Genomic DNA, 113,137 nt, shown 5'->3' with positions numbered 1-113,137 from the left:
ACACGGCGCTCATCGCGCGGCAACCGTTGCCGCGGCACCGTCCGGCGAGTAGTCCGTGGCCGGCGGCTCCGCCTGGGGATCGAACCCGAAGGGAATCCGCTGCCGTCCCAGCGCCGTCCGGATCCGGTAGCGCACGAGCGCCGCGATCACCCTCGGGTTCCGCATCATCTCACCCAGCGATTCGTCCATGTTGAACACCTTCGCGAAGTGCTCGTCGACCACCTCGTACTCACGCGCCGCACCGACGATGAGACTGAAAGCCGGGCCGGACATGGCCGCGAGAACGCGACGCCACCACTCCGGCACCTTCTCGGTGCCCACCGCGCACTCGTAGCCCTGGTCCCTCGCCATGGCCAGCGACCAGGGCACGGTGAGCGATTTGCGTTGCGCCACGAGGAACCTGGTGTAGAACTCCGCGTCGAGGCGTTGCGCGCGAGACAGGTGCTCGCGCAGCAACAGCGCAGACATCGCCGCAGAACTGATTCCCTGTGCGTAGAACGGGTTGAAAGCGCAGATCGAGTCGCCGACGAACACCAGACCAGGTGTGCTCAAGCGGTCGTAGCGCCGCCACTTGTTGCCCGTCGACCGGGTCAGGTGCACCTCCGAGGTGGGTGAACACCGGTCCATCGCGGCTGCGAACAACGGCGTCCGCACCCGGCGCGCCGACTCGACGAACGCCTCGGTGGTGCGGGGCATGTCGATGCCCCACGAGCCCATGCAGGCGATGACGCGGTTCCCCTCGATGGGAAAGAAGTTCACCAGGAACTCGTGCTCCGCGGGGTGCTCCCCCTTGTCCGGGGTGGGCATGATCACCAGGTGCTGCCACCACCACGACGCCGGTCGTTCGGCCGGTGAGGGCAGCTCGTACCAGCGCGAGGTGTAGGTGACCTTGGCGTCGAGCGTGCGCACCTCGGGCTCGGGCCATCCGGCGGCCACGAGCCAGCCGCTGACCGAAGACCCGCGCCCCATCGCGTCCACCACCAGGTCGGCTTCGAGGTGCTCCTCGCCGGCGGACGTGGACAGGCCGACCCCGGTGACCGCCCCGTCCCGCGTGGTGAGGCCGTGCACCGAGACACCCTCGCGGATGGTCGTGTTGGGCAGAACTCGAACCGCGTCGCGCAACACGCGTTCGATGAGGATCCGCGACCCGTAGATCATCGTCATCGCCCCGCGCTTGCGCGCCGACCAGCCCTCCCCGTCGAGGTAGGCGGCGTCCAGAGACGGCATCAGGTGCAACCCGCCCGCAGCGATGAGCTCGTCCTCGAATCCGGGGAACAGCGCCCCGATCGCGCGCCGTCCCGAGTTCAGCAGGAAGTGCGGGTGCTTGCTCTGCGGCACGCCACGCCGGTGCTCCGCGGCGGCGGGGAGCTCGTCCCGTTCCAGCACCACCACCTGGTCGAAGTAGGGGGCGAGCGCCCCGGCGGCGCACAGACCAGCGGTGCTGCCACCGAGTACGACGGCGGTTCTGCCCAGCGTCACGCGGACCACCCCTCGTCATTCATACAATCAGGACTCGAATGTATGAATGACGACGGGTGGCGTCAATCCGGCTTACGGGCTACGGCTTGTCCGCGACCTTGACCCTGTCCTCGATGATCTGGGCCTGAGCTGCGAACTTCCCGACGACGCCCCGGACCTCGTCATGGCCGGGGCGTCACGAGCCGAGTCTGGAACGGCGAACGAGCACGGTTCATGGGATGGTGAACTCGCCCTGGTTCAGCGTGCGCGGGTGGAAATAACCGCTTCCTTGATCGCCGAAGGCAGCGTCGTCGTGGCGAACTCCCACATCTTCGGGCCGTTCATGTGGAAGTAGTGGCGGCGCGCGCTGACGGTCGCGTGCGACGCCGGTTCGGCGCTGCCGCCCGCGGGTACGCCGACCACCTCGGCCTGCGTGCCGTCGGCCATCAGGTGCGCGGACAGCACGCCGTAGCCGCGTGACCGATCATCTCGGTACCGGTCAGCAGCGCGTACATGCCGAGGAAACCCTCGGCGACCCAGGTCTTCTTGAGCTGGTACTTGTCGTGCACCGGGTTCTCGGCGCTGAAGCGCGGAAGCTCCGGGTCGATGGGCGCGTTGCCGATGACCACGAACGGTTCCTTGGCGAAGTCGCGCAGCATCGAGGCCTCGCAGAAGTCGGCGAACCTCGTCGGCACCTCGCGGTCGTCACGCAGCTGGGAGAGCTCGTGCATGAACTTGTCGTAGTCGGTGTAGGGGTGCGACTCGACGTCCAGCAGCACCTTGCCCAGTGCCTCGGACTCCTCGCGGGTGAACACGAAGCCGTAGTCGATGAACTTCACCGTTTTCCTCCAGGGTGAGGCGACGGACGGGCGGAAGTGCCCGGCCGTGGTGTGCGAAGCGGGATCAGGCGAGCTCGAACACCGTGGCGGTGTCGAGGAGGTCGAGGTCGCGGCGCAGTGCCGCGAAGTCGTCGTTCCACAGCAGCACCGACGCGGCGAAGTCGCGGATGTCGGTGGCGTCGGTCAGCGCGTCGCCGACCGCGAGGTTCCACGTCCAGCGGTGGTCGGAGGCAATCGCCGGCCTCTTCAGCGCCGTGACGGTGCCAGCCTTCTTGGGGAAGTACACGTAGGCGGCGAACGGGCCGCGGTGGTTCGCGGGCGAGGTGAACGGCTCACCGCGCTGCAGGGTGAAGAGCGCCTGCTCGATGTCGACGCCCCAGCGGATACGCCCGGTCATGGGGATCAGCGCGGCGGGTGCGCGTGCGGCGATCTCCAGGAAGATCGGCTCTCCTGCGGCGTTGACGAAGATCTCGTGGTGGAACACCCCGTCGCGGGGTTTGTGCTCGAGGGTGGCGAGCACCTTGTCGTTGAACGCCTTGAGAACCGGCACGACGGGATCGTCGCCGGGCGACGTGAACGAGCCGTTGACCTTGCCGTCCGCGTACTCGTGACAGGGGTGCAGGTCCTGGTTGACGTGCACGTGCACGACCTCGGCGTCCCGCACGGCGGAATCGACGTGGTAGAGAGTTCCCTCGACGAACTCGTCGATCTCGAACTCCCACGGCCCCGCGCTCGCCGCCCAGTTCCTGAGCTCGTCGGCCGTGTCGATGCGTGCCGCGCCGACGGCACCCGACTCGTTGACCGGCTTCACGAACGCGGGAAGGCCGACGATGCCGAGGACCTGCGCGACGTAGGAGTCCGGGTTCTCGGCGTAGGCATCGGCATCCCACGGCGCGTGCCTCGGCATCCTGATTCCCGGTAGCGCCGCCTTCATCGCGAGCTTGTCGGTGAACGGCCGCACGTTCACCGGCCGGTCACCGGTGATGCCGAGCTTCTCCCGCACGACCGCGACCGCGCCGAGCACGTACTCGTCGTGGCACAGCAGCCGGGTCTCCCCCGCGTGCCGATCGACGATCGCGCCGACCGTGCGAGCGAGCCCGTCGGGCGTGAAGTCGGAGGTCACGACGATCTCGTCGAACACGTCCGCCCGTCCGCGCTGCCGCAACGCCGATTCCTTGACGGGGCTGCAGATCAGGACCAGCGACCGGTCCGGCCGAGCCAACGACGCCGGATCGATGCGAAAGGAGGCGACGTTCTGGACGACGATGTCGAGCTTCCCGATGCGGTCGAATCGTTGCTCGTTCTCAGGCATGCCACGAATCTGGCACGCGTTCCACCGCGCGCACAGCGCCTCGGCGGACATCAAGCTGCAGGCGCGCCTGCAGCTTGATGTCAGAGTCCCCGGTGTTCGCCCCGACCGAGGAGTTCTGTCCACTGTAGACATTTGGACCACTGTTTCCGCTGGTCCCGGTCCGAGCGTCAACGTCAGAGCGCTGCGCGGCGCGCTCACCCGTCGAGGACGGGGTTTCCCGGCGCGGACGTGGTCTCGTCCGCTGTGAGACGCTCGTCGTGGGACACCACCTGGTAGCGGAAGGCGGCGTCGGTGAGTGGTGAGCGACTGGCGGGGATGCGGGCACTGCTCGCCGACGATGCGGCGGCTCGCGGTACCGCGGTGTCCAGCGAGGCGGCGTGCGAGGCGTGTGTTCGCCTGACCGGGGTGAGCGGTGTTCAGCTGACCCTGATGAACGGCACGAGCAGGGGCGGGTCGCGGTACTCCACGAACGAGATCGGCGACCAGCTGGAGGACCTGCGATTCGTCCTCGGTGAAGGCCCCTGCGACGACGCGGTCCGGTTCGGTCTTCCGGTGCTGGTTCCCGATCTGGACTCCGGGGAGAACCACCGGAGGTGGCCGTTGTTCACGCTGGCTGCCGGCGCCACAGGGGCACGCGCGCTGTTCGCCTTCCCCTTGCGCAGCGGTGCTGTGAGGCTGGGCGCACTCGTGCTGCACCGCACGAGCCCGGGGCCGCTGGCCCCGGAGCACGTGTCCGGCATGCAGGTCCTGGCCGACGTCGTCATGTTGCTGCTGTTGGACGAACTCGCCAGTGCCCGTCTCCGCACTGATGTTCCCCCGCCCGGCGCAGTGCTGTTCGGCCATGCCGAAGTGCACCAGGCCATCGGAATGCTGTCCGTCCGGATGGGGGTGCCGATGGACGAAGCCCTGGTGCGGCTGCGCGCGCACGCGCTCGTTCGCGACCAGCCGGTCGTCCAGGTGGCCCGCAGCGTCGTCGCCCGGCGTTTACGACTGAGTGCGAACGGCAGGTCCGAGCGATGACCAGGTGTTCGGGCCGGGTGACGGGTGCGAGCGGGCCGCTCGCACCCGTCGGCGTTGGTCAGCTGTGGTTGAGTCGCACAGCGTGTACGTCGGCTCCGTCGCCGATGGTCGAGGTGAAGAACGCGATGGTGTTGTTGCCCGAGATCGTTTCGAGGCCCATGTAGTCGCCGAGGAACAGGCCTCGCGGGTCTCCGGGTGCGAAGTACGAGATCGGTGCCCGGTAGTGGTCGAACGGTCCGTGCAGGTGCTGTTCGGGCTGCCAGGTCTGGGTGCCGTTGTGCGAGTGGCGGACCCAGATGTCGGTGGTGGCGACGCCGTCACCGGGAACGTTGTTCCGGTCGTCCCAGTAGGTCAGGGTGACCATGCCGGTGTCCGACACGTCGATCGCGTGGTTGTAGGACTGCACTCCAGGGCCACCGGTGGCGACCACGGTGGGACCGCTCCAGTGCCGGCCGCCATCGGTGGACTTGGCCAGCACGACCTTGTTCAGGGTGGTGCCGAGCCCGTCGGACCAGACCACGTAGACCGCGCCGGTGATCATGTCGACCGCGATGTCGGGCAGGTAGTCCTCGGCCCGGATCGGGAAGTCGTCGTCGGGCACGAACAGCTGGGCGAACTGGATCGGCGCGATCTTCGCAGGCGCCGACCAGTGCAGTCCTGCGTCGCGGGAGGTCATGACGCTCATGTAGACGCCCTTGTCGTTGAACCCCGCGCCGGTGAACAGGTTCGCGGCGACGTTGTACAGCGTGCCGTCCGGGCCGACCGCGATCTGGTTGCCCTGGAAGTAGGTGTTCGAGTCGCGCATCGGCACGGGGGTGGACCACGTCAGCCCGCCGTCGGTCGTCCGGGAGAACATCGGCTTGCCGCGATAGGCGAACGAGTGCAGGTCCGCGGCCGGGTGCTGCCTGCCGTCGTTGGGATAGCTCCCGCGGAGCCACGTCGCGTACGCGTGACCGGGACGGGTCGGGTCTCCGGTGATGGAGACCTTGTCGTTGAACACGCCCCGATCGCCGGAGTCCTCCTGGATGATCTGCGGCGGCCGCCAGGTCCCGGTGGTCCGGTCGAGGCTCGTGACCGAGATCGCGGACAGGCCGAGCGCGGCCGAGTCGATCGGCTGACCGATGAAGTAGGCGTTGCCCGCCATGTCGTAGGAGACCCATGGGTCGGTGACGCGGCCGAACCGGGTCGGACCGCCCTGGCAGCCGCTCCACGGCACGTCCGGCAGCTTGCTCCACGAGACGCCGCCGTCGCGGGTGATCCACGAGGTCAGGCCACGTGCGCCGCCGTCCGGCCAGCGGTCCTGCTGGGTCGCTCCGATCATCTCGTCCGGGTTGGCCGGGTTGACCGCGACCTGCGGCTCGACCTCGGTGTTGTCGTAGGCGCTGGAGAAGTCAGCCGACGCACCGTAGGAACAGGCCGTCAGCGTCGAGGCGCCGCTGACCAGGACATCACTGCCGAGTGAGAAGGGCGCCGCCGACGCCCCGGTTGCCGTGCTCAACACGATGAGAGGGACGACAGCCGCAGCCGCGGTGAGCCGTCTGGTCGCATGCATGGTGATACCTCCGCATGTCCGCATACCCCCTCATGGGGGAATCGCCACAGCGGGGCGGATCGTTGCGGCCCTCACTCGCCGGCTGACCCGGGGACCCGTCAGACGGTGATCACGCAGCCGCGGTCGTCTTGTGCCGCCGCGTCCGAGTCGTCGAACCAGTGACCGTTCGAACCGAGATAGCGGAAGCGCAGCGTCGTGCCGCGCGGAACGACGACCGCCGCGGTGCGGTTGCCGTTGGAGCGGGCGCGGAGTTCGGTCGCTCCCGGTGTCCAGCCGTTGAAGTCTCCGACCACGCTCACCGGTCCTGGCGGCTCGTGCCGGGGCAGCGCCCAGGTCACCCGCACGTGCTGGTCCTTGGCGGGCACGATTCGAATCATTCGCTCGTCGTTCCTTCCGCGTGTCTCAGTCGCGACGCTGTGACAGCGTGCCGGTCGTGTCCACATCGGACGAGTCGGCGCGCCCGGGGAGGGCGTGAGGTCGCCGGATCGAGTGATCGACGCGCAGGTCCTGGACTCGCAGTCGGCAGCCTGGTTCAGATGCCGCCGACCGCGACGGCCGATCGGCGGGTCAGGCGGAATTCCCAGGGGTGGTCACCTGTGGAGCTTCTCGCGGCGCTCCTGCTGGCGGTAGCCGTATGCGGCGTTGCGCACCGCCTCGTCGCTCTCCAGCCGCGCACCGGCCACGGTCGCGACCGACGCGGCGAGCCACGCCAGACCCAGGTGGTCGCCGACGGATGGCGGATGACCGATCTGCTGTGCCAGCACGGACGGTTCGAGCACGAGCACGGCCGACGCGAGCACCGCCTGCACCACGTGCCGCACGGAACCGTGCTCGGCGGCGGCGAACTGGCGTGATCCTTCAAGACACACGTCCGCGACCTGGCTTAGCGTTCTTCCGTGGCAAATCGGAGCTGAGGGAGAGCGGTGGACGAATTCGCGAGCGCGGTCCTGGTCGCCGCGGTGCGGCACGCACTCGCCGCGGAAGGAATCGCGGTCCCGGCCCTCGCACCGGTCGGCGCGCTCGTGCCGCTCGCCGCGAAGCGCCGGCTGCTGACGGAGATCACGCGGACGCACGGCCTGCTCCCGCTGCTGCGCGTCGGGCAGTACCTCCCACAGCTACCGCCCGATCCGGCCATCTCAGCCCTCACGGCCGCCCGCACGCCCTCCGACCTGTTCGACCGGTGGAGCCGGCTCGAGCGCTTCGTCCACTCCCGTCATCGCGTGGTCGTCCGCGCGGCGTGTGCTGATCAGCTCGTCGCCGAGCACGTCGGACGATCCGGAGCGCGGCCGGAGCCCGCCGAGGACGTGCTCGTACTCGGGGTGCTGGCGGCGCTGATGACAGCGATCGGCACCCGCAGGGTCGTCGTCACGCTCGAACCGCACCGCCAGGTGGTCTACGCCGACGGCGTTCTCACACCTCCCGAGGCCGGTCGCGGCACCGCGCTCTGGCGTTTCACCTGGTCCGGAAGCTCACCACAGGCGCCTGCGCAGCTCACCGGCACCGGTGTGGCCTCGCGCGCACGCCACCTCCTGGCCGGCGATCTCGCCCGCGGCTGGACGTTGCGCGAACTGGCGGCCCGGTTCGGCATATCGGCACGCACCCTCCAGCGCACCCTGCAGCCCGCCGGTGGGTTCACCGCTCTGCTCGCCACGGCCCGTGCCGACGCCGCCGCAGATCTGCTCATGAACACCAGGCACCCGCTCGGCATCGTCGGCTTCGCCTGCGGCTACACCGACCAGCCCCACCTCACGCGCGAGTTCAAACGCCGCACCGCCATGACACCCGCGGCCTACCGGTCTGCGTTCACCCGGCAGCCGGCGAAGGAGACAAGAGCATGAACCTCACCGGAACCACGACTCTCGTCACGGGCGCGACACGCGGCATCGGCCGCGAGCTCACCCGCCAACTGGTCGCGGGCGGCGGGCGGGTGGTGGCGGTCGGGCGCGACCGCGACCACCTCACGTCACTGGTGGCCGAACACGGCGACCTCGTCCACGCCTGGCCTGTCGACCTCGCCGAACCGGCGGCGGTCGACGCCTTCGTCCGCGACGTCACCGAACGCCGGCCCGACGTCTCCGTGGTGATCAACAACGCCGGCGTGCAGACGCCCACCGACTTCTTCGCCGACGACCCCACGGCGCTGCGACCGGTTCTTCGCCGCGAGATCGCCGTCAATCTCGACGCCGTCGTCGCGCTCGCCACCGGGCTGCTCCCCCACCTGCGCCGACACCCTTCCGCCGCGATCGTCACGATCACGAGCGGCCTCGCGCTGGCACCCAAACGCTCGGCGCCGGTCTACTGCGCCACGAAAGCCGCGGTGCGCACCTTCAGCCGTGCGCTGCGCTACCAGTGCCAGGACTCCGCACCCCACGTCCGGGTGATCGACGCGGTGATGCCGCTGGTCGACACCGACATGACCCTCGGGCGTGGCAGCGGCAAGATCAGTCCCGCTGACGCCGCCGCAGCGGTGATCGCCGGCATCGGCCGCGACTCCGACGAAATCCACATCGGCAAGGTCCGCCTGCTGCGAACGCTCATGCGGCTCTCACCCCGGCTCGGCTACCGCATCCTGCGCAACAGCTGACGACACGGGACGCGGCCGGAACGTGAAAGATCAGCCGGTGTTCGCTGACGCGGCCTCGCCCGTGCTGGCGTCCGCCGTCTGATGTGGGACCTGTCGGCCGGACGGTCAGCGATCCTCGGGATGCTCGTGCGTGACCGAGGTCGCGCACGAGCGCGGATCTGTCGTTTCGCACCTATCCCGAGCGGAGCCCGCTAGGGTGGCCCGCGTGAGCGTCTCCCTCTACTACACGGCTCGCCGCGCGACCCCGCTGACCGACGCCGAGCTCACGGCGGTCGGCCAGGTCGTCGACACCTACAACGCGAACGCGCCGTTCTCCCTGGAAGAGGGGCTGCACCTCTACGACCGGCTGGAGTCCGGAACGGCGCTCGACGGGTCGACCAAGCTGCCCGGCTCGAATGACCGGGCGGTCGCGTCGCTGGTGCACTGGCTGGCCGCGGTCACCGCGCTGCGCGGCGCGGTGCCGGACGCGGACTGGACCTTCAGCCTCGACGACTACGACATCGAGTGGGACGACCGCACCGGCTACCACCTGCCCGGCCTCGCCGACTGATACGCGACGGCCGGCGGGATCTCATCCGTCGTCGAGATCGGCTGTCACAGATCCAGGGCCTGTCCGGTCTTCTTGGACGTGAGTCACTCCCTGGAATCGAGCACCGGCACCAGCGAGCCGGTCGTCGTGATCAAGAACTACACCGTGCCGGCCGACGAGGCCGAGCACTTCGTCGACGTGTACCGGGAGAACGCGCGGATCATGTCCGCCCAACCCGGCTTCGTGCGCTCCCGCCTGCACAGGCCGCTCGCCGGCGGGCCGGACGCGCGGTTCGTGCACGTCGCGGAGTGGAGCTCTGGGACCGATCTGGACAGGGCCGTCGTCAACGCCGAGTGGCGTGCTTCGTTGCAGCGCATGTTCGACGATCCTTCTCTGCACATCACCTCGGAACCCGCCTCCTACCGCGTCGTGGTCGAGCTGCGGCCCTCGGGTGGTGCGATCGAGACCGTCGAGGATCTCCGCCGCCACCTGCAGTGGGCGATCGAGCTGGAGCACGCGACCATCCCTCCGTACCTGTGTGCGCTGTACTCGCTGGACCCTGGCCGCAACGCCGAGGCCGTGCAGGTGGTCGGCAGCGTGCTCGCGGAGGAGATGCTGCACCTGGCGCTCGCGGCGAACCTGCTCAACGCGGTCGGTGGCGAGCCCAGGCTCGACGCCCCTGAGCTGCTGCCGGGGTACCCGCACCCGTTGCCACACGGCGACCGGTCCCTCCAGGTCCAGCTCGTCCCGTTCGGTGCGGAGGCCCTGGAGCTGTTCTTGCGGATCGAGCAGCCCGCTGCGGTGGGTGCACCGCCCGAAGCGGACGAGTACGAGACGATCGGGCAGTTCTACGCCGCCATCGAGGCAGGGATTCGCAGGCTGTGCGACGAGCTGGGCGAGGACGCCGTCTTCACCGGCGACCCGGCCCGGCAGGTCGGCGAGTTCCACCTGCGCGGCGGTGGTGGCGCGGTCGTCCCGGTGCACGACCTGAAGTCCGCGCTGGCGGCCCTGACCGAGATCACCGAGCAGGGCGAGGGAGCCGCGCGCACCGACGTCTGGGACGGCGACCGCGACGTCTTCCACCCCGAACGGGACGAGGTGGCGCACTACTACCGGTTCCAGGAGCTCAAGCACGGCCGTCGCTACCAGACCGGCGACACGCCGCAGTCCGGTCCGACCGGCGAGCCGATCGTGGTCGACTTCGACGCGGTCATGCCCATGCGGCCGAACCCCCGCACGACCGACCACCCGGAGGGCAGCGAGATCCGCGTGGCCCAGGAGCGGTTCAACGTCACCTACTGCCTGTTGTTGCAGCAGCTGGAGGAGGCGTTCAACGGCGAACCCGCACGCCTCGGCGCCACCGTGGGCACGATGTACCAGGTGAAGGCCCAGGCCCAGGCGCTGATGGCGACGCCGCTGGAGGACGGGACGGCGACAGCGGGCCCGACGTTCGAGTACGTGCCGCCCAGCCGGCGGGCCTGACCTGGTCAGGGGTGGATCCGCAGCCCGGCACCCGAATCGAGGCGGAGCGACTCGAGGATGACGAAGGTGGTGCTGACGGTGAAGACGTCGGCCGCGGCGAGGATCCCGCCGCCCTTCGTGCACTCCGGCGCGGCGGCGAGGAAGACGTCGTGATTCGCATCGAAGTCCACCTGCTGACCGCCCTCGCTCGCTGCGAACTCGGTGATCAACGTGGCGCCATCACCGCCGTCGAACAGTCGCTCGACCTCGCCGAGCAGGACCGGATCATCCTCCCGTTCGTCCTCACGGGAGCGTGGAGGCTGTTGGAGTCGCTGCCGGCGTGGGAAACCGCGCACGCTGCGCTTGTGGCTCCCATTCTCGATGTCGTCCACAGTGGAGCACCGTCGACCGGCGTGCTCGCGGAGGAACTGAGCCCCAGCGAGCCAAGCTCGGCGCCACCGATCGCGGCGCGGCCGTGCAACGCGGTCGTGAGCTCCGCCTGCTGTCGGCGTCCTGACGGTCAGCACTCGTCGCGACGTCGACTCGGCGTGGACTGACCGTCCAAGAGCTGCCGGAGGTCGGCCGCGTCCTTGGCCCGGCGCTGGGCCCGGTACAGCTCGATGGCCTGCAGCCAGGCCGTTCGTGCCAGATCGTGGTGCCCGAGGGCGTGGTGGGTGTGGCCGAGGCGCTCCAGGATGTTCGCCTCGATGTAGTCGTGCCCGATCTCCCGGAACAGGGCGAGTGCGCGGCGGTAGTGGTCGAGGGCCTGGGACAGGTCGCCGGTGTGGTGGGCGACGTAGCCGAGGGTGTCGAGGGCGTCCGCTTCCACTTCGCGGTCACGATGGCGCCGAGCCGACGTCAGCGCGGCCTCGCAGTGGGTGCGTGCCTGCTCGTACATCCCGAGCTGGGCGTGGTCCCAGCCCACCTGGGCGTGTGCCCGCGCCTCCTGGACCGGCAGACCGACGTCCTGGAACAGGCGGAGGGCGGGGACGGAGTGCTGCAACGCCCGCCCGTAGTCCCCACGGCCCTGCCACAGACTGGCGAGCATGTGATGGGCGTGAGCCTGGCCGGGGAGGTCGCCCGTCTCCTCGCTGATGGTGAGAGCACCGTGGAGCAGGGGCAGTCCTTCGGAGTGAAGCCCCAGTCCCCCGCACTCGTTGCCGAGATGTCTTCGGGTCATGACCTGAGCGTCTCTGTCGTTCGTGCGGTCCGCGGCGGCCACCGCCGCCCGCCACGTGGTGAGGCCGTCGTGGTAAGTGCCCCGTCTGCGGAAGAACGTGTCCAACGACCAGGCCACGTACCAGACCGGGGCGTACAGGCCCTGTTCCGCGGCCAGTTTCTGCGCCGCGAGGAGGTTCGGGAGCTCGGTGGTCAGCCACTGCGCCGCCGCCGTGTCGTCCTCGAACTCGAGCGGGACCGCGCCCTCGGCGGGCACCCCGATCGCGATCGGGTGACGCAGCGGAGCGAGTGTTCGATCAGCGGCGTACGCGGTGTGCGCGTAGAAGTCGACCACCCGCTCGAACGCGGCGGTGTCGCGATGCGCGCGTTCGGCCGCGTACAGCTTGACGAGGTCGTGCATCCGGTAGCGCCCAGGGGCGTGCTGACCGACGAGGTGCGCCTGTTCCAGTTCACGCAGGCAGGCACGGGCGCGGGCGAGGGGCAGTGCGGTGAGGCTCGCGACGGCGGGCAGGCCGATGTCCGCGCCGGGAGCGATTCCCACGGCACCGAACACGGCAGCCGCCTCAGCGGACAAAGCATGGTAGGACCAGGAGAACACGGCACGGAGGCTCACCAGGTCCTCGCCGGCGTCCAGGGCGTCGAGCAGCTCGCTCTGCTCGCGCAGTTCACCGGCCAGTGCGGACAACGGGAAGTCCGGGTGTGCGGTGGCGCGGGCGGCCACGATGCTGATCGCCAGTGGCAGCCCCGCGCAGCAGGTCAGCAGCTCGGCCGTCACCCCGGGTTCGGCTGCCAGCCGGTCCTCGCCGAGGTGCGTGGCCAGCAGCCGTCGTGCCTCCTCGTCGGTCAACCGGTCCAGGTTCAGCACCCGCGCGCCGTGCGCGGCGACCAGACCGCTGAGGTGGCGGCGGCTGGTGACCAGCACGACGCAGGTCGAGCTCCCCGGCACCAGCGGGGCCACCTGGGCGCTGTCGGCCGCGTTGTCGAGGAAGATCAGCATCTTCCTGCCGGCGACGAGGCTCCGGTACAGCCCGGCCTGCGCGTCCACGCCGGTGGGGACGGCGGAGGGCGCGACGCCGAGCGCGTCGAGGAACCCGCGCACCGCCGTCGCGGCGGGCATCGGCTGGCCGGTGGGGTCGAAGCCGCGCAGGTTGACGTACAGCTGGCCGTCGGGGAACCGGTCGAGGTTCCGGTGCGCCCACTGCGACGCGAGCCAGGTCTTGCCCATCCCGCCGAGCCCGCCGACCGCCGTGATCACCACGGTGTCCTGGCCCAGTGCGGCGTCGAGCTCCGCCAGTTCGCGAGCTCTGCCGGAGAACAGCCTCGGCCGGGCCGGAAGCTGTTGCGGCACCGCGATCCGCGGTCTGCGCGGCACGGTCAGCGCCGGATCGGTCACCAGGATCTGCTCGTGCAGACGTTGCAGCGGCGGGCTGGGATCGGTGCCGAGCTCCTCGGCCAGCCGCTTGCGCATCTGCTGGTAGTGGTCCAGCGCGTCAGCGGGGCGGCCGCTGCGGTACAGGGCGAGCATCAGCTGGCCCGCCAGGCGTTCGTCCAACGGGTTCTGGTCCGCCCACTCCGCCAGGTCGGGCAGCAGCAGTGCGGTGTGCTCGGGTCGTGCCAGGTGGCGGAGCTGGACGTCGACGAGCTCGAGCCGGACCGCGTGGCGGTGCTGGATCAGCGTGGCGCGCAAGGAGTCCAGCCACGCCGTGGTCAGTCCGGCGAACGGTTCCCCTCCCCACAACCTCAGCGCCTCCTCGAGCAGAGTCGCGGCCCGGCTGTCGTCCGCGGCGGCGCGACCGTCGTCGACGAGCCGCCGAAACCGGTGCAGGTCCACGGTTTCCGGCTCGACGGTGAGCTGGTATCCGGTCGACCTGCGCGCGATCGTGACACCCTCCGCGGGCGCCAAAGCGTTGCGCAGCATGGTCATGCTGTGCTGAACGGCGGCACGCGGCTTGCGCGGAAGGCGGCGCTCGCTCCAGATCCGGTCCACCAGCTGGTCGACGGACACCACCTGGTTCGCCTCGACCAGCAGCACCGCCAGCATCGACCGCAGCTGCCCGTAGCCGATCATGATCGGCTCACCGCGGACCTGTGCCCCGACATCCCCGAGCAGCCGGAACCGCACCGTCATCTGGCTTCCTCCCCGCGCCCCGGCAGCATGCTTACCGGGTCTGATCAACACGCTCAAGCTCTGCCGTCACGCTGCGAACGTTCGGGCTAGGCCGTGCGGGCTGACCGCGCGGGGAGGGTTGCACCCATCAGGGCCAGATCTGCCACCACTGGTCGTTGTAGCCGAGGATGCAGTCGTAGTTCACGGCACTCTCACCGTTCCCGCCCTTGTTGGACGGAACCGCGAGACACCGGTTGCTCTTGTAGTTGCGCAACCGGTAGTGGACGTTGTCGGGCATGAGCTCGGGCAGCCACCACTGGTCGTACCAGGCGTCGACGCAGTCGTACTGCACGACCTTCGCGCCGTTGGCCGGGTTCGCGGCGGCGACGCAGCGATCGGTCCGCTGGTTGCGGATCCGGTAGTACCCCGGTGCGTCCGCGACGGGCTCGAACCGCCAGTACTGGTCGGTGTAGGAGGTGTAGCAGTCGTAGTGGATCACCGGCTTGCCGTTGCGGTTGTCCGCCGAGTTCACCGCGAGGCACTTGCGGTGGTAGTTGTTGATCAGGTTCTGGTACGTGCCGGGGTTGATGCCCTGCACCACCGGCGTTTGCTGCTCCGCGGCCACCGCGGCGGCCGGTACCAGGAACAGCGCTGCCGACGCGGTCACCGCGAGCGTCAACGCCTTGCGCAACCAGGTTCTCATCCATCCTCCAGGAAGCGAGGCCGGTCTGACCCGCACAGCCTCGCCACCGCCGCGCTCGCAGTTCGTTGGCTGCGATTGAGTGACCTGCTCACGCCCTGTCGGCTCCGACGATTCTCAAAGAGCTCTGAAATCCGGTCGCTAGCGTGAACCGGAGCGCATTCGCGCCAGTTTTCAGGAGGGGTTCGGTGAAAGTGATGCTCCGGATCGCCAGATCGGTGCTCGTCCTGGCCTCGGTGCTCCTGCTGTCCCTGCTCGGCACAGCCGTCGTCGCGTCGGCGCAGACGTGGCATCTGGAGCAGTTCGACAGGACCAGCCGGATGTGTGTTCAGCAGGGTCTCGATGGGAGAACCCACGCCTCTTACTTCATCTTCGTGGTGAGCGGGAAGTGGACCACCGACCTCGAGTTCGGGATGCGCGACCTGCCTCCCGGCTGGACCGCCACCGAACACCACCTCGCGCCGGGCTCCAACTTCCACGACTCTGACGGCTCGATCAACGTCAACGGGTTCGTCGGCGTGCAAGGATCCGCGTCAGTGCCGATGGCGACCTACCGCGCGCACATCTGGGTGTCGGACGGGACCGTGACCGAAACCCTCCCCACAGACGTCGTCGTCACCACCGAGTCCTGGGTGGACTGCATGAATCGGGGGTGAAGTTCACCGTCCCGGAACCGACACCAGTCCGCGTCCGGTGGTCAGGGGCAGGTCGAGTGCGGTGAGCAGGCCGGGTGGTGCGCCGACGACCGCGGGAACGGCGTTGACCAGACGCATGGCGGTGGACGCCACGCCCGCGGTGTTGTGGTCGCCGTCGCCGCCGGTCAGTCGCAGGTCCAGCACGTAGTTGGGTTCGCCGGTGATCTCCACGCGGTAGCAGCCGGTGCCGACCGGCTGCGGCCAGTCCGGCGCGAGGTCCGGGCGCAGTCTGGTGACGTGTTCGAGCACGAGCACCGGTTGATCCGCGATCATCCCGCTGACGGTGAACCGCAATGCCGCCATGGTGCCTTCGGCGATCGTGCGGCCCGCGGCCGTGAAGGGGGCCGGCGCCGGGCACCGCTCGTGGTGTTCGACGACCGAGTCCAGCGGGACGTCCAGGGCGGCGGCAAGTTGGCGGACCACGCTGCCCCAGGCGAGCGAGAGCACGCCGGGCTGCAGCAGCAGCGGAGTGTGGTCGAGCGGTGCGCCGAAGCCCATGATGTCGAACAGCACCAGCGGGTTGTCGTAGGTGGAGTAGTCCATGATCTCCGAGCAGCGGATGAGGTCGATGCGCTGACACGTGCCGGACAACAGCAGGGGTAACCAGTCGTTGGCCCAGCCGGGGTCGATTCCGTTGACCCACAGCGAACTTCCGCCCTCGACCGCGGCCTGGCGGATGGGCTCGATCAGCTCGGGTGGCACCGTGCCCTCCGGGTAGGACAGGAACACCGGGCCACTGGCCACCACGTTGATGCCCGCCCGCAGCAACAGGCACAGGTCGTCGATCGCCTCGGTCAGCCGGTTGTCGGCCATCGCCGTGTAGACGACGCAGTCCGGCTCAGCCGCGATCAGCCGGGCGGCGTCCGTGGTCGCCCGGATCCCGTGCGGGTCCACCCCGGCCAGCTCCCCGGCGTCGCGGCCGTTCTTGGCGGGGTCGGACACCCACACGCCCACCAGTTCCAGGGCGGGGTGGTCGATGATGCCGCGCAACGCCCACCTGCCGACGTTGCCGGTGCTCCACTGCACCACGCGCATCTGAGCCTCCTCAGAGATCAGGCAGGTTGAAGTCGAGGTTGGGCGCGCCGATCCCGCCGTCGACGCGCAGCACCGATCCCGTGGTGTAGCCGGAGGCACGTGACGCCAGGAACAGCACCGCGGCCGCGACCTCGTCGGGGTGTCCCAGCCGGCGCAGCGGCGTCGCCTGTTCCATCGAGGTCCTGATCTTCTCGTCGCGGGCGACCACGTCCAGCGCCGAGGTGTGGACCGAGCCCACGTCGATCGCGTTCACCCTGATCCGCGGCGCGAGGTCCGTGGCGGCCAGGCGCGTGTAGTGGGTCAGGGCCGCCTTCGCGGTGCCGTAGGCGAGGAACCCCCGACCGGCGAGCCGGCCCATGACGGAGGCGATGTTGACCACCGACCCGCCACCTCCGTCGAGCATGAGCGGGACCGCCGCACTGGTCAGCGCGTGTGCGGTGGTGACGTTGAAGTGGAAGGCGTCTTCCAGGAAGTCCGGCGTCGTCGTCAGGAACGTGTTCGGCATGGTGCCGCCCACGTTGTTCACCACCACGTCCAGCCGTCCGAACCGCTCGGCGGCCGTGTGCGCCAGCGCGGCCACGGCGTCCACATCGGACAGATCCGCCGGCACGACGACGGCACTCCGCCCCAGTGCCTCGATCTTGCCCGCGACCTCTGCCAACTGCTCCGCAGTGCGTGCGCTGATCACCACGTCCGCGCCGGCCTCTGCCAGCGCCATCGCCGATGCCGCGCCGATGCCGCGGCCCGCGCCGGTCACCACAGCGACCGCGCCGGGCAACCTGAACATGTCCGTCACCACCCGGCCACTCTTAAGCCCCAGTGCTTAAAAGTCAAGATGCACGTGTTAACGTGGTGCCGTGGCCAGCGCGGACGCCAGGGAACGGATCATCGTCGCCGCCGAGCGGTTGATCGCCGAGCACGGCCCGGAGGTGCCGTTGCGCGACATCGCGACGGCCGCGGGCCAGCGCAACAACTCGGCCGTCCAGTACCACTTCGGCTCCAGGGACGGGCTGATCGACGCCGTCGCCGAGCACCGCATCGCCGACCTCGAGCAGCATCGCCTCGAACTGCTCGCCGAGAGTGAGGCGACCGGCGAAGCACAGGACGTCCGTGCTCTGGTCTCAGCGCTGGTGATACCGATGCTGACCATCCCCTATGAACACGGCGCCACCCACTACGCGCGGTTTCTCGAACAGGTCCGCACCCACTCCGCGTTGTCCGCGGACACCAACCTCGACCGGGCTAGGCGGGCCGCGGTCCGGCTGATCATCATTCGTCTCGACCGCGCGCTGCGGGACTTTTCGCCCGCGCTCAGACGCCGTCGGCTGCGCGTCCTCCCCACCGTGCTGTTCGCCCTGCTCGCCGACCGTGAGCGGGCCGTGTCCGCGGGCGACCTGCCGCCGGACGACCCGCACTCGGCCGCCGAGCTGGTCGACCTGATCGTCGGCATGCTCACCGCCCCGGTGTCCACCGCCGCGTCGCGGTAGTCCGGGCGACGGTCACGCGGAACCGGCGGGCTCCGGAGGTGCGGGCCGCGAGCGCGCGCAGTTCGCCGCGGCGCACGCCGAGCCCGGTCAGCACGGCCGCCAGGCGTTCGACCCGGTGTGCGAGCCCGGCGCAGGTCAGGGTCCGGCCAGCCGCAGCACGGGTTTGATCGTCACGCCGGCCAGCACGTCGTCGACGGCCTGCTGGATCTCCTCGAACGCGTAGTGGGTGACCAGCCTGTCGATCGGCAACCTGCCTCCGGCGACGAGGTCGACGAGCGCGGGGATCAGCGACTGCGTCTCGGCGTCGCCCATGGTGAGCCCGACGACGCGGCGGCCGGGCAGCATGAAGTTCACGTCGACGGGCACCTCGGTGCCGAACGGCGGCGCGCCGACGATCACCGCGGTGCCACGGCTGGCGAGTGCGGAGATCGCCGTGCCCAGCACACCGGCGTTGCCGGTCGTCTCCACGAGGCCGTCGACACCGCGGCCGGAGGTGAGCTTCGAGATCGCGTCGCCGAGGTCCTGGTGCGTGGTGTCGACGGTGTCGGTGGCGCCGAGTTCGGCGGCCAGCGCCAGCCGGTGCGGCACTCGATCGGCCGCGATGATCCGGGTCGCCGGGGTGAGCCGGGCCGCCATGATCGCGGACAGCCCGACCGCGCCGGCTCCGGTGACGAGCAGGGTGGCGCCGGGGCGGGGCGCCAGCACGTTCCAGACCGCGCCCACGCCGGTCATGATCCCGCAGCCGAGCGGGGCGAGCAGGTCGAGCGGTGCGTCGGCGGGGACCTTGACCAGACTGCGCTCGTCGACGACGGCGTGGTGGGCGAAGCTCGACTGGCCGAAGAAGTGGCCGCCGAGCGGGACGCCGTCGCGGGAGATCGGCGACGTCCCGTCGGCTCGTTCGCCGCCGATCAGGTTCGACGGCAGCCAGGTGTCGCAGTAGGCGGGGTGGCCGTCGCGGCAGTGCGGACAGCGGCCGCACGAGGTGTAGCTCAGCAGCACCTGGTCGCCCGCGGCGACCTTCGTGACCGAGGAGCCGACGTCCTCGACGATCCCGGCGCCCTCGTGGCCGAGCACGCCCGGCAGCGGGAACGGCAGGTGGCCGGCGGCGACGCCGAGGTCGGTGTGGCAGACGCCCGCGGCGACGACGCGGACGCGGACCTCGTCCGGTCGCAGGTCGTCCAGCGTCACCTCGGAGAGCGCGAACCCGGAACCGGCGGACTCGACGACGGCCGCGGTTGTCGTGGTGGGCATTGGGTTTCTCCTGCTGGGATCAGGGCGAGGGGATCGGTGGTGGCCGCGTACCCGTTCTGGGCGCGGGTTGTTCTGCGGGATCGGCCACGTTCCCGGCGTGCGAATCAGGCCAGGGAGATGACGACCGACTTGGTGCGCGTGTAGGAGGCGAGTGCCTCCGGGCCGTACTCGCGGCCGTGTCCGGAGTCCTTGACGCCGCCGAACGGGATCGCCGGGTCGAGCATCGCCCAGTCGTTGACCCAGACGATGCCCGCCTGCAGCCGGGCCGCCACCCGGTGCGCACGGGCGAGGTTCTCGGTCTGCAGCCCGGCGGCGAGGCCGTAGGACGTGCCGTTGGCCATGGCGACCGCCTCGTCCTCGCTGCCGAACCGCTGCACGGTCAGCACCGGCCCGAAGATCTCCTCCTGCACGACGGGAGAGTGGTCGGGCAGGTCCGCGATCACCGTCGGCTCGAAGAAGAAGCCGTCCCGGTCCACGCGCTGCCCGCCGGTGACGATCCGGCCGCCCTCCGCTCTCGCCAGTGCGACATGGCGTTCCACTTTGGACAGATGTCGTTCGCCGGCCATCGGGCCGATCACGGTCGCCGGGTCGAACGGGTCGCCGAGCGGGACGTGCGGCACGGCGTCGGCGAGCGCGTCCACAACGGTGTCGTACAACGACGACGCGACGAGGAGACGGGGTCCGCCCATGCAGAACTGGCCCGTGTTGAAGACGAACCCCTTGATCGCCGCGCCGATCGCCTTCTCGAGGTCGGCGTCCTCGAAGACGATGTGCGCCGCGTTGCCGCCCAGCTCCATCGTCATCGGCTTGAGCTGCGCGCCCGCCACGCTCGCGGCGTGCCTGCCGACCGCGGTGGACCCGGTGAACGCCACCTTGTCCACACCGGGGTGGCTCACCAGGTGGTCGCCGATCTCGGAGCCGAACCCGGTGACCACGTTGACCACCCCCGCGGGCACACCGGCCTCGGTGAGGATGTCGGCCATCAGCAACGCGCTGAGCGGCGTGTCCTCCGCGGGCTTGTGCACCACCGTGTTGCCGGCCGCGAGCGCCGGCGCGATCTTCGAGCTCGACAGGATCAGCGGGAAGTTGAACGGCGTGATCGCCGCGACCACCCCGATCGGTTCGCGGCGGGTGTAGGCGTGCGAGGGGATGGGGATCTGCCGCGTCGCCCCGTCGATGCCCTGTGCCAGCGCCGCGTAGTACTCGTACTGCTCGGCGGTCGTCTCCACGTCGACCGGGCGGCACAACGAGACCGGCTTGCCGACGTCGAGGCTCTCCGTCGCGACGAGCTCGTCCGCCCTGGCCCGCACGACGTCGGCGACGCGGTGCAGGATCCGGGCGCGATGTCTGCCGGGTGTCGCCGCCCAGCCGTCGAACGCCGCGCGCGCCGCGGTGACCGCGTCGTCCACGTCGGACTTCCCCGCTCTGGCAACGGACGTCACGACAGAGCCGGTGGACGGGTCGACCACGTCGAACCGGACGCCGTTCTCGGCCGCGCGCCACTGACCTCCGATGAACAACTTGCCGGGTGCGACGTCGGGGCGGCGCACCGTTGCGGTCGGCCGGTCGTCGACTGCGGTCATGATGGATCTGCCTTCCTGTGCCAGGCTTTGAGTGATCGACGAGAGTGATGGGGAAGGTGAGGCACGTGCGGCCGTCGCTGATGTACGAGGTCAAGCAGGTGGAGCTCGCGGTGCGTGCACTCATGGACGAGGTGCTGCGCCCTGCCGGCGTGACGACCCTGCAGTACACCGCGCTGACGGTGCTGGCCGGCCGCGACGGCCTCACGTCAGCGGAGCTGGCGCGCAACTCGTTCGTGACCGCGCAGACGATGACCGACATGGTCGCCGCACTGGAACGGCGTGAGCTGATCGTCCGGGAGCAGGACCCCGCGCACGGCAGGAGGTTGCTGATCAGCCTCACGGACAAGGGCAGGGCGTTCCTGGACGAGCACGCCGCCGAGGTCGCGGCGATCGAGGAACGGATGGTGAGCAGGCTCAGCGAGAACGAGCGAACCGCGCTGCACGACCTGCTCAACCGGTGCCGTGCCGCTCTCGCCGGTTCCTAGTGACCGCGCATGGTTCAGCTCCTCGTCGAGCGGCGGTATCAGGGTCTCGAATATCAGGAATCCTGATATAACGAGCATGCGCCTGCCTTGTTGAACTGTCAAGAAGTTCTTGGGTCTACCTCAGAGGTCCAGCACCAGGCGGGGTGAAAGGGACCGGGACACGCAGATCATCATCGCGTCGCCCACCGCCCGTTCCTGGTCGGTGAGCACGGAGTCGCGGTGATCGGGTGTCCCGGCGAGCACGGTCGTCTCGCAGGTGCCGCAGGTGCCTTCCTGACAGGACGACAGCACGGACACGCCCGCTCGTTCGACGACCTCCAGGACGGACTGCCCGGCCGGCACCCGCAGCACCGCACCGGTCTGCGACAGCTCGATCTCGAAATCGTGCCGAGGCCCCTGTGCCGCACCGGCTTTCGGTGCGAACCGTTCGACGTGGAGTGCGCCTTCCCGCCAGTTCGCGCAGTGCTGCTCGACGGCGGTCAGCAGGCCTTCCGGACCGCAGCAGTAGACGGCGGTGTCCTCGTCCGGCTCGCCGAGCACCGCCCGCAGGTCCAGCAGGCCGTGCTCGTCCTCGGGACGGATCTCGACCTGGCCGAGGTGCTCGAGCTCGTCGCGGAACGCCATGGAGGACCGCGTTCTGCCGCCGTAGAGCAACCGCCAGTCGTGACCTGTCGTCTCGACCTGGGCGATCATCGGCAGGATCGGGGTGATGCCGATGCCACCGGCGATGAACAGGTAGCGCTTCGCCTCGACGAGCTCGAAGTGGTTGCGCGGCCCTCGCACCTCGATTTGCTGCCCCACGGCGAGAACGTCGTGCACGTGCCGTGAGCCGCCGCGCCCGTCTGGTTCACGAAGGACGGCGACCTGCAGGATCGAGGTGTCGTCCGGGTCGCCGCACAGCGAGTACTGGCGCACCAGGTCGTCGGCGAGTACGAGGTCGACGTGGGCACCCGGTGTCCAGTCCGGCAGCGGGTCGCCGTCCGGGTGCCGCAGCGTCAGGAGCACCACACCGTCGGCGATCGGTTCCTTGTCGTCCAGCAGAAGCTTCATGACGTGTGCCCGTCGGGATGATCGAGCAACCACGCCCACAGCTCGACGGGATCTTCGAACTCGCGCTCGGCGGAGCAATGGCACACCGCGCGGAGCCGGTCCGTCCCCAGCACCCAGTGGATCCGGAACACGCGGTCACCGGTGAGCGCGTTCATGCCTTCTCACACAGGCGCTTGAGCATCCGCCGTGCGGCGAGCCCGCCGGTGTCGATGTTGATCGACAGCTCCTGGTAGCCGTCCGGCTCCTTCGCGATGACCTGCTCCAGCACGTTCAACGCCACGACGTCCTGCATGACGACGGTGCGGTTGTTCTCGGCGAGGAACGCGGAGACCTCCTCGTCCCCGAGTGCGAAATCCCGTGCCACGCACCAGAAGTCGTGCGTCGAGGACTCGGTCTCCGGCGTGATGGCGTACACGACCTCGACGTGGAACGCGTCCGGGTCGGTGCCGTCCGGGTTGGGCACGGAGCCGACCGGCGCGATGCGACTGTGCAGTTTGTACAGGCACGGTGGCGTGTACTCGATGTCCTGCCAGCGCGCGATCCTGCCCTGCAGGCCCGTGGACTTGGCGTAGAACGGCGGGCATTCCGCGTCGTCCATGTGCCGCGACACGTAGACGATGCCGGCGTCCTCGTCGACCTCGGTCGTGATCGGGGTGGAGGCGACCTCCGGTGTGCCGATGTAGCCGCCGTGCAGGTAGGTCTCGTGCGAGAGGTCCAGCAGGTTGTCGACGAGCAGCTCGTACCGGGCGTTCAACGGTTCCATGCCGGCGACTGTCGTGTAGTCCGGCGAGACGAGCCACGGCGCGCGCGGGATCCGCGACGCGTCGGCGTTCGCCGGGTCGCCGATGAAGACCCACACGAACGAGTCCTGCTCGACGACGGGGTAGGGCAGAAGCCGTGCGGTGCGCGGGATGCGCGTCTGGCCGGGCACGGCGACGCACTTGCCGCTCGCGTCGTAGGTGAAGCCGTGGTACCCGCAGACCACCTGGTCGTCGACGAGCCGGGAAGGCTTCTGCGACAACGGGAAACGGCGGTGCACACAGCGGTCCGGCATGGCCGTCACCGCGCCGTCGCGAGTGCGCCAGAACAGGATCGGCTCGCCGCAGATGGTGCGGGTGAACAGGTCGTGCTCGATCTCAGAACCGTAAGCCGCGACGTACCACTGGTCGCGCGGGAAGCCGGACATCGACGCTCCTCATCCGTGGTGGGAAACCACAGAGTGGCGGAGGCCACAGCCCGTGCCGTAGAGCACTTTCCGAAAAATGGAAGTCGATCCTAATTCGACAGTGCGCGGGAGATCGCCTGGGCGCTGGTGCGCACGAGCCGCGCCAGCGCGTGCGCAGTGGTGCTTCCGTGCCGCACGACCAGCGACACCGCCGCGACGACCTCGCCCTGCCGGTCGCGGATCGGTGCGCCGACCGACAGCGCGTCCATCGTGACCTGGCGATCACTGATCGAGAAGCCGTTCGACCGGACGTCGGCGAGCATCCGGCGCAACCGCGCCGGGTCGGTGACGGTCTTGGCGGTGTACCGGGCGATCGGTCCGCCGAGCACTTCCTCCTGCACCTCGGCGGGGGCGTGCGCGAGCAGGACCAGGCCGACACCGGTGGCGGTGAGCGCGAACCGGTCGCCGACGCGGGTGAGCACCGGCACCGCGTCGGAACTCGCGATCCGTTCGACGAAGACGAGCTCCGTGCCCTCCCTGACGGCGAGCTGCACGTTCTCCCTGGTGATCCGGGAGAGGTCGTCGAGGAACGGCAACGCGGCCTCGCGCAGCCCCGGACCACGTGGCGCGAGCGAGCCGAGCTCCCACAGCCGCAGCCCGATCCGGTACAGCCCGTCCGTGCCTCGTTCGACGGCGCCCCACGCGCAGAGCTCCTGCATCAGCCGGTGCGTGGTCGACAACGGCATGCCCGCACGCCGGGCGAGATCGCTCAACGTCAGCTCGCGGCGATCGGCGTCGAACGCGTCGAGGAGCCGCAACGCGCGGCCGATCACCGGCCCGGTGGGGCCCGCGGGCCTGCCTCTTCTCGACACGCTCATCCCGCCATCTTCCCCGGAGCCGCCCAGTGGCCACTACTTCCGTTGCGGATGCACCTCACGACCACCGGCCCGTGCCGTCCGGGCAGGACGCGTTCAGGTCCACTTCGGACCGGCCGCGTCAGGAAGGGCTCAGGATGGCGTGCTCGTAGGCGTAGATCACCATGTGCACGCGAGTGCGCAGGCCGAGTTTGGCGAGCACACGTGCCACGTGGGTCTTGACCGTGCCTTCACTGACAGTCAGGGCACGGGCGATCTCTGCGTTGCTGAGCCCGCGCGCCACGTGCCTCAGCACCTCCAGCTCGCGCGGGGTGAGCAGGTTCAGTCCGGTCGGTGCGGGCCGGGGCACCATCTGGGCGAATCGGCGGATGGCGCGGCGGGTGACCTGCGGGTCGATCAGCCCCTGTCCCCTCGACGCCGCACGAACCGCCTCGACGAGCAGCGCCGGCTCGCTGTCCTTGAGCACGAAACCGGCCGCGCCCGCCTGGAGCGCGCCGAACAGGTACTCGTCGACGTCGAACGTGGTCAGTGCGACCACGGCGGGCGCGGGGTTGACCGATTCGGCGATCCGGCGGATGGCCGCCACCCCGTCCATCCGCGGCATCCGCAGGTCGAGCACCACCACGTCCACGCACAGCAACCGGGCCTTGTCGACGGCTTCGGCGCCGTCCACGGCCTCGTCGACCACCTCGATGTCCGGTTCGGCGTCGAGGACCAGGCGCAGTGCCCACCGCGCGGGCTCCTGGTCGTCGGCGACCAGTGTGCGGATCATCGCTCCTCCCCCAGCGGGAGCCGGGCTTCGACGAGCCAGCCGCTGGGACGGTTCGGCTCGATCCGCAGGGTTCCGCCGAGCAGTCGGGTCCGTTCCCGGATGCCGCGCAGCCCGGTGCCCTCGGCCGTCGGGCCGGGCGTGGTGGAACCGTTGTCCGCCACGGTGATCACGACGGCGTCCGGCGTGTGGTGGAGGTGCAGGTCCACCCTGGTCGCATCGGAGTGGCGCAGCGCGTTGGTGAGCGCCTCCTGGGCCAACCGGTAACCGGCGTGGTCGACCAGTGGCGGCAGGCCCCCCGACACCGGGCCGTCCCTGGTGAGGGTCACGGTGCGGTTCGGGCCGGTCACGTGGTTCACGAGGGCGTCCAGGTCGGTCAGCGTGGTGCCGCGCGTGGGCAGTGCGGCCAGAACGTCGCGAACCTCGGTGAGCGCGGTGGCCGACACCTCGGCGATCGTGACCAGCGCCCGGTCGGCGACCGGCGGCAGGGAGCGGACGACGTGCCGGACGGCGTTGGCCTGCATCCGGATCACGGTGAGGTGGTGGCCCACCGCGTCGTGCACCTCGCGGGCCATGCGGGCGTGCTCCTCGGCGATCACGCCGCGGGTCTCTTCCCGGTAGAGGCGTTCGGCGTCGTCAGCGCGGTCGCGGTGCATGCGCAGGGCGTAGCCGACGGCGACCGGCGCGAGGCCGAGGAGGAGCAGGTCCGTCCAGGTCGCGGCCGTCGGTGAGCGAACTCCGGCCACGGACAGGACGAGCAACCACCCCACGGCCACAACGAACACCGCCGGCCGGGGACGGTAGTACGCGGCGGAACCGAACGCGGCCATGGCGACCAGGCGCCCGGACCGGTCCGGCACGGCGATGACGATCACGATCGCGGCGGAAGCGAACGCCGTGATCAAGGGAAAACGACGTCGCAGCAGCAAGGGGACCGCCACCGCGACCGACGCGGCCACCATGACGACCGGACTCGCGGAGCGGTGTTCGACCAGCCCGAGCACCGACACGACGACCACGGCCGCACCGGCGAGCACCGCGTCGCCTCCGATGGTGCCGCGAAGCCGCTCCGGCAACGCCCGCATGCGCCGCGGGAACGACCACCACGAGCGCGGTCCCGCCGGGTGGCTGGTGGGACCGGACACCCGGCGGTCATCCATTCCCCAGTTGTACACGGCCAGGTCAGACCGGCGTGCCGCACCGCGCGTCCCGCGCGGGCAGCTCCCCGGCCAGGAAGTAGCGGTGCACGTGGTCGCGGACGCAGGCGTTGCCGTTGAGGTAGAGCCCGTGGTTGCCCTCCACGGGCAGGTACGCGCCTCCCAGCGCAGCGGCGACCCGGCGGCCGTGCTCGGCGGGGGTCAACGGATCGTGCTCGCCGTTCGCCACCAGCACGTTCGGCATCGCGGACAACCCGGCCGGCGGGTTGAGCCCTTCCCCGGGCACACCCGAGCAGTGCCCGGAAACCCGCCACGGGGCCGCCGCCCAGCCCAGCCGGGGCGCGACCGCCCGCAACCGGTCCTCCACCCGCTTCACGGTCGGGAAATCGGCCGGGAAGGGGAAGTCCGCGCAGAACGCCGTCCGCGCGAGACTCACATCGGACGAACCTGGCCGCGGTGTGATCGCCGTCGTGTCGCCGGCCTCCAGCTGCGCGAGTCCGATGGTCAACGCGGGCCAGCCCTTGTCGTTGCCGATCCGCGCCGCGGCCCACCTGAGGACCGCGGACACCTCCACGCCGGGCATGGACAGCACGCGGTCCCACACGGCGATAACGTCCTTGCCGTGCAGTGCGCAACCGGCCTCGGCCGCACACCACCGCGCCATCCGGTGGAGGTTGCTCTCCGCCGCGACGGCACCGGCCCGAGCCCACTCGGCCGGGTCGCGCCGGGTGTGGTCCAGCACGCTGTCCAGGTACATCCGCCCGACCCGATGGCCGAACAGCTCGGCGTACGACTGCCCGTACACCGTGCCGTACGAGTTGCCGAAGTAGTTGAGCCGACGCTCCCCCAGCGCACGCCGGACGGCGTCCATGTCGTGCGCGACCTGGCGGGCGTTGAGACGCCCCCGGTAGGCGCCCATCGCCTCCGCGCAGTCCGCCGCGAACCGGCCGTTGGCGGCGGCGTACTCGCGATGGGCGGACTCGGTCACCGGCGAGGACAACGGAACCGGATTGGGAGTCGGACAGGCGACGCCCATGCCGCGCGGGTCGAACACCACGACGTCGAACCGCGCCGCGAGGTCCGCGAACTGGTCGCGGTAGCCCGGAAACGCGAAGTTGGGGATGGCCGACCCCGGGCCACCGGGGTTGAGCAGGAGAACACCGGCCTTCTGCTCCCGAGCCGGGATCTTCAGCAGCGGCACGGCGATCCGGGTGCCGCCGGCCGGACGGGTCCAGTCCGCGGGAACCAGGACTTCGCCGCACCACAGCCCGTCATGGCACTCCCGCCACGTCAGGCCCTCGGCAGCGATGGCGGGCACTGCGCCTCCTGCGACCACACCGACCGCGACCAAGAGCATCATCAGCGCTTTCATGCCCCGATTCGATCAGCCGGATCACCCCGGCACGTCTGCCTTTCGACAGACCTTCCGCTCACCGCGCGGCCGCCTGAGGGTCACACGTCAGCTCGCCACCCCAGGCGCGACGCCCTTCGTTGATGGCGAGGAGCGCGATGACCAGTCCCGCCACCGCGTCCAGCCGAGCACGGCACAAGCCACCAGGCCGACGAGCGTGGTCACGCTCAGCCAGACGCAGAGTCGCGTCTCCGCGGCGTCGGCGACGATGGGCCGCGAGTTCATCGCCAGTCCGTTCCGGCGTTTCGCGCGGCATCGGCCGGACAAACGCAAAGGTCGTGGAACGCCGAGCTCACGTCGTCGGTTGAAGCTGGTAAGGACAACATCACCTCGGCGAGCGATTGAGCGATGATCCGGTTGGGTAGCCGAATCGAGCAAGGCAATCGACCACCAGGAGGCTGACGTGATCGGGTTCATCGTCGCCGGTCTGATCATCGGTGCGCTCGCCCGACTGATCAAGCCCGGCAAGCAGAACCTCGGCATCGTGGCGACGCTGCTGCTGGGGCTGGTCGGCTCCGTCATCGGCGGCACCATCGCCAACCTGCTCGGCACCGGGGACATCTTCGAGCTCAACGTGCTGGGTTTCATCGTCGCCGTGATCGCCTCCGTGCTGCTGATCGGCGTCGCAGAGGCCGTCGTCGGCCGCAACCGCACGAGCGTGCGGTAACGCCGGACTGACCCCAACGGCCCCGGTCACCGCCCGTCGCTCCGGGGCCGTTCCCTGTCCCGCCGTCAGAGCCGCTGCCAGAGGGCAGGGGTGTTCGGCGGCTCCCATCCGGGGACGGACGTGTGCGGCTGGATGATGCGGTAGGACGCGCCGCCGTAGGTGACCTGGGCGCCGTCGCCGTAGTTGGTGTACGGGGCCCACGAGCCGCCACCGCCGGGGGGCGTGGTCGTTGTCGTGGTCGTGCCGGTCGGCTGGGTGGTCGTGGTCGGGCCGACGGTGGTCACCAGGCGCAGGTTGTAGACCTGGAGGATCTCGGTCAGCGGCTGGAAGTAGATGGTGCCGCCGGTCTGGCAGTTGCCGGACCCGCCGGAGGTGACGCCCTGGGCCTGGTCGCCGGTCAGCCACGAGCCGCCGGAGTCACCGGGCTCGGCGCAGGCGTTGGTGCGGGTCAGACCGGTGATGGTGCCCTCCGGGTAGGTGACCGAGGCGTTCTTCTGCTGGATGGTGCCGCAGCGCCAGCCGGTGGTGGAGCCGGAGCGGCAGACCGAAGCGCCGACCGGAGCCTCCTGGGAGCCCGCGACCGGGACGGTGCCCGGGTAGCGGTTGACCAGGGCACGCGGGGTGTTGCCCGCGTCGGTGCGGACCCAGGCGTAGTCGTTGCCGGGGAAGCTGCTGCCCTGGATGGTGCCGCCGGGGTTGGAAGTGCGGCCGCCGGTGGATCCGCAGTGGCCCGCGGTGACGAAGCCGCCCTCGACGGCGAAGCCGATGGAGCAGCGGCCGCCGCCGGGGAGGCCGTAGGCGTTGCCGCCGACGATGTCGATCAGCGGCTTGGGGTTCTCGGTGCTGGCCTCGAAGGCGACGATGTCGCCGCCCAGACCTGCCTCGGCCGTCCACGCCTTGGCCTGCTCCTCACCGCCGGCGCGGGCGAGCACGACGACCTTGTTGGTGCGGACGTCGACGTACCAGCCGGGGACAGCGTCGGGTGCGGTGGTGGCCTTGGCGTCCAGCTTGATCTTCGCGCTGTCCAGAGCGGACGCACTGTGCTTCGCCGTGGTGGCGACGGCGCCGCGCGAACGCACCGCGCTCGCCAGCGCCGGGTCGGTGACCGCGACTGTGAGGGTGTGGCCGGTGCCGTCCAGCCAGGACCCGGCGTACGCCGTGCCGAGGCGCGACTTCAGCGCGGCGTCGGTCTGACCCGCGACCTTCTCGGCGTCGAGGCGCTCACGCGCCTGCTCCGAGGAGATGCCGAGGTCACGGGCCATCGCGGCCAGCACGGCGGGGTCAGCCGTGTTGGCCGCGGTGGCGCTGGTCGTCAGCGCCACCGCGATGGTCAGCCCGGCCGCCGTGACCGCCGCTGTGGCGGCGGCGATGAGCTTGCGGTTCATGTCCGCTCCTTGCATGCAGGGTGATTGCGCGCACACCGTACGACGGGGATCGGATAAGTGGTACATACCAATTGGCCATAAGGTGGAGCGCGCTCACGACCCCTGCGGGGTTCGACTCGCCGATAGCGTGAGGACCGACAACCGGGCTCTGCGACCGGGTGGCTCTGATCCCGACGCGACCGGACATTGGTGCGAGCAGGAAGGGTTTTTCCATGGGGATCTCGCTCAACGCCGCCAACGTTCTTCCGCAGGACGCGGCGGACGCCACTCTTGTCGCGAGGGTCTTCGACCCGTCCGCGGGCGGCCCTTCGGTCGTGACGATCCGCGGCGAAGAGGTCGTCGACCTGTCGCCGCTGGCACCGACCGTGTCGTCACTGCTCGAGCGCCCGGACGCGCTGGACGTCGTCAGGAATCACCCGGGCGGCACGTCGTGGCCGCTCGCGGAGGTTCTGGCCGCTACGACGAACCCGACCGGTGCTGTTCCCCGGTTTCTGGCACCGGTCGACCTGCAGGTGCTCAAGGCCGCCGGCGTGACCTTCGTCCGCAGCATGCTCGAGCGGGTCATCGAAGAGCGCGCCGACGGGGATCCCACGCGGGCCGAGGAGGTTCGCCAGAAGGTGGGCGCGATCGTCCAGGGCCACATCTCCCACCTCAAGCCGGGGTCCGCGGAGGCCGCGGAGGTGAAGAGGGTTCTTCAGGCCGAGGGCCTGTGGTCGCAGTACCTGGAGGTCGGTATCGGCCCGGACCCTGAGATCTTCACCAAGGCCCCGGTGCTCTCGGCGGTGGGACTGGGAGCCGACATCGGCGTTCTCGCCCGCTCAGCCTGGAACAACCCCGAGCCCGAGCTCGTCCTGGTGGTGGACTCGCGCGGAAACCCGGTCGGCGCGACGCTCGGCAACGACGTCAACCTGCGCGACTTCGAGGGCCGCAGTGCTCTCCTGCTCACCGAGGCGAAGGACAACAACGGTTCCTGCGCCATCGGACCGTTTCTCCGGCTGTTCGACGACGGGTTCACCCTGGCGGACGCCAAAGCGACCGAGATCGCCTTGGACATCACCGGCCCCGACGGTTTCGAGCTGCACGGCGTGAATCCGGTCTCCGAGATCAGCCGGGAACTCGAGGACCTCGTGTCCCACGCCTTCGGCGCCCACCACCGCTATCCCGACGGCTTCGTGCTGTTCACCGGCACGATGTTCGCTCCGACCGAGGACCGGGACCAGCCCGGCGAAGGGTTCACCCACAGGGTCGGGGACGTCGTACGCATCTCTTCGCCCCGATTGGGCGCGTTGACGAACGTCGTGAACACGGCCGAGGACGCCGAAGACTGGACGTTCGGCATCACCGCCCTGATGGAGAACCTCGCCGCCCGCGGTCTGCTGAACTCGCGCACCCAGGGGTGATGCCGGCTCGTCGCACCGGTCTGCGTGGCCTTCGCGGCTGCCACCGTCGCGACGCAGGTGCCCGCCTACAGCAGACATCTCTTCACGATGGACCTCGACTCTCAGTCGCTCCCAGTCGGCATGGTCGTCGCGCTCGTCGTCGCCGTCGTCCCGGTCCTGCACCGCGCGGGAAGCCGTGGCCTGCTCACCTGCTGATCGTGAGCGCGACCGTCCTGTTCGGACTTCTCCCGGTCGTCGTGAAGACGGCTGTGGTGTTCACGGCGGTGACCACGGCCCACAGCCACCTTCGCCGCGTTCTCCACCGTCCGCGTACCGCCTAAGGCGGATCAGCCCAGCCCGAGTCCGGGCAACTGCACCGCGGTGGCTTCCGCGCCTGCCGGTTCGCACCACGCGCGGTACCGGAGCTCATCCGGGCTGACGATTCCGTACGCCTCGCGAAGTGCGGCAACGCAGCGCCGCGCCAGCTGCGCGAACTCGTCCGTGGACGCAGGGCGCCGAAGCGACGACGTCCAGTTGGGTTGCGCGACGTCAGGCTCGACCCATTCGAACCTGCGCAGCTGGAACTCGTCAGCGTCCGCCACGACGTCCTTCGCCGGTGCTTCGGCGTCGAGCCGGTCGGGCTCGCCGGCGAACTGCACGTATCGCCTCGGGTCTGCCGCGGCGTGGACGATGAGGAAAACGCGATCGGTCACGTCGCGGAACGTGTCCGCGAGGCGCTCGGTGAACTGGTAGACCCCGAACTGCTGGACGCCCCGCGCGTGCAGGAACTGGTTGAGGTTGGTGCCGGCCCGGTCGGCGGCGCCCTCCAGCTCGTAGTACTCGGTCGAGCTCAGCCTGCGCCCGGTGGCGTCCGCGTAGCCGTGTTCGATCACCCAGTCACCGGAGCTGGACACGGGCCGGTGCCCCGCCTGGTCCTTCGAGCCGCCGACGGGGACCGGCTCCGTGGTGGTGAGCGGCGTGGCGTACGCGGGACGGGCCAGCAGCGCCACCGACATCCGGGCGGCGAGGAACGCCCCGAACGCGACGCCGAACGCGGGCAGACTGCGCCGCAGGACCGCCCCCGCGGCGGTGGCGACACCGAACGCGAACAGCGCGTACGCCACCGGAACAAGTCCCTCCAGGTCGAAGGCGTCGTACTGGAACCGCCCTTCCCACGCGTCGAACGGCTGACGGAACCAGGTGAGCACCGCGGTGAACGTCCCGGTGAGCGCGACTGTGACACCGGCCAATGCCACGAGCTTGGCCGTCAGCCAGCGCATCCGCGGCACGGCCTGCGTCCAGGCGAGCTGCCAGGTGCCGTCCTCCAGTTCGCGCGCGAGCAGCGGCGCGCCGAGGAACGCACCGATGACGACGGGGACCAGGTAGAAGGCCGCCAGGAGGTTCTCGACGAACCCGTACTCCTCGTCGAGCCGGCGGAAGGAGGCCGTGCAGGCCTCGTTGCCACCGGGCTCTCCCGCACACCGGGCGGGACCGCCGGGGAACAGGTCGTGGGCCTGCGTCCCGAGCACGAGCAGGGCGATGCCGAACATGCCGACGAGCAGCCCCAGGACGCAGACCTCGGTCCGGTGCTGGCGCCAGATCAACCACGTCATGCCGGCACCTCCGACGTGACCGCGACGCCCGGCTCGGACGGCCGGCGCAGGTACGCCAGCACCAGGTCCTCCAGCGAGACCGGCTGGGCCTGCCACCCCGGCGCGGCGGGGACCGCGCCGTCGCGTACCAGCAGGGTCGTGTGCCGGTCGCTGTGGACGACCTCCACGACGGCGCCGGCCCGGTCGAGGTCGACGGCCGTGCGCGGGCCGACGAGCAGCCGGTGCTCGGCGAGGAGGGTGTCGATGTCACCGGTGAGCGTGACCCGGCCTTGGTTGAGCACGACCAGGTGGTCGCAGACGCGCTCCAGCTCGTGCACGACGTGGGAGGAGAACAGGACGGTGACCTCTCCTTCGGCCACCGCGCCCATGAGGACCTGCAGGAACTCGTGCCGCGCCAGCGGGTCGAGGCTGGCCACCGGCTCGTCGAGGACGAGCAGGTCCGGCCGCTTCGCCAGGGCCAGAGCCAACGCGACCTGGGCCTGCTGCCCGCCGGAGAGCGTGCCGGCCCTGCGGTCGAGCGGGATGCCCAGCTTCGCCAGCCGGCGCTCGGCCAGCCCCTGGTCGAACCGCAGGTTGCAGGCCCGGCCGAAGCGGAGCATCTCGGCGACGGTGAAGCGCTTGTAGAGCGGGTGGTCCTGGGCCAGGAACCCGATCCGGGACAGAGTGTGCGGGGGTGCTGGCGGTGACGTCGTGGCCGAGGACCTCCACCGTGCCGGTGCTCGGTGCCAGCAACCCGACGACCAGGCGCAGCAGCGTGGTCTTGCCCGCGCCGTTCGGCCCGACCAGGGCGATCACACCGCCCGCCGGCAGGGCCAGGGTGCAGTCGCGCAGCGCCCACCCCTTCCGGTACCGCTTGCCCACGCCGTCGGTGCGCAGCGCGAACTCGGTCGCCGTCACGCCGATCGAGGTCCTGCAGCCGCTCGTCGGGCGTGGCCTGTGCGAGACGCAGGACTTGTTCAACAACAGCGCCGGGGCGGTGGTGGCGGCGGCACTTGCGGCCGGTTACCTGGCGTTGCGCGACCGTGCGGCGGTACACCGGTGAACGGGTCTGGACGAGGTTCCCGGCTGACCACCCTCGTGGGTGTTCCCGGCGAGGGAACACCCACGAGGGGTTCGCGTCAGGACTCGCCGAACACCCTGCCGGAACAGATCGTGGTCTCACCGGACTTCACCAGGCAGACCCGGATGGCCACCGTGGTGTCCTCCCCGATGTTGCCGCTCGCCCAGCCACTGCAGTAGGGCGACGCGTGGCCGCGGGTGTTGACGACGCGGTCGGTGTCCCACGTCGCGCCGGGGTTGATGTCCAGCTGGGTCTCGATGCCCCAGCCGTCCGCCAGCGTGTCGCAGGCCCGGATCGCGTCGCCGGGCACGCCGTCGTCCGGGTCGGCGTTGAAGTCGCCGTAACCCGCCAGGTTCGATCCTGCGTAGATGTTGATCCCGGCGTCCTTCGACTGGATGCCGAGCTCGAATCTCACCTGCGACTCCGGGGCCGCGCTGGCCTGGCCGCCTACCAGTACCAGGCCCATCGTGCTGGCGAGGACCGCGAGTGCCGTGAAGGTGCGCTTCATCCGTTTTCCTTCCGTCGAACGGGTTTGTGCACCGCCATTCGTAGGGGTCCTGGTGTTGTCCAGCAGCAGGTCACCGCCCTGGCCAATCAACAGCGGCCAACGCGGGCGCCGCAGATGCGGGCGATCACGGCGTCCGGGTCGAGGTCCCACCTGATCACGCGGGGGTCGGCACCGGTGGACGCCAGCGTGTCGCCGTTGAACGCGACGGAGTTGACCGGGCCGGTGTGGCCGGTCAGCGTGGCCACCTGCTCGCGGGTTCCGGTGTCCCACAACGTGATCACCGTGTCGCTGCCGGCGACCGCGAGGCGCGTTCCGGTGCCGTTGAGCGCGAGTTCCCGCACCGCACCGCGTTGACCGGGCAGGGTCGCGCTCTGCCGGCGGGCCGCGACGTCCCAGAAGATCACCGCGCCGCCGGCGTCCCCGGTGATCAGCGTCCGGCCGTCGGGCGTGAACGCGATGTCCCGCAACGCGTTCCCGAGCTCACCGAGAACCGCGAGCTCACGGGAGTGCTCGACGTCCCAGAGCACGATCCGGCCGTCGTTGCCCCCGGAGGCCAGCACCGCGCCGTCCGGGCTGAAGGCCAACGCCTCCACCGCGGCCGTGTGCGCGACCGGGAAGTTGCGCGGCGGCGCGTCGGAAGCCGGGTCCACCAGCCTGATCGTGCGATCGGCTCCGCCGGAGGCGACCAGGTTCCCGGCCAGCACCAGGCTGGTCACCGGACCGTCGTGCTCGGCGATGGTGCGCACCGGTTTTCGCGACTCCAGGTCCCACGCGGTGACCGCGCCGTCCTCCCCCGCCGACACCAGGGTTCCGCCGGGGTGGAACGCGACCGACTTCACCGTCGCGGGCGCGTCGAGCTCGGTGATCAGCGTCCCGGACGGGTCCCAGACCTTGATGGACCTGTCCGCGCCACCGGTCGCGATCCGCCCATCGGCCGCCGTGGCCACACCGAACGGCGGAGCCGCGTGTCCGGTGAACGCGGGCAAAGCGACCTGCCACACGCTCACGCTGTCGTCGCCTCCCGCGGCCAGCTTCGTCCCGTCAGGGCTCAGCCCCGCCGCGAAGAACGCCCCGGTGCGCGAGATCAGCCCGGTCAGCCAGCCGCCGTCGGGCACCGACCACCACCGCACGCTGCCGTCGTCGGCCGCGGACATCAGCATCCGGCCGTCCGGCCCGAACCCGACGGACCTGATCCCCGCGGTGTGCCGCCGCAGGAAACTCGGCTCTCCCCCTGCCCGCAACACGACCTGGCTGTCCGCACCACCACTGGCCAGCGCACCGCCATCCCTGTTCAACGCCACCGCGAGCACCGGTCCGCGATGGTCCTGGTGGAGCTGCTGCGCGCCCGTGGCCCGGTTGTGCACGAGCACGCCGTTCTGCCCGGCCAGCGCGACCAGGTCACCGCCCAGCGCCACGTCGTGGACCTCTCCGAGGGAATGCGGGATCCGCATCACCTCCCGGGCGCCTTCCCACAGGATGACCGTGCCGTCCTGCGACGCGGACGCCATCAGCCGGCCGTCATCGCTGTAGGAGATGCTGTTGATCCGGCCGTGCGCCACGGAAAGGACGTGTGCGGCGACGTTCGTGTTCAGGTCCCACAACACGATCTGCTCGTCCTCACCACCAGAGGCGAGCTCCGGAGCGGAAGGGTGGAAGGCCAGCGCGCGCACCGGCTTCGAGTGCTGGGTCAACGCGATCGGCGCAGCGGTCCCGGAAGGCGAGCGGACCAGCACAGATCGATCGTCCCCCGCGGACGCCAGCAGCGTGCCGGCCTGGTTGAACGCCACCGCCCGCACCGCACCGCGGTGGTCCTTCAGCAACACCCGCGGCGGTTTGTAGGCGGCGGTGCTCAGCAACGCACCGCGCGCCTCGATCGTCGGTGACGTGCGGAAAGCCTGCACGGCAAGGGCTTCGGCCGCGTCCGGCCACGACCCGCTGAGGTCCTGGGCCTGCAACGCGAGCTGCCGGGACAACGCGACCTCCTCCCCCGCAACGGCAGCACGGCGCTGGACGACGGCGACACCCGTGATCACCAGGCACGCCACCAGCGAAACGGCCAGGGCTTTGACGAGGGTGCGCAACCGCCGGGACTGCCGCCGGATGTCCGCACGTTCGGCGGTCTCCTGCGCCTCGCTCGCCGCGACGAACTCCCGTTCCAGCTGCGACAACGCGACCGGCGAGTCCGCGGCCAGCGACCGCGCGACCTCCAGCCGCACACCTCGGTACACGGCACCGGAATCGCGGTCGACGGCGTCCCAGGCGTGCGCGGCCGTCGTGAGGTCCTGGTGCTGCTGAAGGCGTTCGCGGTCTTCCTCGAGCCACGTCCGCAGCCGCGGCCAGGCCCTGGTCAACGCCTCGTGCGCCAGCTCCACGCTGCCGTCCGCGACCACCACGAGCCGCGCGGTGACCAGGGCGTTCAACGACGGGCCCATCACCTCGTCCAGCGCCACCCGCCGCCGCAGGTCGTAGGCGCCCTGACCGGGCTGCACCAGGCGGAGCAGCAACGAACGAGCCGCGGCCTGATCAGCGGACCCCAGCTCCGTGAACGCCTGCTCGGCGGTCGCCGCGATCGCACCGGACACCCCGCCGCTCGCCTGGTACCCGGCCAGGGTGAGCCTGTTGTTCTCCCGTCTTCGCCACGTCTCCAGCAAAGCGTGCGACAGCAACGGCAAAGCGCCCGGCTGACCGTGCGCGTCGACCACCGCCGCCGACACCATGTCCGGTTCGACCTTCAGCCCGGCGGAGGTGGCGGGCTCGACGACGACCCGCCGCAACTCCTCCGGCGTCATCGGCCCGACCAGCACCTGCGCGTCCCGCAGCGCCGTGACCAGCGCGGGGATCGCCGCGCACCGGTCCAGGAAGTCGATCCGGCAGCCGATGACCACCTTGGCGTCGCACGACAACAACGCCGCAACGAACGCGTCGCGCTCGTCCGGGTCGGCGCACAGCGTGAACGTCTCCTCGAACTGGTCCACGACGACCAGTCCCGGCCGGTCCGCGGTCCTGGCCGTCAGCTCCCGCACCGGGTGGGCGGTCGGCGTCAGCACGACCGGCGACAACGACAGCGCGGGCACCAGACCGGCCCTCAGCAACGACGACTTCCCCGATCCGGACGCCCCGAAAACCCCCAGGAACGACCGCTTCCCCACCTCCCCCACGAGATGCTCGACGAGCTCCTCACGCCCCCGGAACAGCGACGCGTCCTCGGGCTGGAACGCCGCGAGGCCGAGATAGGGAGCGCTCTCGTCACCCGGCGCGAGGACCTCGGCGACCACCTCCCGCCACTGCCGTTCCCAGTACTCCGCATCCCCCTCGCAGGCTTCGACGTACCCGAGCGTCACGGCCAGCGTCGGCAGCTGCGTGCCACCCGCCGCCTCGGACAACGCCGTGGACGAGAAATGAGCCCTTCTGGACAACTCCCGGTAACTCGGGGATCCGGCCTTCTCGCGCAGCCGGCGCAACTCCCACGCGAAGCGCTGGACCGGGCCTTCGTTCGGGTCGAGCGGACGTTCTGGCCGTCCCACCCGCACCTCCTCTGTTCGACTGCGAATGATTGTCCAGGCCGATCAACCGTTGCTGGACAACTCCCTCCGCACCAACGTGGACGCCGTGAAACGACTCGGGTTCATCGTCGCGATGTTGTTGCTGGCAGCGGGCACTCCGGCCACAGCAGCGCCCAACCAGATCACGGAACGGGACGGTTCCGCGTTCTCGCTGACGCCGGACTGGTCACTGGACACGCAGGCCGCGGGGCTCGCGTCCGCGCTCGGTTCGCGCCTGCCGGTGTCGGACGTGCTGGCGGCGGCCAACCGGTCCACGAACGACTGCTCCACCAGTCGCAAGCAGGCTCAGCCGGAGTACTACGACCGCACGGACATCCCGTTGCAAGCAAACCAGATCCTGCGCAGCAGCGACCGGTTCTGCTGGGACGACAGCGACAGCAAGGTGTCCTACTGGGTGCCTCAGGGCGTGACCGGATCGTCCGATGCGGACGACGACGGCCAGTGGGGACCGAACAAGGTCATGGCCGTGAGTTGGCACTACGACACCGCGAAGGCCGGGACGCCGACGGACCACGGGGCGCGGCTGTCCCTGGTGGACCGGGTGAGCGGCAAGTACCGGCACGTGCTGCTGGTGGAGCCGACCAGCTCGTCGAACTTCCGCGCGGTGCCGATCCACGCGGGCGGCCTGGCCTGGCTGGGGCGCTACCTGTACGTCGCGGACACCTCGCGCGGCCTGCGGGTGTTCGACATGGAACGCGTGCTGGAGGTGGCCACCGACCAGGACGACGTGATCGGCAAGAGCGGCAGCAAGTACTACGCCTACGGCTACCGCTACGTCGTACCGCAGGTGGCGACATACCGGCAGGCGATCACGCCGCCGTCTCCGTGCGTGCCCCAGCCCAACGCGCTGTGCTACTCCTCGCTGGCGCTGGACCGCAGCACGACGCCGGACACGCTGGTCGTCGGTGAGTACCGGGACGGCCGCAGCACCGACCTGTCCATCGACGGCGGCCGCGTCGTGCACTACGACGTCGACGCGTCCACCCGCAAACTCGCGGTGTCCTCGGGCAAGGCCGTGCCGAGCAGGGCGGTGACCACGCCGAAGAGCAACGTCCAGGGCGCGCAGACGTGGCAGGGCGACTACTACCTGGGCCGCAGCTCAGCCGACAAGCACAGCTTCATGTTCGCCGGGTCCGCGGACATGAAGACGTACAGTTGGGCGGTCGGCGGCGAGGACCTCTACCACGAGCACGGCAGCGGTCTGCTGTGGACGGCTACCGAGCACGCCTTCAACGCCGCGGGCACGTTGATCGACAAGCGGATCGTGTTCGCCGTCCCGCTCGCCGGGATCGCCCCGTGACACCCAGGTTCATCCCGTCAGGACGACAGCTGGGTCGGACGTGGCGAAGAGGCTGTCGAACACCCGGACACGGTCGAAGGACAGGGCGTGCTCGCGTGCCCGGTCCGCCATGAGCTGCCGTTCCTCGGCTGACATGTCGAACACCACCCGGTCGATCTCGGCGGCGATGTGGGTGGTGTTCCCGGCCTCGACGAGGACGGCCGTCCCGCCCACCGCTTCGCCGACGCCTCCGGTGGTGGTCGTGATCACCGGCCCGCCGCCCGCGAGCATCTTCTCGGTCAGCGCGATGCCGAAGGTCTCGACGAAGTCCGGTTCGGGCTTGGTCGGCAGCGCGTACACGGCGCAGCCGTTCATCAGCAGCGGCTTTTCGTCGTCCTCCACGTCGGTGAGGAAGAGGATCCGGTCGTCGTGCTGAGTGATCGCCCGGAGGTGCTCCAGTTCGGGACCGTTGCCGGCGATCACGAGCTTCAGCCGTGACCGCGCCTGGCACTGGCCGAATGCGTCCACCAGGTCGTAGACGCCTTTGGCCCGTGTCACCCGGGACAGGAACAACACGTACCCGTCGCGTTCCAGGCCACGGCGTTTCAGGGCGGCGTCCACGAGCGCCGGATCGAGGTCGACGTATGCCGAGGTGTCGATCGGCGGGTAGCTGACCGATATCCGGCGCACGCACTGGCGGGCGAACCTGGTGCCGCAGTGCGTGTCGACGGCCTCCGCGCAGGCGATGATCTCCTGCCTGGTGTACTCCGACACGGCGATCACCTGGTCGTTGGCGAGGAACCGGGTGAACAGGACCACGGCTGCCCCGAATCGCCTCTCGCGCAGGCACGAGCGGATCACGTTGGTGACGTCCGAGCCGACCGCCTTCGCGATGGTGTGGACGTCAGGTGCGTAGCCGGCCGCGCGTGCCGCGTCGACCGCGTCGCGCACCACGGCGTCGTGGGGAGCGAGGTACATCGACACGCAGGTGGTCGGGACCGGCTCGGCGAGCAGTTCGACCAGGCGTCCCGTCAGCCCGGCCAGGTACCGGCCGTCGGGTACCCGGTAGTCGCCGACCGGCTCGGGCCGCTCCACGGTGATGCCCTCGCTGTAGGGCATGATCCGATCCAGCGGCTTGAGCGGCAGGCCTGCCGCCTGCAGCACGGGTATCGGCCAGGTCAGCAGCCGCACGTCGTCGAAGCCGCGGGTGAGCGCGGCCTCGGCCAGGTTGCGGGCTTCTCCGGAGTGACCGCAGATGACTGGGTCGGCCCGGACCACGATCACGAGACGGCGGCTTGGCCTGCTCATGTGCGAGTCCCCTTTCCGAGCGGGTCGGACACCGATGGCGGCAGGATCCTGCGTCCCCACTCCGAGGGGTGCGGGCCGAGTTCGAGCAGCAGCCGGCCGCCGGCGTGGACGTCGGATGCGCGCAGGTGCGCCGCGTCCAGTGGTTTGCCGTCCAGCCGGGCGGACTGCACGTACTGCGGCGGCGGGTCCGCCTCCAACCCGTCGGAACTGATGGACGTCTCGCGGTGTCCACGCGTCTCGATGACGAAGTCGCGATCCCCGAGGTGCAGGGTGGCGTGGCTGAAGGCAGGCGCGTTGACGAGGAACAGGTTCTGCCCGGCGACCGGGAACAGACCGAGCGAGGCCCAGACGTACCAGGAACTCAGCCCGCCCGAGTCGTCGTTGCCCGGCAGGCCGCCGGGACCGGTGCCGAACTGCCAGGTCAGCGCCGCGTGCACGATCTCGGCCGTGCGGTCCGGCCGAGCCGCGTAGTGGTAGGACCACGGCGCTTCCATGTCCGGCTCGTTGTTCAGCCCCTCGAACCGGTTCAGCAGGTAGCCGGCCGCCATCTCCGCCGCGTCGGGCCGCTTGCCGGGCTGCGCCACACGCGGGGCGCCGTAGCCGAAGAACGCGTCGAGTGTGCTGACGAAAGCCTCGTTCCCACCGACCATCGCGATTCGCGCGGCCATGTCGTGCAGCAGCCGGAACGAGTAGTTCCACTTGCCGCCTTCGTAGAACGACGAGTCGAGGAGCAGGCCGGTGTCCGGGTCGAACGCGTTGGACCACAGGCGGCTTCGCGCGTCGAGGTCGTCAGCGAGCTGGACGTCGTTCAGTGCCCTGGCGACGCCGGCGGTGCAGTGGCAGGCGTAGGCGAGGTCGAGCGTGTGCGAGATCGGGTGCACGACGCCGTGCTCGTAGAAGTCCTCGCCGTACATCCGGCGCAGGTCGTCGTACATGTGCACCAGCGCCCAGGTCCAGTCCAGGTCGCCCAGGCCGAGGGCGTGCACATCGGCCAGCGCGGTGTGGACCAGCGCGCTCGCTTGCCGGAAGAACCTGTCCGCGCCGCGGGCCATCCGATATCCGATGGGGAAGTTGCCTTCCTCCTCGCAGACCCGGATCAGCGACTCCAGGAGATCGACCGCCCGGTCGGGGCAGATGGCCATGAGCAACGGCAGCTGGGTCTTGTAGATGTCCCACATCGTGCAGATGTCGAACACGAAGGGCCCGGAGGACGGCCAGAACGGGCTCTCGTCGTCGGCGAAGCACGGCTTGATCAGGGAGTGGTACAGGGCCGTCGCGAACACCTGCCGCCTGGCGGGTGACCCGCCCTCGACCACCACCCGTCCCACGTGGTCGCGCCACCGGGCCTTGGTCTGCGCCCGGACGACGTCGAACGCCGGCCGCCCGTCACCGCATTCGCGGTACAGGTTCTCCCTGGCCTGTTCACACCCGCGCAGGGAGAACCCGATCTGGATCTCGACGCTCTGCCCGGCGGTGGTGGGGCCCATGTAGAGCATCCCGAACGGGCGCAGCGTGGTCTGCCTGATGCGGTCGAAGTCGAGCCGCGTGCCACCCTCGATCAGCCGGCGGTCGTGCCAGAGCATCTGCCGCCAGCCCGGACTGTCGACCCTGATGTACACCGACAGCGGCACGCCTTCGACGACCACCGTTCCCTGGGCGCGGCCGTTGCCGAGGCTTTCCACATGTGCCCGCAGCGGCACTGTGCGGCCGAGGTCGATGGCCAGCCCGCCGCAGGACAGGTCGACGACGATCCGTGCGCTGCGGTGCTCGGGAAAGACGTATCGGTGGACGGCGACCTTGGCGCCGACGGTGACCTCGCATCGAATGCCGGTGTCTAGGGCAGCCGCGTAGTACCCCGCTTCAGCGGTCTCGTCGCGCAGCGGCCAGGCCTCGCCGAGGACGTCCAGCGGCTGCACCATCGGCGTCACCCGCACGTAGTTGTAGTACTTGCGTATCGCGCCGGTGCCGGACTGCTGGAAGTGGGTGAAACCGGACGCCTGCGGCCGGTCGAACAGCTCCTCCGGCTGGCCCTCGGTGTTCTTCGCGTAGAGGCCGTACCCGGTCGGATAGGCACCGGAGTAGGCGCAGGCGGACACCATGCCGAGAGGGGACGTCGCGCCGGGGTGGGTGTTGCCGACCTGCGCTTTCGGCCACCACCAGGTGGCCGCCAGCCCCTGCGCCGCAGGCAGTGAGGTGGCAGCCGTTCCGATGAAAGGATCGATCTCGTCGAGGATGACGAGACACTATGTGAGCGCGGGCACCGCGTTGGTTTCAGCGATATGAACATGTGGCCGGGTCCGCGGAAGTGGACGCGTCAGCGGGCGAGCAGCTTGGCGATCCCGAACTCGAACCGCGCGTCGAACGACTCCTCGGCGAGGAAGGGAAGAACGCGCTCCAGTGACGGCCGTTCCCCGACGGCGAGATCGCCCGAGCCGTGGGGCAGCGCCTGCTCCTCCTGTGCCAGGCCGAGGATGAAGTAGATGACGCTCCAGCACGTCCACGCGGCGTCGCGAGCGGACAGCCCGCCGTCCAGCAGTGCGGCGACGAGCGCTTCCGCCGTGTCCAAAGTGGCCGGTTCCGCCGCGTAGGTGCCCGCCACGACAGCGGCGCCGTCGCGGTGTGCCAGCAGCGCCTGCCGATAACGGCGCGCGATCTCGGCGGCCCGGTCGCGCCAGTCCTCCGGCAGGCCGTCGAGGGAGACGCCGGCGACGATCGCGTCGGCCATCAGCTCTTCCAGCCGCGCCTTGGTCTTGACGTGCCAGAGGACGGTGTTCATCCGCACGTCGAGCTTCTGCGCGATGGCGCGCATCGACACCGCCTCGGCGCCGCGCTCGTCGAGGATCTCCAGCGCGGCCCGCACCACGTCCGTTTGACTCTTGGTCACTGACCTAGTCTACTCGACCACGAAGCATTGGTCAGTGACCAAGGGAGAGAGTCATGCACGACGTCGTCATCGTGGGCGCGGGGCCGACCGGGCTCTGGCTGGCAGGAGAGCTACGGCTCGGAGGGGCCTCGGTCGTGGTGCTGGAAACGCGGCCGCGGCGGGACGAGAACTCCAAGGCGCTCACGATCCACCCCCGCACGATCGAGATCCTCGACTGCCGGGGAGTGGCGGAGCCGTTCCTGGCGGAGGGCGTCCGGATCCCGAACGGGCACTTCGGCGGGCTGTCCGACCGCATGGACTTCTCCGTGCTGGACACGCCGTACCCGTTCACGCTGGCATTGCCCCAGGCTCGCACCGAGGAACTGCTCGAACAGCGCGCCGTCGGCACGGGCGCGGTGGTGAGACGGAGTTGCCGGGTGGTGGGCCTGTCATCTGAAGGGGTTGAACTGGCTGATGGTGAGATCGTCGCCGGACGCTACGTAGTGGGCTGCGACGGCACGCGCAGCACCGTGCGGGAGGCCGCGGGCATCGACTTCCCCGGCACCGACGCCACGACGTGGGGGTGGCTGGGCGACGTCGTCCTCGACGCCCCGCCCGAGCGCGGGTTCGCCAGCGTCACGGGCCCCGGCGGTGGCCTGATGATCGTGCGGCTGCCGGGTGGCGTGCACCGGATCGTCGGCGGCGACCCGGCCACGAACCGTCCCGACTGGCCCGGTGACCTGACGTTGGACGAGCTGCGCGCCACCGTCGAGGCGATCGCGGGTACCGACTTCGGCATGCGCGACCCCAAGTGGTTGTCGCGCTTCGGCAACGCCACCCGGCAGGCCGCCGCCTACCGGTCCGGCCCCGTCCTGCTGGCAGGAGACGCCGCGCACATGCACTTCCCGACCGGCGGGGTCGGCATGAACGTCGGCATCCAGGACGCGCACAACCTCGGCTGGAAACTCGCCGCCGTCGTCACCGGCCGCGCGGACGACGCGTTGCTCGACACCTACCACTCCGAACGACACCCGGTGGGCGCCGACCTGCTCCGGCACACCAGAGCTCAGACCGCTTTGGTGACGGCGTACTCGACCGAGGGGCAGGCGTTGCGAGCGGTCGTGAGCGAGCTGATCGCGTCCGCGCCGGACATGTCCAAGGTGCTCGCCGAGCGGCTGTCCGGCCTCGACGTCGCCTACGCCACCGGCAGGCGTGTGCGTGACCAGCGGCTACCGGACGGCGGCACGCTCTTCGCACGGCTGCGCGCCGGCGGTCACGTGCGCACCGACGCGGGACTCGTGCGGCCCGACGGGCATCTCGCGCAGGGCGTCGTCGTCTGCTGAACCGGCCGCGGCGGTGAGGGCGGTCAGGGCGAGACCGGTGTCGGCGGTCAGGGGCATGGTCTCGAAGTCGAGAGTCAGCTCGCCGACGACGGGGTGGCGGAACTTCTTGGTGCCGGTGCGGTGCAGCCGTACGTCGTGAGCAGCCCAGCGAACGCGGAAGTCCTCGCTGCGCGCTCAGCTCGCCGAACAGGTCGGACAAGGCCTTGTCGGAGGGGTTCCGCCCTGCTTCCGTGCGCATCATCGCCACGGTGTCGGAGGCGATGCGGTCCCACTCGACCCAGAAGTCGCGGGCGCGTGGATCGAGGAACGCGAAGCGGGTGTGGTTCGCCGGACGGGCGGGGTCGTCGACTATGGGCGCGTATAGCGCCTCGGCCAGAGGGTTGACGGCGAGGACGTCTCCGCGGCCGTTGCTCACGAACGCCGGGATGTCGGTCATCAGCTCCAGCAGGCGCGCCACGCTGGCCGGATCTGCGGGGCGGCGGGTTCACGCCGGGCGCGCGTGGCGGAACCGGGCGTCTGCAAGTACTACCAACTCATGATCATCGAGCGCATAACTACCACCAACCGGGCTGTTCGCAGTCTTGAGAGCGCTCCCGCAAGTGATCTTAGGCCGCCGCGTCGACCGCACTGCGGTCAGTCGCCTGCCGCACTCCCAGGAAGAGTCCGCCACGAGCATCTGAACAGCCGTAATACCAAACCGATCGGCATTGCGCCTAGGCCCACGCGAACTCAGGCGGGTGTGCAGGTGATCGACACCATTGGTCACCTCCCGGGCTTCCGGTCGTCCACGGAGACGGAGAAGTTCTCGATGGCGTTGCCCGCACCTCCACGCCACAGGTTGAACCCGGCCTCGACCGCGATCAGGTACCAGTCCGGCGAGACCAGGCCGCGTCCGACGGAGTCCCCGGTGAACGCGCTGATGTCGAGGTCCTTGACGGCGGTGGCCTCACCGACGCGTTCGTAGGTGATGCGCACACGGCCCTGGTCACGTGCCAGCCACACGTTCCACCGGGCATCCGAGATCGGCACCTCGCGGGCCAGCAGAACCCCTCCTGGCCGGACACCGCCGACACCGCGGAGCCAGATCACCACCTCGGCACCGTCCGGCGTGCCGTCGGCGACGGGTCCGCTGTGGAACCACACCACGTAGGCGGCGTTGAAGACCCCGGCGTCGACCTGGCTGCTGACCCAGTCGCTGGTGACGCGAGGCATCGCCGACACCTGCACCGGCAGGCCGCCGACATCGGTGCACTCGTGCCAGTGACAACCCCTGACCAAGGAGGGAGTGGCAGCAGGAGCGCCTTCCGGTGACACGTCGTGCTCGGCGCTCTCGATCCGCAACGACTGGTCCCCCACGGTGATGCACTGGGGCGTTTCGGCGTTCCACACGTTGTTCTGGGCGAGGTAGTCCGTCCCACCGGCCGGAGCGACGCCGTCCCTGGCGCAGAGGGAGAGGGTCGAGCCCGCCGCGGGCCCCACGTTCGACAGGACCAGGCCGACGAGCGCGGCGATCAACGCTCCGCCCAGTCCGAGCGCCACGAACGCGCCGGCGACGCGGAAGGCGATGTGAGCGGCGGGATTCATCCGTGCTCCTCCTTCGATGGCCCGAAGACACCGGCACGTCGGTGCGCGACGCCCTGCAGAGGGATACGCCTTCCCCGGCGATGGAGTTCATCCCGGCTCGCGAGCTGGGGCGCGAGCGACACCGATCATCGGCACGCGGTCCCTGTCACATCGGGACGTTGTGCCCTGGGGCGAGTGCTCCGAGCGACGCAAGATGCGTGGGTTCCCACGGCCCACAGGAGGCTCGCGGTGCACCAGACCCGCGATAGACGCACGCCCGTCTCGCTCGCCCGGTACTTCGACAGCGTCGTGGACGCCCTTGCCCGCGAAGGCATCGACGTCGCCCAGGTGGTGCTGGAACTCACCCCGACACGTCCGATGCGCGGCCAGGTGGTCACCGGGCGCGGTCCGGTGCTGCGCTGGCGCGAGGACCTCGGGTGGAGCAACGGGATCAGGACCACGAGCCCGGCCGCACACCCCGGTGAGGTCGCCGCGCTGCTCGAACAGCCGCCCGGACGAGGATGAGCCGCAGCTCGCCGATCCTGCCTTGTCAGGTGACCGGCTTCTGACTGATCGACGTGCCGGCGTCTCCTCGGACAAGTGCTTCGGCGTCCGTGAGCGCACCGATGGCCGCGACCGATCCCGTGGCCTGCACGAACCGCCGGCACGCCTCGATCTTCGGTCCCATCGAGCCGGCGGGGAAGGTCAGGTGCTCGAGTTCCTCCAGGTCGAGATGACGCAGCGGTTCGGCGTCCGGCATGCCGTAGTCGGTCATCACGGCGGGCACGTCGGTCAACAGGACCAGGCGGTCGGCTTTCAGCGCGATCGCGAGTCCGGCTGAGGTGAGGTCCTTGTCGACGACCGCCTCAACGCCCCGCAACTGTCCGTTGTCGACCACCGGTGCGCCTCCACCGCCTGCGCAGACGACGACCGTTCCCCCGGCCACCAACTGCTCGATGGACTCCTGTTCGACCAGCCTCACCGGCTCGGGGGAAGGCACGACGCGACGCCAGTGCGGGCCGTCGGCGGCCGTGGTCCAGCCGTACTGCTCGGCCAGCCGGTCGGCCTGGGCGCGCTCGTAGACCGGTCCGATGAACTTGGTCGGCGCGTCGAAGGCCGGATCAGCGGCGTCGACGACGGTCTGGGTGATGACGGCGAGGACCGGCTTGCGAACGCCCGCGTTGCGCAGCGACTCGGCCAGCCAGTAGCCGATCATGCCCTGGGTCTCGGCGCCGAGGGTGTCGAGTGGATACGGGCGGGTCAGCGACGGATCGGCCTCGCTTTCGAGTGCGAGCAGGCCGATCTGAGGGCCGTTGCCGTGGCACACCACGAGTTCGTGTTCGGCGGCCAGCGGCGCGAGTGCTCGCGCCGCTGCTTCGACGTGGTGGAGCTGGACGGAGGCGTCGGCGCGTTCGCCGCGCATGAGCAGGGCGTTGCCTCCGAGTGCGACGACGATGCGCATCAGGAGGCCAGTCCGGCGACGATGACCGCCTTGATGGTGTGCAGACGGTTTTCCGCCTGGTCGAAGACGACCGAGGCGGGGGACGAGAAGACCTCGTCGGTGACTTCGGCGCCTTCAAGGCCGTACTGCTCGTAGACGCGGCGGCCGACCTGGGTGGTGCGGTCGTGGATGGACGGCAGGCAGTGCAGGAACTTCGTGGTGGGCTTGCCGGTGGCCTTCATCAGTTCGGCGGTGACGCGGTAGGGCGTCAGCAGGGGCACGCGGTCGTTCCAGGCAACAGGTGAGTCACCCATGCTGACCCACACGTCGGTGTAGATGAAGTCGACGCCGGCCACCGCCTGTTCGGGGTCCTCGGTGACGAGCACGCGGGCGCCGCTCGTCGCAGCCAGCTCCTGGGCCTTGGCGATCACGCCGACCGGTGGCTGCAACGCGGAGGGAGCGGCGATGCGCACGTCCATGCCGAGCAGGGCGCCGGTGACGAGCAGCGAGCGGGCGACGTTGTTGTGGCCATCGCCGACGAAGGCGAACTTGATGTCCTCGACCTGGCCGTCGAAGTGCTCGGTCATGGTGAGGACGTCGGCGAGCATCTGGGTGGGGTGCCAGGAGTCGGTGAGGCCGTTCCACACGGGCACACCGGCGTGCTCGGCCAGCGTCTCCACCGTCTCCTGGGCGAAGCCGCGGAACTCGATGGCGTCGAACATGCGGCCGAGGACCTTGGCGGTGTCCGTGACGGACTCCTCGCGGCCCATGTGGGAGCCGGTCGGGTCGAGGTAGGTGACGTGGGCGCCCTGGTCGTGGGCGGCGACCTCGAAGGCGCAGCGGGTGCGGGTGGAGCTCTTCTCGAAGACCAGGGCGATGTTCTTGCCCGTCAGCAGCGGGTGTTCGGTGTGGGATGCCTTGGCGCGCTTGAGTCCGCGGGCCTGGGAGACGAGGTCGAGGAACTTCTCCTTGGTGAGGTCGAGTTCCTTGAGCAGGGAGCCGGGGTGTCGCATCGAGATGGTCCTTTCAGATGCCGTCGCGCTGGATCGGGCAGGTCATGCAGCGGGCGCCGCCTCGGCCGCGGCCGAGTTCGTTGCCGGGGATGGAGATGACCTCGATACCGTGGTCGGCGAGCATGGTGTTGGTGACGGTGTTGCGTTCGTAGCCGACGACGACGCCGGGTGCGAGTGCGAGGAAGTTGTTGGCGTCGTCCCACTGCTCGCGTTCGGCGGCGCGAGCGTCTTCGTCGGCGCACAGCACGCGCAGCCGGTCTGTGCCGAGCAGGTCGGAGATGGTGGCGAACACCGAGGTCCGCTCTTGTACCCGCAGGCCGGCCGAGCTGCGCTCGACGACCTCTTCCGCGTCAGCGGGTGTGATCACCCATGTCCTGAGCGTCTCGGGGTCGAGGCCGGGGTATCGGATGAACGTGTCCAGATCGAGCATCGTCATGACCGTGTCGAGGTGCATGAGAGCGTGTGAGCGAGGCAGCTGCACGGCGATCACAGAACTCGCCTGGCCGGTGCGGAACAGTTCGCGCGCCAGGATTTCCACGCCCATCGGGGTGGTCCGCTCCCCCATGCCGATCAGCACGGTGCCGCGGCCGAGGACGAGGATGTCGCCGCCTTCGAGCGTTGCGGGCTGGTGGCCGGCGTCGTCGGCGCCGTGGTAGACCGGGAACATCGCGTCGGCGAACAGCGGGTGGAACCGGTAGATCGCCTGGCAGTGCAGGGATTCGCGGCGGCGAGCGGCTTTCGCCATCGGGTTGATGGTGACGCCGCCGTAGATCCACGCCGAGCTGTCGCGCGGGAAGAGCGTGTTCGGCAGCGGCGGCAGCACGAAGTCGTCCAGACCGAGGCTGTTCCAGCGCAGGCTGGGCGCGCCGAGCGGTGACAGGTCGGCTCGGGTCACGCCCCCGACCAGAAGCTCGGCGAGCATCGGGGCGTCGACCTTCTCCGCGAACTCGCGCACGGGGCCGACCAGCGTCGGTCCAAGCACTTCCGGTGTGCACACGCGGTCCAGCACGAACGCCCGCGCCTCCGGCAGTGCCAGCGTCTCGGCGAGCAGGGTGCCGGTGTGGTGCACGGTGATCCCGCGGTCACGCAACACCGAAGCGAAGACGTCGTGTTCCTCCTGGGCCTTCGAAGCCCACAGGACGTCGTCGAACAGCAGCTCGTCGCAGTTGCGCGGGGTGAGCCTGCTCAGTTCGAGCCCTGGACGGTGCACGATGACCTGGCGCAGCGCGCCGACTTCGGAACCAACGCCGAGGTTCACGACTTCACCTCGCCGTACTCACGCTGGCCGACCTTGAGCCAGATGTAGAGCGGCACGCCCAGCAGCAGGCAGATGACGCCGTAGTAGACGGCCTGGTAGCCGCTGCCGGCCAGTGCCCAGAAGGCGAAGGCGAGAGCGAGGATCGAGACGGTGCAGTCGCGCACGAGGTGCGGCCATTCGGCTTTGCGGCCGCGGACCAGCAGCCAGTACAGCTGTGCGGCGGCGCTGAACAGGTACGGCACGACGGCGGTGAACACCGACAGCAGCACGAGCGTCGTGAAGACCTGCTCGAAGTTGGTGTAGCTGACGACCACGAGCAGCGAGGCGAGCACGGTGGAGCTGATGATGCCGAAGCTCGGGATGTCGCGGCGGGTGCGCAGGAACGCCTTCGGGAACAGCTTGTCCTTCGCCGCTGCCATCGGCATCTCGCCGATGATCAGGGTCCAGCCGACGAGGCAGCCGATGCCGGACACCACGGCGGCGATCGCGACGGCCTGACCGGCCCACTGGCCGCCGAAGATGGCGTTGGCGGCGGCGGTGAACGGCGCCGAGGTCTCGCGCAGCGCGTCGTTCGGCACGGTGCCGAAGACGGTGAGCGTGCCGAGGACGTAGATGACCGCACAGCCGATCGTGCCGAACACGGTGGCCCGTCCGACGTTGCGCTCGGGATCGCGGACGCGGCCGGCTGCCACGGAGGCGGTCTCGATGCCGATGTAGCTGAACAGCGCGATCGCGGCCGCGGCGGAGATGGCGCCACCGATCGACGTCCCGCTGGCGTTGAACGGGCCGAAGTTCGCCGACTTCACGAACACCAGGCCGACGGTGGCCATGAACAGCAGCGGCACGATCTTCAGCACCGTGAAGACGATCTGCGTGACGGCCATGTTCCGGAGTCCGGACAGGTTGACCAGAGCCGGAATCCACAGGCCCGCCAACGCGATGACGATGGACCAGCCGACCTGGTGGTCGGTGTTCACGAACACCTCGACGTAGCCGACCAGCGCCACGACGATCGCCGCGTTGCCCGCCCATGCGGTGATCCAGTAGCACCAGGCGTTGAGGAATCCGGCGAACTCGCCGAACGCCTCCCGGGCGTAGACGTACGGGCCGCCGGAACCGCTGATGCGCTTCGCCAGTGCGCCGAACGTGAGCGCGAGCGCCAGCGCGCCGATCGACACGAGAACGAACGCCACGAGACTGACCGGCCCGAACGCCGCGAGTGCGGTCGGCAGGCCGAACACACCGGTGCCGATCACCGATCCGACCACCAGAGCGGTCGCGGTGGGCAGGCCGAATCTGGACGGGCGTGGCCGGTCACTTCCCGAACCTGGCCGTGCCACGGCCTCCGGGCCGGCCACGTCTGCACTCACGGGAACTCCTCACTCCGATGTGGACTGTCTCGCTGTGAGCAGCCTGTGCTCCGGTCACCTGATCCCCCAGCACCTCAGGTCTCGTCGCCCGCGGGACCTAAGTCCTCGCTCGGACGGGATGCCGGCGCAGACGTTCTGGCACAGCAGAAAGGCGCCGGGAGGGAGAGGCCGGCGCCTTTCTGCTGTCCTTCCCCAGTTCCTTGCCGCCGTCAACTCCCCGCGCGCACGGGTTCGGCGGTGAACTCGACGTCTGTCACGCCTGCGACCGCGCGGACCAGCACCTCGACCACGTGCCGTTCGGTGGCGCTGTTCCCCTTGTCCACGATGGACACCTTGCCGCCGGTCACCGCGACCTGCCACCGCTGAGCGCCACCGACCACGCCGAGGCGGTTGTGGATCTCGGCCTCGACGACCCAGTCCGCGCGGGTGATGGACCGCAGCATGTCGCGGCGGGTCACGATGCCCGCGAGGTGACCCTCGTGCACGACGGGCACGCTGCGCACACCGTGATCGAGCATCAGGCCGGCGACCTCGGCCAGGTCGGTGTTCGGGCTCACGGTCACCGGGGACTTCGTCATCACCTGGGCGACCACGTCCGCAGGCGCCTGCCTGGCTTCGACGGGTTCGCCGTGCACGAGCCACCTCGGGTCCTGCGGCAGGCGGTTCCGCAGCAGATCGGCTTCACCGACCATGCCGACCAGCGCGCCCGAGGCGTCGACCACGGGCAGGGCGGTGAAGCCGCGTTCGGCGATCAGCCGGGCTGCGTCACGCGCAGGTGTGTCCTGTTCGACGACCACGACGTCCGTCGTCATCACGTCTCGAGTCCTCATGACGCTCCTCAGCCGAAGATTTCGGTCTGACGGGTGTGCGTGGTGTCGTTCCACCCAGCCCGCAGTTGGTTGTGCACGTCCACCACGCCGGGCAGAGCGCGCACGAGGTGTTCGGCGATCTCGACCTCGCTCTGCCGCTCCAACTTCCCGCGCACCGTCACCACACCGTCGGTCACCGCGACGTAGAGCAGGTCGGGGTCGACCCACAGCATCCGGCCGAAGATCTCGTCGCGAATCGTCGTGCGCAGCTCCTCGTCCCCACGCACGAAGAGCTTCAGCAGGTCGCGGCGGGACAACACGCCGACCAGCGTGCCATCGGAGTCCACGACGAAGAGCCTGCGCACGCCGGCCGCGGCCAGTTCGCGGGCAGCCGCGCTGGCGGCGAGGTCCTGCGAGATGGTCTTCACCGGCGACGTCATCACGTCGCGGGCGGTCACACCACTCGCCTGCTCCCAGCGGTGCTTCGTCGCACGGCCCGCGAACACACCGGGCGCGTCTGCGGTGCCGCCGCGGAACTCCTCCTTGGGCAGCAGGTCGGCTTCGGAGACGACGCCGGCCGGACATCCGCCGTCGAGCACGGGGACCGCGCTGATGTTGTTGTCCTCCAGCAGCTGTACGAGGTCCTTGAACGGGCACTCGACGTCTGCGGTGATCACCTCACGTGTCATCAGCGAGGCGACTGTCGGTTCACGCATGACACCCTCCGGCGATCCTCGGTTCGTATGTGACCAAGCCTTGTCGGCGACGCAGCGGTCAGACACCTGCCAAGGACGCAGGCGGGCCGGGACGTTCCGACCCTGTCGCGAGGACCGAAGGACCCTGCGTCCACGCGGGCGGTGCGTTGATGCCGCGGTGAGTTCCTCCGGTCCCGGCCAGGCCGGGACGTAGGGCCCTCTTCAGCGGCCGACCGTGCTGCGAGCTTCAAAGCAGGATTTCAACGTGGAGGTGAGCGGGATGGACCGCGGTCAGCCCGACGAGACGACGGTACGAACGGCAGTGGCGCTGGCAGGACGTGCGCCGTCCGTGCACAACTCCCAGCCGTGGCGCTGGGAAGCCGGTGCGCGCAGCCTGCACCTGTACGCCGACCGCACGCGCGGCCTGCCCGCGACGGATCCGCTGGGCGCCGACCTGGTCATCAGCTGCGGGGCGGCGTTGCACCACCTGCGCGTCGGGCTCGCGGCGCTCGGCTGGAGTGCGAAGGTCCACCGGCTGCCCAACCCCGCCCGGCCGGACCACCTCGCGGCGATCGAGTTCCAGCCGTTCGACCCGAAGGCGTCCCACGTCGCTCTCGCCGCCGCGATCCCGCGCAGGCGCAGCGATCGCCGCGCCTTCTCCTCCTGGCCCGCACCCGACGAGATCCTCCAGCAACTCGTGATGAACGCCCGCGCCGAAGGAGTGGACGCCCACATCGTCACCGGCAAGGCGCACGACGAACTCCTGATCGCGATCGGCAAGGCCGCCGCCGTCCAGGAAGCCGAACCCGCTTACCAGGCCGAGATCCGGCAGTGGAGCGGCGTCTATCCCGGTGCGTCGGCCGGTGTCCCCGCCGCGAACATCCCCGCGGGGTCCCACCAGTACGGCGCCCTCCGGATGCGCGAGTTCGCCCCGGGATCGTTGCAGCAAGGCGGTCCCAGCCTGCTGAGCGAGGACGCGGGAACGCTGCTCTTGCTGAGCACGTCGTCCGACGACGACCTGTCCCGGCTGCGGGCCGGCGAAGCGACCAGCGCGGTGCTGCTGGAAGCCACCGCCGCGGGTCTGGCGAGCTGCCCGCTCAGCCAGCCGCTGGAGGTCGTGGAGACCAGGGAGCTGGTGCGCGACGAGGTCCTCGGCGGCGCTTCGTGCCCGCAGCTCGTGATCCGCGTCGGCTGGGCCGCGTTCAACTCCGACCCGCTGCCCGCCACGCCCCGCCGTCCCGTCGTCGACCTCCTCCGCGACCAGGAGCGGAAGTGACCACCTGCATCCGCGACTTCACCGCGCTCGGCAAGAACGACACCTCCGTCGCCACTGAGCACAAGGGCTCTGTCCACACCCGACCAGCTCAACGATGGTGTTGGTATGACTGAGATTCTCGTTGCTCACGCGACCAGGATGGGTGCTCCGGGGAGATCGCCGAAGCGATCGCCGCACGCATCGGCGCGGAGGAACCCATCACCTTCGGCGGCAGGCTCACGCCGGAAACCGCCGTCGGCTTCATCGCCAAGAAGATGGCGACCGGCCCGATGGCGGGCGATTTCCGGAACTGGGAGGAGATCGACCGCTGGGCGTACACGATCGCCCAGCGGCTCGTCGTGGCGCGCTGCCCCTCAGTTGTGCATCTTCAGCAGCTGGCGGTGCAGGTGGTCGCGGACGGCGTCGATCGCCTCGGTGACGGTCTTCGCCTCCGCCTGCGCCACCACGCGGGTGCCGTTGACGTCGAGGTTCGCGTGCACCTCGACCGTGCGCGGACCGGGGTTCGCGATGCGGACGTGTGCGTAGTTCGTCGGTTCGGGTGCGAACCTGGCGAGCGGGGCGATCCGGTCGTGCGCGTACTGCTTGGCGTCCGGCGAGGTCTGATCGCCGGCATCGACCACGACGTTGGCGATCTCCTGCTGTCCTGCGTGCTTCATCAGTTCTCCTTCAGCCCATGCCCCTGCGGCGCAACGTGATCAGACCGGTCGTCGCGAGGATGACCGTCGCCGCGATCAGCCAGTCGCAGTGCCATCTGCACACCGTAGCCCGAAGCCACCACGCCGAGCAGCGCGAACATCGCCGCCCTGCAACACGTCTCGGCGAGCTGTGGCGCCGGCACCGCCGCGACAGGTCGTGACGTCCCGGCCGGATCAGGACCAAGGGCTGCGTTCGCAGGCGACGTTCCTGACAAGACTCGAAGCAGAAGAACTTCCTGGGAGGTACAGATGTCCGCTGTTCACGCTCCTGCTCGCACCCGAACCGACACGGGTGCCGTGCCCCTCGCGGTGCTGCGCATCGCGACCGGGCTGCTGTTCCTCTGGGCGTTCGTCGACAAGGCGTTCGGTCTCGGCTACGCCACCCAGCCCAAGAACGCGTGGTTCTCGGGAGGCTCGCCCACGAAGGGCTTCCTCAGCCGGGTCGCCGTCGGGCCGTTCGAGTCGTTGTTCCACGACATCGCCGGCGCCTGGTGGGCCGACGTGCTGTTCATGGCCGGCCTGCTCGCGGTCGGCGTGGCGCTGGTGCTCGGCATCGGCCTGCGGATCGCAGCCGTCAGCGGTGCGCTGATGATGCTGCTCATGTGGGTCGCGGAGTGGCCGCCTGCCCAGCACACCTCGACCGGCGAGGCGACGATGTCGACCAACCCGCTCATCGACTACCACGTCGTCTACGCCCTCGTGCTGATCGTGCTCGCGGCCACCGCGTCCGGTGTGACGTGGGGTCTGGCGCGCTGGTGGAACGGTCTGCCGGTGGTCAAGGCGAACCCTTGGCTGCGGTGAAAGACAAGCGAAGTGAGCGAGGGCGCCGCGGATGCGGCGCCCTTTCTCTTGTCCGTGCGGGGTCGGACGACGCGGCGAGCCTGCCCGATCTGCTCGGTCAGCCCAGGCCGCACGGGCCGACGACGACCGCCGTCGTCTCCGACTCCTGCTCCAGCAACCAGGCATCCGCGCTCACCTCGACCCGTGTCTCGAAGTCGAACCCAGGAGCGATCCTCTTCACGGCCGCGGCCGTCTCGTACATCCATCCGTCCACACCGGCCACAACGACGTTCGAACGTCCAACAGGAACGGTGAGGCGTCTCAACGCCCGGTCCAGTCCGGCGCGGTCAGCTCCCACTCGAGCTGCCACCAGCGCAGACGAACCCTCATGCACACGAACCTCACCAGTCCGAACAACAGGGCCATCGAGCCCGCGACCAGTCCCCACAGCATCAGTGCGCTGAAGATCGCGTTGGACGCGGCTCCCTGGTTCGTCATGGGAGGCTCGGTCGGCTCACCGGTCAACTCGATCCAGATTCGCAGAGTCGTGCCGGCCTCGGCGCCGTAGGGCGCCCGAACGACGCCCTCTCGCTCAACGCCGTCAGGAGTGCGCCAGGTCGCGACGGCCTCGGTCGTCTCGATCAGCGCTTCGCTGCTGGCGGCACCGTCCATCGACGGCGCGTCCGCCACGAGCACTGCGTCCACCTGGGTCCGGCTCTTCTGCTCGGCCGCGACGCGCGACTCGTGCGTCGTGTAGATCTCCGAGCCGAACGACGCGGCGACGGGGACGGCGAGCAACGCCACCACGACCCCCAGTGCGAGTACCGCGCCCTCGATCCGGTCGCCGAAGGTGGCGAGCGGGTTGTGTCCGGGGAAAGCCCTGCGGAGCAGCCGGGACAGGGTGTTCGCGATCATGGTGCACCTCCACCGTCAAGACTTCCGGGTGAAGGCGGTGGTCCCCAGGGACCTTGGTCTCGTCACCGATGAGTCCCTGGTCTCGCGGCGTTCAGACCAGTTCGGCGGCGTGGTCCGGCACTTCTCGCTGCAGAGCGCGGGCCGTGCGCTGGTAGCCGCTGGACGGTGGCCGCGCGGGCAGCTTGATCTTCGGCGCGGTGACCTCGTGGTAGTCGATCGTGCTGAGCAGGTGGGCGATCATGTTGATCCGCGCCCGTCGCTTGTCGTCGCCTTCGACCGCGTACCAGGGCGATTCGGCGGTGTCGGTGTGGACCATCATCTCGTCCTTGGCGCGGGAGTAGTCCTCCCAGCGCGTCAACGACTCCAGGTCCATCGGTGAGAGCTTCCACCGCTTGAGCGGGTCGTCGAGGCGCTTGCGGAAGCGGCGTTCCTGTTCGCCGTCGCTGACCGAGAACCAGTACTTGCGCAGCAGTACGCCGTCCTCGACGAGCATCCGTTCGAACTGCGGGCACTGCCGGAGGAACAACCTGTGCTCCTCCGGTGTGCAGTAGCCCATCACGCGTTCGACGCCCGCTCGGTTGTACCAGCTCCGGTCCAGCAGCACGATCTCGCCCGCCGCCGGCAGATGTGCCACATAGCGCTGGAAGTACCACTGGGTGCGTTCTCTCTCGCTGGGCGCGGGCAACGCCACGATCCGGGCGACGCGCGGGTTGAGGTGCTCGGTGATCCGTTTGATCGCCGAGCCCTTGCCCGCCGCGTCCCGGCCCTCGAACGCCACCACGAGCCGGGCGCCGGTGGCCCTCACCCACTCCTGCAGCTTCACCAGCTCGGTCTGCAGCCGGAGCAGTTCCTGCTCGTAGACCTCGCGCCCCAGCTTGCCCATCAGCTGCCCTTCGCGTGACGCTGCCGCCACTTCTCCAGCTCCACGACGACGTACGCCGCCGCGCTCAGCATGAAGACGACGAGCCAGGGCTGCCACCCGAGCGGCGCGGTGTGGAACAGCGAGTTCATGAACGGCACGTAGGTCAGCAGCAGCTGCAGCCCCACCGTGAGCGCGATGCCCACCCACAGCCACCGGTTCGGTCCGGTGCTCGGCCGCCACTTCTCCAGCGACCGGCAGTTGACCAGGTAGGCGATCTGGGCGCCGACGAAGACGTTGACCGCCACCGTCCGCGCGACCTCCAGCGTGGCGCCCGACGCGAGCTGCCAGCGGAACGCGCCGAACGAGCAGGCCAGCAGGATCGCCGAGACGAACACGATGCGGCCGACGAGCTGCCGGGTCAGCAGCGGGAGCGACGGCGGCAGCGGTGGCCGGCTCATCACGTCCGCTTCGCGCGGTTCGAACGCGAGCGTCAGTCCCAGCGCGACCGCGGTCGTCATGTTGATCCACAGGATCTGCACCGGCAGGATCGGCAGCGCCGCGCCGAGCAGGATCGCCGTGAGGATCACCAGGCCCTCGGCCATGTTGGTGGGCAATGTCCAGATGATGAACTTGCGCAGGTTGTCGAAGACCGCGCGGCCCTCCTCGACGGCGGCGCGGATCGAGGCGAAGTTGTCGTCGGTCAGCACCATGTCGGCGGCCTGCTTGGCGACCTCGGTGCCGCCCTTGCCCATCGCCACACCGATGTCCGCGCGCCGCAACGCCGGTGCGTCGTTCACGCCGTCGCCGGTCATCGCGACGACCTCGCCGCCGGCCTGGATCTCCTTGACCAGCCGCAGTTTCTCCTCGGGTGCGACGCGGGCGTGCACGTCGGTGATGCCGAACTCCGCCGCGATGGCGCGGGCGGTGGCCGGGTGGTCGCCGGTGATCATCTTGACCTCGATGCCCGCCGCCTGGCAGGCGCGCACGGCTTCGATCGCCTCGGGCCGCGCCGGGTCGTGCATCGCGACCAGGCCCAGCAGAACCACGTTGCCCCGCAGGGCTTCTTCGGTCAGCTCGACACCTGCCGCGCGGCCGACGGCCAGGACCCGCAGGCCGACGGCGGCCAGCTCCTCGGCTTCGACGCACCGGTCCAGCCCGGCGAGGGCGAGAACCCGTTCGACCGCGCCCTTGACGTAGACCACGTCGTTGGCGTGCCGGGTCGCCATGAACATCCGTTCCGAGCTGAACGGCAGCACGTCCACCCGTTCCGGCACATCGGCCCCGTCGAGACCGATCTTGCGTGCCGCCACGACGAGCGCGGCCTCGGTCGGATCGCCGACGGGAAGCCAGCGTCCGCCGTCCTCGACGATCCGCGCGTCGTTGCACGCGAGGCCGGCCAGCAGGCATTCACGCAGAGCCGCGGTCGGTTCGGGCGTCACGACTCCGGTGGGCTCGTAGCCGATGCCCGACAGCTCATGACGCGTGCTTCCCACCACGACCGCGTTGACCGTCATCGCGTTGGCGGTCAACGTTCCCGTCTTGTCGGTGCAGATGACCGTGGTGCTGCCCAGCGTCTCGACGGCGGGCAGCCTGCGGATGATCGCGTTGCGCTTCGCCATCCGCGCCACCCCGATGGCCAGCGTCACGGTGACCGCCGCGGGGAGGCCTTCCGGAATCGCGCCGACGGCGAGTGCGACGGCGGCGGTGACCATCTCCGCGAGCGGTTCGCCGCGCAGCAGGCCGACCACGACGCTGAACGCCGCGAGACCCAGGATCACCGCGGTCAGGATCTGGCTGAAGCGCGCGAGTTTGCGGGTCAGCGGCGTCTGCACGGTGGTGGTCGTGCTCACCAGCCGGTGCACGCGGCCGATCTCGGTGTCCGCGGCGGTCGCGACCACGACACCGCGCCCGCCACCCGCGGTCACGAGCGTGCCGGAGTAGGCCATGTTGGTGCGGTCGGCCAGCGCGGTGTCCGAGGGCAACGCCACCGGGCTCTTCGCCACCGGCAGGGACTCACCGGTCAACGCCGACTCGTCGACGCGCAGCTCCTTGGTGGTGACGAGCCGGAGATCCGCGCCGACCTGGTCGCCCGCCTCCAGCACGACCAGGTCACCCGGCACGAGCTCCGCGGACGGGATCCGAGCGGTGAGACCGTCGCGCACGACCGTCACCTCGGTGCGCACCATCGCCGTCAGGGCGTCCAGGGCCCGTTCGGCGCGCGCCTCCTGGATGAACCCGATGACGGCGTTGACCACGACGACGCCGAACACCACGGAGGCGTCCACGACCTCGCCGAGCGCGGCGGTGATCCCGGCGGCCACCAGCAGCACGTAGATGAGCGGGTGGTGCAGCTGTCCGAGCAGCCGCACCACCCAACCCGGCCCACGCTGGGTGGGCAGCTCGTTCGGCCCGAGCGCGGCCAGCCTGTCCCGCCACTGGATCGTGGTGAGTCCGGCGGCCTCGTCAGTCTCCGCGATCAGGACGACCTCGGCCACCGGTAGTCCGTGGTGGGCGACGTCCTCGCGGTCAGCCGTGCTCAGCGGCATGGCCCACTCGCAGGTGCGGGTCGTCGTGGCTGAGGGCTCGCAGCACGTCGAGCCGGGTGACCACGCCGATGACCTGGCCGTCGTCGAGCACCGGCACGCAGAGCACCTCGTAGCGGGTCATCGCCTCGAAGAGCGTCGCCACGTCGAACTCCGGCCCGACCGTCAGCTCCGGCTGCGACATGACCCGCTCGACCTTGGGCAGCTCGTCCTCACCGCGGCGGCAACCGGCTCTGGTCACCACACCGAGGAACGCGCTGCCGTCGACGACGGGCAGCATCGTCAGGCCGAAGTCGTCCATCAGCCCCTCGGCGTGGCGGGCGAAGTCGCGCGGCCCGACCGTGACGAGCGGCCGGACCATCGCGTCGGCGGCCTTCATCGCGTGGTCTCCGCGAGCTCGCGGTCGTTCACGGGGATGACGACGATCGGCGCGTGCGCGTGCCGCACGACGTGCATGCTCGTCGAGCCGAGGACGATCTGGCGGATCCGGTGCCCGGTGTGCGAGGCGACGACCAGCATCGCGGCGCCCTCCGAGGTCCGTTCGAGGGTCTCGGCGGCGTCACCGCGCAGGCTCCTGCGGACGATCTCGGGCAGGTCCTGGCGCTGCTCCGACGCCTTCTGCACCGCCTTCTCGATCAGCGCCTCCGACGCTGCCCGCACGCGCTGCTCGGTGGTCTCGGTCCAGTCGCTCAGCGCCTCGAAGGTCCAGGCGTGGACGACGTGCAACGGGCAACCGCGCACGACCGCCTCGTCCAGCGCCCACTCCAGTGCTCGGTCCGACGCGGGCGTTCCGTCGATGCCCACCACGATCGGCTTGGTGCTCATGGCTCTCTCCTCTGGTTCGCGTTGTCAGCTGGTGCGCAGGCGGCGCAGGAACGGGTCGGTGTGCTGAGCCGGTGCGACGCGCACTCGTGCGTCGACGACGACGCATCCCGTGTCCGTCAGCACCAGGGGGTTGATGTCGAGCTCGACGACCTCGGGCAGCGCGCCGGCCAGTTCGGCGACGCGGAGCAGCACTTCCCGGACGGCGTCCTCGTCGGCGCCGGCGAGCAGGTGGCCCGCGGTCCGGAAACCGTGCAGCAGGTCGTCGGCGTCCGCTGTGGACAGTGGCGCGAGAGCTGCGGCGCGGTCGTCGAGCAGATCGGTGTCCACGCCACCGAGTCCGGTGACCACGAGCGGTCCGAACTTCTCGTCGGTGACGACACCGGCCAGCAGCTCCCGGCCACCGGACGCCATCGGCTGCACGAACACGCCGCGCAACCGGTCACCGAACCGTTCCTGGAACGCGCGGAAGGCTTCCGCCACACCGCCCGCGTCAGCGACTCCGAGCTCCACGCCGCCTCCCTTGCTCTTGTGCAGCAGGTCGTCGGCCACCGCCTTGAGCGCGACCGGGACGTTGTAGGCCTGCTGTGCGGCGACTGCGTGCTCCGCGGTCGTCGCGAGCGTTCCGCCCAGCACCGGCAGGCCGAACGCGGTCAGCAGCGCCACCACCTCGTCCGGAGGCAGCCAGCCCTCTTCTCCTGCCACCATCGCCTGCGCGGCATCGAGGTCGATCCGGCCCAGGCGGGCGAACTCCCTCGGGCGGGCCAGCCAGTCCGCGCGCTCGGCCAGCCGCGCCAGTGCAGCGGCGGCGCGAGCGGGCTCCGCGTAGCAGGGCACTTCGCCCGCCAGGCGTTCGGTTTGGCCGGTGCGCACCGCGAGCACCGGTTTGCCGTCGACGTCGTGCACGCCGCCGGTGGGGTCGCCGAGTGCGGTCGGCACCGTCACGGTGATCACGGCGTCGACCGCCGGGTCCGCGCCGATGACGTCGAGGCAGCGGGCGAAGGTCTCCTCGTCGACGACCGCGGTGGTGTCGACCGGGTTCTGCAGGCTGGCGGTCTGCGGGACCAGCTTGGCCAAGGCCTTGCGGGTCTCGTCGCCGAACGTGGCCATGTGCAGGCCTTGGCGGACGCAGGCGTCGGCAGCCAGCACGCCGAGTCCGCCGGCGTTGCTCAGCACCGCGACAGACCGTCCACCGGGGAGCGGCTGCCAGCTGAGCGCCATCACGGCGTCGGTCAGTTCCGGCACGCTGTCGACCGCGATCACGCCCGCCTGCCGGAACAGCGCGTCCCGGGTGACCGACGGTGTCGCGGACGAGGCGGTGTGCGAGGCGGCGGCGCGCTGGCCGGCCTCGCTGGAGGCGGCGCGGATGGCGAGCACCGGTTTGGCCGCGGCGACGCGGCGGGCGATGCGGGCGAACTTGCGCGGGTTGCCGAAGGACTCCAGGTACAGGGCGATGATCCGGGTGTCCTGGTCGTGCTCCCACCACATCAGCAGGTCGTTGCTGCTGATGTCGAGCTTGTCGCCGGTGGAGACCAGGCTCGACAGCCCGAGACCGAGCCGGCGCAGTTCCTCCTGCACGCCGATCGCGATGCCACCGGACTGGGTGATCAGCCCGATGTGGCCGGCGAGCGTGGTGTGGGCTGCGAAGGTCGCGTTCATCCGCACACCGGGCGCACTGGTCGACACGCCGAGGCAGTTCGGCCCGACGAGCCGCATGCCGTGCGCACGAACCGCGTTCAGCAGTTGCTCCGCGTCGACGCCGGACGAGATGACGACCAGTGCCCGCACGCCCCGGCGACCGCATTCCTCGGCTACGGCGGGAACGGCCTTGGCCGGCACGCACAGCACCGCCAGCTCGGGTGCCTCCGGCAGTGCGGTCACCGAGGCGTAGGAGTCGACGCCGGCCACGGACTTCGCGTGCGGGTTGACCGCGTACAGGTCGCCGGTGAAGCTGCCCTCGACGAGGTTGTGCAGGACCGCGTGGCCCACAGAGCCGGGCGACCGGCCGGCGCCGATCACGGCGATCGAGCCGGGACGCAGCACGTGCGTCAGGCTCGCGACGTCGGCGCGCGACTCCCGTTCGCTCACCACGTCGAGGTAGTGGTCGCCGGGCTCGAGGACGAGCTCGACGTAGATGACCTCGCCGTCGGGCACGATCGAGGTGACGAGCCCCATGCTCGTGAACACGCGCAGCATCCGGCCGTTGATCGTGAGTACCTCGGCCGTGAAGCGGCGCACGCCCCTGCCGCGCGCCAGCGACGCGAGGTGTTCCAGCAGCAGGGTGCCGACGCCGTGGGCCTGCTCGGCGTGCGACACGACCAGCGCGACCTCAGCGAAGTCCGTCTGCCGCACCACCACGTAGCTCGCCGCCCCCAGCAGCCGGCCGTCGCGGAACGCGCCGAGCACCACGTGGTGCGGGGCGTCCGGCGAGACCATCCTCTCGACGAAGTCCTCCAGCTGCCGCGGCGACGTGCTGAAGAACCTCAGGTACTGGTCCTCGATCGGCAGTCCGCGGTGCAGTTCCAGCAGAGCCGAGACGTCGTCCGCCCCCAGCTCGCGCACCACGACGACCGAGCCGTCCGTCAGCAACGCCGCCGCGTTCACAGCAGCGGTCCAGGCGTGACCGGCGCGGCCGCGGCAACGAACGTGTGCTCGTGCTCGACCTTCGGCCCGCGGATCACGACGACCGGGCACGCGGCGTGGTGCACGCAGTAGGAGCTGACCGAGCCGAGGAGGACCTCGACCACCGTGCTGTGCCCCCGACTGCCGACCACGAGCAGCTCCGCGTCCTCCGACGCCTTGGTGAGCGCCTTCCTGGGGTCGCCCTCGACCAGGATCCGGCGGATCTCCACGCCCTCGAACCCCTGCACCGCAGCGTCGAGGTTCCTCTGCGCCGTCTCCTTCATCGCCTGCGGCGACAGCGCCAACAGGATCTCGGCGGGCACCGGGCCGATCATCACGCCGTAGTCCGGGTGCCAGGCCGAGATCACGTCGACCGGGCAGCCACGTCGCCGGGCGTCCTCGACGGCCCACCGCAACGCCGCCTTCGAGGCGGGTGATCCATCCACTCCGACCACCACGGGCCGGGACTCGTTCTCGCTCATGCGCTTCAGCCTCGCGGTCCGCGCCGCGGCCGGTGAGTGGCCGCGGTCCCGCACCGTCCGGGACCTTCGTCCCCGGCCTACCAGGCCATGCCCAGCCCGACCGCCACGACCACGGGCGCGAGCCACGCGGCGAGCCTCAGCGCGAACCGCGGTCCGCCCGCCACCGTGGCCAGCACGAGCTTCACCACGGTGTTGGTGGCCAGCGCGGCACCGCACGCCAGCACCGCGACATGCACCGAAATCGACTGCGGCGCGAGCGAAGCGGCAGCGATCGCCGCGGCATGCGCGTCCGCCAGCCCTCCCAGGGCTCCTGCGGCCACCACTCCCCCGCCACCGAGCCACTCCGCTGCCGCACGGGTGATCACGAGGAACAGCACCAGGACCGCGGCCAGCGACAGCGCCGCCTTGAGCGACATGGGCCTGCTCACCACGGGTTCGTCGTTCTCCGCTTCCGTCGGCTTGGTACGCCAGACGAGCCACGCCACCTCGGCCAGCAGCACCACCACCCCCGCTCCGATCGCGGGCAGAAGCCTCAGCGCCACCGTAGGACTGGCGATGGCGGTCACCGCGACGATCTGCGCCAGCGTGGCCAGGTTGACCGCCACCGCACCAGGAAACGCCGCGGCACCAACGGTCCGGTACTTGCGTGCCATCACCGCGGTCGTCGCCGAACCGGACACGAAGCCACCGGCGAACCCGGTGACCAGCAAGCCCCAACGCTCGCCGAACGCCCGCGCCGCGACGTAACCGGCCCAGCCGATGACCGTCACGGCGATGACCAGCCACCACACGCGAGCGGGGTTCAGCACCCCGTACGGCCCGAGCGGCCGGTTGGGCAGCAGCGGCAGCACGACGAACGCGACGACGAAGAGGATCATTCCGTCACGCACGTCCTGATCGCTCACCACCTTGCGGGCGAACCGGTGCAACGGCCTCTTGGCCGCCAGCAAAGCGGCGGCCGCCACGCCCACCGGCACCGCGAGTTCCGGCCGGTGCCAGGCGAGCGCGCCCAGCAGGAACGTGGCGATGGCGGCGATCTCCGTCGTCGCGCCCGGCTCGGAGGCGCGCAGGTACCACGCGATCACCAGCGCGGCGACCGCCCCCAGAGCGACGGCGACAGCGATGGGTGACAACGCGGCGCTGATCGCGCCGGCCAGTGCGATCAGCGGGAACGTCCGCGAACCCGCGGGCCTGTTCGAGTCGTGCGCGTTGTCGTGCTCGCGTTCCACGCCCAGCAACAAGCCGATCGCGAGCGCCGTCGCGAAGTGGCCGAGTGCGACAACGGTGTCCACTGCTCAGCCCGTGTGGAGGCGAGCGGCCTCGTCCGCAGCCGTGACGACGTGCGTGTCGGGGCCCGGGAACACCAGCGCCTCGTGCTCGGTGTCCAGCCATCGCACGAGGTACGGAGGTCGACCGTCCTCGTGCTTGACCGCCGTGACCTGTCCGCGCCGACCGCCGGGCTCCACCAGCCAGTCGCCCCTTTTCACCTTCATGACGTCCTCCGTTCGATCCGTGTGATCGAGGGTTCGCCACGCGCGTGCGCGTCAGCAGTGCGGATGGGCTCACCTGGCTCGTGACGTTGGTCCCTGCCAGCGTTCAAGACCTGGCCGCACGCTGGTTGCGAGTGATGGGAGCAGCCATGAGGACACCTGTGATCCTGGTCGGCGTCGACGGTTCGGCCGAGTCGCGCGCGGCGTTGCACTGGGCGATGGAGGAAGCGGCACACCGGGCCGCCAGGGTGGAGGCGGTGCTGGCCTACCAGCGCGAGCCCGTGGTCGTGCCGGCCGTGCCGATGGGGCTCAACCCGTACGGCGAGATGCCCCAACGGCATCCCGCTCGCGAGCTCCACGAGGCGGTGCAGCAGGTGCGCGCGACGATGCCCCACCCGCCGGAGGTCGCCGAGTGCGTCGTCGTGGGTGATGCGGCGGACCATCTGACCGAGGCGTCGAAGCACGCCGAGCTGCTGGTGATCGGCACGCGGGGACGTGGAGCCGTCCGCGAGTTCCTCTCGCACGGCGTCGCCGCGAACTGCCTGCGCCACGCCGAGTGCCCGGTCGTCGTCATTCCCCCGACGGCGTCCCGGTAACGCCGACATCCCCTTCGTCGCGACGACGAAGGGGATGTCGGCGGGTGACGCGGTCTAGTCGGGACGCACGATCGCCAACGGGCACGGCGCGTTGTAGACGAGTGCCTGACTCGTCGAGCCGAGCAGCATGCCGGCGAACCCGCCGTGCCCGTGGCTACCCACCACCACGAGCTGAGCCTCTGCCCCGTACCGCATCAACGCCCGCACGGGCCGATCGCGCACGACCACCGGGTGCACCTGCACGTCCGGGTACTTCTCCTGCCACCCGGCGAGGCGTTGCGCCAGCAGCCTGCGTTCGTCTGCCTCCACCTGACCCCAGTCCACGGTGAACCGCGACGCGCTGTACGCGCTCTCGACCATGAAGTCGGTCCAGCACATCACGACGGTGAGCTGCGCGTCGCGCATCGACGCCGTCTCGAAGGCGAACGCCAGCGCGGACTCACTCGTCGGGGAACCGTCGACACCGACGACGACTGGCCCGTCAGGCACAGCAACACCGCGCACCACGACGACGGGGCTCTTGCCGTGTGCCGCCAGCGCCAGGGCGGTGGAGCCGACGATCATGCCGGTCACGGTGCCCAGGCCCTGCGAGCCGACCACGACGAGGCGCGCGGACTTCGACTCCTCGATCAGCAGCGTGGTGGAGCCGCAGCACGCGATCTCGGTGGTCACCTCGACCTCGGGCGCCGCCGCCTGCGCGGCCGCGGTGGCCTCGTCCAGCTTCTCGCGGCCCAGGTTCTCCATCGCCTGGCGGATCTCGTTGCCGGTGAGGATGATCTCGGGGTAGCCGCGGGTCGGCAGCACGTAGGCGTGCACGAGCCGTAGCGGCACGTTGTGCCGAGCGCACTCCTGCGCGGCCCAGGTGGTGGCGAGCAGGGCCGAGGCGGAACCGTCGACACCGACCACGATCGGGGCGGATGGGGCTTTCATCGTTGTCCTCCAGTCAGAACGCGGGCGCGGAGCACTCCCGGAACCGCGTCGGCGAGTGCGAGCAGAACCCGTTCGGTGTCCTCGTCGGTGGTCTCGGCATCGATCACGGCTTCGCCTTCGTGGACGGAGACCGTCCATTTGCGACCGCCGCCGTACACGTCGAGCACGCGTTGGACCTCCGCCGTCACGGTCGTGTCGGCCCTCGCGAGCACGCGCACCAGGTCGCGGCGGGTGACGACGCCGATCACGGTCGAGCCGTCGACGATCGGGACGCACCGCCTGCGGTCGTCGATCATGACGCGGGCCAGCATCTCGGCGGGTGCGGCGGCGTCCATCGCGACGGCGGGGGCGGTCATCACGTCGGCGACGACGGTGCCGGTCTCTTCGAGGTACCTGCCGCGCACCAGGTCGGCCTCGGTGACGATGCCGACGAGGCGCTTGTCGTCGTCGACGACGGGCAGTGCGGTGAACCCGTGCGAGACCATCAGCGCGGCCGCGCCCTTGAGCGGTACGGCCGGGGTCACGGTGATCACCGGGCTGGTCATGATGTCGCGAGCACGCATGGCGGAGCTCCCTTCCGGCATCGACGTTAGGAATCGGAACGACCGGCGGACGCGGCCGTTGGTCCCGTGCCGGCCGGGCCCTTGGCACCGACGATCGCCACCGCCTGCGGAAAGCCGGCGAGTTCGTGCCGTTCGATCAGGCCCGCCCGCCACTCCTGGCGGTGCACCAGGTGTACCACCGGCCGGACGGCCACGCCCGCGGTGCGCCCTGCCAGCACCGCCGCCTGCAGTGCCGCACCGCCGCGGACGTGGTCCGGGCGCCGGTCGCCGGTGGTGATCACGACGAGTTCGTGGTCGGTCAGCGCCCGCAGCTCGGTGCCCGCCCAGTGGTTCGCCCAGCCCAGCCCGCGAGCACCGCCCGTCCCGGACGCGTCGGCGAGACGGATCGCTCGGTGCAGGTCGAGGTCCTGCGGTTCCGGTGGCTGGCGGCGGTCCGCGCGGACGACGGCGAGCACGCCGGGGCTGGCCTGGTCGGTCGGGAACACGACGTGCGGGTGCCACCCGGCGTGCCGGATCGCGAGCACGACGTGTTCGAGCGCGGCGCCGCACGAGAGCAGCCGGTCGAAGCCGAGCGGGTCGTGCTCGGACCGTTGCCCTGCCTCGAAGAGGTAGACCGACCGGCCGTGCAACTCCAGCGCCCACGGGCGGTCGGCGCTGTACACGGGCGCCTTGCCCGCCGCCTCGACGATCTCGGCGGCCTCTGCTGGGTTCCATCGCATGTCCCGACGATCCCGCCCCTCACCGGCAGGAGGACAGGGCGGACCTGCTCACCCGGATCGGGCCCTTCGACTCTCCGCGCCGCCGCACGACCGGACCAACCTGGGCAGGACGACGACAACGGAGGCGATGGAGATGTACCCGTACTACGACGGCCCGATGGGCTGGGGCGGATTCGCGATGATGGCGCTGAGCATGCTGGTCTTCTGGGGCGGTCTGATCGCCTTGGCGGTCGTGTTGCTGCGCAGGTTCCCGCACGCACGCCCCGCGCACCGCATACTGGAGGAGCGGCTGGCCAAGGGCGAGATCGACGCCGAGGCGTTCGACCAGCTGCGCAGGACCCTGGATTCCCGGTGACAGGGTCTTTGGTCCCTGTGTACCGCCGGTCGGCTGAGAGATCGTGATCGCAGAACGATCGAGAGAAGGTGGTTTGCGGTGGTGTCGAGAGTCTTCCTGGTGGACGATCACGAGGTCGTCCGGGTCGGGATCAGGGAGCTGCTCAGCGCCTCCCCCGACCTGGAGGTCGTCGGTGAGGCGGCCTCGGTGACCGAGGCGCTCACGATGGTCCCGGCCACCAATCCGGACGTGGCCGTGCTCGACGTGCGGCTTCCCGACGGCAACGGCATCGAGCTGTGCCGCGAGCTGCGCTCGCGCATGCCCGAGTTGAACGTCCTGATGCTGACGTCCTTCACCGACGACGAGGCGCTGTTCGACGCGATCATGGCGGGAGCGTCCGGGTTCGTGCTCAAGCGCATCCTCGGCACCGACCTCACGACGGCGGTGAAGACCGTCGCGGCGGGACAGTCGCTGCTGGACGCCCGGTCGACCGCCGCGCTGCTCAACCGCATCCGCCGCGAACGCGAGCAGGGCGACCCGGTCCGCGCGCTCACCGAGCAGGAGCGGACCGTGTTCGACTACATCGGCGACGGCCTGACGAACCGGCAGATCGCGGACAAGATGTTCCTCGCGGAGAAGACCGTGAAGAACTACGTCTCGCACCTGCTCGCCAAGCTCGGCCTCGAACGCCGCACCCAGGCCGCCGTGCTGGCCTCACAGCTGCGCAAGCCCACCCACGACAACGAAACGGGCTAGTCCAGCGGAACCCGCCACGTCACCCGCGTACCGCCACCCGGTTCCTCGCCGACCGTGAGCGCTCCGTTCAGCGCGACCGCGCGCTGTTCGAGGTTGCGCAGGCCGCTGCGGGCGACGTCGGACGGCATGCCCAGGCCGTTGTCGACCATCGTGATGATCAACGCGTCCCCCGCCTCGACGGTGAGCGTCAGTTCCGTGGCGTGAGCGTGGCGCAGCGCGTTGCTGACGGTCTCGCGCACCACCGCCTCGGCGTGTTCCCCGATGTAGTCGGGTACCAGGCTGTCGATGGTGCCCGACATCCGGATCGCCGGGCTCACCGCGGTGTCCTCGGCGATCTCGGCGACGATGTTGAGCAGTCTGCGCCGCAGACCGGTGTCACCGGAGTCCGCCTGCAGGTCGAAGATCGACGTGCGGATCTCCAGCACCGTCTGGTCGAGCTGGTTGACCGCCTTCGTCACCCTCCTGCGGGCCTCCGGGTGGGTCACCCACGTCAAAGCTCCCTGCAGGCTCATGCCGGTGGCGAACAGCCGCTGGATGACGTGGTCGTGCAGGTCGCGGGCGATGCGGTCACGGTCCTCCAGCACGTCCACCAGACGCTTCGCGCTCTGGTTGTCAGCGAACTCGATCGCCACCACGGCCTGGTCGGCGAACGACGCCAGCAACGGCATCAGGTCCGCTCCGAACGGGGCGGCGTCCTTGTCCCGGACGGCGAGCAGGACACCGGTCACCGTCGTGCCGGCACGCAGGGGCAGCACCACCGCGGCCCCGGTCTGGGCAGGCAGGTCGCCGAGCTGGCCGTCCACCTCCTCCACCAGCGCCGGAGCGGCCGTCTCCAGCACCTGCGCGAGCACGAGCGCGTCGGTGGCGAACGTGTCGGGAACGGCCTCGCTCCCCGCGTGCGCCGCCCTGCGGAGTTCGTTCCCGTCGCGCAGCAGCACCGCCGCCCACGAGGCCGACGCCAGCTCGACGGCCCGCTGGGCGATCAGCCGCAGCGCGTCCTCGGCGGTCGCACCGGCGAGGAGCTGGGCGTTGATCTCCGCGGTCGCTTCCAGCCAACGCTCGCGCGTTCGGGAGCGTTCGAACAGGCGGGCGTTCTCCACCGCCACGCCGGCCGCGGCCGCCAGCGCCTCCAGCACGACCTCGTCGTCGGCGGTGAAGTCGCCGCCACCGATCTTCTCGGTCATGTAGAGGTTGCCGAACACCTCGTCACGCACCCGCACCGGCGTGCCGAGGAAGCTGTGCATCGGCGGATGGTTGGGCGGGAAGCCGACCGACGCCGTGTGCTCGCTGATGTCGTGCAGGCGGATCGCCCGCGGATCCTTGATCAGCAGACCGAGCAGACCCTTGCCCTGCGGCAGGTGCCCCATGTGCGCACGGGTCTCGGCGTCGATGCCGACGTAGACGAACTGCGAGAGGTTGTGCCGCGAGCCGAGGACGCCCAAGGCGCCATAACGGGCACCCACGAGCTCCACGGCCGCCTGGACGATGCGCTGCAGCGTCGAGTCCAGCTCCAGGCCCGCACCGACCGCGAGCACCGCGTCGAGCAGGCTCTGCATCTTGTCCCTGGTCGACCCGATCTCGGCGAGCCGGTCCCGCATCTCGTCGAGCAGCTCGTCCAGACGCAGCCCACCGAGCAGGCTGCGTGACGGTTTCTCCTCGGGTCCGGACATGGATCAACCTTTTCACGCGGTGACGACAGCGCCAAGCGGTCCCGGTCAGATCGGGACCTTCGATGGTGGGTCCACCCCGTGCGACCACGGACAGTGGAGCTACAAGACGTTCCACCAGGCAACACGATGGGGTGAAGGACATGGCTGAAGTGGTGGCGGCTCTGGGGCTGGGGCCCGAACAAATCGAGAGCGCGCTCACGACTGCCTCGCTCGCTCCGTCCGTGCACAACACGCAGCCCTGGCGGTTCCGCGTCCGGCGCGACCGCATCGAGCTGTACCCGGACCCGAGCCGCAAGCTGGCTGCGACCGACCCGGAAGACCGCGAACTGCGGCTGTCCTGCGGTGCGGCGCTGTTCAACCTGCGACTGGCCCTGCAGAGCATGGGTGTGCGACCGCTGGTGTCGATGCTCCCCGGTCACGACGCGCCCGGCGCGCTCGCCGTGGTGCGCCGCGGCGGCACGCTCCAGATCGACGACGAGAGCCGCGCCCTGCTCGCGGCGGTGCCACGGCGCCGCACGAACCGCAGGCCGTTCCTCGAAGCAGCCGTCGACCCCCGTCAGCGCCATGCGCTGGTCCGCGCGGCCGAACTGGAACGGTCCTGGCTGCACCTCGTGACGACGCCGGAAGACCGCGCCCAGCTCAAGCGGTTCGTGCGGCAGGCACACCAGATCCAGCTCGGCGACGAGGCCGTGCAGGCGGAGCTCGCGACGTTCACCGGCCATCGTCCGGACGCAACCGACGGTGTGCCACCCGCTTCGGCGGGCGTGCGTCCCGAGATGCAGGACGAGTGGGTGTTCCGCGACTTCCAGGGCCCCGAACGGCATGCCGGCAAGGACTACGAGTCCGACCCGCTCGTCATGGTCCTGTGCTCGTACTACGACGGCCCGCTCGGTGATCTGCAGGCGGGGCAGGCGATGCAGCGCGTTCTGCTCACCGCGACCACGCACGGGCTCTCGGCGTCGTTCCTGTCCCAGCCGGTCGAGGTCAAGCGCGTTCGCGAGGACCTGCGACGGGCGCTCGGCGGCCTGCTCGTGCCCCAGACGGTGCTGCGGGTGGGGTTCAGCACGCCGGTGCCGGCCACACCGCGCCGGTCCGTCGCCGAGCTGCTGGTCGACTCCGACGAGCACGCGCCCTGCTAGAGCGGTCCACCGTCGGCAGGGCCGCGGAGTGCGCGCAGTCGCCCACGCCACCAGTTCGTCGCCGTCCGCGTGTGCGCCGCACGCCTAGATCACCGGCAGGCCCTGCGATGACAGGACTTTGGTCCCGGCTCAGTGGACTCCTCCCGCCCTGCCCCGGACGGACGTGACGAACCATTGTCGACGCATGGAACCAGTCGTGATCATCCAAGACGGCGCCAGACGTGACGAGCCCGCGCTGCGATGGGCCGCCGCCCACGCCCAGCTCGTCGGCACAGGCCTCGAGATCCACCGCCCGCAGGACGACTTCCGCGCCCAGCTCGTGGTCGTCGGCTACCGGGGCCCGGGGAACTCGGCGCTGGGACTGGGTGGTCATGTCCTGCCGCTGCTGACGACGACCCGGTGCGACACGGTCGTCGTGCGCGGGACGCCCGCGGCCGTCGACTTCCAGCACCGCCACGTCACCGTGCTGGTCAGCGGTGGTCCCGGTGATGGACGAGTACTGCGTCACGCCGCCGACTTCGCACGGCGGCGTGACGCGGCGCTGCGGGTCCTCCACGCCGCGCCGGAACCCCCGGTCCGGTGCGGCGTGGACACGGACCACACGTACGTGCTCGCGCGCGCTGCCGCCGCGCTCGACGGGATCCGGCACCACGCCGTGCTGGTCCGCGCGCAACCGCACGAGGCGATCGCGCGGTGCACCGACACCGACCTGATCGTCGTCGGTTCCGGTGACACGCACGAGAGCGGTACCGTCACCAGAGCCGCGCTCCACCACTCGCCGTGCCCCGTTCTCGTGGTGCACCAACCGGTTCTGGAGGCACACCATGGCCGTACCGCCATCCCCGCTCCTCGCCGACCGGTTCGCCTCCAGGCCTGAGTTCGGCCGCACCGACCACCTGCTGGTCGACGCGAATCCCGCAGCCACGTGGAAGGCCTTGCGGGGGTTGGACCTCACCGAGCTGCGCGGTGGTGTGGCGGGGTTCGCGGTGTGGTTCCGCGAGGCGCCGGAACGGTGGCGTGCGCGCGAACACGGTCCCGCTCGTGAGCGCACTCGGCTGACGTGGGACGACCTCGACGCCGGCACGGACTGGATGATCCTCGGGGAGAACCCCGGCCACGAGATCGTGCTCGGTGCGGTCGGCAAGTTCTGGCGGCCGGTCGTGAAGTGGGTTCCGTGCGAGCCTCGGGACTTCCTCGACTTCGCAACGCCGGGTTTCGGCAAGGTCGTGTGGTCGTTCACCACGCATCCGTACGGCGAACGCCGCACGCTGCTCTCCTCCGAGATCCGCGTGACTCTCACCGATCCCCAGGCCTGGCTCAACTTCCGCCGCTACTGGCGCATCAGCACACCCGCTGTGTCGCTCATCAGCCGCGCCGTGCTGCGAACGATCAAGCACAACGCCGAAACCGGTGGCAGGGCGAGGTAGACCGGCTCAGGCATGCCGGCGAACAGCCCTCACTCACAAGCGCCTGCTCCACACCTCGACGGTAGGTCTGCCTCGCGAGTGCGCAGGAGGTCCTTAGGTCCTCCAGCGTCGGGGACCACGGGCTCTGCGCCGCGCCCGCCGACCCGAGAACTCTGGGAACCGACGAACCAACGAGGAGGAATCTGCGATGAAGGCGTTGGTCTACCACGGTCCCGGCAAGCGCGCGTGGGAAGAAGTTCCCAAGCCGGAGATCAAGGACCCCACCGACGCGATCGTCCGCGTCACCGCGGTCACGATCTGCGGCACGGACCTGCACATCCTCAAGGGCGACGTGCCCGAGGTCGAGCCGGGTCGCATCCTCGGCCACGAGGCGGTCGGCGTCGTGGAGCAGGCCGGTGCCTCGGTCACCGGTGTGAAACCGGGTGACCGCGTGCTCATCTCGTGCATCACGTCCTGTGGCCGCTGCGAGTACTGCCGCGTCGGCAGCTACGGCCAGTGCCTCGGCGGCGGTGGCTGGATCCTCGGCCACACGACCGACGGTGTGCAGGCCGAGTACGTGCGCGTGCCGTTCGCCGACACCTCCACGCACCTGCTCCCGGACGACGTCACCGACACCGCCGCGGTCGTGCTGGCCGACATCCTGCCCACCTCCTACGAGGTCGGCGTCCTGAACGGACGGATCAAGCCGGCCGACACCGTGGTGGTCGTGGGCGCCGGGCCGATCGGGCTCGCCGCGATCCAGACCGCGCAGCTGTACAGCCCCGGCCACATCGTCGCGGTCGACCTGGCGGCGTCACGGCTCGACGCCGCGAAGCAGTTCGGTGCGGACATCACCGCGAGCACCGCCGAAGAGGCGGAACGCGTCGTCGGCGAGCTGACCGGAGGGCTTGGCGCGCACGTCGCGATCGAGGCGGTCGGCGTGCCGGAGACCTTCGAGCTGTGCACGAAGCTGGTGCGGCCCGGTGGGCACGTCGCCAACGTCGGAGTGCACGGCAAGCCCGCCACCCTGCACCTGGAAAGCCTCTGGATCCGCAACGTCACCATCACCACCGGGCTGGTCGACACCAGCTCGACGCCGACCCTGCTGCGCATGGTCGCGGCAGGCCGGATCGACGGCGAGCGGTTCATCACGCACCGGTTCGGGCTCGAGGAGATGGAGCAGGCGTACGAGGTGTTCGAGAACGCCGGCGACACGGGCGCGCTCAAGGTGGTGCTGACCCGATGACCGCCACCGCCGAGCGCACGACCACCGGCGAGATCGACGTGCGCGGTTTCATCCAGGCCAACTGCACGCCGTACGACGGAGACGCGACGTTCCTCTCCGGTCCGACGCCGCGCACCACCGCGTTGTGGCACCGGCTGACGGAGATGTTCGTCGACGAACGCGCTCGCGGGATCTACGACGTCGACCCGAACACCCCGTCGTCCATCACCGCGCACGCTCCGGGCTACATCGACCGGGACCACGAGATCATCGTGGGGTTGCAGACCGACGGGCCGCTCAAGCGGGCGATCATGCCCACCGGCGGCCTGCGGCTGGTCGAGACGAGCCTCGCGACCTATGGCTACAAGCTCGATCCGAACGTCCGGGACATCTTCACCAAGTACCGCAAGACCCACAACGACGGCGTGTTCGACGCATACACCGCCGAGATCCTCAGGGCCCGCAAAGCAGGAATCATCACCGGCCTCCCGGACGCTTACGGGCGAGGCCGGATCATCGGCGACTACCGGCGCGTTCCGCTCTACGGCGTGGACCGCCTCGTCGCGGCGAAGAAGGCCGAACGGGCGGCGCTGGACGAGGTCGTGTCCACAGAGGACGCCATCAGGGCCCGTGAGGAGCTCGCCGAGCAGATCCGGGCGCTCGGGGAACTGCGCGTCATGGCCGCGTCCTACGGCTACGACATCTCCGGACCGGCCCGCAACGGTCGTGAGGCCGTGCAGTGGCTGTACTTCGCCTACCTCGCCGCGGTGAAGGAGCAGAACGGCGCCGCGATGTCGCTGGGCCGCACGTCCACGTTCCTGGACGTGTACCTGCAACGCGACATCGACGAGGGCAGGCTGACCGAACGCGAGGCACAGGAGCTCGTCGACGACCTGGTCATCAAGCTGCGGATCGTGCGGTTCCTGCGCACGCCGGAGTACGACCAGTTGTTCTCCGGCGACCCGACGTGGGTCACGGAGTCCATCGGCGGCATGGGCGAGGACGGGCGTCCACTGGTGACCCGGACGAGTTTCCGGTTCCTGCAGACCCTCTACAACCTGGGCCCCGCACCGGAACCGAACCTGACCGTGCTGTGGTCGCCACGCCTGCCCGAAGGATTCAAACGTTTCTGCGCGAAGGTGTCCATCGACACCAGCTCGATCCAGTACGAGAACGACGACCTGATCCGGCCGAGGTTCAGCGACGACACCGCGATCGCGTGCTGCGTGTCGGCCATGAAGGTCGGCGAGCAGATGCAGCTGTTCGGCGCGCGGGTCAACCTCGCGAAGGCGCTCCTCTACGCGATCAACGGCGGCCGGGACGAGGTCAGCGGTGTGCAGGTGGCACCGGAGTGCCCGGCGATCACGTCCGAGTACCTCGACCACGAGGAGGTGCGAGCGGCGTTGGACCGGATGACCGACTGGCTCGCCAGGACCTACGTCGAGGCGCTCAACGTCATCCACTACATGCACGACAAGTACGCCTACGAGCGCATCGAGATGGCCCTGCACGACCATCCGGTCCAGCGGCTGCTCGGCTGCGGGATCGCCGGTCTGTCGGTGGTGGCGGACAGCCTGTCCGCGATCAAGCACGCCCGTGTGCGGGTGATCCGCGACGAGACCGGCCTCGCGGTGGACTACGTCGTCGAGGGCGACTTCCCGAAGTACGGCAACAACGACGACCGCGCCGACGCGATCGCCGTCGAGCTGGTGGAGGACTTCATGCGGAAGGTGCGGCAGTACCCCGCTCACCGCGGCGCCGTGCACTCCCAGTCGGTGCTCACCATCACCTCGAACGTCGTCTACGGCAAGCACACGGGCAACACCCCGGACGGCCGCCGCGCGGGCGAACCGTTCGCACCAGGTGCCAACCCGATGAACGGCCGGGACCGGCACGGGCTCGTCGCCGCGGCGTTGTCGGTGGCGAAACTGCCCTACGACCAGGCACAGGACGGGATCTCGCTCACGGCGAGCATCACCCCGGCGGGCCTCGGCCGCACCGAGGACGAGCAGGTGACCAACCTCGTCGGCGTGCTCGACGCCTACACCGACGCGGGCGGGTTCCACCTCAACGCCAACGTGCTCAACCGCGAGACCCTGCTCGACGCCATGGCCCACCCGGAGAAGCATCCGCAGCTGACCATCCGGGTCTCCGGGTACGCGGTGAACTTCGTCCGGCTCACACCCGAGCAGCAGCGCGATGTCATCAACCGCACCTTCCACGAGTCTCTGTGACCACCGGATCGGTCCACTCGTGGGACATCGCCACCGCGGTCGACGGACCGGGCACCCGCTTCGTGCTGTTCCTGAGCGGGTGCCCGCTGCGCTGCCTGTACTGCCACAACCCGGACACGTGGCACATGCGCGACGGACACCGCATGACCGTCGACGAGGTCATGGACGAAGTCGCCAAGTACCGGCGGTTCATCGAGGTCGCCGGCGGCGGGTTGACCATCAGCGGCGGAGAACCACTCCTGCAACCGGACTTCACCGCCGAGGTCCTGCACCGCGCCAAACAGCTCGGCCTGCACACCGCGCTCGACACCTCGGGGTTCCTCGGAGGGCGGGCGTCCGGTGAACTCCTCGACGACACCGACCTGGTCCTGCTCGACATCAAGTCCTGGGACCCGGTCACCTACCGGCACGTCACCGGCGGCGAGGTCACGCCGACGCTGGAGTTCGCCCGCAGGCTGTCCGCGCTGCGCAAGCCGATGTGGATCAGATTCGTCCTCGTGCCCGGCCACACCGACGCCGTGGACAACGTCGAAGGCATCGCGTCGTTCGTCAGCACCCTGGACGCGGTCGAACGCGTGGAGGTGCTGCCGTTCCACAAACTCGGCGCACCCAAGTACGCCGCGCTCGGCATTCCGTTCCCGCTGGCCGACGTCCCCTCCCCCGACGCCGAACTCGTGCGGCGGGTGCGCAGCCAGTTCGCCGGCTGCGGTGTTCCCGTCCACTGATGCGGGCACCCAGGGACTTCAGTCCCGGATCGCACGGTCCCGATGCCCTGTTCCGTGATCGATCCGGACGGCAGCGTGAAGGGCACCAACCCGAATGAGGAGCGCGAGATGCCGAACGCCGACCTGGAGCTCGTCGACGCGTACTGGCGAGCCGCCAACTACCTGTCGGCCGGTCAGATCTACCTGATGGACAACCCGCTGCTGACCGAACCGCTGGCACCGGAACACATCAAGCCGCGGCTGCTCGGCCACTGGGGAACCACGCCCGGCCTCAACTTCGTCTACGCGCACCTCAACCGGATCATCCGGGAACGCGACCTGGACATGATGTTCGTGACCGGCCCCGGTCACGGCGGTCCCGCGCTGCTGGCCAACACGTGGCTGGAAGGCACCTACAGCGAGACCTACCCGGACGTGCCGCGCGACGCCGACGGCATGCGGAAGCTGTTCCGCCAGTTCTCCTTCCCCGGCGGCGTCCCCAGCCACGTCGCGCCCGAGGTGCCCGGCTCCATCCACGAGGGCGGTGAGCTGGGCTACTCGCTCGCGCACGCGTTCGGCGCCGCCTTCGACAACCCCGGCCTGATCGTCGCATGCGTGGTCGGTGACGGCGAGGCCGAGACCGGGCCGCTCGCGGCCAGCTGGCACGCCGGCAAGTTCCTCAACCCGCAGCGCGACGGCGCGGTGCTGCCGATCCTGCACCTCAACGGGTACAAGATCGCCAACCCGAGCCTGCTCTCCCGCATCCCGCACGACGAGCTCGACGCGCTGCTGCGCGGATACGGCTACGCGCCGTTCTACGTCGAGGGCGACGAACCCAAGGCGATGCACGCCCGCATGGCGGAGGTGCTCGACCAGATCGTCGACGAGATCCACCGCATCAAGGCCTCGGAGGACCGTCCGTGCTGGCCGATGATCGTGCTGCGCAGCCCGAAGGGCTGGACCGGTCCGTCCGAAGTGGACGGCGTGCCGGTCGAGAACACCTGGCGCTCCCACCAGGTGCCGCTGGCAGGTGTGCGCGACAACCCGGACCACCTGCGACAGCTGGAGGCCTGGTTGCAGAGCTACCGGCCGGCCGAACTCTTCGACGGCAACGGGGCACCACGGCCGGAACTCGCCGCGCTGGCGCCCACCGGCGATCATCGGATGGGCGCGACCCCGCACGCCAACGGAGGGCTGTTGCTGCGCGAGCTGAAGATGCCGGGCATCCGCGCGCACGCGGCCGAAGTCGTGAAGCACGGCACCACGCACTCCGAACCGACCAGGGTGCTCGGCCGGATGCTGCGCGACGTCATCACGCTCAACGTGGACGCGCGCTCGTTCCGGATCTTCGGCCCGGACGAGACCGCGTCCAACCGGCTCGACGCCGTGTACGAGGTGACCGGAAAGCAGTGGCAGGCCGAGACGCTGGCGGTCGACGAGCACCTGGTCCACGACGGCCGCGTGGTGGAGGTGCTGTCCGAGCACCTGTGCCAGGGCATGCTGGAGGGCTACCTGCTCACGGGCAGGCACGGCCTGTTCAACTGCTACGAGGCGTTCATCCACATCATCGACTCGATGTTCAACCAGCACGCCAAGTGGCTCAAGACGCACAAGAAGCTGGAGTGGCGCAGGCCAGTCGCGTCGCTGAACTACCTGCTCAGCTCGCACGTCTGGCGCCAGGACCACAACGGTTTCTCCCACCAGGACCCCGGCTTCATCGACCACGTGATGAACAAGAAGGCCGAGGTCGTCCGCGTCTACCTGCCGCCGGACACCAACACGCTGCTGTCCGTCGCGGACCACTGCCTGCGCAGCAAGGACTACGTCAACGTCATCGTGGCGGGCAAGAACGAGACACCGGACTGGCTTTCGGTCGACGAGGCGATCCTGCACTGCACCCGTGGCGCCGGCATCTGGGAGTGGGCGAGCAACGACGACAGCATCGAGGAGCCGGACGTCGTGCTGGCGTGCGCCGGCGACGCTCCCACCGTCGAAGTGCTCGCCGCGACGAAACTCCTGCGCGAACACCTGCCATCGCTGCGGATCCGCGTCGTCAACGTGGTGGACCTGATACGTCTGCAACCCGACACCGAGCACCCGCACGGCATGCCGGACCGCGAGTTCGACGCGCTGTTCACCACGGACAAGCCCGTGATCTTCGCCTACCACGGCTACCCGTGGCTGATCCACCGTCTCACCTATCGCCGCACCAACCACCACAACCTGCACGTCCGCGGCTACAAAGAAGAAGGCACCACCACCACGCCGTTCGACATGCTCGTGCTCAACGACATGGACCGCTACCGGCTGGTGATCGACGTCGTCGACCGAGTCCCCGGCCTCGGTCCCAAGGCGGCCCGACTGCGCCAGCACATGCAGGACCAGCGCACCCGCCACCACAACTGGATCCGCGAGCACGGCGAGGACATGCCCGAGATCCGCGACTGGACCTGGCAATGAACGTTCTCGTCGTGAACGCCGGCTCCTCCAGCCTCAAGCTCCGAGTCCTCGGCGAGGACGACACCGTCCTCGCCGAGACTCAGGTCGAACGGTGGTCAGGAGGCGATGAAACCGGCCCGCTGGAGGACTTCCTTCGTGACGCACCGGCCGTGAACGCAGTCGGGCACCGCGTCGTGCACGGCGGTTCCGCCTTCACCAGCGCCACCGCGATCGACGACGACGTGCGCGCGGAGATCGAGGCGCTCACCGGTCTGGCGCCGCTGCACCAGCCCCGTGCGCTCGCCGGCGTCGACGCGGCACGGCGACTGCTGCCCGACCTGCCGCAGGTCGCCTGCTTCGACACCGCCTTCCACACCACGATGCCGGCCGCGGCGACGACCTACGCCGTGCCGGCCTCCTGGCGGCAGAAGTGGAACCTGCGCAGGTACGGGTTCCACGGCCTGTCACACGCCTACGCCTCCCGTCACGCCGCCGGCCTGGCGGGAAAGCCCGGTGCCCGCGTGGTGAGCTGCCACCTCGGCTCCGGAGCGTCACTCGCCGCGGTCACGGGTGGACGATCGGTCGACACGACGATGGGCTTCACCCCGCTGGCGGGTCTGGTGATGGCCACCCGCAGCGGGGACGTCGACCCCGGCCTGCTGGTGTGGCTGCAACGGGCCGGACTGACGCTGGACGACCTGGAGGACGGCCTCGAACACCACTCCGGGCTGGCGGGCCTCTCCGAGATCGGCGGTGACCTCCGTGACGTGCGCAAGGCCGCGGACAACGGTGACGAACGCGCTGTGCTCGCGCTGCAGGTCTACGTTCACCGGTTGCGGCAGAGCATCGCCGCGATGACGGCCTCCCTCGGCGGAATCGACGTGCTCGTCTTCACCGGTGGAGTGGGCGAACACGACGCCGCGCTACGAGCGGACACCGCCGCTGGACTTGCGTTCCTCGGCATCGACCTCGACACCGGACGCAACGCGGAAGTGGCGGCGGACAGCCGCGTCAGCGGGGACGCTTCGACCGCGGAGGTCTGGGTCGTCGAGGCACGAGAAGACGTCGAGATCGCCACGCAGACCCGCGCACTGTTGAACCCGAACGACGCACGGCACTGATTTCGAGGACCTCGGTCCCTGAACTCGGAGCCTCGCCGTGCCCTCTGGAACTGAACAGGTGGGACGTTGGTCCCTCACCTTCGAACGCTTCAGCGCGCAACGTTGAAGGATGAGAATCGAACTGGCCACACGCGACATCCGGCGGTCGTGGTTCCGCTGGACCACAGCGGGAGAGTTCGCGGGCTTCCTCGCGCCCGCACTCGCCGGCGCACTCACCTCGTCACCACAGCTGCTCGTCGTCGCCGGAGTGGTCGAGGGTGCCGTGCTCGGCGCGGCGCAAGCCGTGGTGCTGCGTCGCGTCGATCGCACCCTGAACAGCTACCGCTGGATCGGCGCCACCGCCCTGGCAGCGGGATTCGCGTGGGCGCTCGCAATGCTCGTCGTGCGCAACAGCGATCGGCTGAACGCGTTACCACTCGCGGCTGTACTGCCCATCGCCGCGGTGGCGGGCGTCGGTGTGCTGCTGTCGCTGGGAACCGCGCAGTGGTTCGTACTGCGCGACCACTTCCCCCGCGCCCAGCGGTGGATCTGGGCCAACGCCTTCGCGTGGGGAGCCGGTCTTCTGGTGTTCACCGCCGTCACCACTCCCCTGTGGCAGCCAGGCCAGCCACCGGAACTCATCGCGCTCATCGGTGCCCTCGGCGGCCTGCTGATGGCGGCCACGATGGCAGCCGTCACCGGCGCCGCGCTGACCCGGCTCGTGAGGGATCGTGGTGCACCGGACGGCCTGACGGCGTTCCCACCAAAGCCTTCCGGTCGTGAAACCGCGGGACGATAGTCCCGGCTCAGAAGCGACGTTCTCACCTGCGTTCGCCTGAACCCGATCGCGCAAGCTCGAGACGTGAACGCGCGCCACCGCGCCATCAGGCCCACCCCGGATTCATCCTCGAGGAGCTACTTGTGCTTTCCGCTGCGTCAGCTGCCGTAGTGCGTGCGACCCTGCCCGTCGTCCGCGACCACGCCGCCGAGATCACCGCCGAGTTCTACCCGTCGATGTTCGCCGCGCACCCGGAACTGCTGAACCTGTTCAACCGCGGCAACCAGGCCAGCGGCAAGCAACAGATCGCGCTGGCCGCCGCGGTGGTCGCCTACGCCCAGCACCTCCTCGACGGCACGCCGTTCGGCCCGATCGCGGAGCGCATCGCCCACAAGCACGTCTCGCTCGGCGTGCGGCCCGAGCAGTACCCGATCGTCGGCAAGCACCTCATCGGTGCCGTGGCCACCGTGCTCGGCGACGCCGTCACCCCCGAGGTCGCGGCTGCCTGGGACGAGGTCTACTGGCTCTTCGCCGTCACGCTGATCGCCGCCGAAGCGGGCCTGTACCAGCGAGCGGGCGTCAGCCCCGACACGGTGTGGCGTCCCTGGCGCATCGCCAAGCGCGACGAGGAGGCAGCCGACACGGTGTCCTTCACCCTGGTGCCCGACGACGGCGGACCGGTTCCGGCGTTCGAGCCGGGTCAGTACGTGTCGATCGCCCTCGACCTGCCGGACGGGCACCGGCAGCCTCGCCAGTACTCCCTGTCGCAGGCACCCGGCCGCAGCGAGCTCCGCATCACCGTGCGGCGAGTCCGCGGTGCGGACGGCGCTCCGGACGGTGCGGTGTCCGGCTTCCTGCACGACCACGTGCACGCCGACGACATCGTGCTCGTCGGCCCGCCCGCCGGTGAGGTCACGCTCGAGCACGGCGACCGGCCCGTGGTGCTGATCAGCGCGGGCATCGGGATCACCCCGATGTTGTCGATGCTCGACCACATCTCGGCAGCGGAGCCCTCCCGCCCGGTCGTCGCCGTGCACGCCGAGACCTCGCCCGATCGGCACGCACACCGCGCCGAGTACGCCCGTCTCGCCGGCTTCCAGCACCTCACCTGGTACGAGAACGGTGGCGATGGCGGGCAGCCGGGGCTCGTCGAGGTGAACGCGATTCCGTTGCCGCCCAACGCCGTCGCCTACCTGTGCGGACCGATCACGTTCATGCGCGACGTGCGTGCGGGACTGCTCAACCGCGGAATGCACACCGACGACATCCGATACGAGGTGTTCGGCCCCGGCATGCTCGAGAGCTGATCCGAAGAAGTCGATCACGTGGGCGCGTTTGGTGAGATTCATCCGAGGGGGGAGGTACAGGACATGGCGGTTCTCTCGTGCACCGGCCTGAGTCGCCGGTTCGGCGATGTGCTGGCCGTCGACGACGTGTCGTTCACGATCGCCGAAGGTGAGACCTACGGTCTGCTCGGCCCGAACGGCGCCGGCAAGACGACCACCATCTCGATGATCACGGGCGTCCTCACGCCCGACGCGGGCGCGGTGCTCGTGGCCGGGCAACCGATGTCGACACGTGCCACCGCCGCCAAAAGGCTCGTCGGCTACGTCCCGCAGGAACTCGCGCTGTACCCGGACCTCAGCGGACGGGAGAACCTGCGGTTCTTCGCGAGCCTGTACGGCGCCAAGCGGTCCCGCGTCGACCACGTCCTCGACGTCGTGGGCTTGAGCGATCGCGCCGATGATCTGGCGCGCGAGTACTCGGGTGGCATGAAACGACGGCTGAACGTGGCGATCGGGCTGCTGCACGAACCGAAGTTGCTGGTGCTGGACGAGCCAACAGCAGGCGTTGACCCGCAGAGCCGCAACCAGATCATGGACAACGTGCGGGCACTCGCCGCGGACGGCATGGCGATCCTCTACACGACGCACTACATGGAGGAGGCGGAACGGCTCTGCGACCGCGTCGGCATCATCGACTCGGGCCGGCTGGTCGCCGAAGGAACGCAACGCCAACTCGTCGAGCGCCTGGGTGAGCACGACCGGATCTCGTTGCAGCTGGACGGAGATCTCACGCACGCCGCCACCGTGCTCGGGGCCGTTCGGCACGTCCGCCAGGTGGCCGCGCACGGGCAGGGCATCGAGCTCGTGGTCGACGACGCACGCGAATGCCTGCCCGTGGTGCTGTCCGCGATCTCGTCCAACGGTGTCGTGGTGCGGTCCGTCGAGGTGACCGAACCAGACCTGGAGACGGTCTTCCTGCACCTCACCGGCAAAGCCCTGCGGGAGTGATCATGCGCCACGCACTGCTGATCGCCGCACGAGACCTGCGCGAGCGGGCACGGGACCGGACGGCGTACGTCCTCGCTTTCGTCCTGCCGCTCGGGCTTGCCGGGATCTTCACGCTCATCCTGGGCAACGTCGGAGGCGACAGCGAACTGTTCCGCTACGCCGTCGTGGACTCCGACCGCGGCGTGATCGCCACGACGTTCACCGACGAGGTGCTGAGGGGCGCCGCGACCTCGGGTGCGATCGAGATCCGGACGGTGTCGTCCGAGCGGGACGCCCGCGCGTTGGTGGACAACGGTGAGGCCACGGCCGCGTTCCTGCTGCCCGCAGGACTGACCGAGGACGTGCTCGCGGGCCGCGCGGCCCGGATCGGGGTCGTCGGTGACGTGGACGCCCCGACCGGCACCCAGGTGGCCCGGTCGCTGGCACAGGCCTACGCGGACCGTCTCACCGCGGCACGCCGAGCGGTCGCCGCGACCCTCCACTCCGGACTCGCCGCGTCACCGGCCGAGCTCGCCGCCGAGGCCGCGGCCTCCCTGCCGCGCGTCGTCGTGGCAGAGGACACCACGGCCACCAGGCAGCTGGATCCGAAGACCGGCTATGCCGCAGGCATGGCGGTGTTCTTCCTGTTCTTCGCCGTGCAGCTGGGGGTGACCGGGCTGTTGGAAGAGCGTCGCCTCGGCACGATGGCACGTCTGCTCGCCGCACCGGTGCGGCGGTCCTCGATCTTCGCCGGCAAACTGCTGACGAGCGTGGTGATCGGCGTGCTCAGCATGACCGTGCTGGTAGTGGCGAGTTCGTTGCTCATGGGCGCTCACTGGGGAAACCCCGCCGGTGTCGCCCTGCTCGTGGTCTCCGGCGTGCTGGCCGCCACCGGGGCGATGGCGGTGGTCGCGGCGATCGCGAAGACCGCGGGCCAGGCGAGCGGCTGGCAGGCCGTCGTCGCGATCGTGCTCGGCTCGCTCGGCGGCGCGTTCTTCCCGGTCGGCCAAGCCGGGGGCTTCCTGGAGATCCTCAGCCTGATCGCACCTCACCGGTGGTTCCTGCGCGGCCTCGCCGACCTGGCAGGTGGGGAAGTCACCGCCGTGTTGCCCTCGGTCGGCGCCATGACCGTGTTCGCCGCGGTCACGTGCACGGCAGCGGTGCTGCTGTTCCGAAAGGCGGTGCAGCGGTGAAGATCTGGGCGATCGGCTGGATCAACGTCCGTCGCGCACTGCGTGACCGCACCGGGTTGTTCTTCCTCGTGGCGTTGCCCCTGATGCTGGTGTTCATCATCGGCATCGCGTTCGGGGGTACGAGCACGCCGGTGCTCGGCGTACTCGGCCAGGCCGGTGCGCTGAGCGCGGAACCCGGGCTGCGGGTGAGGGACTTCACGAACGAAGCCGACTTGCGCGCGGCGGTGGAACACGGCGAGGTCAGTGCCGGTCTGATCCGTTCCGCACAAGAGACGCCCAGACTGCTCGTGCGTGCTGATCGGACCGGTCAGCAACTGCAGATGCTCGTCACCACGGTGCTGACGAGGGAGGCGAACCGGCTGGCAGTCGGCGACTTCGTCTCGTCGCGCACCGGGCTCGACCGCGACTCCGCCCTCTCCCTCGTGGACTCGACCCGGGTGGAGCCGATCGAGGTGAGCACGACCACGACCGGCGCGGCGTTGTTCCCCGAGGGCTACTCGGGGTTCGACCTCGGCGCGGCCAGCCAGCTGATCGTGTTCACCTTCCTCAACGCGCTCACCGCGGCGGCCGCACTGGTCGAGACCCGCACGCTCGGTGTCACGCGGCGGATGCTCGCCACCCCGACTCCCCCACGAACGATCATCGCGGGCGAGGCACTCGGCCGGGTGGCGATCGCACTGCTGCAGGGCCTCATCGTCGTCGCCGGCTCGGCGTTGCTGTTCGGTGTGCGGTGGGGCGACCCGCTCGGTGCCGCCGCGCTGCTGTGCGCGTTCGCGCTGGTGTCCGGCGGAGCAGGATTGCTCCTCGGGGCGATGTGCCGGACACAGCAGCAGTCCGCGGGTGCGGGAATCCTGCTCGGACTGGGCCTCGCCGCCTTCGGCGGGTGCATGGTGCCGATCGAGTTCTTCAGCCCCGCGCTGCGGACGGTCGCCTTCGCCACCCCGCACGGCTGGGCCAACGACGCGTTCGCAGCGCTGACCCGGCGGGGCGGCGACCTCTTCACGGTGCTGCCTCACCTGGGTGTGCTGCTGGGGTTCGCGGTCGTGCTGTTCGCGTTGGGCGCGTGGCGGCTGCGCCGCGCCGTGACGACGTGAGGCAAGGGCCCCGCCAGGTCGGGTCCTACGGCCCTGAGCAAGCTGCACGCGCTGAAGCACCGTAGAAGTCATGAGGACGACCAAGATCGCGGGATTGGTAGTGGGCGCGGCCGCTGCGGCGGTGGTGTCGTATCCACTGTTGTGGCGCGAGTGGTGCCAGACCTGGGGCGCGACGAAGGAGGAAGCACGGGCCACGTTGCCCGGTGACGACCTGCTGCTCCACCCCGACCTGCTGACCACCCGCGCGATCACCGTCGAGACACCTCCCGGCCGGGTCTGGCCGTGGCTGGTGCAGATGGGCAGCGGGCGCGGCGGTGCCTACACCTACGACTGGATCGAGAACCTGTTCGGCCTGAACATGCACAGCGCCGACGAGATCCTCCCCCAGTTCCAGGACCTGCACATCGGTGACGTCCTGCCGGTCGGGGAAGGTGGTCCCAAGCTGCTGGTGGAGGTTCTCGAACCCGATCACGCGCTCGTGCTGCGCTCCGACGACGGCCGGTGGGTCTGGGCGTTCGTGCTGCACGAGATCCCCGGTGGCACCAGGCTGATCAGCCGCAACCGCATCGCCGTCCCCGACGCTTCGCCGCTCGTCAGGTGGTTCAACCAGCTCGTGATGGAGCCGGGGAGCCTGGTGATGGAGCAGAAGATGTTGCGCGGCATCGAACAGCGGGCCGAAAGGCACCTCTGATGATCGACCGGACGAGCTCCGACGACATGGTGTCGCTGGCCTCCGGCATGCAGGTCGGCGCCGTAGTGGTGCTGGAACGGGACCCCGGCGGCGTCGAGGCCCTGATCGTGGACCGCGTCCGGACCGTTCCGCGGCTGCGCCGGCGTCTGATCCGGGCACCCTTCGGCTGTGGCCGTCCTGTCTGGGTCGACGACGCCGGGTTCGACGTCACCCGGCACGTGCATCACTTGGTCTGCCCGGCTCCGGGGGACGACACCGCGCTGCTGGGCATCGCCTCCTCACTGGCGACCCGTCCGTTGCCCCGCTCGTCGCCGCTCTGGTCAGCGACGCTGGTCACCGGACTGACAGGAGGCAGGGCAGCGCTGATCCTGGTCTTTCACCACGTCCTGTCCGACGGCATCGGCGGCCTGGCCGTGCTGGCGAACCTCGTCGACGGGGCACCCCGTGCCGATGTCGTGCCCTTTCCCGCTCCCGCGCCTTCCCGCCGTGAACTCGCGAAAGACGCCTGGGCGGCCCGGCTGAGACTGCCTGGGCGCAACTCGTTCGCCGGGCTGCGGTGGCCGTCACCCGGTTCACGCTGCTCCCTGAACCACCCCACCGGACCGCAGCGGCAGCAGACCATGGCACGGACCAGCGTCACCAGGCTGCGTGCTGCCGCGCACCGCTGCGGGGGCACGGTCAACGACGCGCTGCTCACCGCCGTCACGGGCGCATTGGGCACGGTGCTGAACGGTCGCGGTGACCACGCCGACGAACTGGTCGTCTCGATTCCCGTGTCGACGCGGCGCTCGACCACCGCCGCTCACCTCGGCAACAGCACCGGTGTCATGCCCGTCGCGCTGCCGACCGGCGGCGACACCTGGTCACGTCTGGCGCGGATCGCCGCCATCACCCGGTCGCACAAGAAATCAGTCACGTCAGTCGTACCGATCTTCCGGACGTTGAAGGTCCTCGGGTTGGCGGACTGGTTCATGAACCACCAGCGCATGGTGCACACCGTCGTGACCAACGTGCACGGCCCTGATCACCCGATGTGCCTGGGCGGCGCGCAGGTCGTCGGCCTCATCCCGCTGTCGGCCACCACCGGCAACGTGACCGTGGCGTTCGCGGCCCTGTCCTACGCCGGCACGTTCACCATCACGGTGGTCGCCGATCCCGACCGCGTACCCGACCTGCCCGTGCTCACCGCCGCGCTGCAGGCCGAGCTCGACCTGCTCGGCTGAACGCATCTCCCTTCAGCGACGGACGGTCAGTCGTCGGTTCCCGCGACGAGGGACTCCAGCCGTACCTCGGGGTGCAGGCGCCGCATGACGCCCAGCGCGGTGGAGTCGGGGAACAGGGCGAGATCCACGCCGTCGGTGCGGGTGAGCACCTCGGTGCGGTTGCCGTCCACGATGGACCGTTGCTTGGGGTCGGCCAGGCGGCGCACGACGGTGTAGGGCAGCGGCTCGAGCCGCACCGGCGACTTGAACTCCGCGTCGAGGCGATGCGCGGCGACCTCGAACTGCATGGGGCCGACCGCGGCGAACACCGGCGCCCCGTCACCGCGGCGCAGTGAGCGCAGGATCTGCACGACGCCTTCGGACTCCAGTTGTTCGATGCCTTTGCGGAACTGCTTGGAGCGACTGAGGTCCGCCGGTCGCGCGACGGCGAAGTGCGCCGGCGCGAAGCTGGGCAGGCCGGGGAAGCGCACCACGGGTTTGCCGGCGTGCAGGGTGTCGCCCACGTGCAGCGCGGTGGCGTTGACCAACCCGATGACGTCGCCGGGAAAGGCGGTGTCCAGTGTGGAACGTTGCTGGCCGAAGACCTGTTGCACGTACTTGGTGGCGAACGGTTTGCCCGTGGCGGCGTTGGTGACCACCATGCCTCGCTCGAACACGCCGGAGCACACACGCGCGAACGCGACCTGGTCTCGGTGCGCACGATCCATGCCCGTCTGCACCTTGAACACGAAGGCAGAGAACGGTGTGTCCAGCTCACGCGGATCGCCGGCGGCGTCCAGCCGCGCGGTGGGACGTGGCGCGATCTCGACGAGCAGGTCGAGCAGCTGCCGCACACCGAAGTTGAGCACCGCCGACCCGAACAGCACCGGTGTCGCCGTGGCGTTGAGGAACCGCTCGAGCTCGAACTCGCCGCCGGACGCGCCGAGCAGCTCCGCTTCCTCGCTCGCGCGAGTCCAGTTCGCGCCCTCCTCGGCTTCGGCCTGGCTCGGCGGCAGGTGCTCCTCGCCCGCGGCGGTGGCGCCGCCCGCGGTGCGCTGGTAGCGCACGAAGTGCCCGCCGCGCCGGTCGAGCACACCGCGGAAGTGGCCCGCGTCGCCGACCGGCCAGGTCAGCGGCATCGCCTGGAGTCCGATCCGCTCGCCCAGCTCGTCGCACAGGTCCAGCGCGTTGCGGCCAGGGCGGTCCCACTTGTTGATGAACGTGATCACGGGGATGCCGCGGTACCGGCAGACGTCGAACAGCTTGAGAGTCTGCGGCTCCAGGCCTTTGGCCGCGTCGAGCAGCATGACCGCGCAGTCCACCGCCGACAGCACCCGGTAGGTGTCCTCGGAGAAGTCGGCGTGGCCCGGGGTGTCGAGCAGGTTGATCACGCAGTCGCGGTAGGAGAACTGCAACGCGGCGGACGTGATGGAGATGCCGCGCGCCTTCTCCATCTCCATCCAGTCCGACACCACACCGCGCCGACCGGCCTTGCCGTGCACCGCGCCCGCCTCGGAGATCACCTTCGCGTGCAGGGCCAGCGCCTCGGTCATGGTCGACTTGCCCGCGTCGGGGTGGCTGATCACCGCGAAGGTGCGCCTGCGTCCCGCTTCCGCGAGCACGGTTGCGGACGAGGCGGTCACCGGGGTGGCGGTGGTCATTCGCGGTCCTTCGGGGGTAGGCGACATCTCGCCGAACCCTACCCTCACGTGACGGTAATCTGGGCCTGGCCCCGGAGCCACGAGTGGGACACGAGCACCTGGCGTGGTGCCAGAATGGCCGGTGATCGTGACGCGGTTCAGAAAGGATGTTGTGGGCGAGCACATGCAGATCGGCGAGGTGGCCGAGAGGACCGGTCTGTCGTTGCGCACGATCAGGTACTACGAGGAGGTCGACCTGGTGGTGCCGAGCGCACGCAGCCAAGGCGGGTTCCGTCTCTACGCCGAGCCCGACGTGCAACGCCTCGACGTGATCAAGCGGATGAAACCGCTCGGTTTCCAGCTCGAGGAGATGCGCGAGCTGCTCGGCATCCTCGACGCCCTGTCCGCCGGCGACGATCCCGACCGCGACAAACACCTGGACCGCCTGTCCGGGTTCTGGACCGCCGCCGACGAACGCTGCCAGCAGCTGCGCGCGCAGCTGCGCATCGCCGAGGACTTCGCCACGACCCTCCGGTCCCATCTGCCCTCGGACTGACGAACATCACGCCTGGCACGCGTCGCCGATTTCCTCTCACCGGCAACTCTCACGTAACGTGAGGGTGTGACCATGGCTCGAACGTCCACCCCTCCGCCCGCACTCGCCCCGGATGCCCTGCGGGTCATCGCCCTCGGCGGCCTCGGCGAGATCGGCCGGAACATGACCGTGTTCGAGCACGAGGGCAAGCTGCTCATCGTCGACTGCGGGGTCCTGTTCCCCGAGGAGCACCAGCCCGGCGTCGACGTGATCCTCCCGGACTGGAGCTGCATCCGGGACCGGTTGGCCGATGTGGTCGCCATCGTGCTGACCCACGGCCACGAGGACCACATCGGGGGCGTGCCGTACCTGCTGCGGGAACGACGTGACATCCCGGTCATCGGCTCCCGGCTCACGCTGAAGTTCCTGGCCGCCAAGCTGGCCGAGCACCGGATCAAGCCCGTCCTGGTCGAGGTCAAGGAAGGTGAACAGCTCACCCGAGGGCCGTTCGACCTGGAGTTCCTCGCCGTCAACCACTCCATCCCCGACGGCCTGGCCATCGCCATCCGCACCAACGCCGGTCTCGTGCTGCACACCGGCGACTTCAAGATGGACCAGTTCCCGCTCGACAAGCGGATCACCGACCTCCGGGGTTTCGCCCGCCTCGGCGAGGAGGGTGTCGACCTGTTCCTCGTCGACTCCACCAACGCCGACGTGCCCGGCTTCACCACCTCCGAACGCGATCTCGCGCCCGCGATCGACGAGGTCTTCCGCACCACCCCGCGCCGGGTGATCGTCTCCAGCTTCGCCAGCCACGTGCACCGCATCCAGCAGGTGCTCGACTCCGCCGCGGCGCACGGCCGCAAGGTCGCCTTCGTCGGCCGCTCCATGGTCCGCAACATGGGCCTGGCCTCGGAGCTGGAGTACCTGAAGGTGCCCGACGGGCTCGTCGTGGACGTCAGGGACGCCAACCGGCTTCCCGCCCACGAGGTGACCCTGGTGTGCACCGGGTCGCAGGGTGAGCCGATGGCCGCGCTGTCCCGCATGGCGTCCGGCGAGCACGAGATCGTCATCGTCGAGGGCGACACCGTCCTGCTGGCCAGCTCTCTGATCCCCGGCAACGAGAACGCCATCTACCGGGTGATCAACGGACTGACCGACCTGGGCGCCAACGTGGTGCACAAGGGCAACGCCAAGGTCCACGTCTCCGGGCACGCCAGCGCCGGTGAACTGGTCTACTGCTACAACATCGTGCAACCCACCAACGTCCTGCCCGTGCACGGCGAGGCACGCCACCTGCGGGCCAACGCCGAACTGGCCGTCCGCACCGGCGTCGACCGCGACCGGGTGCTCGTCGCCGCCAACGGCCACGTCGTCGACCTGCACGACGGCCGGGCGTCGGTCACCGGCCAGGTCGAGATCCACAACATCTACGTCGACGGCCAGACCGTCGGCGGCGTCACCGAGGACTCCCTGGCACAGCGCCGCACGCTGGGCGAAGAAGGCATGATCACCGTGGTCGCCATCATCGACACCGACACCGGCCGGCTCGACGACGCACCCGACTTCATCGCCCACGGCTTCGAACACGACGCCTCGACGTTCCAGCCGGTGGTCCCCGCCATCGAGAAGGCCCTCGTGGGCGCCGCGGAGAAGAACGTCACCGACGTGGCGGAGCTCGAACGCCTCATCGCACAACAGGTGCAGATGTGGGCGCAACGCACCTACCGCCGCCGACCGGTGGTCATTCCGGTGGTCATCGAAGCCTGACCTGTCTCGTGGTGATGACGACCGCGGTTGCGCCGGAGATGCCGCGGCCCGTCATGTGAGCGAACCCGAGAAGTTCGCGGCACCAGGACACATCACTTCACGCCGACGACGACGTCGGCGTCCTTCCGCGTGCCCTGGGGCGCGCGGACCCGAGTCCCGTTCATCACGCGAGCCTCCTGCCTGCTCGCGCGCACAACCCCGAGGTGTCGATTGTCCTCACACGTGGCTGCGCCGCGCCCCTCGCTGCTGTCGAGGGTCCGCACGACCTGGTTCTCCAACCCCCGCGCCGACCTGCTGTCCGGCCTGGTCGTCGCACTCGCGCTGATCCCCGAGGCGCTGTCGTTCTCCATCATCGCCGGCGTCGACCCGAAGGTCGGCCTCTACGCCTCCTTCACCATCGCGATCATCATCGCGTTCGCCGGCGGCCGTCCCGCCATGATCTCCGCCGCGACCGGCGCGATGGCCCTGGTGCTCGTGGGACTGGTGCGCGACCACGGTGTCGAGTACATGTTCGCCGCCACGGTCCTCACCGGCGTGTTCCAGATCCTCTTCGGACTGCTCGGCGTGCACAAACTCATGCGGTTCGTGCCGCGCACCGTCATGGTCGGCTTCGTCAACGCGCTCGCGATCCTGCTGTTCGCCGCGCAGATCCCGCACATCACCAAGGGCGGCTGGCCGGTCATCGCCCTGGCGCTGCTCGGCCTGGGCATCATCTACCTGCTGCCGAAGCTGACGAAGGCGATCCCCGCGCCGCTGGTGGCCATCGTGGTGATCACCTCGCTGACGGTGTTCCTGCACATCGCCGTGCCCACCGTCGGCGGGATGGGTGAGCTGCCCACCGCACTGCCCGGTTTCGGCCTGCCGATGGTGCCGTTCACGCTGGAAACCCTCACGATCGTCGCGCCCTTCGCGCTGACGCTGGCGGTCGTCGGCCTGATCGAGTCGCTGCTCACCGCGCAGCTGCTCGACGACCTCACCGACACCCCGTCGAAGAAGGGCGTGGAGGTGCGCGGCCAGGGCATCGCCAACATCGCCACCGGCTTCCTCGGCGGCATGGCGGGCTGCGCGATGATCGGCCAGTCCATCATCAACATCAAGTCCGGCGGCCGCACCCGGCTGTCCACCCTCGCGGCCGGCGTCTTCCTGCTGATCCTCGTCTTCGCCCTCGGCCCGGTCGTCTCCCTGATCCCGATGGCGGCACTCGTCGCGGTGATGGTCTTCGTGTCGATCAGCACCTTCGACTGGACCAGCATCAAGCTCTCCACACTGCGCCGAACCCCCAAGACCGAGACCGCCGTGATGGTCGTGACCGTCGGCACCGTCGTCGTCACTCACAACCTCGCCCTCGGCGTCATCGCAGGAGCCCTGCTCTCGGCGATCTTCTTCGCCCGCCGCGTGGCACACCTGGTCGACGTCTCCAGCGTCCTCGACCCGGACGGCACGATCCGCGTCTACGCCGTCACCGGCGAGCTGTTCTTCGCCTCCAGCAACGAGCTGATGCACTCCTTCGACTACACCGACACCGTGTCCAAAGTGGTCATCGACCTCTCCGACGCGCACGTGTGGGACAGCTCCGCCGTCGCCACGCTCGACGCGGTCACAGCGAAGTTCACCTCGCGCGGCGTCGAAGCGGAGATCATCGGACTCAACCCGCACAGCGAACAACTGCACAGCCGGTTGTCCGGCCAGCTCGCCGGATCACACTGAAAACGCAAGCGCGCATTCAGCGGCTGTTGTGCGGGGTCGGCGTGAACTAGCCTGTGCGGAGGTGTGCCGGGAAGTCTGGTCGGCGTGACGTATCCCCGTTCGGAAGGGAGCGGTCATGCCCACCAGAAGGGCTCTTGTCGTCGGCGCGGGCATCGCCGGACTGGCCACCGCGCTGCGCTTGCGCCGCAGCGACTGGGACGTCGTTCTCGTAGAACGAGCCGAGCAGTCTCAGGATCTCGGATTTCCCTGTGCGCTCCGTGGCATCGGCCATGACGCGGCCACCAGGCTGGGACTGATGCCGGCATTGATCGAACACAGCCAACCGCGGTGCGACACGGTCGTGGTCGATGTGGCGGGAACTCCGTTCGCGTTGTACTCCAAGCCGTCCACGGCGACGCCCGTGCTCCGCCGCACCGACGTCGTGACCGTGCTTCGCGGTGCGGTCGGCAGTGTCGAAGCGCGCAGGAGCACCGGCGTGCTGGAACTGGCCGAGGACGACTGCGGCGTCACGGTCACCTTCTCGGACGGAGACGAGGACTGGTTCGACCTCGTCGTCGGCGCGGACGGTGTCGATTCCGCGGTTCGTGGTGCCGTCTTCGGGGAACGCCACGGGCACCGCCAAGCCACGGTGTCGGTGTCGAGCCGCCTGGAAACGGCCTCGGCGAGTGCGGTCCGCATGGATCTCTCGGGGCGATCGCTCCGAGTTCATCCGTTGAGCGACGGCAGCTCCGCGGCGCTGTTCGCCTGGCACGGCAACGCTTCCCTTCCCCTGCGGCAGGCTTTCGGTGATCTCACCTGGCTCGCGCCCGATCTCCTGTCCCAGGTGGACACCGGCCCGGTAACGCGGCGCGCGAGCTTTCAGGTGCACGCGGACCGGTGGGCGTCGGGACAGATCGCGCTGGTCGGCGACGCCGCGTGGTGCACGGGCCGGCCCTGTGGCGAGGGCGCGTCGCTCGCGATCGGCGGCGCCGAGCTCCTGGGTGACGCGCTGGACATCTTCCCCGGCACCGCCGGGGCGTTGGCGTGGTGGGAGGAGCAGATGCGGCCGATCGTGCGGCACCAGAAACGGCACTCCGCAGGCGGGACACGAGACGAAGACCGCCCGTAGAGCTGCCCGCGGTGATCCAGAAACGACCAGTCCCAGCGCTGATCCGCGTTCCCGGCAAGATCACATCAACAGAGCCCGATGCCTGACCGTGGGGTACGGTCGGACTGTTGCCGTGACGAGCGGCATGGTGTGCCGGGAAGTCTGGTCGGCGATTCGGCCGACGACACCCGGAGCGAGCTTTGGAACCCGTGAAGACCCGGCTGTTCAGCCGCGCGTCCTGGCCCGAGGCCAAGCGCATCGCCGACCTGCTCCGCCTCGAGACCGTCGGCGGCGTCATCATGCTGGTGGCGGCGGTGGTCGGCCTGGTGTGGGCCAACTCGCCCTGGTCATCGCTCTACGAGACCCTGCGCTCCGTGGAGATCGGCCCCGAATCCCTGCACCTGCGGCTCAGTCTCGCCGAGTGGGCGTCCGACGGCCTGCTGGTGATCTTCTTCTTCGTCGCGGGCCTGGAGCTCAAACGCGAGTTCGTCGCCGGTGACCTGCGTGATCCTCGTCGTGCCGCCGTTCCGATCGCGGCGGCGTTCGGCGGCGTCCTCGTGCCGGCGTTGATCTACACGGCGGTCAACCTCGGCAGTGGTCCCGCGCTGTCCGGCTGGGCCATCCCCACCGCCACCGACATCGCGTTCGCACTCGCGGTGCTCGCGGTGATCGGCAGGTGTCTCCCCTCCGCGCTGCGGACGTTCCTGCTCACCCTCGCGGTCGTGGACGACCTGATCGCGATCGTGATCATCGCCCTGTTCTACACCGACGACCTGTCGCTGCTGCCGTTGCTGCTGATGTTCATCCCGCTGGCGTTGTTCACGGTGCTCGTGCAGCGACGTGTCCGGTCGTGGTGGCTGCTGATCCCCTTGGCGGTGGCGACGTGGGCGCTCATGCACGCCTCAGGCGTGCACGCGACCGTCGCCGGCGTGCTCCTCGGGTTCGCGGTGCCGGTGATCCGTCGGTGCGGCGAAGGTCCTGGTCTGGCCGAGCTGTTCCAGCACCGGTGGCAACCTCTGTCCACCGGTGTCGCTGTGCCGATCTTCGCCTTCTTCGCCGCCGGCGTCTCCATCGGAGGCCTGAGCGGGTTCGTCACCTCGCTCACCGACAGCGTGACGCTCGGCATCGTGCTGGGCCTGCTGGTGGGCAAACCGATCGGCATCACCGCGGCCACCTGGCTGGTCGCGCGGTTCACCAAGGCCGATCTGGACGACGACCTGGCGTGGATCGACGTGGTCGGCCTGTCGATCCTCGCCGGTATCGGTTTCACCGTCTCGCTACTGGTCAGCGAGTTGTCGTTCGGTGAGGGCAGCGCGGGCTACAGCAACGCGAAGGTGGCCGTGCTGCTGGGATCCGTTCTGTCCGCGTTGATCGCGACGGTGGTCCTGCGCGTGCGCAACAGGGTGTACCGGCGCATCTTCGAGGAAGAGAACCGCGACGCGGACAACGACGGCATCCCGGACGTGCACCAGGCCGATCAGCCGCGCGCGGACCGGTCAGGCCAGCACTAGGGTCTGTATCGAGGTCTGGTCCGCGATACAGACCCTAGAGAGCCATCACGTCTGCTCGCGAGCAGGCCGCTCAGGTTGCCCGGTGGGCAGTCCGTCCGGGGGCTCGATGCTCAACGCCTTCGCCACGGGCACGTCCGTCGACGAGTGCAGGACGATCGACAACGCGATGGTGATCGCGACCAGGTCGAACACGTGCTCGCCTGCGGGTATCCCGGCTTGCAGCACGAGGAGCCCGTAGACCACGGACGCGAAGCCCTTGGGGCCGAACCAGGCGGCGACGGACCGTTCGCGTGCGGGCAGCGGTGTGCGCAGCAGCGACAGCATCATCGCCGCCGGCCGCACGAGCAGGATCGCGATGATCGCGACCGCCCAGTCCCCCACGCTCAGGTGCGAGATGCGCTCGGGCGTGATCAGCGCGCCGAAGACGAGCAGCGCGGCGAACTTCGTGATCTCGGAGAGCAGGTCGCCGAAGTGCTCGAAGTGTTCTGCCGCGACACGGTCCAGCGTCGCGATGGTCGATCCCGCGGCGAACGCGGCGAGGTAGGGGTTGGCGTGGGTGAGGTGGCAGGTCGCGTACAGCATCACCGCGATCGCCAACGGGCCGAGCGCCTGCAACCGGGGTTCGGCGGTGAAGATTCGCAGCCGCCACGCCAGCACGACGACCGCGGGAATCACGACGCCCAGCGCGAGCCCTGCGGCCAGTTCGATACCGATGGTGAGGAAGTCGGTGTCCCTGTTCGCCGCGGTGGCCAGGAAGATCAGCACGAACGGCAGCGCGAGACCGTCGTTGAGCCCGGACTCGACGTTGAGCAGGCGCCGCAGCCGCATCGGCACGTCGGTGCGGCCGACGATGGCGGAGGCGAACACCGGGTCGGTCGGCGAGAGGATCGCGCCGATCAGGAACGAGGTCGTCCAGTCCAGGCCGGTGAGGAAGTGCGTCGGCACGGCGATGCCGACCATGGTCAGCGGCATGGCCAGGCCCAGCGCCCTGCCCGAGAGCCGCCACCCTTGTTTCAGGTCCGGCAGACCCGCGCGCTGGCCGTCGGTGAACAAGACCGTGAACAGCGCGAGATCAGCTAGAACGGTGACGAACGCGCTGTTGGACGGGATGTCGACGAGCCCGAGACCGCCCTGCCCGATCAACGCTCCGGCGACCAGGAACATCAGCGCGGTCGACAGGATCGTGCGGGCGGCGAGGCCGGACAGCGAGACGCTGATCAGCAGGACCAGACCGAATGCGAGCACCAGCGCCATCGACGAACCCCGTCCACGTCAGCCAAGCCCACCACGGTTTCGCGATGGGCGTTGCCGACCAGACTTCCCGGCGCACCGCGCGCAAAGATGCCGCAAAGGTCCACTCAAAGCAAACCGGCAGGTCTGGACAAGCGCTGAACATCTGTTCAATACTCTGAACATGCGTTCAGCCTCTGATCTGACGGCGCGGGCTCGTGTCCGCGACGCGGCACTGGCCCGGTTCGGCACCGACGGCATCGCCGGAACGTCGGTACGCGCGGTGGCCGCGGATGCCGGGGTCTCGCCGGCTCTGGTCGTGCACCACTTCGGTTCCAAGGAAGGACTCCGGCAGGCTTGCGACGACTACGTCCTCGACTCGATCCGCAGCGGCGGCGAGACGTCCATCGAGGCGTTGGGTGAGGTCTTGCAGGCGGCGACGCCGATTCGGCGCTACTTGGCGAGGGCGTTGCTCGATGACACGCCGGCGGCCCGTGCTCTGTTCGCCGAGATCGTCGACCGCACCGAGGCGTGGCTCGCGGCCGGCGAACAGGAAGGCTGGGTGCGCGCTTCGGCGGACGCCAAGGCACGGGCCGTCACCTACGTGTCGTGGTTGCTGGCGCCGCTGGTGCTCGGCGATCAGGTGGGTCGCCTGCTGGGCGGTGACCCCGCTGAGACCGCGACGGCGGTGCGCGGAGCCCGTGCGGGCCTGGAGATGTTGACGCACGGCCTGTTCGCCGACGACCGCTGGCTGACCGCGTTCACCGACATCGACGAGAGGACCAGGCCGTGAAGGCCCTGTTGGTCGCCCACGGCACGCGCGGAGACGTGCAGCCGTTGCTGGCGTTGGCGGTGGCGCTGAAGAAAGCGGGTCACGGGGCGCTGCTGGCCGCACCGGAGTCGTTCGCTTCCAGCGTGTCGAAGCAGGACGTCGAGTTCGCGCCCCTGGACAACGGCCCCAACAGGTTGCTCGAAGATCCCCTGATGGCGGAGGCGATCGAGGGCGGGTACCGCGGCGTCCGCGGCAAGATCACCGCTCTGTCGACCATCCGGCGCATCAAGCCGTTGATGGCCGACGTGCTGCGCGATGTCGGCACGGTCGCACGATCCAGCGGTGCGGATGTCCTGGTGCACACGCCGAGCGTCCCGGCACAGCACGCGGCGGAGATGCTCGGTGTTCCCGCGGTGCTCGCCGCGCTGCAACCCGGCTGGGTGCCGACGTCGGAGTTCCCGTGTCCGATGGTGCCGCTCCCCCGGCTGCCCCGGTTCCTCAACCGGGCGACCTACCTGACCGTGTCGGCGACCCTGCGCGCCTACTCCGGCATCGTCACCACGTGGCGCACCAACGACCTCGGCCTGCCACGCGGCCAGGGCCCACGTCAGGCCCACGTTCTGCAGGCGTTCAGCTCCCTCGTCACACCGATCGATCCCGCATGGCCGGATTCGGTGCGCACCACCGGTTTCTGGTACTTGCCGAGGGAAGCCAACTGGTCGCCGGACGCGACCCTGCAGGCATTTCTGGATGCGGGTCCGGCGCCGGTCTACATCGGGTTCGGCAGCATGGCGGGACGCGACGCGCAGCGGACCGGTGACATCGTCGCCGACGCAGCGCGGACAGCGGGAGTGCGCGCGATCGTCGCGACCGGGTGGGGCGGGCTCGCCGCGCGCTCGTCGGACGATCTCCTGGTGATCGACCAGGTGCCCCACGACTGGTTGTTCGGCCAGGTGCGCGCGGTGGTGCACCACGGTGGTGGAGGCACGACCGCGGCAGCACTCGCCGCGGGCGTGCCGCAGGTCGTGTGCCCGTTCGTCGCAGACCAACCGCACTGGGCTCAACGGATGCATGCAGTCGGTGTCGCACCAGAACCCGTGCCGTACAGAAAGCTCTCCGTCGACACGCTGTCCGAAGCGATCACCCGAGCCCTGGCCCTGCGACAGCGTGCGGAAGAGCTCGGCGAGCAGGTACGAGCCGAGAACGGCGTCGAGGCCGCCGTGCACGAGCTGGAAAGGATCCACAATGGACGTGGCTGACCGCGTCGCCAAGACGTTCCGCATGACCGACGAGGCGTGGCAGCGGCACGCGAACCCGTGGAGTGTGTGGACGCGGTTCGCCGCGATTCCCCTGATGCTGCTGGCGATCTGGAGCCGCACCTGGATCGGGTGGTGGAGCCTAGTGCCGGTCGCGGCTGTCATCGTGTGGCTGTTCGTCAACCCGAGAGCGTTTCCTCCGGTGCGTGAACCACGCAGTTGGGCCGCGCGCGGCATTCACGGCGAACGCGCCTGGCTGGAGGACCGCGACCTCGTGCCACCGGATCATCGACAGGTCCTGCGCCTGCTGGTCGCGCTGGGCATCATCGGGTTCGGCCTGATGGTGTGGGGTCTGATCGTGCTCTCGGTGTGGCCGACGGTGTTCGGCACGACGCTGGTCGTGGTGGCGCAGCTGTGGCGGATCGACCGGTTCGGCTGGCTGTGGGAGCGCCATCGGGCTCATCGGTCCTGATCGGCGTTGCGCCACCACAGCGCCGTCGCCGCCACTCCCGCCGCTCCGACGAGAACCACCAGGACCACGCCGAGCCAGCCGGGCGATCCGGCATCCGGTCCGGCCAGTCCGCTGAACAGAGCCGGCACCGACCACGGGAAGTACCGGCCATAACCAAGCGCGGCAACGACCTGTGCACTGAAGATCGCGGCCATCAACACCCCGACACCGGGCAGATAACCGCGGCCGGCACTGGCCGCGAGAGCGACCGGCGTCGTGAGCAGCACCGTCATCACCGCGGTAACAGCGATCGTCGCCACGCCGGACGTCGCCAGGTCCGCTGACCACCGCGGCAGGCCGAGCACTGCGCCGATCCCCAGTCCGAGCACGACCAGTTGCACGGTCAGGACAAGGCACCACGCACCCGCCACGGCGAACTTCGCCAGCACGATCGTGGTCCGCGCACTCGGCAACGCCAGCAGGTCCTTCACCGTGTTCTGGCTGAACTCCCGGCCGAACAACCACACCGACACCATGCCGAACACCAGCATGCCGCCGACAGCAGTCGTCTGCGCCAGGAACCCGAGGTACGTCGGCCAGTCCGCGTCCCGGCCGACCAGCGCGGCCTTGGTTCCGATCAGCCCGAGCGAACGAGCCCGGTCCTGGTCCTGGTCCTGCAGGATGAACATGAACAGCCCGCCCACGGCCGCGGCGACGGTGAAAGCGAGTGCGGTGATCCACGGGACGCGCGATCGGCGGGCCTTGAGGACCTCGGTCGCCAGTACGTTGATCACGACTCCACCACCCGCAGGAAGAACGTCTCGAGATCGTCCTGTTCCACCACGAGCCGGGTCGGCGGACAGCCCGCCTCCACCAGCAAGGTGGCGACCGCGTCAGGCTGCTCGAGCGCGCGGTCGTCAGCCAGGGTCAGGCCGTCCGACTCCGTCCTCATCGGACTGAAACCCGCCACGACCAACGCTCGTTCGGCCGCCACCCGGTCACGTGCCGACACGCTCAACCGACGACGCGCGTGTGCGGACAGGTCGCCCGCGTCGAGTTCGCGGACGAGCCGGCCGCGGTGGATGACGCCTATGCGGGTTGCCAGCCGCGCGACCTCGGTGAGGATGTGGCTCGACAGGACCACGCTCACGCCGTGCTCCTGGCTCAACTCGTGCAGCAGGTCGCGGATCTCCGCGACGCCGGCCGGGTCGAGGCCGTTCGCGGGCTCGTCGAGGATCAGCAGCTCCGGCCGGTGCAACAGCGCTTTGGCCAGGCCGAGCCGTTGCGCGTTGCCCAGCGACAACGTTCTCGCCCGCTGGTCGGCGTACGCGGTCAACCTCAACCGCTCCACCACCTCCTCGACGTGATCGTGCCCGCGCAGTGCGCGCAGACGGGCCGCCACGATCAGGTTCTCCCTGACCGTGAGCTCCGGATACGCCGCCGGCGTCTCCACCAGATGTCCCACCCGCGACCAAGCGGCGTGCGCACCCGGCCGCACCCGCGATCCCAGCACCTCCACGGATCCGCCGGTCGGTCGCACCATGCCGAGCAGCATGCGGATCGTCGTCGTCTTGCCCGCCCCGTTGAGCCCGAGCAACGCGTAGATCTCGCCTGCGTTGACGCGCAAGGAGACGTCGTCCACCGCCGCGACATCGCCATAGCGCTTGGTCAGGCCACGGGCGTCGATCACCGGCGTCACCGGTCGGCGACCTTGACGCACCGCACCGTGCGCTCGATCTCCGACACGACCAACGAACGCCCTGACGGTGCGATGTATCGCTCGGTGAACTCAGGTGGGCCCAGCTGTTCGACCTCGGCCCACCCGTAGGGCGCGACGAACCCGGCGACTTCCTCAGGAAGCAGCCCGAACTTCCACACAGGGCGCTTCACCACGAACTCGCGGTAGGCGGCCTCACCGCCGAACAGCGCAGTGCCGTCGAGGAAGTCCCTGCGCACGAACGTGAACACCAGCTCGCTACCTGAAGGTGCATGGGCGAGGAGCCCGAACGTCGCACGCACCGCCTCTTCGGTGAGGTACTGGGTGACCGCTTCCCAGACGAAGAACGTCCGCACGTCGGCGCGGTAGCCGTGCTGGGCGAGCACCTCGTCGAGGTGCTGACTTTCGAAGTCGATCGGAACGAGGCTGAGGTTCGGCGGCACCTCACCGAAGATCGCGCGCAACCTGGTGCGCTTGCTCTCGACGTTGGCCGGCAGGTCGACCTCGAACACACGCTCGTGACGGAGCCGGCACCCGCGTGTGTCGAACCCGGCGCCGAGGACGACCACCGCGTCGGCGTCAGCGGCAGCGAGCCGGTCGTCGATGTACCGCTTGCGGCACAACATGCCGGCCCACAGGCCTGGGATCTTCTTCTCCGTCGCCGCGACGAGTGCGCTCCGCACCGGGCGCCAGCGGGTCGCGGCCGCGACCAGACGCCCGGAGGTGGGCAGAATGCGTGCCGCCAAGTCGTCTCGGACGACCGGATGGGCGTCGTACTGGTCCGCTGCGGCGATGACCATCGGGCCGATTGCCGTGCCTGCGACTGCCGTGTCCATGGAAGCTCCCGCGCCTAGACGTCGTTGAACGACGCCGACCAGGCTTCCCGGCACACCTGTGAGCACTGTACAGCCAGGCCACCACCGAAATCGGCGAACCGCGTCAGCAGAACTCAGCGGACAAGCGGGGGGTCGTCACCTGAATTGGCACCGTTCACCGCCCGGACCCTCCGATCCAGCCCTTGAGCAGGCCCAGGTTCGCCAGCGGGTGCCCTCTTTCGGGTGGTCGTGGCGTGACCGGTGAACATTCGGCTCTCCACCGGCTATCCCTCGTGCACTGAGGCGGACCACCTGTGCACATAGGACGGTTGACGTGCTGAAATGCGCTGATCACAGGTCTTCTGGAGCCGTTGCGCCGCCGCGGAAGCGCTGGCGCCTCGCCGTGGTGATGTCCGTGGTGGTGTCGGGCTGCACCGCCGGGCCGTTCGGACTCACGGCCCAGGGGCCGGCTGATGCGCTGCGTGCCCACGTGGCCGCACCACCTGAGAAGGCCGTCGTGCTGAACGCAGAACCAGGCGCGGAGTCGGCGATCGCCGTGAGCTCGGCCCTTTTCCGCAGCGCCCCCGTCGTGGTGGTGGCCGCGCAGACGGACCGTGCGGCCTCGGCCGGAGCGGGCACCCTCGCCGAGCGGCTGGGCGTGCCGGTGCTCCAGATCCCCGCCTCGAATGCGACTCCCGAGCAGGGGGTCGCGTCCGTGCGGGACGAGGTGGGGAGGCTGTCACCGCAGGTGGTGCTCGCCGTTGGCGCCGACGCGCGCCGTGAGGTCGAGGCGTGGTCCGGCAAGCCCAGGGTCGTCGGGATCGACGCACCGGCGGACGGTGCCACGATCACGGATCTGCCCGCCGGGGTGCCGGCCGTCGAGCCCGCCCAGCCGGTCGACTTGACGGTGCTGGCGGACACCAGCCGTGACGACGTCGCCGCGGTCGCCACGGCACGGGCCGCGGGCGCGCGAATCGTCGAGGTGCGCGGCGCCGATCCGAGGAGCGACCCGGCGGCGATCGACGCGTTGCGCGCGAAGCCGTCTGGTGCGCTGCTGGCGCTGGGCGAGGACTTCGGTCCACCGGAGCGGCTGCGCGGGCGGGTCGACACGGTGATCCGCGGCGGTCTGCTGCCTGGCGGCGGTCAGGTGCTCTTCCCCGGCAGGTTGCTCGTCTGCCTCTACGGCCATCCGGACGGGCCCGCGCTCGGTGCGCTCGGCGAGCAGGACCTCGAAGGTTCCATCGCACGCGCCAAGAAGCTGGCCGCCGAGTACGAGCCGCTCAGCGACGTTCCCGTCGTGCCGACCCTGGAGATCATCGCCACCGTCGCTCAGGGCTCCCCCGGCCCGGACGGCGACTACTCGGGCGAGACCGAGGTCGAGGCGTTGCGCCCGTGGGTGGAGAGGGCCGGGCAGGAGGGCGTGTACGTGATCCTGGACCTGCAACCGGGCAGGGCTCGGCTGGTGGACCAGGCCAGGCGGTACGCGCCGCTGCTGGAGATGCCCCACGTCGGGCTGGCTGTCGACCCCGAGTGGAAGCTCGGACCGGACCAGGTGCCGCTGCAGCAGATCGGCGGTGTCGACGCCTCGGAGATCAACGAGGTCTCGGCGTGGCTCGCCGAGCTGACCGCGGTGAAGCTCCTGCCGCAGAAGTTGCTCGTGGCGCACCAGTTCCAGCTGTCGATGATCCGGAACGAGCAGTCGCTCGACACCACCCGCGACGAGGTGCAACTGCTGATCCACATGGACGGGCAGGGCACGACGGGCCAGAAGGTGTCCACTTGGGACTCCGTTGTGGGAGCTCGGCCTGGTGACCTGCCGATGGGCTGGAAGAACTTCTACGACGAGGACGAACCGATGCTCACGCCGGAGCAGACCATGGCCTACGAACCGAAACCGTCGATGGTCTCCTACCAGTGACGCTGCCGCTGGTGATGTCGGCCCTGGTCAGTCCGTCCGGGGTTGGGTGCGGCGGGCGTAGGCGCGGGCGGCTCGTGCGCGGTCGCCGCAGCGGGTGGAGCACCACTGGCGGCGACCGTGGCGGAGCAGATAGCGGTTGCAGGGGCTGGACTGGCAGGCGGTGAGCCGTTCCGCGTCGAGACCCGTGAGCAGGTCGGCCGCATTTGCGGCAAGGGTCGCGAGGGCGTGGTCGACGATCTCGGTGGTGGGGTGGGGCGTCGCCCGGTAGGGACCGTTCTTCTCGTCCCAGTGCAGCAGCGGTGCCGTGGGGACCCTGGTCAGCGCGTCGTTGACCGCCGACAGGGCGGCGGGAAGCGCCGGCAGCCCGGCGACGCGGGCGTCGAACAAGGCCCTGATCTGTTCACGCAGCGAACGCAGCTGCGTGGCGCACATTTCCCGCATCCCGATGTCGACCGGCGCAAGGCCGTGTTCGGTCAGCCAGAGGTTCGTCTGCGCGGGAGTGCCGAGGAGGTCCAGCACGCGCCCGCCCGGCAGTGCGATGGCGCTGTTGGCCAGAGCGAGCGACGAGTACTGCTCCTCGCCCGGCACCGGCGGCCAGGTGACTTCTGCCGTCATGCTCTCGTCCACAGACCTCATGGTACGGCTTGCAACAGTCCGTGAGAATCACTACCGTCAGACTCACGGATACCGCACAACCGAACCGTGAGGAACCCTTCTCGTGACTTCCGCTCCCCTGGCCGCTGACCAGTTCCCCGTCCACGTCTTCGGCGGCCCGACCGCCCTCTTCGAGTACGGCGGCCTGCGGTTCCTGACCGATCCGACCTTCGACGGACCGGGCGACTACCCGGCCGGCGGGGGCGCGGTCCTGACCAAGACCGGGCACTCCCAGATCACGCCCGCCGACCTGGGCCGCGTCGACGTGGTACTGCTCTCCCACGACGAGCACGCCGACAACCTGGACAACGCCGGGCGCGCCCTGCTCGCCGACGTCCCGCTCACACTCAGCACTCCCGGTGCCGAGCAGCGCCTCGGGGACAGGACCAAGGGGCTGGCCGACTGGGAGTCCGTCCAGCTGGACCGCCCTGACGGCGGCACGGTGATCGTGACCGGTGTGCCCGCCGTCCACGGTCCCGGCAGCCGCGAGGACATCGAACCGTTCACCGGCCAGGTCGTCGGTTTCGTCCTGACCGGGGACGGCCTGCCGACGGTCTACGTCAGCGGTGACAACGCCTCGCTCGACGCCGTCGAGCAGGTCGCCGGGCGATTCGGCCCGATCGACACCGCCGTGCTCTTCGCAGGCGCCCCGCGCTTCGCCGGCCTCTTCGACGGCCAGCCGCTCGTCCTGGACAGCGCCCAGGCCGCGGAGGCCACCAAGATCCTCCGCGCTCGCCGGGTGGTTCCGGTCCACTACGAGGGCTGGGCCCACTTCACCGAGGGCCGCGACGAGCTCACCGCCGCCTTCGCCGCCGCGGGGCTCTCCGACCGTCTGCAGTGGAACTGAGCGAACCGAACGCGAGACGGGGACCGTTCCCGCCTCAGTTCAGGACGAACGTCCTGATGCTGCGGGCAGGCAGCTGAGCGTTGAACGATCCGTTCGACATGGTGAAGTCGTTGTAGTGCGCGAGAGTCGCACTTGCGCTCGTCAGCCAGGTCGAGATCGTCGCGGAACCGGTGTCCCGGATGGTGAACACGTGGTCCACCGGCGATGTGTTCTTGTTGACGGCGACGATCACGATCCTGGACCCGCTCTTGAACGCCGAGATGTAGACGTTCGACTGCGGGTTCGCGGTCGCGGTGATCCGCGAGTAGCCGGGGCGGACCCACTTCGAGAAGTGCGCCATGTTGGCGCCGCGCTTGCTGATCTGCCCGTCCTCGCGCATCGGACCGTAGGAGCGGCGGATGTACCACCACACGTAGGTCTGGAACCGGCCGTCCACCAGCGCGCGGTGGATGTGCTCGCCCACGTCGAGCGCCTGCGGCCACAGGTCGGCGGAGTCGCTGCTGTTGGGGTGGTAGACCTCGGTCATCCACAGCTCCTTGCCGTTGCCCTTCTGCCGGAAGAGCGGGTACGGGAAGTCTGCGGACTGGGTGCCGTAGAGGTGCGCACCGATGATGTCCACGTTCGCCAGCGCGGCGGGGTCGTTGAGGATGGGGTCGGAGAGGTTCTTGCGGTACTGGAACGACTCGGGGGCGATCACCCTGGTGTTGATCGCGCCTGCGTTCTCGCGCAGGAACCTGACGATCTCGGCCGAGGTCCACGCCGTCCATTCCTGGGCGTAGTCCGGCTCGTTCTGGACCGAGATGCCGTACAGGTTCACCCCGTTGTTCGCCATGAACGCGGAGAAGTCGTTCAGGTGCTGCGCATAGGCGCCGTAAGAGGCGTAACGCAGCCGCTTGCCACCGGAGAAGGCCTCGGTCATCGAGGCAGGCGGGTTCCACGGCGAGGCGATGACCTTGGCCCCGAGTTCGACCGCACGCCTGGCCGTGGCGACCTCGCGACTCCAGTTGGCTCGGTCCTCGTGGACCGGAATGCGCAACACGGTGAATCCGAGCTGCCCCGCACCGTTGCCGAACGCCGTTTCCCGCTGAGCGGCAGTGAGATCGCTGATCCAGACGGTGTGGTTCATACCGCCGAAACCCAGGATCGTCTGCTGCACGTTCGACGGCTCGACGACCACCGAGGTGGCGGCCGCGGCAGGTGTCCCCACCGCCAGCACCGGTAGCGCGGCGCCGGCCGCCAGCAACGTCCGCCGGCGCAACGGCTGCGAATCCGCGATCTCGGACTGGTCTCGACGTGCTGTCATGGCATCTCCACGAAGTTGGTCTCGAGCAGGGTTGAGACAACTCAGATGTCCGACCGATGGGCAGCGTGGTCTGAATGAGACGCCTGATCCCAATTCCCCGTCGGCTGCAGGCGTGGGTCGAACATTCCGGGAGCGCTCCCAGTGATCAGTCCTAACAGTGCTCGTGCCTCACGGTCAAGAACTGACAATCGAACGCATCGAATGGTCCGCGATGCGGCAGCCTTGCTCAGAAGGCGTACCGGACCCGCAGGTACGGGGCACGTGTCTCGACCAGTGCGAGGAAGGAGTCGAGAAGTTCCCGCTTCAGTCCCCGCCGGTACCGAATGTTGAGCCCGCCGCCCTCGCTGCGTTTGGCCTCCTGCAGCTCGGGGCGCCACAGGAGGTCCTCGGCCCGCGGGTGCCAGCGCAGGTTGACCTCGTGCAGCGGCCGGTTGTGGGTCAGCATGACGACTTCGGCGGCCAGCTGCTCGCGAGTGGCGGCGGAGGCCGCGTCCCCGAGCGACTCGAGCAGGTACCGCCAGTCCTCGAGCCGATCCGCGTCGGGCTCAGCAACGGTGTCGAGGTGCTCACTCCTCCAGTGTCCACACGACACCGACAAAACCACCGCTGACGCATCCGCTCGACCCGTTTCCCGCGGGAACCCGTGGCGCAGCTCACCAAAGGCTCGTGGGTTCGTACCCGTTGATCAGTCCGCGAGGACCGATCAACGAGTACCGACCGCCTCGTCGAGGAAGCCGCCGGACTGGTGGCGCCACAGCTTCGCGTACGTCCCGTCGACGTCGAGCAGTTCCGCGTGCGTGCCCTGTTCGACGATCCGGCCCCGGTCGAGCACGATCAGCCGGTCCATCCGCACGACCGTGCTCAGCCGGTGCGCCACGACGATCGCGGTGCGGCCCTCCATGAGCCGCCACAGCGCCTCTTGGACCAGCACCTCGCTCTCCGAGTCCAGCGCGCTGGTCGCCTCGTCCAGCAGCAGGATCGGCGCGTCACGCAGGATGGCGCGGGCCAGCGCGACCCGTTGCCGCTGTCCGCCGGACAGTTTGATGCCGCGTTCGCCGACCATCGTGTCGAACCCGTCTGGCAGCGCGTCCACGAACTCCGTCACGTGCGCGGCATGCGCGGCGCGGTGGATCTCGGCGTCGGTCGCGCCTGGCCGTGCGAACGCGATGTTCTCGCGCAGCGTCCGGTGGAACATGGCCGGGTCCTGGGGCACGTACCCGATCAGGCCGCGCAGGTCGGCCTGACTCAGGCGGGCGATGTCCTGGCCGCCGATGAGGACGCGGCCCCGATCGACGTCCATCAGCCGCAGGAGCAGCCGGGTGAGCGTGGTCTTGCCGCCGCCGGAGCGGCCGACGAGCCCTATCCGCGTGCCCGCCGGGATGTCCAGGTCGAGCCCGTCGAACAGCGGCTCGCCGCCGCCGTGCGTGAACACGACGTTCTCGAACTGGACCCGGGAGTCCTTCACGCGCAACGGTTCCGGGTGCTTCGGGTCGAGCACGGTCGGCGGGTCGAGCAGCAGTTCGGTGAACTGAGCCGCCTCGGTGAGCGCACTCTCCACCTGCCGGTAGATCTGGTTGAACTCGAACATGATCCGCGTCGCGTTCCCGAAGTAGGCGAACGTCACCACGATCGCCTCCACGCCGAGCCCATCGCTGACCCCGATCGCGACCACGAGGCCGAGCACGTTGGTGAGCACGGACAGCGGCGCGATCACGGTGTCGATGCGCAGGTTGTTGTAGTCCCACGACCGCAGTGCCAGCGTTCGCTGCTTGGCGGCACGGGTCCGGTGCTCCGCGCCCTCGCGCCGCTCGGCGGCGAACGCCCGCACCGTCTCCATGTTCGTGAGCGTGTCCGAGACGTGGCCGGACACCTGGGCGATGGCGGCCTCGCGCTGGTCGACGAGCCGCTGGCGGTGGCGGATGAGCGGCGCGACCACACATCCCGTGACCAGGATCAGGCCGATCAGCACCGCGACGAGCACCGGGTTGTAGCTCCACAGCACGACGCAGGCGAAACCCAGCGGGATGAGGTTGGCGAAGATCTTGAACGCCAGCGTGTCCACGAAGTCCTCGAAGCGGAACGCGAAGCTCAGCACCCGTTTGGTGAGCGACCCGGCGAAGTTGTCGTGGAAGAACGCCGCGTCCTTCGCCAGCAGCTCGTCCATCGCGAGGGCGGACAGGTTCTCGATCCCGCGGCCGTCCACGCGGTTGAGGCAGTGCAAGCCGATGCGCCACAACAGTTCCGAGAGCAGCATGAAACCGCCGAAGGCCAGCACGTACGGCAGGACGGTACCGAGACCTGTGTCACCACCACCCGCGAGCTTTCCCACGAGCCCGCCCACCGCCAACGGCGCGAGGTAGAGCTGGCACGTGACGCCCAGCGCGGGCAACACGAGTGCGCCCGCGGTGTTGAACCCGTGGCGCCGCAATTCCTTTCCGTACAAGCGCAGAGCGAGCGGCACCGCGTTCTTGCGGACAGGCCTTTCCGATTCTGGCACGACCATCCGACCCCCTCCGGACCCCCGACTTCCTCATGCTGCCGCAGAGGGCCGGGTGGCAGCGATCGAATATCGCCGCGTGGACGCGGTCGGCGGAGCCGGGATGCACGACGGTTCGGACACCACGCCCCGTCTCTGTCGACGAGCGATCGAAAATGCGTTGTGCAGGTCCGGCCTGCGGTCGAAGCTGCAGCGCGTGGGGATGTTGGATGTCGTTGCGGCTCGGGTAGCGCGTGGCGAAAAGGTGCAGTTCCGCCCGGCCGGCTCGTCAATGGTGCCGTTGATCCGCAGCCGCCAGTTGGTGACCGTCGCTCCGGTTGACCCGGCCAAGCTCGACGTGGACGACATCGTGCTGGTGCGGGTCGCTGGAACCGTTTACCTCCACCGGGTGACCGCGATCGCCGGGCAGCGGGTGCAGATCGGGAACAACCGCGGTCGGATCAACGGCTGGACCACCAGGGACCGCGTCTTCGGACTCTGCGTGGACGTGGACGGCGTCCCGCGCAAGAACGTCGAAGGCAAGATCGTTCACAGCGACCCGGCCGAGAACGCCTGACTCATTTCCCGCTGCCGATGTAGGTGCGGGCGGGGGTCGCAACGGCGATGAGTTTCGCTGCGGCGTCCGGTCTGTCTTCCTGCACACCCGTTTTCATGGCTCTCCGGCAGAGCGTCATGACGGCTACCTACAGGAGGCAAGCGTGAGGCTTCTTCTCACGTCCGCAGGCGTCACGAACCCGAGCATCCGCGCTGCGTTGGCCGACCTGCTGGGCAGGCCGATCGCCGACTCCAGCGCTCTGAGCATTCCTACGGCGACGTACGGCAGCCCTTACGGCGGGCCGGCCTCGGCCTGGCAGTTCATCACCGGCCAGACGCCACTGCCCATGTGCGACCTGGGGTGGAAGTCGCTGGGAGTCCTGGAGCTGACAGCGTTGCCCAGCATCGGCGAGGAGCGGTGGGTCCCCTGGGTGCGGGAGGCTGACGTCCTGCTGGTGGCCGGCGGTGATGCGCTGTACCTGTGCCACTGGATGCGGCAGTCCGGGCTGGCGGACCTCCTGCCTTCGCTGCAGGACACCGTCTGGGTGGGGCTGAGTGCGGGGAGCATGGTGATGACCCCCCGGATCGGTGACGACTTCGTCGAGTGGACGTCACCCGACGGGGGCGACAGCACCCTCGGGGTCGTCGATTTCTCGATCTTCCCGCACCTGGGTCTCGTGCCGGACAACACCATGGCCGCTGCCCGGAGATGGGCAGCCGAGATCGCGGGTCCGGCGTACGCGATCGACGACCAGACGGCCATCAAGGTGGCCGACGGCACCGTCGAGGTCGTCTCCGAGGGGCACTGGGAGCTGTTTCCTCATGGCCAACAGTGATCGGCGTTGCCACGCGCGCGCCGGGCGGGCTGGTTGGATGACGCCGTGCACTACAACGAGGTGGAGCAGGCCGTCCGCGAACTGGTCGCGGCCGCCGACGACGAGAAGCGCCACCGGTTCGGCGCGGAGACCGTGGTCCGGCTGACCGCGGGCAGCGACCTCGCGGACGCGGCGGAGGCCGAGTTCGACGACGACGCCCAGCAGGCGTTCGAACAGGCGCGCACGGACCCGGCGGGCAGCACGCCCGCTCGGCTGCGCGCGTTGCTGGACACGATCGACAAGGGCACGCTGTCCGACGGCGACATGGAACCGCAGGTGCTGTGGGCGCTCGAGGCCCTGGAGCACTGGTCGAGCTTCCTCGTCGACCGCGACCCCGAGTTCGTCGTGCAGCTGGCGATCCGGTCGCTGGAAGCGGTGGACTACGAGGTCTCCGCACGCCTGGACGACTTCCTCGCGTCCCCGGAGATGGCAGCCGAGTTCGACCGGATCGGCAGGCACCTGCACTAGACGAGCCGGCTCCGGCCTGGTGGCGACACGCGTCCGCACGCGGACGGCGGGCGGCGGGACTGCGGCGTGAAGAGCTGGCCGACCTCGCCGGGCTGTCGGTCGACTACGTCGTGCGCCTCGAGCAGGGGCGGGCGACGACCCCCTCGGCGTCGGTGGTGGCGTCCCCGGCGCGTGCCCTGCGGCTGTCCACCGCGGAGCGGGACCACCTGTACCGGCTCGCTCAGCTCGGCGCACCGACGACGGGCTTGATCTCCGACCACCTGCCACCCGGCGTGCAGCGGGTGCTCGCCCGCCTCGGAGACACGGCGGCCTCCGTGTTCGCGGCGGACTGGCAACTGGTGTGGTGGAACCGCGGGTGGGCGGCCCTGCTCGGTGATCCCGCCCTGTCGCCGGCCGGGCTGCGCAACTTCGCGCGGGACAGGTTCCCGTTGGACGGCAGCGCCCCTCACCTCGCGCGGTGGCCGGTCAGCGAGACCGGCCGCGACGCCACCGATGCCGCGGTCGTCTCCGACCTGCGCCGCGCCACCGGCCGCCACCCGCAGGACCGCCGCCTGGCGGCGCTCGTCGGCGAACTGAACGCCGCCAACAGCAGGTTCGCCGCGCTGTGGGCGACCGGAGAGGTCGGCGCGCACCGCGAGGACCGCAAGACGATCCACCACCCGTCGGTGGGCCCGGTCGCGGTGGACTGGGACGTCCTGTCCGAAGGCGACTCCGAGCTCAAGATCGTCATCATGACGGCCGCGCCCGGCAGCGAGGACGAGACCAAACTCCGGCTCGCCGCCATCGCCGGCCACCGCGCAGTCCGGTGGAGCGACCAGGTGAGGGCCGGTTCGGGAGCGTGAACCCCGCGAACCGGCCCCTGTTCGAGCCGAGTCAGATCAACACGGCGGATGAGGACTTCAGCGATCTACGCACTGGTCATTTCGCGTAGTGGACGTCCGGCCACGGCGGGGTGACCATGCCGCCGCCGATGTGGAAGCTCGGGTGCGGTGGCTGGTTGTAGGCGGTGTTCTGCCAGGCGATCGCGACCCGGTACATCGGGTCGTGCATCAGCGTCGGGATGCGGCGGTCGGTCTGGTTCGGCGTGCTGTAGATGCGCAGCGCCCGGTTGTCGCTGGTCGGCCAGATGACTTCCTCGCGCCAGTCGCCGAGGATGTCGCCGGACAGCGAGGGGGTGGACTTGGTGCCGTTGTTGG

Annotated in this window: 112 protein-coding genes and 3 pseudogenes (2 of these 115 running past the window's edge); 49 read left to right on the top strand and 66 right to left on the bottom strand. The window is 69.7% G+C overall.

The genetic code is table 11. The features are described 5' to 3' along the window. From SK571_RS23815 to SK571_RS23795, 5 genes are all read right to left on the bottom strand, one after another. Positions 1-13, bottom strand: the start of a protein-coding gene (locus SK571_RS23815) for a hypothetical protein (RefSeq protein ID WP_319986303.1). The gene continues 1,034 nt to the left of window position 1, outside the view; only the first 13 of its 1,047 coding nucleotides appear in the window; it begins with the start codon at positions 11-13; the stop codon falls past the left edge of the window. Then, on the bottom strand, positions 10-1,479 hold the full coding sequence (locus SK571_RS23810; RefSeq protein ID WP_319986302.1) for an NAD(P)/FAD-dependent oxidoreductase: 1,470 nt from the start codon (positions 1,477-1,479) through the stop codon (positions 10-12). Before SK571_RS23810 ends, SK571_RS23815 begins: the two co-directional genes overlap by 4 nt. A 237-nt stretch (positions 1,480-1,716) precedes the next feature. Further along, positions 1,717-1,923 (bottom strand): hypothetical protein, encoded by a 207-nt coding sequence (locus SK571_RS23805; RefSeq protein ID WP_319986300.1) that lies wholly within the window; start codon positions 1,921-1,923, stop codon positions 1,717-1,719. Continuing rightward, positions 1,905-2,297, bottom strand: coding sequence for a hypothetical protein (locus SK571_RS23800; RefSeq protein ID WP_319986299.1), 393 nt, complete (start codon positions 2,295-2,297; stop codon positions 1,905-1,907). Before SK571_RS23800 ends, SK571_RS23805 begins: the two co-directional genes overlap by 19 nt. 64 nt (positions 2,298-2,361) lie before the next feature. Further along, positions 2,362-3,609 (bottom strand): ATP-grasp domain-containing protein, encoded by a 1,248-nt coding sequence (locus SK571_RS23795; RefSeq protein WP_319986298.1) that lies wholly within the window; start codon positions 3,607-3,609, stop codon positions 2,362-2,364. A 291-nt stretch (positions 3,610-3,900) separates the two neighbouring features. Between SK571_RS23795 and SK571_RS23790 the strand changes: the two genes are divergently transcribed. After that, positions 3,901-4,629: a GAF and ANTAR domain-containing protein gene (locus SK571_RS23790; protein WP_319986297.1), complete on the top strand. Its 729-nt coding sequence runs from the start codon at positions 3,901-3,903 to the stop codon at positions 4,627-4,629. 58 nt (positions 4,630-4,687) lie between these two features. Here SK571_RS23790 and SK571_RS23785 read toward each other — a convergent pair whose 3' ends face one another. The 3 genes from SK571_RS23785 to SK571_RS23775 form a co-directional block, all read right to left on the bottom strand. Beyond that, complete coding sequence (locus SK571_RS23785; RefSeq protein ID WP_319986296.1) at positions 4,688-6,130, bottom strand: sialidase family protein; 1,443 nt, start codon at positions 6,128-6,130, stop codon at positions 4,688-4,690. 149 nt (positions 6,131-6,279) lie between these two features. Next, entirely contained in the window at positions 6,280-6,558 is a 279-nt protein-coding gene (locus tag SK571_RS23780) for an isoamylase (RefSeq protein WP_319986295.1), read from the bottom strand. 213 nt (positions 6,559-6,771) lie between these two features. Then, the gene (locus SK571_RS23775; RefSeq protein WP_319986294.1) at positions 6,772-7,050 is read right to left on the bottom strand and encodes a hypothetical protein; all 279 of its coding nucleotides are present in this window, start codon (positions 7,048-7,050) and stop codon (positions 6,772-6,774) included. A gap of 54 nt (positions 7,051-7,104) precedes the next feature. On the opposite strand from SK571_RS23775, the gene SK571_RS23770 reads away from it, so the two are divergent. The 4 genes from SK571_RS23770 (at position 7,105) to SK571_RS23755 (ending at position 10,776) form a co-directional block, all read left to right on the top strand. Continuing rightward, positions 7,105-8,019, top strand: coding sequence for an AraC family transcriptional regulator (locus tag SK571_RS23770; RefSeq protein ID WP_319986293.1), 915 nt, complete (start codon positions 7,105-7,107; stop codon positions 8,017-8,019). Beyond that, on the top strand, positions 8,016-8,765 hold the full coding sequence (locus SK571_RS23765) for an SDR family oxidoreductase (RefSeq protein ID WP_319986292.1): 750 nt from the start codon (positions 8,016-8,018) through the stop codon (positions 8,763-8,765). Before SK571_RS23770 ends, SK571_RS23765 begins: the two co-directional genes overlap by 4 nt. 205 nt (positions 8,766-8,970) lie before the next feature. Beyond that, the gene (locus tag SK571_RS23760) at positions 8,971-9,315 is read left to right on the top strand and encodes a hypothetical protein (RefSeq protein WP_319986291.1); all 345 of its coding nucleotides are present in this window, start codon (positions 8,971-8,973) and stop codon (positions 9,313-9,315) included. Between the two features lie 78 nt (positions 9,316-9,393). Further along, entirely contained in the window at positions 9,394-10,776 is a 1,383-nt protein-coding gene (locus SK571_RS23755; RefSeq protein WP_319986290.1) for a ferritin-like domain-containing protein, read from the top strand. Between the two features lie 5 nt (positions 10,777-10,781). Here the strand turns inward: SK571_RS23755 and SK571_RS23750 are convergent, their stop codons facing one another. The 3 genes from SK571_RS23750 to SK571_RS23740 form a co-directional block, all read right to left on the bottom strand. After that, positions 10,782-11,147, bottom strand: a complete 366-nt coding sequence (locus SK571_RS23750; RefSeq protein WP_319986289.1) for a hypothetical protein — start codon at positions 11,145-11,147, stop codon at positions 10,782-10,784. Between the two features lie 128 nt (positions 11,148-11,275). Beyond that, positions 11,276-14,062, bottom strand: a complete 2,787-nt coding sequence (locus tag SK571_RS23745) for an AfsR/SARP family transcriptional regulator (RefSeq protein ID WP_319986288.1) — start codon at positions 14,060-14,062, stop codon at positions 11,276-11,278. 127 nt (positions 14,063-14,189) lie between these two features. Then, complete coding sequence (locus SK571_RS23740) at positions 14,190-14,744, bottom strand: RICIN domain-containing protein (protein WP_319986287.1); 555 nt, start codon at positions 14,742-14,744, stop codon at positions 14,190-14,192. A 194-nt stretch (positions 14,745-14,938) separates the two neighbouring features. On the opposite strand from SK571_RS23740, the gene SK571_RS23735 reads away from it, so the two are divergent. Then, entirely contained in the window at positions 14,939-15,397 is a 459-nt protein-coding gene (locus SK571_RS23735) for a DUF5980 family protein (RefSeq protein WP_319986324.1), read from the top strand. A 3-nt stretch (positions 15,398-15,400) separates the two neighbouring features. Here the strand turns inward: SK571_RS23735 and SK571_RS23730 are convergent, their stop codons facing one another. Together SK571_RS23730 and SK571_RS23725 are read right to left on the bottom strand one after the other, a co-directional pair. Beyond that, the gene (locus SK571_RS23730; protein ID WP_319986286.1) at positions 15,401-16,471 is read right to left on the bottom strand and encodes an NAD(P)H-dependent amine dehydrogenase family protein; all 1,071 of its coding nucleotides are present in this window, start codon (positions 16,469-16,471) and stop codon (positions 15,401-15,403) included. Between the two features lie 10 nt (positions 16,472-16,481). After that, positions 16,482-17,270, bottom strand: coding sequence for an SDR family oxidoreductase (locus SK571_RS23725; RefSeq protein WP_319986285.1), 789 nt, complete (start codon positions 17,268-17,270; stop codon positions 16,482-16,484). Positions 17,271-17,328: 58 nt separating this feature from the next. Between SK571_RS23725 and SK571_RS23720 the strand changes: the two genes are divergently transcribed. Then, a complete protein-coding gene (locus SK571_RS23720) occupies positions 17,329-17,958 on the top strand; it encodes a TetR family transcriptional regulator (RefSeq protein ID WP_319986284.1) in 630 nt (209 codons plus the stop codon). A 135-nt stretch (positions 17,959-18,093) separates the two neighbouring features. Here SK571_RS23720 and SK571_RS23715 read toward each other — a convergent pair whose 3' ends face one another. After that, complete coding sequence (locus SK571_RS23715; RefSeq protein WP_319986283.1) at positions 18,094-19,209, bottom strand: NAD(P)-dependent alcohol dehydrogenase; 1,116 nt, start codon at positions 19,207-19,209, stop codon at positions 18,094-18,096. A 104-nt stretch (positions 19,210-19,313) separates the two neighbouring features. Further along, positions 19,314-20,792 carry an aldehyde dehydrogenase family protein gene (locus SK571_RS23710; RefSeq protein ID WP_319986282.1) on the bottom strand — a complete coding sequence of 493 codons (1,479 nt, stop codon included), beginning with the start codon at positions 20,790-20,792 and terminating at the stop codon, positions 19,314-19,316. 65 nt (positions 20,793-20,857) lie between these two features. Here SK571_RS23710 and SK571_RS23705 point away from each other — a divergent pair, with 65 nt between their 5' ends. Further along, on the top strand, positions 20,858-21,277 hold the full coding sequence (locus SK571_RS23705; protein ID WP_319986281.1) for a MarR family winged helix-turn-helix transcriptional regulator: 420 nt from the start codon (positions 20,858-20,860) through the stop codon (positions 21,275-21,277). A gap of 120 nt (positions 21,278-21,397) precedes the next feature. On the opposite strand, the gene SK571_RS23700 is transcribed toward SK571_RS23705, so the two are convergent. The 8 genes from SK571_RS23700 to SK571_RS23665 form a co-directional block, all read right to left on the bottom strand. After that, positions 21,398-22,327 (bottom strand): PDR/VanB family oxidoreductase, encoded by a 930-nt coding sequence (locus SK571_RS23700; RefSeq protein WP_319986280.1) that lies wholly within the window; start codon positions 22,325-22,327, stop codon positions 21,398-21,400. Further along, complete coding sequence (locus SK571_RS23695) at positions 22,324-22,482, bottom strand: hypothetical protein (protein WP_319986279.1); 159 nt, start codon at positions 22,480-22,482, stop codon at positions 22,324-22,326. Before SK571_RS23695 ends, SK571_RS23700 begins: the two co-directional genes overlap by 4 nt. After that, positions 22,479-23,513, bottom strand: coding sequence for an aromatic ring-hydroxylating dioxygenase subunit alpha (locus SK571_RS23690; RefSeq protein ID WP_319986278.1), 1,035 nt, complete (start codon positions 23,511-23,513; stop codon positions 22,479-22,481). The genes SK571_RS23695 and SK571_RS23690 overlap by 4 nt, the downstream gene beginning before the upstream one ends. Before the next feature lie 89 nt (positions 23,514-23,602). Further along, positions 23,603-24,370: an IclR family transcriptional regulator gene (locus SK571_RS23685; protein WP_319986277.1), complete on the bottom strand. Its 768-nt coding sequence runs from the start codon at positions 24,368-24,370 to the stop codon at positions 23,603-23,605. A gap of 118 nt (positions 24,371-24,488) precedes the next feature. Further along, complete coding sequence (locus SK571_RS23680; RefSeq protein ID WP_319986276.1) at positions 24,489-25,139, bottom strand: response regulator transcription factor; 651 nt, start codon at positions 25,137-25,139, stop codon at positions 24,489-24,491. Beyond that, on the bottom strand, positions 25,136-26,296 hold the full coding sequence (locus SK571_RS23675) for a sensor histidine kinase (protein ID WP_319986275.1): 1,161 nt from the start codon (positions 26,294-26,296) through the stop codon (positions 25,136-25,138). Before SK571_RS23675 ends, SK571_RS23680 begins: the two co-directional genes overlap by 4 nt. Before the next feature lie 22 nt (positions 26,297-26,318). Then, positions 26,319-27,611 (bottom strand): alpha/beta fold hydrolase, encoded by a 1,293-nt coding sequence (locus SK571_RS23670; RefSeq protein WP_319986274.1) that lies wholly within the window; start codon positions 27,609-27,611, stop codon positions 26,319-26,321. 141 nt (positions 27,612-27,752) lie between these two features. Continuing rightward, positions 27,753-27,929, bottom strand: a complete 177-nt coding sequence (locus SK571_RS23665; RefSeq protein WP_319986273.1) for a hypothetical protein — start codon at positions 27,927-27,929, stop codon at positions 27,753-27,755. A 178-nt stretch (positions 27,930-28,107) separates the two neighbouring features. Between SK571_RS23665 and SK571_RS23660 the strand changes: the two genes are divergently transcribed. Further along, on the top strand, positions 28,108-28,371 hold the full coding sequence (locus tag SK571_RS23660) for a GlsB/YeaQ/YmgE family stress response membrane protein (RefSeq protein ID WP_319986272.1): 264 nt from the start codon (positions 28,108-28,110) through the stop codon (positions 28,369-28,371). A gap of 65 nt (positions 28,372-28,436) precedes the next feature. Here the strand turns inward: SK571_RS23660 and SK571_RS23655 are convergent, their stop codons facing one another. Further along, positions 28,437-29,756 carry an alpha-lytic protease prodomain-containing protein gene (locus SK571_RS23655; RefSeq protein ID WP_319986271.1) on the bottom strand — a complete coding sequence of 440 codons (1,320 nt, stop codon included), beginning with the start codon at positions 29,754-29,756 and terminating at the stop codon, positions 28,437-28,439. 212 nt (positions 29,757-29,968) lie between these two features. On the opposite strand from SK571_RS23655, the gene SK571_RS23650 reads away from it, so the two are divergent. Both SK571_RS23650 and SK571_RS23645 read left to right on the top strand, forming a co-directional pair. Beyond that, positions 29,969-31,156: a fumarylacetoacetate hydrolase family protein gene (locus SK571_RS23650; RefSeq protein WP_319986270.1), complete on the top strand. Its 1,188-nt coding sequence runs from the start codon at positions 29,969-29,971 to the stop codon at positions 31,154-31,156. A gap of 24 nt (positions 31,157-31,180) precedes the next feature. Continuing rightward, on the top strand, positions 31,181-31,351 hold the full coding sequence (locus SK571_RS23645; RefSeq protein WP_319986269.1) for a hypothetical protein: 171 nt from the start codon (positions 31,181-31,183) through the stop codon (positions 31,349-31,351). Positions 31,352-31,482: 131 nt separating this feature from the next. Here the strand turns inward: SK571_RS23645 and SK571_RS23640 are convergent, their stop codons facing one another. The 5 genes and pseudogenes from SK571_RS23640 to SK571_RS23620 form a co-directional block, all read right to left on the bottom strand. Beyond that, positions 31,483-32,748: an ABC transporter permease gene (locus tag SK571_RS23640; protein ID WP_319986268.1), complete on the bottom strand. Its 1,266-nt coding sequence runs from the start codon at positions 32,746-32,748 to the stop codon at positions 31,483-31,485. Then, entirely contained in the window at positions 32,745-33,392 is a 648-nt protein-coding gene (locus tag SK571_RS23635; RefSeq protein WP_319986323.1) for an ATP-binding cassette domain-containing protein, read from the bottom strand. The genes SK571_RS23640 and SK571_RS23635 overlap by 4 nt, the downstream gene beginning before the upstream one ends. Before the next feature lie 94 nt (positions 33,393-33,486). Then, a pseudogene (locus tag SK571_RS23630) lies at positions 33,487-33,543 on the bottom strand (ATP-binding cassette domain-containing protein); the annotation flags it as partial. Between the two features lie 323 nt (positions 33,544-33,866). Next, positions 33,867-34,316, bottom strand: coding sequence for a hypothetical protein (locus SK571_RS23625; protein WP_319986267.1), 450 nt, complete (start codon positions 34,314-34,316; stop codon positions 33,867-33,869). Between the two features lie 86 nt (positions 34,317-34,402). Continuing rightward, the gene (locus tag SK571_RS23620) at positions 34,403-37,840 is read right to left on the bottom strand and encodes an nSTAND1 domain-containing NTPase (RefSeq protein WP_319986266.1); all 3,438 of its coding nucleotides are present in this window, start codon (positions 37,838-37,840) and stop codon (positions 34,403-34,405) included. A gap of 85 nt (positions 37,841-37,925) precedes the next feature. Between SK571_RS23620 and SK571_RS23615 the strand changes: the two genes are divergently transcribed. Then, entirely contained in the window at positions 37,926-39,179 is a 1,254-nt protein-coding gene (locus tag SK571_RS23615; protein WP_319986265.1) for a hypothetical protein, read from the top strand. Positions 39,180-39,188: 9 nt separating this feature from the next. Here the strand turns inward: SK571_RS23615 and SK571_RS23610 are convergent, their stop codons facing one another. The 3 genes from SK571_RS23610 to SK571_RS23600 all read right to left on the bottom strand — a co-directional run bounded on the left by SK571_RS23610 (position 39,189) and on the right by SK571_RS23600 (position 43,350). Next, positions 39,189-40,466, bottom strand: coding sequence for a glycosyltransferase (locus tag SK571_RS23610; RefSeq protein WP_319986264.1), 1,278 nt, complete (start codon positions 40,464-40,466; stop codon positions 39,189-39,191). Next, a complete protein-coding gene (locus tag SK571_RS23605; protein WP_319986322.1) occupies positions 40,463-42,676 on the bottom strand; it encodes a glycoside hydrolase domain-containing protein in 2,214 nt (737 codons plus the stop codon). The genes SK571_RS23610 and SK571_RS23605 overlap by 4 nt, the downstream gene beginning before the upstream one ends. A gap of 104 nt (positions 42,677-42,780) precedes the next feature. Beyond that, a complete protein-coding gene (locus SK571_RS23600; RefSeq protein WP_319986263.1) occupies positions 42,781-43,350 on the bottom strand; it encodes a TetR/AcrR family transcriptional regulator C-terminal domain-containing protein in 570 nt (189 codons plus the stop codon). A 53-nt stretch (positions 43,351-43,403) separates the two neighbouring features. Here SK571_RS23600 and SK571_RS23595 point away from each other — a divergent pair, with 53 nt between their 5' ends. Further along, complete coding sequence (locus SK571_RS23595; RefSeq protein WP_319986262.1) at positions 43,404-44,672, top strand: FAD-dependent monooxygenase; 1,269 nt, start codon at positions 43,404-43,406, stop codon at positions 44,670-44,672. Here the strand turns inward: SK571_RS23595 and SK571_RS23590 are convergent. Then, positions 44,559-45,108, bottom strand: a pseudogene (locus SK571_RS23590) (MmyB family transcriptional regulator). The gene SK571_RS23595 and the pseudogene SK571_RS23590 overlap by 114 nt on opposite strands. A gap of 326 nt (positions 45,109-45,434) precedes the next feature. Beyond that, positions 45,435-46,256 carry a GH12 family glycosyl hydrolase domain-containing protein gene (locus SK571_RS23585; RefSeq protein ID WP_319986261.1) on the bottom strand — a complete coding sequence of 274 codons (822 nt, stop codon included), beginning with the start codon at positions 46,254-46,256 and terminating at the stop codon, positions 45,435-45,437. A 228-nt stretch (positions 46,257-46,484) separates the two neighbouring features. Between SK571_RS23585 and SK571_RS23580 the strand changes: the two genes are divergently transcribed. Then, on the top strand, positions 46,485-46,760 hold the full coding sequence (locus SK571_RS23580) for a hypothetical protein (RefSeq protein ID WP_319986260.1): 276 nt from the start codon (positions 46,485-46,487) through the stop codon (positions 46,758-46,760). A gap of 25 nt (positions 46,761-46,785) precedes the next feature. Here SK571_RS23580 and SK571_RS23575 read toward each other — a convergent pair whose 3' ends face one another. The 6 genes from SK571_RS23575 to SK571_RS23550 form a co-directional block, all read right to left on the bottom strand. Beyond that, positions 46,786-47,697: a carbamate kinase gene (locus tag SK571_RS23575; protein WP_319986259.1), complete on the bottom strand. Its 912-nt coding sequence runs from the start codon at positions 47,695-47,697 to the stop codon at positions 46,786-46,788. Further along, on the bottom strand, positions 47,697-48,689 hold the full coding sequence (gene argF, locus SK571_RS23570; RefSeq protein WP_319986258.1) for an ornithine carbamoyltransferase: 993 nt from the start codon (positions 48,687-48,689) through the stop codon (positions 47,697-47,699). The genes SK571_RS23575 and argF overlap by 1 nt, the downstream gene beginning before the upstream one ends. Before the next feature lie 13 nt (positions 48,690-48,702). Next, a complete protein-coding gene (locus SK571_RS23565) occupies positions 48,703-49,947 on the bottom strand; it encodes an arginine deiminase (protein WP_319986257.1) in 1,245 nt (414 codons plus the stop codon). Next, positions 49,944-51,317: an APC family permease gene (locus SK571_RS23560; RefSeq protein WP_319986256.1), complete on the bottom strand. Its 1,374-nt coding sequence runs from the start codon at positions 51,315-51,317 to the stop codon at positions 49,944-49,946. Before SK571_RS23560 ends, SK571_RS23565 begins: the two co-directional genes overlap by 4 nt. Before the next feature lie 209 nt (positions 51,318-51,526). Beyond that, on the bottom strand, positions 51,527-52,147 hold the full coding sequence (locus SK571_RS23555; protein WP_319986255.1) for a CBS domain-containing protein: 621 nt from the start codon (positions 52,145-52,147) through the stop codon (positions 51,527-51,529). Positions 52,148-52,155: 8 nt separating this feature from the next. Continuing rightward, positions 52,156-52,842 (bottom strand): CBS domain-containing protein, encoded by a 687-nt coding sequence (locus SK571_RS23550; protein ID WP_319986254.1) that lies wholly within the window; start codon positions 52,840-52,842, stop codon positions 52,156-52,158. A 259-nt stretch (positions 52,843-53,101) separates the two neighbouring features. On the opposite strand from SK571_RS23550, the gene SK571_RS23545 reads away from it, so the two are divergent. Beyond that, a complete protein-coding gene (locus tag SK571_RS23545; protein WP_319986253.1) occupies positions 53,102-54,097 on the top strand; it encodes an Acg family FMN-binding oxidoreductase in 996 nt (331 codons plus the stop codon). A 353-nt stretch (positions 54,098-54,450) separates the two neighbouring features. Here SK571_RS23545 and SK571_RS23540 read toward each other — a convergent pair whose 3' ends face one another. Beyond that, the gene (locus tag SK571_RS23540) at positions 54,451-54,753 is read right to left on the bottom strand and encodes an HPF/RaiA family ribosome-associated protein (protein WP_319986252.1); all 303 of its coding nucleotides are present in this window, start codon (positions 54,751-54,753) and stop codon (positions 54,451-54,453) included. Continuing rightward, positions 54,753-54,893: a hypothetical protein gene (locus SK571_RS23535; RefSeq protein ID WP_319986251.1), complete on the bottom strand. Its 141-nt coding sequence runs from the start codon at positions 54,891-54,893 to the stop codon at positions 54,753-54,755. The genes SK571_RS23540 and SK571_RS23535 overlap by 1 nt, the downstream gene beginning before the upstream one ends. 148 nt (positions 54,894-55,041) lie before the next feature. Between SK571_RS23535 and SK571_RS23530 the strand changes: the two genes are divergently transcribed. After that, positions 55,042-55,593 carry a DoxX family membrane protein gene (locus tag SK571_RS23530; RefSeq protein WP_319986250.1) on the top strand — a complete coding sequence of 184 codons (552 nt, stop codon included), beginning with the start codon at positions 55,042-55,044 and terminating at the stop codon, positions 55,591-55,593. Positions 55,594-55,690: 97 nt separating this feature from the next. On the opposite strand, the gene SK571_RS23525 is transcribed toward SK571_RS23530, so the two are convergent. From SK571_RS23525 to SK571_RS23480, 10 genes are all read right to left on the bottom strand, one after another. Continuing rightward, positions 55,691-55,834, bottom strand: a complete 144-nt coding sequence (locus SK571_RS23525; RefSeq protein ID WP_319986249.1) for a hypothetical protein — start codon at positions 55,832-55,834, stop codon at positions 55,691-55,693. Between the two features lie 59 nt (positions 55,835-55,893). Next, on the bottom strand, positions 55,894-56,487 hold the full coding sequence (locus tag SK571_RS23520) for an Rv1733c family protein (protein WP_319986248.1): 594 nt from the start codon (positions 56,485-56,487) through the stop codon (positions 55,894-55,896). Positions 56,488-56,578: 91 nt separating this feature from the next. Further along, complete coding sequence (gene ppk2 / locus SK571_RS23515; RefSeq protein WP_319986247.1) at positions 56,579-57,370, bottom strand: polyphosphate kinase 2; 792 nt, start codon at positions 57,368-57,370, stop codon at positions 56,579-56,581. Beyond that, a complete protein-coding gene (locus SK571_RS23510; protein WP_319986246.1) occupies positions 57,370-59,895 on the bottom strand; it encodes a cation-translocating P-type ATPase in 2,526 nt (841 codons plus the stop codon). The genes ppk2 and SK571_RS23510 overlap by 1 nt, the downstream gene beginning before the upstream one ends. Continuing rightward, on the bottom strand, positions 59,876-60,271 hold the full coding sequence (locus SK571_RS23505; protein WP_319986245.1) for a CBS domain-containing protein: 396 nt from the start codon (positions 60,269-60,271) through the stop codon (positions 59,876-59,878). The genes SK571_RS23510 and SK571_RS23505 overlap by 20 nt, the downstream gene beginning before the upstream one ends. Then, positions 60,268-60,717, bottom strand: a complete 450-nt coding sequence (locus SK571_RS23500) for a universal stress protein (RefSeq protein ID WP_319986244.1) — start codon at positions 60,715-60,717, stop codon at positions 60,268-60,270. The genes SK571_RS23505 and SK571_RS23500 overlap by 4 nt, the downstream gene beginning before the upstream one ends. Positions 60,718-60,741: 24 nt before the next feature. After that, entirely contained in the window at positions 60,742-63,318 is a 2,577-nt protein-coding gene (locus SK571_RS23495; protein ID WP_319986243.1) for a bifunctional acetate--CoA ligase family protein/GNAT family N-acetyltransferase, read from the bottom strand. Further along, positions 63,315-63,818: a universal stress protein gene (locus SK571_RS23490; protein WP_319986242.1), complete on the bottom strand. Its 504-nt coding sequence runs from the start codon at positions 63,816-63,818 to the stop codon at positions 63,315-63,317. The genes SK571_RS23495 and SK571_RS23490 overlap by 4 nt, the downstream gene beginning before the upstream one ends. Before the next feature lie 77 nt (positions 63,819-63,895). Continuing rightward, complete coding sequence (locus SK571_RS23485) at positions 63,896-65,110, bottom strand: MgtC/SapB family protein (protein ID WP_319986241.1); 1,215 nt, start codon at positions 65,108-65,110, stop codon at positions 63,896-63,898. A gap of 3 nt (positions 65,111-65,113) precedes the next feature. Then, positions 65,114-65,311: a DUF1918 domain-containing protein gene (locus SK571_RS23480; protein ID WP_319986240.1), complete on the bottom strand. Its 198-nt coding sequence runs from the start codon at positions 65,309-65,311 to the stop codon at positions 65,114-65,116. Positions 65,312-65,457: 146 nt separating this feature from the next. Between SK571_RS23480 and SK571_RS23475 the strand changes: the two genes are divergently transcribed. Then, positions 65,458-65,904, top strand: coding sequence for a universal stress protein (locus SK571_RS23475; RefSeq protein ID WP_319986239.1), 447 nt, complete (start codon positions 65,458-65,460; stop codon positions 65,902-65,904). A gap of 54 nt (positions 65,905-65,958) precedes the next feature. On the opposite strand, the gene SK571_RS23470 is transcribed toward SK571_RS23475, so the two are convergent. Genes SK571_RS23470 through SK571_RS23460 form a run of 3 tightly spaced genes read right to left on the bottom strand, consistent with a single transcriptional unit; the run spans position 65,959 to position 68,116 of the window. Beyond that, entirely contained in the window at positions 65,959-66,834 is an 876-nt protein-coding gene (locus SK571_RS23470) for a universal stress protein (protein ID WP_319986238.1), read from the bottom strand. Continuing rightward, positions 66,831-67,397 carry a CBS domain-containing protein gene (locus SK571_RS23465; protein WP_319986237.1) on the bottom strand — a complete coding sequence of 189 codons (567 nt, stop codon included), beginning with the start codon at positions 67,395-67,397 and terminating at the stop codon, positions 66,831-66,833. The genes SK571_RS23470 and SK571_RS23465 overlap by 4 nt, the downstream gene beginning before the upstream one ends. A gap of 26 nt (positions 67,398-67,423) precedes the next feature. Next, the gene (locus SK571_RS23460) at positions 67,424-68,116 is read right to left on the bottom strand and encodes a hypothetical protein (RefSeq protein WP_319986236.1); all 693 of its coding nucleotides are present in this window, start codon (positions 68,114-68,116) and stop codon (positions 67,424-67,426) included. Between the two features lie 127 nt (positions 68,117-68,243). On the opposite strand from SK571_RS23460, the gene SK571_RS23455 reads away from it, so the two are divergent. Both SK571_RS23455 and SK571_RS23450 read left to right on the top strand, forming a co-directional pair. Beyond that, positions 68,244-68,471: an SHOCT domain-containing protein gene (locus SK571_RS23455; RefSeq protein WP_319986235.1), complete on the top strand. Its 228-nt coding sequence runs from the start codon at positions 68,244-68,246 to the stop codon at positions 68,469-68,471. Positions 68,472-68,549: 78 nt separating this feature from the next. Further along, positions 68,550-69,206 carry a response regulator transcription factor gene (locus SK571_RS23450; protein ID WP_319986234.1) on the top strand — a complete coding sequence of 219 codons (657 nt, stop codon included), beginning with the start codon at positions 68,550-68,552 and terminating at the stop codon, positions 69,204-69,206. Here SK571_RS23450 and SK571_RS23445 read toward each other — a convergent pair. Further along, positions 69,203-70,876, bottom strand: a complete 1,674-nt coding sequence (locus SK571_RS23445) for a sensor histidine kinase (protein ID WP_319986233.1) — start codon at positions 70,874-70,876, stop codon at positions 69,203-69,205. The two genes, SK571_RS23450 and SK571_RS23445, sit on opposite strands and share 4 nt — an antisense overlap. Positions 70,877-71,016: 140 nt before the next feature. On the opposite strand from SK571_RS23445, the gene SK571_RS23440 reads away from it, so the two are divergent. The 15 genes from SK571_RS23440 to SK571_RS23370 all read left to right on the top strand — a co-directional run bounded on the left by SK571_RS23440 (position 71,017) and on the right by SK571_RS23370 (position 88,375). Beyond that, entirely contained in the window at positions 71,017-72,015 is a 999-nt protein-coding gene (locus SK571_RS23440; RefSeq protein ID WP_319986232.1) for an Acg family FMN-binding oxidoreductase, read from the top strand. Positions 72,016-72,211: 196 nt separating this feature from the next. Further along, complete coding sequence (locus SK571_RS23435) at positions 72,212-72,892, top strand: universal stress protein (RefSeq protein ID WP_319986231.1); 681 nt, start codon at positions 72,212-72,214, stop codon at positions 72,890-72,892. Then, positions 72,840-73,442: a hypothetical protein gene (locus SK571_RS23430; protein ID WP_319986230.1), complete on the top strand. Its 603-nt coding sequence runs from the start codon at positions 72,840-72,842 to the stop codon at positions 73,440-73,442. Before SK571_RS23435 ends, SK571_RS23430 begins: the two co-directional genes overlap by 53 nt. Positions 73,443-73,629: 187 nt before the next feature. Further along, positions 73,630-74,667 carry a zinc-dependent alcohol dehydrogenase family protein gene (locus tag SK571_RS23425; RefSeq protein ID WP_319986229.1) on the top strand — a complete coding sequence of 346 codons (1,038 nt, stop codon included), beginning with the start codon at positions 73,630-73,632 and terminating at the stop codon, positions 74,665-74,667. Continuing rightward, complete coding sequence (pflB, locus tag SK571_RS23420; protein ID WP_319986228.1) at positions 74,664-76,880, top strand: formate C-acetyltransferase; 2,217 nt, start codon at positions 74,664-74,666, stop codon at positions 76,878-76,880. The genes SK571_RS23425 and pflB overlap by 4 nt, the downstream gene beginning before the upstream one ends. Continuing rightward, positions 76,877-77,605, top strand: coding sequence for a pyruvate formate-lyase-activating protein (pflA, locus tag SK571_RS23415; RefSeq protein WP_319986227.1), 729 nt, complete (start codon positions 76,877-76,879; stop codon positions 77,603-77,605). The genes pflB and pflA overlap by 4 nt, the downstream gene beginning before the upstream one ends. Before the next feature lie 108 nt (positions 77,606-77,713). After that, the gene (locus tag SK571_RS23410) at positions 77,714-80,044 is read left to right on the top strand and encodes a phosphoketolase family protein (protein WP_319986321.1); all 2,331 of its coding nucleotides are present in this window, start codon (positions 77,714-77,716) and stop codon (positions 80,042-80,044) included. Next, entirely contained in the window at positions 80,041-81,144 is a 1,104-nt protein-coding gene (locus SK571_RS23405; protein ID WP_319986226.1) for an acetate/propionate family kinase, read from the top strand. The genes SK571_RS23410 and SK571_RS23405 overlap by 4 nt, the downstream gene beginning before the upstream one ends. 109 nt (positions 81,145-81,253) lie before the next feature. Next, positions 81,254-81,922, top strand: a complete 669-nt coding sequence (locus SK571_RS23400; RefSeq protein WP_319986225.1) for a hypothetical protein — start codon at positions 81,254-81,256, stop codon at positions 81,920-81,922. 122 nt (positions 81,923-82,044) lie between these two features. Further along, the gene (locus SK571_RS23395; RefSeq protein ID WP_319986224.1) at positions 82,045-83,208 is read left to right on the top strand and encodes a globin domain-containing protein; all 1,164 of its coding nucleotides are present in this window, start codon (positions 82,045-82,047) and stop codon (positions 83,206-83,208) included. A gap of 63 nt (positions 83,209-83,271) precedes the next feature. Continuing rightward, a complete protein-coding gene (locus tag SK571_RS23390) occupies positions 83,272-84,195 on the top strand; it encodes an ABC transporter ATP-binding protein (RefSeq protein WP_319986223.1) in 924 nt (307 codons plus the stop codon). 2 nt (positions 84,196-84,197) lie between these two features. After that, entirely contained in the window at positions 84,198-85,367 is a 1,170-nt protein-coding gene (locus tag SK571_RS23385; protein WP_319986222.1) for an ABC transporter permease, read from the top strand. Beyond that, positions 85,364-86,461 (top strand): ABC transporter permease, encoded by a 1,098-nt coding sequence (locus tag SK571_RS23380; protein WP_319986221.1) that lies wholly within the window; start codon positions 85,364-85,366, stop codon positions 86,459-86,461. Before SK571_RS23385 ends, SK571_RS23380 begins: the two co-directional genes overlap by 4 nt. A 70-nt stretch (positions 86,462-86,531) precedes the next feature. Next, positions 86,532-87,152, top strand: coding sequence for an SRPBCC family protein (locus tag SK571_RS23375; RefSeq protein ID WP_319986220.1), 621 nt, complete (start codon positions 86,532-86,534; stop codon positions 87,150-87,152). Further along, positions 87,152-88,375, top strand: a complete 1,224-nt coding sequence (locus tag SK571_RS23370) for a wax ester/triacylglycerol synthase domain-containing protein (protein WP_319986219.1) — start codon at positions 87,152-87,154, stop codon at positions 88,373-88,375. Before SK571_RS23375 ends, SK571_RS23370 begins: the two co-directional genes overlap by 1 nt. Before the next feature lie 26 nt (positions 88,376-88,401). Here SK571_RS23370 and SK571_RS23365 read toward each other — a convergent pair whose 3' ends face one another. Beyond that, entirely contained in the window at positions 88,402-90,015 is a 1,614-nt protein-coding gene (locus tag SK571_RS23365) for a peptide chain release factor 3 (protein ID WP_319986218.1), read from the bottom strand. 163 nt (positions 90,016-90,178) lie between these two features. On the opposite strand from SK571_RS23365, the gene SK571_RS23360 reads away from it, so the two are divergent. The 5 genes from SK571_RS23360 (at position 90,179) to nhaA (ending at position 96,604) form a co-directional block, all read left to right on the top strand. Next, positions 90,179-90,550 (top strand): MerR family transcriptional regulator, encoded by a 372-nt coding sequence (locus tag SK571_RS23360; protein ID WP_030482147.1) that lies wholly within the window; start codon positions 90,179-90,181, stop codon positions 90,548-90,550. 72 nt (positions 90,551-90,622) lie between these two features. Beyond that, complete coding sequence (locus SK571_RS23355) at positions 90,623-92,299, top strand: ribonuclease J (RefSeq protein WP_319986217.1); 1,677 nt, start codon at positions 90,623-90,625, stop codon at positions 92,297-92,299. Between the two features lie 222 nt (positions 92,300-92,521). Further along, a complete protein-coding gene (locus SK571_RS23350) occupies positions 92,522-94,006 on the top strand; it encodes a SulP family inorganic anion transporter (RefSeq protein WP_319986216.1) in 1,485 nt (494 codons plus the stop codon). A 115-nt stretch (positions 94,007-94,121) separates the two neighbouring features. Beyond that, a complete protein-coding gene (locus SK571_RS23345; protein WP_319986215.1) occupies positions 94,122-95,114 on the top strand; it encodes an FAD-dependent oxidoreductase in 993 nt (330 codons plus the stop codon). A gap of 179 nt (positions 95,115-95,293) precedes the next feature. Continuing rightward, complete coding sequence (nhaA, locus tag SK571_RS23340; RefSeq protein WP_319986214.1) at positions 95,294-96,604, top strand: Na+/H+ antiporter NhaA; 1,311 nt, start codon at positions 95,294-95,296, stop codon at positions 96,602-96,604. 45 nt (positions 96,605-96,649) lie between these two features. Here the strand turns inward: nhaA and SK571_RS23335 are convergent, their stop codons facing one another. Next, positions 96,650-97,858, bottom strand: coding sequence for a cation:proton antiporter (locus tag SK571_RS23335; protein WP_319986213.1), 1,209 nt, complete (start codon positions 97,856-97,858; stop codon positions 96,650-96,652). Between the two features lie 160 nt (positions 97,859-98,018). Between SK571_RS23335 and SK571_RS23330 the strand changes: the two genes are divergently transcribed. The 3 genes from SK571_RS23330 to SK571_RS23320 are packed head-to-tail and all read left to right on the top strand — an operon-like array spanning position 98,019 to position 100,334. Next, on the top strand, positions 98,019-98,627 hold the full coding sequence (locus SK571_RS23330; protein WP_319986212.1) for a TetR/AcrR family transcriptional regulator: 609 nt from the start codon (positions 98,019-98,021) through the stop codon (positions 98,625-98,627). Next, positions 98,624-99,865 (top strand): glycosyltransferase, encoded by a 1,242-nt coding sequence (locus SK571_RS23325; RefSeq protein ID WP_319986211.1) that lies wholly within the window; start codon positions 98,624-98,626, stop codon positions 99,863-99,865. The genes SK571_RS23330 and SK571_RS23325 overlap by 4 nt, the downstream gene beginning before the upstream one ends. Next, a complete protein-coding gene (locus SK571_RS23320) occupies positions 99,852-100,334 on the top strand; it encodes a DUF6653 family protein (protein WP_319986210.1) in 483 nt (160 codons plus the stop codon). The genes SK571_RS23325 and SK571_RS23320 overlap by 14 nt, the downstream gene beginning before the upstream one ends. Here SK571_RS23320 and SK571_RS23315 read toward each other — a convergent pair. The 3 genes from SK571_RS23315 to SK571_RS23305 are packed head-to-tail and all read right to left on the bottom strand — an operon-like array spanning position 100,322 to position 102,866. Further along, positions 100,322-101,107: an ABC transporter permease gene (locus SK571_RS23315; protein WP_319986209.1), complete on the bottom strand. Its 786-nt coding sequence runs from the start codon at positions 101,105-101,107 to the stop codon at positions 100,322-100,324. The two genes, SK571_RS23320 and SK571_RS23315, sit on opposite strands and share 13 nt — an antisense overlap. Beyond that, positions 101,104-102,012, bottom strand: a complete 909-nt coding sequence (locus tag SK571_RS23310) for an ABC transporter ATP-binding protein (protein WP_319986208.1) — start codon at positions 102,010-102,012, stop codon at positions 101,104-101,106. Before SK571_RS23310 ends, SK571_RS23315 begins: the two co-directional genes overlap by 4 nt. Next, positions 102,009-102,866 (bottom strand): SAM-dependent methyltransferase, encoded by an 858-nt coding sequence (locus SK571_RS23305; protein WP_319986207.1) that lies wholly within the window; start codon positions 102,864-102,866, stop codon positions 102,009-102,011. Before SK571_RS23305 ends, SK571_RS23310 begins: the two co-directional genes overlap by 4 nt. A 313-nt stretch (positions 102,867-103,179) precedes the next feature. Here SK571_RS23305 and SK571_RS23300 point away from each other — a divergent pair, with 313 nt between their 5' ends. Then, positions 103,180-104,763 carry a serine/threonine-protein kinase gene (locus SK571_RS23300; RefSeq protein ID WP_319986206.1) on the top strand — a complete coding sequence of 528 codons (1,584 nt, stop codon included), beginning with the start codon at positions 103,180-103,182 and terminating at the stop codon, positions 104,761-104,763. 27 nt (positions 104,764-104,790) lie between these two features. On the opposite strand, the gene SK571_RS23295 is transcribed toward SK571_RS23300, so the two are convergent. Further along, positions 104,791-105,399 carry a CGNR zinc finger domain-containing protein gene (locus SK571_RS23295; protein WP_319986205.1) on the bottom strand — a complete coding sequence of 203 codons (609 nt, stop codon included), beginning with the start codon at positions 105,397-105,399 and terminating at the stop codon, positions 104,791-104,793. Positions 105,400-105,481: 82 nt separating this feature from the next. On the opposite strand from SK571_RS23295, the gene SK571_RS23290 reads away from it, so the two are divergent. Continuing rightward, on the top strand, positions 105,482-106,264 hold the full coding sequence (locus SK571_RS23290; RefSeq protein ID WP_319986204.1) for an MBL fold metallo-hydrolase: 783 nt from the start codon (positions 105,482-105,484) through the stop codon (positions 106,262-106,264). A gap of 34 nt (positions 106,265-106,298) precedes the next feature. On the opposite strand, the gene SK571_RS23285 is transcribed toward SK571_RS23290, so the two are convergent. From SK571_RS23285 to SK571_RS23275, 3 genes are all read right to left on the bottom strand, one after another. Next, entirely contained in the window at positions 106,299-107,567 is a 1,269-nt protein-coding gene (locus SK571_RS23285; RefSeq protein ID WP_319986203.1) for a glycoside hydrolase, read from the bottom strand. 226 nt (positions 107,568-107,793) lie between these two features. Then, positions 107,794-108,159, bottom strand: coding sequence for a hypothetical protein (locus SK571_RS23280; RefSeq protein ID WP_319986202.1), 366 nt, complete (start codon positions 108,157-108,159; stop codon positions 107,794-107,796). A gap of 111 nt (positions 108,160-108,270) precedes the next feature. Continuing rightward, a complete protein-coding gene (locus tag SK571_RS23275; RefSeq protein WP_319986201.1) occupies positions 108,271-110,070 on the bottom strand; it encodes an ABC transporter ATP-binding protein in 1,800 nt (599 codons plus the stop codon). Positions 110,071-110,143: 73 nt separating this feature from the next. Between SK571_RS23275 and SK571_RS23270 the strand changes: the two genes are divergently transcribed. From SK571_RS23270 to SK571_RS23250, 5 genes and pseudogenes are all read left to right on the top strand, one after another. Next, positions 110,144-110,620, top strand: a complete 477-nt coding sequence (locus SK571_RS23270; protein WP_319986200.1) for a S26 family signal peptidase — start codon at positions 110,144-110,146, stop codon at positions 110,618-110,620. Positions 110,621-110,762: 142 nt separating this feature from the next. Then, complete coding sequence (locus SK571_RS23265) at positions 110,763-111,434, top strand: Type 1 glutamine amidotransferase-like domain-containing protein (protein ID WP_319986199.1); 672 nt, start codon at positions 110,763-110,765, stop codon at positions 111,432-111,434. Between the two features lie 45 nt (positions 111,435-111,479). Further along, positions 111,480-111,941, top strand: a complete 462-nt coding sequence (locus SK571_RS23260; protein ID WP_319986198.1) for a hypothetical protein — start codon at positions 111,480-111,482, stop codon at positions 111,939-111,941. Positions 111,942-111,997: 56 nt separating this feature from the next. Next, positions 111,998-112,138: pseudogene (locus tag SK571_RS23255) on the top strand (helix-turn-helix domain-containing protein); the annotation flags it as partial. 75 nt (positions 112,139-112,213) lie between these two features. After that, a complete protein-coding gene (locus SK571_RS23250; RefSeq protein WP_319986320.1) occupies positions 112,214-112,783 on the top strand; it encodes an MmyB family transcriptional regulator in 570 nt (189 codons plus the stop codon). 76 nt (positions 112,784-112,859) lie between these two features. Here SK571_RS23250 and SK571_RS23245 read toward each other — a convergent pair whose 3' ends face one another. After that, positions 112,860-113,137: the 3' end of a rhamnogalacturonan lyase family protein gene (locus SK571_RS23245; RefSeq protein ID WP_406602019.1), read on the bottom strand. Its footprint extends 1,924 nt past the window's final position; only the last 278 of its 2,202 coding nucleotides appear in the window; the start codon falls outside the window, past its right edge; the stop codon is at positions 112,860-112,862.

This window comes from Lentzea kristufekii, assembly GCF_033949925.1.
Taxonomy (GTDB): Bacteria; Actinomycetota; Actinomycetes; order Mycobacteriales; family Pseudonocardiaceae; genus Lentzea; species Lentzea kristufekii.
The sequence above is the reverse complement of the archived record's forward strand: the minus strand, read 5'-3'. Positions and strand labels throughout refer to the sequence as shown.

What these genes read in the sequence shown, in the direction of transcription:
- SK571_RS23345 (WP_319986215.1), top strand. Translation starts at nt 94,122, where the DNA reads ATGCCCACCAGAAGGGCTCTTGTCGTCGGCGCGGGCATCGCCGGACTG.
- SK571_RS23700 (WP_319986280.1), bottom strand. Translation starts at nt 22,327, where the DNA reads ATGAAGCTTCTGCTGGACGACAAGGAACCGATCGCCGACGGTGTGGTG.
- SK571_RS23455 (WP_319986235.1), top strand. Translation starts at nt 68,244, where the DNA reads ATGGAGATGTACCCGTACTACGACGGCCCGATGGGCTGGGGCGGATTC.
- SK571_RS23650 (WP_319986270.1), top strand. Translation starts at nt 29,969, where the DNA reads ATGGGGATCTCGCTCAACGCCGCCAACGTTCTTCCGCAGGACGCGGCG.
- SK571_RS23795 (WP_319986298.1), bottom strand. Translation starts at nt 3,609, where the DNA reads ATGCCTGAGAACGAGCAACGATTCGACCGCATCGGGAAGCTCGACATC.
- SK571_RS23740 (WP_319986287.1), bottom strand. Translation starts at nt 14,744, where the DNA reads ATGAGAACCTGGTTGCGCAAGGCGTTGACGCTCGCGGTGACCGCGTCG.
- SK571_RS23410 (WP_319986321.1), top strand. Translation starts at nt 77,714, where the DNA reads ATGCCGAACGCCGACCTGGAGCTCGTCGACGCGTACTGGCGAGCCGCC.
- SK571_RS23520 (WP_319986248.1), bottom strand. Translation starts at nt 56,487, where the DNA reads ATGATCGCGAACACCCTGTCCCGGCTGCTCCGCAGGGCTTTCCCCGGA.
- SK571_RS23445 (WP_319986233.1), bottom strand. Translation starts at nt 70,876, where the DNA reads ATGTCCGGACCCGAGGAGAAACCGTCACGCAGCCTGCTCGGTGGGCTG.
- argF (WP_319986258.1), bottom strand. Translation starts at nt 48,689, where the DNA reads ATGCGACACCCCGGCTCCCTGCTCAAGGAACTCGACCTCACCAAGGAG.
- SK571_RS23745 (WP_319986288.1), bottom strand. Translation starts at nt 14,062, where the DNA reads ATGACGGTGCGGTTCCGGCTGCTCGGGGATGTCGGGGCACAGGTCCGC.
- SK571_RS23780 (WP_319986295.1), bottom strand. Translation starts at nt 6,558, where the DNA reads ATGATTCGAATCGTGCCCGCCAAGGACCAGCACGTGCGGGTGACCTGG.
- SK571_RS23675 (WP_319986275.1), bottom strand. Translation starts at nt 26,296, where the DNA reads ATGGATGACCGCCGGGTGTCCGGTCCCACCAGCCACCCGGCGGGACCG.
- SK571_RS23555 (WP_319986255.1), bottom strand. Translation starts at nt 52,147, where the DNA reads ATGAGGACTCGAGACGTGATGACGACGGACGTCGTGGTCGTCGAACAG.
- SK571_RS23320 (WP_319986210.1), top strand. Translation starts at nt 99,852, where the DNA reads ATGGACGTGGCTGACCGCGTCGCCAAGACGTTCCGCATGACCGACGAG.
- SK571_RS23765 (WP_319986292.1), top strand. Translation starts at nt 8,016, where the DNA reads ATGAACCTCACCGGAACCACGACTCTCGTCACGGGCGCGACACGCGGC.
- SK571_RS23425 (WP_319986229.1), top strand. Translation starts at nt 73,630, where the DNA reads ATGAAGGCGTTGGTCTACCACGGTCCCGGCAAGCGCGCGTGGGAAGAA.
- SK571_RS23370 (WP_319986219.1), top strand. Translation starts at nt 87,152, where the DNA reads ATGATCGACCGGACGAGCTCCGACGACATGGTGTCGCTGGCCTCCGGC.
- SK571_RS23335 (WP_319986213.1), bottom strand. Translation starts at nt 97,858, where the DNA reads ATGGCGCTGGTGCTCGCATTCGGTCTGGTCCTGCTGATCAGCGTCTCG.
- SK571_RS23460 (WP_319986236.1), bottom strand. Translation starts at nt 68,116, where the DNA reads ATGCGATGGAACCCAGCAGAGGCCGCCGAGATCGTCGAGGCGGCGGGC.
- SK571_RS23465 (WP_319986237.1), bottom strand. Translation starts at nt 67,397, where the DNA reads ATGCGTGCTCGCGACATCATGACCAGCCCGGTGATCACCGTGACCCCG.
- SK571_RS23275 (WP_319986201.1), bottom strand. Translation starts at nt 110,070, where the DNA reads ATGGTCGTGCCAGAATCGGAAAGGCCTGTCCGCAAGAACGCGGTGCCG.
- SK571_RS23295 (WP_319986205.1), bottom strand. Translation starts at nt 105,399, where the DNA reads ATGAGGTCTGTGGACGAGAGCATGACGGCAGAAGTCACCTGGCCGCCG.
- SK571_RS23685 (WP_319986277.1), bottom strand. Translation starts at nt 24,370, where the DNA reads ATGAGCGTGTCGAGAAGAGGCAGGCCCGCGGGCCCCACCGGGCCGGTG.
- SK571_RS23480 (WP_319986240.1), bottom strand. Translation starts at nt 65,311, where the DNA reads ATGAAGGTGAAAAGGGGCGACTGGCTGGTGGAGCCCGGCGGTCGGCGC.
- SK571_RS23610 (WP_319986264.1), bottom strand. Translation starts at nt 40,466, where the DNA reads ATGAGCAGGCCAAGCCGCCGTCTCGTGATCGTGGTCCGGGCCGACCCA.
- SK571_RS23475 (WP_319986239.1), top strand. Translation starts at nt 65,458, where the DNA reads ATGAGGACACCTGTGATCCTGGTCGGCGTCGACGGTTCGGCCGAGTCG.
- SK571_RS23365 (WP_319986218.1), bottom strand. Translation starts at nt 90,015, where the DNA reads ATGACCACCGCCACCCCGGTGACCGCCTCGTCCGCAACCGTGCTCGCG.
- SK571_RS23525 (WP_319986249.1), bottom strand. Translation starts at nt 55,834, where the DNA reads ATGTACGAGACGGCCGCGGCCGTGAAGAGGATCGCTCCTGGGTTCGAC.
- SK571_RS23715 (WP_319986283.1), bottom strand. Translation starts at nt 19,209, where the DNA reads ATGCCCACCACGACAACCGCGGCCGTCGTCGAGTCCGCCGGTTCCGGG.
- SK571_RS23505 (WP_319986245.1), bottom strand. Translation starts at nt 60,271, where the DNA reads ATGAAGGCCGCCGACGCGATGGTCCGGCCGCTCGTCACGGTCGGGCCG.
- SK571_RS23550 (WP_319986254.1), bottom strand. Translation starts at nt 52,842, where the DNA reads ATGCGTGAACCGACAGTCGCCTCGCTGATGACACGTGAGGTGATCACC.
- SK571_RS23305 (WP_319986207.1), bottom strand. Translation starts at nt 102,866, where the DNA reads ATGGACACGGCAGTCGCAGGCACGGCAATCGGCCCGATGGTCATCGCC.
- SK571_RS23690 (WP_319986278.1), bottom strand. Translation starts at nt 23,513, where the DNA reads ATGTCCGGCTTCCCGCGCGACCAGTGGTACGTCGCGGCTTACGGTTCT.
- SK571_RS23530 (WP_319986250.1), top strand. Translation starts at nt 55,042, where the DNA reads ATGTCCGCTGTTCACGCTCCTGCTCGCACCCGAACCGACACGGGTGCC.
- SK571_RS23285 (WP_319986203.1), bottom strand. Translation starts at nt 107,567, where the DNA reads ATGACAGCACGTCGAGACCAGTCCGAGATCGCGGATTCGCAGCCGTTG.
- SK571_RS23655 (WP_319986271.1), bottom strand. Translation starts at nt 29,756, where the DNA reads ATGAACCGCAAGCTCATCGCCGCCGCCACAGCGGCGGTCACGGCGGCC.
- SK571_RS23400 (WP_319986225.1), top strand. Translation starts at nt 81,254, where the DNA reads ATGAGAATCGAACTGGCCACACGCGACATCCGGCGGTCGTGGTTCCGC.
- SK571_RS23500 (WP_319986244.1), bottom strand. Translation starts at nt 60,717, where the DNA reads ATGAGCACCAAGCCGATCGTGGTGGGCATCGACGGAACGCCCGCGTCG.
- SK571_RS23545 (WP_319986253.1), top strand. Translation starts at nt 53,102, where the DNA reads ATGGACCGCGGTCAGCCCGACGAGACGACGGTACGAACGGCAGTGGCG.
- SK571_RS23730 (WP_319986286.1), bottom strand. Translation starts at nt 16,471, where the DNA reads ATGCGCGTGGTGCAGTGGAGCACCGGCAACGTCGGCAGGTGGGCGTTG.
- SK571_RS23695 (WP_319986279.1), bottom strand. Translation starts at nt 22,482, where the DNA reads ATGAACGCGCTCACCGGTGACCGCGTGTTCCGGATCCACTGGGTGCTG.
- SK571_RS23330 (WP_319986212.1), top strand. Translation starts at nt 98,019, where the DNA reads ATGCGTTCAGCCTCTGATCTGACGGCGCGGGCTCGTGTCCGCGACGCG.
- SK571_RS23385 (WP_319986222.1), top strand. Translation starts at nt 84,198, where the DNA reads ATGCGCCACGCACTGCTGATCGCCGCACGAGACCTGCGCGAGCGGGCA.
- SK571_RS23355 (WP_319986217.1), top strand. Translation starts at nt 90,623, where the DNA reads ATGGCTCGAACGTCCACCCCTCCGCCCGCACTCGCCCCGGATGCCCTG.
- SK571_RS23710 (WP_319986282.1), bottom strand. Translation starts at nt 20,792, where the DNA reads ATGACCGCAGTCGACGACCGGCCGACCGCAACGGTGCGCCGCCCCGAC.
- SK571_RS23640 (WP_319986268.1), bottom strand. Translation starts at nt 32,748, where the DNA reads ATGACGTGGTTGATCTGGCGCCAGCACCGGACCGAGGTCTGCGTCCTG.
- SK571_RS23535 (WP_319986251.1), bottom strand. Translation starts at nt 54,893, where the DNA reads ATGTTCGCGCTGCTCGGCGTGGTGGCTTCGGGCTACGGTGTGCAGATG.
- SK571_RS23540 (WP_319986252.1), bottom strand. Translation starts at nt 54,753, where the DNA reads ATGAAGCACGCAGGACAGCAGGAGATCGCCAACGTCGTGGTCGATGCC.
- SK571_RS23375 (WP_319986220.1), top strand. Translation starts at nt 86,532, where the DNA reads ATGAGGACGACCAAGATCGCGGGATTGGTAGTGGGCGCGGCCGCTGCG.
- SK571_RS23680 (WP_319986276.1), bottom strand. Translation starts at nt 25,139, where the DNA reads ATGATCCGCACACTGGTCGCCGACGACCAGGAGCCCGCGCGGTGGGCA.
- pflB (WP_319986228.1), top strand. Translation starts at nt 74,664, where the DNA reads ATGACCGCCACCGCCGAGCGCACGACCACCGGCGAGATCGACGTGCGC.
- SK571_RS23575 (WP_319986259.1), bottom strand. Translation starts at nt 47,697, where the DNA reads ATGCGCATCGTCGTCGCACTCGGAGGCAACGCCCTGCTCATGCGCGGC.
- SK571_RS23735 (WP_319986324.1), top strand. Translation starts at nt 14,939, where the DNA reads ATGCTCCGGATCGCCAGATCGGTGCTCGTCCTGGCCTCGGTGCTCCTG.
- SK571_RS23665 (WP_319986273.1), bottom strand. Translation starts at nt 27,929, where the DNA reads ATGAACTCGCGGCCCATCGTCGCCGACGCCGCGGAGACGCGACTCTGC.
- SK571_RS23470 (WP_319986238.1), bottom strand. Translation starts at nt 66,834, where the DNA reads ATGAAAGCCCCATCCGCCCCGATCGTGGTCGGTGTCGACGGTTCCGCC.
- SK571_RS23430 (WP_319986230.1), top strand. Translation starts at nt 72,840, where the DNA reads ATGGCCGTACCGCCATCCCCGCTCCTCGCCGACCGGTTCGCCTCCAGG.
- ppk2 (WP_319986247.1), bottom strand. Translation starts at nt 57,370, where the DNA reads ATGGGCAAGCTGGGGCGCGAGGTCTACGAGCAGGAACTGCTCCGGCTG.
- SK571_RS23360 (WP_030482147.1), top strand. Translation starts at nt 90,179, where the DNA reads ATGCAGATCGGCGAGGTGGCCGAGAGGACCGGTCTGTCGTTGCGCACG.
- SK571_RS23405 (WP_319986226.1), top strand. Translation starts at nt 80,041, where the DNA reads ATGAACGTTCTCGTCGTGAACGCCGGCTCCTCCAGCCTCAAGCTCCGA.
- SK571_RS23625 (WP_319986267.1), bottom strand. Translation starts at nt 34,316, where the DNA reads ATGAAGCGCACCTTCACGGCACTCGCGGTCCTCGCCAGCACGATGGGC.
- SK571_RS23490 (WP_319986242.1), bottom strand. Translation starts at nt 63,818, where the DNA reads ATGAGCGAGAACGAGTCCCGGCCCGTGGTGGTCGGAGTGGATGGATCA.
- SK571_RS23390 (WP_319986223.1), top strand. Translation starts at nt 83,272, where the DNA reads ATGGCGGTTCTCTCGTGCACCGGCCTGAGTCGCCGGTTCGGCGATGTG.
- SK571_RS23585 (WP_319986261.1), bottom strand. Translation starts at nt 46,256, where the DNA reads ATGAATCCCGCCGCTCACATCGCCTTCCGCGTCGCCGGCGCGTTCGTG.
- SK571_RS23440 (WP_319986232.1), top strand. Translation starts at nt 71,017, where the DNA reads ATGGCTGAAGTGGTGGCGGCTCTGGGGCTGGGGCCCGAACAAATCGAG.
- SK571_RS23510 (WP_319986246.1), bottom strand. Translation starts at nt 59,895, where the DNA reads ATGCCGCTGAGCACGGCTGACCGCGAGGACGTCGCCCACCACGGACTA.
- SK571_RS23595 (WP_319986262.1), top strand. Translation starts at nt 43,404, where the DNA reads ATGCACGACGTCGTCATCGTGGGCGCGGGGCCGACCGGGCTCTGGCTG.